Below are 115,343 nucleotides of genomic sequence, written 5' to 3'. Positions count from 1 at the left end.
GGATGCCCTACCCCGACAGCCAGATTGAAGCGCTGATCGCCCTGTCCCGGGATATCATCGAGCGGCATGGCATCGAGGCCAGGCACGTGCTGGCACACTCTGACGTCGCGCCCACGCGCAAGCTGGACCCAGGCCCGGCATTTCCCTGGAAACGGCTGCATGATGCCGGCATTGGTGCCTGGCCCGAGCCGGAGCGGGTGGCCCACTATGCCCAGCGCTTCGACGCTCGCCAACGTATCGCAGGAGGGAGCCTCCCCTCGATTGAGACGGTGCAGCGGGCGCTGCGTGCCTGGGGCTATGACATCGACGTCAGCGGCGTGCTGGATGACGCGACCCGCGCCACCCTGCGAGCGTTCCAGCTTCACTTTCGTCCCGCCGACTTCAGCGGAAATCTCGACGCAGACACCTGCGCACGCCTGTGGGCTCTACTGGAGCGATACCAGCCAGAGGCGCTGGCGACACTGGCCGAGCCGCAACCAGCTGAGCCTCAACCAGCCGCTCCTCCAGCCGCGCCGGGCAGGTAATGGATCACGTCGTGAAAACGCAGCACCGCGGGCCCTTCGTTGCGCATCAGGTGCGGCCGGTCAGCACAGAAACGTAGCCCTTTCCCCGCCGTCAAACGGTGCCACTCATCGCCCACAGCCAACACCAGCGTGCCCTCGAGCACGACCAGGTGCTCGACCACCCCAGGCGCATGGGGGCTGGAGGCGCTTTCAGCGCCTGCGGCGAGTTCAATCTCGAACATCTCGAAGCCCAGCAGGGGATCGTACGGAAACAACAACTTTGCCTGCATACCCGCGCTGTCCTGCCCCCACACCGAATCACTGGTACTGCAGTGGCGCTGCTCCAGCGGCGAGTCATCGGTGCCGGGGCCTTGACCGAACAACGACGAGAAACTCACCCGAAAACCACTGGCGATGCGCCACAGCGTCGCCACCGTAGGACTCGACTCCCCACGCTCGATCTGGCCCAGCATGGCCTTGCTGACCCCGGTCTCCCTGGCGGTATGTGCCAGGCTCCAGCCCCGCGCCTGGCGCAGCGCCTTGAGGGAGCTGGCGATATGGTGGCCGATGTGGTGGGCAGTGTCCGACATGTCGTCTCTCATGAAAATGCGTGACGCGCACCAGTATACAGAGGCTCGAGCCCACAGCGCTTGTGCGTTATAACGCCCGCTGCTAGCCTTGGACGTTATAACGCACAATCTACCCCCCCTTCCCACCACACAGCGACACGCCCCATGACCGAGCCGTCTTCCACTCTTGCTGAGCCAGCGACTCCCCGCGAAAAGCGTCAGCTGGCCAACGACCTGCATGCTTCCACCGTGGCAGCAGGGCTGGTGTCGGTACTGATCGGCTACGCCAGCTCCGCCGCCATCATCTTCCAGGCCGCCCAGGCGGCGGCAATTCCCCCATCACAGATCGGCTCCTGGATGTGGGCCCTGGGCATCGGCATGGGCCTGACCACCCTGGGACTGTCCTGGCGCTATCGCATGCCGCTGCTGACGGCATGGTCGACGCCGGGCGCAGCCCTGCTGGTCACCCAGCTACCGGGGGTCGCCTTCGACCAGGCCGTGGGCGCGTTCATCGTGGCCTCGGTGTGCATGCTGCTGGTCGCCGCCAGCGGCGTGGTCACTCGGATCATGGCCATCGTCCCGGCAGCATTGGCCTCAGCGATGCTGGCGGGCATCCTGCTGCCGTTCGTTCTCGATATCTTCGCTACTGTCCGTGTCGATCCCTGGATGCCCTTGCTGCTATTGAGCGTATGGGTCCTGTGCCGACGCTGGCTGCCAAGGCTTGCCATCATCGCGGTGCTGATGGCCGGGATCGCGATAAGCTTGGCGCGGGGGGATTTTCAGGTCGCCCAGGTCTCGCTGATGCTGACGCGACCTGAATGGGTCTCCCCGGCGTTTGACCTGGCGACCTGTCTGGGCATTGGCGTGCCGCTGTTCGCCGTGGCCCTGACCACTCAGCATCTGCCGGGCCTGGCCATGGTCCGCAGTGCGGGCTACTCGCCTCCTGTCGGCGCCTGCCTGGGCACCACGGGGCTGGCGTCGCTGCTGATGGCTCCCTTCGCTGGGCATGGCATCAACATGGCCGCCATCAGCGCGGCGCCTTGCCTGGGGGAAGAGGCGCACCTTGACCCGCATCGCCGCTACACCGCCGGCGTGGCAGCCGGTATCGGCTACCTGGTGCTGGGGACCCTGGGCGCTACCGTGGCCGCGCTGTTCGCTGCCTTGCCTGAGGGATTGATTGCGGTAGTGGCGGGACTGGCACTGATGGCCACCCTGGGTGGGGCGATGACCACCGCCTTTTCCGACGCTCGCCATCTGGACGCGGCGCTGGTGACCTTTGCGGTCACCGCCTCTCCCCTGACCCTGGCGGGGATTGGATCAGCCTTCTGGGGATTGATCGCTGGACTGGTCATCGTTGCCCTGGGGGCATGGCGCGCCTGAGAAGACCCCAGGCGCGTTACCAAGCTAGCTGGAGGTGGGCGCTGCTCCATGAGACGCCTCGTCACTGGCCATACGCACCATCGCCAGCGCCTCGTCCAGGGTCGCCACTTGCTCGACGCGCACCAGCTCATTGCTCAGGCTCACCGCGGTGCCGGCGCGTTCACTGATCAGCTGCTCCAGGCTCGCCAGATCACGGGCCTCGCCCATGGGCAATGCATCGACCGAGGTGGTGCTGGTGCCGGGCAGGTAGATCGTGCCGTTGGAGAAATCTACCGCGTAGGCAATCACGCCAGGCACGATGAAGAACAGCAGGCCCACACCGTTGGCGACGGCCACCACCGGGTCGATACGTCCACTGATCTGCCCCTTGCGCTCCGGATGAAAGACGGTGCCGCAGCCAGCGAGTGAGGTCAGGGTAGTGGCCAGGACCAGGCCGGTAAGCAGACGGGGTGGACGTAACATGAACAACTTCCTTTGCTGTTTCTAGCGCGATGGTAACAAGGTCGATATCGCTGCCTGGGGCGGCCGTGGAGGCCATCCCGCCGCCTTGGCGACATCTTCCATGAGAAAACTCGCACGCATCCTAGCACGTTTTTCTGCACCACTTAGCTGACCTGGCCAACGCTGCGCAGCACTCCCGCTGTCGACTCCGCTGCGGCACCTAGATTCCGGTTCGCTCCCCGCCATCGGCCAGACCTTGCGCACGTCGACACCATTTATATCACTGCATGACACTGTTTTGCCGCCGCGACGGCTTCACCGTACAATGCTCGACACTTTTGATGAGTGACATCGTCAACACACCACACTCTCCATTGCGAGCGTCGACCGATATCAGGCAGCGCCTGATCACCGGCAATAGAAGACTCTGCCGTATCCCTCGACGCTCTACGATCTATCGACTCGATGTGAAGGAATCTGCGGACCCATGCGCGCCACCGACCTGCTGATCAGTACCCTCAAGGAAACGCCTGCCGACGCTGAAGTCGTCAGCCACCAGCTGATGCTGCGTGCGGGCATGATCCGCCGTCTGACCTCTGGCCTGTACACCTGGCTGCCACTGGGCCTGCGCACTCTGCGCAAGGTGGAACGGGTCGTGCGCGAGGAAATGGATCGCGCCGGCGCCCAGGAGCTGCTGATGCCCGCCGTACAGCCTGCCGAGCTGTGGCAGGAATCTGGCCGCTGGGAGCAGTATGGACCTGAGCTGCTGCGCCTCAAGGACCGGCACCAGCGCGACTACTGTGTCGGCCCGACCCATGAAGAAGTCATTACCGACCTGGTGCGCAAGGAAATTGCCAGCTACAAGCAGCTGCCAGCCAACTTCTACCAGATTCAGACCAAGTTCCGTGACGAGATTCGTCCGCGCTTCGGGGTCATGCGCTCGCGCGAGTTCATCATGAAGGACGCCTACTCTTTCCATCAGGACGAGGCGTCCCTCAAGGATACCTACCAGAAGATGTATGACGCCTATGTGCGCATCTTCACGCGGTTGGGTCTCGACTTCCGTCCGGTGATCGCCGACAACGGCTCCATCGGTGGCACCGGCTCCCACGAGTTCCATGTACTGGCCGACTCCGGCGAGGACGACATCGTGTTCTCCACCGAGTCCAGCTACGCCGCCAACATGGAGAAGGCTGAAGCGCTGCCGGCGCCGCTGGGCAGTGACGCCAGCCGTGCAGCGCCCAGCGAGGAGCTGCGCCTGGTCGACACCCCCAACGCCAAGACCATCGCCACCCTGGTGGAACAGCATGGCCTTGCCATCGAAAAGACCATCAAGACACTGATGGTCAAGGGCAGCGAAGGCGGTCTGGTGGCGCTGCTGGTGCGCGGCGACCACGAGCTCAACGAGGTCAAGGCCGAGCATCTGGAGCAGGTGGCCACCCCGCTGACCATGGCAAGCGAAGAAGAGATCCGTGCTGCAGTTGGCGCAGGGCCTGGCTCACTGGGACCGGTGGGACTCGACATGCCGATCGTGATCGACCGCAGCGTCGCGCTAATGAGCGACTTCGGCGCCGGCGCCAACGTCGACGGCAAGCACTACTTCGGCATCAACTGGGAGCGTGATGTGGCGCTGCCCCAGGTGGCCGACATCCGCAATGTGGTCGAAGGCGACCCCTCGCCGGACGGCAAGGGGGTACTGTCGATCAAGCGCGGTATCGAGGTCGGTCACGTGTTCCAGCTGGGCCGCAAGTACAGCGAAGCCATGAATGCCACCGTGCTCGGTGACGAAGGTCGTGCCATCCACCCGTGGATGGGCTGCTACGGCATTGGTGTGACCCGGGTGGTGGCTTCAGCCATCGAGCAGAACCACGACGACAACGGCATCATCTGGCCCGATGCGATCGCCCCCTTCCATGTGGCCATTGTGCCGATGAACGCACACAAGTCCCAACGCGTGCGCGAAACGGCCGATCGCCTGCATGACGAGCTCACCGCGGCAGGCTTCGACGTGCTGCTGGATGATCGTGACCTGCGTCCCGGCGTGCGCTTTGCCGACCAGGAGCTGATGGGCCTTCCCCATCGCCTGGTGGTGGGAGACCGTAGCCTGGACAAGGGCGAGCTTGAGTACAAGGGGCGCCGCGACAGTGACGCCACCATGGTGCCCGCCGACGCCATCGTCGACTTCCTCAAGCAGCGTATCGCCCTGTAACAGGGCCCTCAACGGTCCCGGGCGCTGAGGCGTCCGGGCCGTTGGTACCAGTCTGACCTGGCGGCGACGCGACAGCCGCAGGGCTGCTCAGGCCGTGCTGTGAATCCTGCAGATAAAAAAAACCGGCCCCGAAGGGCCGGTTGAAAAAGGGGGATGACTCCCCCTCCCCTGACGCTGGTCAATGGCTGGGTTCCGTGCACATGACACCCAACCTGTCTACGCGGAACCTATCGCTTGCGACGATGACTGTCGCGAATGACAAAGGCGATCCAGCCCGCCATGAAGACCACAGAAAGGGCGACAGCCCCCAGACCGAAGATCACTGCATCATCGAGATACATGGCCCTGCCCTCCCCTTGCTGTGTTGATGGTTCAAGCTTAGCCGCCCTCCTGATGAATTGTGCTGACCTGAGTCAAGGGTCCCTGTGCGACATTCGCCCGCCGCCATATCAGCCGTCGTCCATTCACGCGAAAGCCGCCCAAGGGCGGCTTTTTCTGGCGGTCGCGGACAGCGCGAGCGGTGGTCAGCCAGCGGCCTACAGCACCTTGCGATCTTCCACCGATGAGGCTTCGGTACCCGCGGGCAGTGGGTGCCCCTTCGCCAGTTCAGCGCGGGTCGCGTCGCGTACCTCCAGCACCTCGACCTGATAGCGCAGGGTCTGCCCCGCCAGTGGGTGATTGGTGTCGATCACCACCGTGGTGTCCTTCACCTCGACCACGGTGACGATCTGGGGACCGGCATCGCCGGGGGTCTGAAAACACATCCCGGGGCGCAATTCCGCCGCGGGGAACGCCTGACGCCCCACCTCACGGACCAGAGACTCATCCCTGCGTCCGTATGCTTCGTCAGGGGCCAGGGTGACATCGACACGAGAACCCGGCTCGGTCGCTTCGAGCGCTCGCTCGAGCCCCGCCATCAGGTTGTCGTGGCCGTGAAGGTATTCCAGTGGCTCGCCTCGCTGACGCGAGTCGTCGAGCACCTCACCGTGGCTATCACTGAGCACATAATGGAGCTGGGCCACTTTCTGAGGGGCAATCTTCATGATGCGTTCCTTTCGGAGATAAGTCTCAGTCCTGACGCTTCAAGGCGGCGACAGGCATTTCAAGGCGCTGTTGGCGATGCAGCATGTTGAGCAGCACGATGGCGCGCTCCTCTCCCTTGTGGCTATCGAACACTGCCTTCAGGTCCTTGAACGGACCGTCGGTGATTTCGACGCTCTCGCCGGCGCGGAAATACAGCTGCCCCGGGCCTTCGTCCTTCTCTTGCCCGTGCCGACGCAACAGCTCGACCAGCTCGTCGCTGACCGGTACCGGCATCGATAGGCCGAAGGTGACGATCTTCAGCACCCCCCGGGTCGAGCGGATGGGGCGCCAGTTGCTTTCGACCTGGTCGAGGCGAAGAAACAGGTAGTAAGGAAACAGTGGCTCTTCGACCCAGGTCAGCTTGTTGCGGCGCTTCTTCTGCACTTCAAGCACCGGATGGAAGAGTTCGTAGCCCTGATTGGCCAGATGCTGAGCGGCGCGAAAGGACTCTCCACCCTTGCACTGGATTACGTACCAGCGCGGCGTGGAATCGCCACCAGTGACCGTCTCGTTGATGCTGTGACTCATGTAACTCCTTCCGGGCACCCACCAGGCGGACAAGGATATGACCTGGGGGTCTGTCTTGGTCTCAGTTTCCGGCTCGCCACCGACGCGGCTTGTCGCGCGCCGCTGGTATCGTCCCTGCGGCTTTGCAACAATTCGCCGAGCAGCGCCGGGATACTGAGCGCATTTTACCATTCGGATCGCCGACCATCATGCAAGGAGGCTTTCACATGCCCACCCCTTCGGCCATGCGCCGCTGGATCGAGGCCCTTGGCGTCTATCTGCGGCCGCCTGTACTGGCCATGCTGTTTCTGGGCTTCTCTGCCGGCCTTCCGTTCCTGCTGGTGTTTTCCACCCTGACGACTTGGCTGCGCACCTCCGGGGTTGAGGTGGCAGCCATCGGCTTCTTCTCATGGATAGGACTGCTGTATTCGATAAAGTTCTTCTGGGCGCCTGTGGTCGACGCCTTTCGGTTGCCTCTGCTGACACGCTGGCTGGGCCAGCGACGCAGCTGGATGCTGGCCGGCCAGACGCTGATGATGGCCGGACTAGTGGGCCTATCAACGCTTGATCCTGCACAGCAACTTGGCAGCGTGGCGCTATTCGCCCTGATGGTCGCCTTCGGTTCCGCCACCCAGGACATCGCCATCGACGCCTTTCGCATCGAGTCAGCGGAAGACGATGTGCAGGCAGCTATGGCCTCGACTTACATCATTGGCTATCGCGGTGGCCTGATCATGGCCGGCGCAGGAGCCTTGTACCTGGCCGACCTGGGCTCCTGGCAACTGTCCTATCAGTGCATGGCCGCACTGACCGCCATTGGCATGATCACCGTGCTGCTGCGCCCCGAGCCTCCCCGCAAGCCCCTGGCACAGCGCCTCAGCGCAGAACCCAGGGTCAGGAGCTTCCTGCGTGCCAGCCAAGGCCAACCCGCCTGGTTCCGGCGCACCGGGGCCTGGCTGATCGGCTCGGTGGTCTGCCCTTTCCTGGATTTCTTCTCGCGCTTTGGGCTAGGCGCCCTGGGACTGCTGGTGTTCATCGGCATCTACCGCATCAGCGACCTGGCGATGGCGTCGATGGCCTATCCGCTCTACGTTGACCTGGGCTTCAGTCTGGACACCATCGCCACCGTGACCAAGGTGTTTGGCGTGGTCATGAGCCTACTGGGGGGACTGCTCGGCGGGGTCCTGGTCGTGCGCTTCGGCATCGGACGCATCCTGGTGATAGGGGCTGCCGCCACCGTGCTCACCAACCTGATGTTTACCTGGCTCGCCATGAGCGGCGCTCAGAAAGAATTGCTGGTGCTGACCATCATGGGCGACAACCTCAGCAACGGTCTGGCCAGCGTGGTGTTCGTGGCGTTTCTTTCAAGCCTGACGTCTCGCGCTTACACGGCCACTCAATATGCGCTGTTCTCGTCACTGATGACCTTGCCTGGCAAGTTTCTGTCAGGCTTTGGCGGACTGGTCGTGGAGGGTTGGGGCTACCCCAGCTTCTTCGTGCTGGCCTCGCTTCTTGGCCTTCCGGCGGTGGCGATGGCGCTGTGGATCAAACGGCACTATGTGAAGGAAGAGGCCTCCAAGTGAAGGTAAAGGCCTCCAAGTGAAGGAAGAGACCCCCAGCGCCGAGGCCTGATACCGGTAGCGAACGTCAGACGCAAAGGTGCGACTGACGTTCGCTCGCTGGGCGGTCACCTCAGCGGCGTGAACCGCGTTCCTGCAACCAGTCCAGCGCCCCTGGAGTCGTCCGCCACTGGTCACGCATCAGGGTGCGGTACTGCCAGGCTTCGGCACGGGTGCCAGGCTCTGCCAATTGCCCATTGGGAGGCGTCGCCGCGCGCTGAGGATTGTCGCTGCACAGCAGAGAGACCGCATGGCTGTTATGGCGCTTGGCGCTCTCCAACGCGGCCGCCGCGTCGTCGAGCTGCCCCAGTCGGTACAGTGCCAGCACCTGGCCCATGTACATGCCCAACAGCGGCGCATCCTGCTCAGCGGCATCCGTTTCGCTTGCCTGCTCCAACGCCTGCCGACTCATCGACAACGCCTCGCCGTCACGGCCTTCACGCAGCAACTGGTCGAGCACCAGCTCACGCAAGCCGAGGCTGTCCTGCTCGTCCAGCGATAGCAGCAACTCGGCCAACTCACGGGAATGCTGGCGCGACCCGCGCTCCATGCCGACCACCAGGGCCAGCCCCGCGCGCAGCAGCTGCGCGTTGTCCGCCTGATCCCACTGGAAGGGACCGTCACCGCTCTGGCTGACCTGCTGCAGCCAGCGCTCAAGCCGTTCGGCCAGCGGCTCGAACAGGCTGGGCGCCATCCACGGCAGGCTGCCGAAGCGACTGGTCAATGCCAGCGACACCGATTGCAGTACTGCCGGCGAATCGAGCTGTTCGGGATTGGCACACAGCGCCGGCAACCAGACGCTGGCATTGATCCAGGGGTCTCCCAGAAATCCCATGGGGGCGTCCGGGTCCACGTCCACCTGGAAACCTTCCTGGAAGGCCGCAAACAGGGTGTCTTCCCGTGCCGTGGAGCGATACACCAGCACACCATCCTGCTGTTCAACCTTGATCGGCGGAGGCGTCGGCAGCTCAGCCAGCAGGGTCTGCAGCCCCACCAGCGGCTCGGCCAGATCCTCTTCAGCGCTCAATAGCTGGTCAGCCAGGGTAGCGCCTGGGTTGTCGGCCAGATCGGCAAGAAACTGCAACTGCTCGGGATCGAGGTCGCCCTGCCGGGTCAGACGACGCAGCCAGAAGCGTGAGCGCTCCACCGCCTCCTCGTCATTGCCTTCATGCAGCAGCAGCATGGCCTCGATGTATGCCAGGGTCGGCGAATCTGGCAGGGCCTGTTGCGCACGCACGAAGGCTGCGCGGGCACTATCCAGATCGTCATTGTCCAGATGCATCAGGCACAGCCGCTCGAGGGCGACCCCGCGCAGGAACATCGGACCTCGCTCCAGCACCTCGTCCAGCAGCGCCTCCCGCTTGCGATGGAAGCCGCGCTCCTGGAACAGGTCGAGCAGTATCTCGAAGGCCGGCTCCGCCTGCTCGGGCAATCGCTCCCAGTCCGCATTGGTGAACAGGGACTCCAGTATCTGCTGGGCACGGCCGCGCTGACCGGACTCCGCCGCGATCAGGCCCGCCTCGAGCAGCGCCTGGGCGGGGGCTCGACCGCTGGCCAGCGCCGCTTTAAGTGCGTCGCCCTTCCACTCACGCAGCGACAGCATCCACATCAGGTGTGGAGGCAGGTGGCCCGGCAGGCTGACCGCACCACAGCACTGTTTCATCTTGCGTCCGGAGTCACACCAGCAAGGCTCGTTGCGGCCGGGGCGCGCCAGGGTTTCACAGGCGAAATCGAGCCGAGCCAGCGGCGTCTGCGACCACAGCTCCGGCGCCAGCGCCTGGGCCAGCGACTTGTCGCCACCCACACAGTCCGGGCCTTGCTCCCGCGCCCAGCTCATCAGGCTGGGATAGCGTTCATCCTGCCGAATGGCTGCCAGGGCGCCAGAGGCATAGCCCAGCAGTTGATCCACCCATAACGCCAGCATCGCCCTCTCCCCTGAAATTAAAAACGGCACAGTCTAACAGTGCAGAGCTCAGCTTGGCAGACCCACGCCCTGGCCGGCGTAGGTCTGAAAGACCTGCGCTGTTCGATTCTGCATATCCAGGCGCGCCTCGAGACGCACCAGGTTCCAGTAATGTCCGTTGAGCGTGCGCGCCAACATCAACATGCCGGGCGGTGGCTGGAGACGGTCCAGCGCGCTCCATACTCTGGGACTCAGCTCGCGCAGACGCCGATGGACACGCACATCACCAAAATCCTGCAGCCCCGGCGCAAACAGCGGGGCAATGGCCTCGGCCGACTCCTGATACAACGCCAAGGGCGCGCCTTCGCCCTGCCGCCCGCCGAGTCCTCGAAGGGCCTCATCCATGGCCACAGGGTCCCGTTCCAGGGTCGCCGACAGCAGCGCCAGCATGCCCCTCAGTCGCTCCGGTGGCACCGCTATCACCGCCCCCAGGTCGTACAGGATCAAGCGACCCTGATCATCCACGGCAAAATTACCGGCATGAGGATCGGCATGCACCTCGCCATGGACGAACAGTTCCTCTGTCAGCCAGTCCGCCAGCGTGCTGGCCACGTGCTGCCGTCGTTCGTCATCGACCTGCTCGATCTCGCGCAGCGGTGTTCCCGGCACATACTCCATGGCCAGCACTCGAGACGTGCAGAGGGAGTCGACAGGTGCGGGAATGCGGATATTGCCCCAGGCGTCATAGCGCTGACGATAGCGCCTCAACATGTTGCCCTCAGCGACGTAGTCGAGCTCCTGGCGCAGGCTCTCGGCCAATTCATCGAACAAGGCATCGAGGCGACTCTGGGAGACCTTGAACCAGCGCCCCAGGCGAAGGATACGGCGGACCTGTGCCAGGTCCTGCTCCAGCACCTGCTCGAGGCCGGGGTACTGTACCTTGAGCACCACCTGCTGCCCTTCCAGGGTAGTGGCGAGATGCACCTGCCCCATGGATGCGCTGGCGAAGGGCGCGGGCTCGACATGACGAAACAGTGCCTGCAGCTCACCCAGTTCCTGCTCAAGCGTCGTCCGAATATCCTCCCACGGCGCCGGAGTGGCATTGCGCTGCAGGCGAGCCAGCTCCTCGGCGAGCTCAGGGGGCAGCAGGTCATCCCATTGGGACATGACCTGAGCCAGCTTCATGGCTGGCCCCTTCAGCTCCGACAAGCCGTCGAACAGCGACTCGCCAAGCGCCTGCCAGTCGGCATTGCCGCCTACCCGAGATCGCAGTAGCGTGGTCCCCGTGCGCACCGACAGACCCAACATACGGCGCGTTCTTCCAGCCTGTCGCATGATGCTCCTCGTGCCACCAACGGCAGCGGTCGCAGCGCTCGAGATGGCAAGACTGCCTGGTCAGCCCACTCTCGATGCATAAAAAAATGATATAAGAGTTGTACATCAATCACGTCATGGTACACCTGGCATCGCTCTTCAGATACTGGAAGAATATCCAGAAACATCCCTTCTGTGGTGCGCCATGCGATTGATCATTGCGGAAAAACCTAGCCTGGCGCGCGCCATCGCCGATGCCTTGCCCGGGGCTGCACAGAAACATGACGGCTACCTGTCCGTCGGTGACACCGAGGTCACCTGGTGTCTCGGGCATCTGCTGGAACAGGCGCCCCCGGATGCCTATGACCCAGCGCTCAAGCCATGGCGACGGGACCACCTGCCCATCGTGCCGAGTCAGTGGAAACTGGTACCGCGGCCCAAGGCACGAGGTCAGCTGGCCGTCATCCGCGCCAGAATCAAGCGCGCCAGCCAACTCGTGCACGCCGGCGACCCGGACCGAGAAGGTCAGCTGCTGGTCCAGGAGGTCATCGAGCATCTGGGCTGGAAAGGCGACGTAGCACGCCTGCTGATCAATGACCTCAACCGCCCGGCGGTCGTCAGGGCATTGTCACGTATCGGCGACAATCGGCACTACCATGCTCTCTATCGCGCGGCCCAGACCAGGGCGCGTGCCGATTGGCTCTATGGCATCAATCTGACCCGAGCCTGGACCCTGATAGGGCGACAGGCGGGTCACGATGGTGTGCTGTCGGTAGGCCGTGTACAGACACCGGTGCTCGGGCTGGTGGTGCGCCGCGACGAGGAAATTCGCCAGTTCGTCCCCTATCCGTTCCACGTGCTGTGGGCAGAGGTGCGCGTCGCCGCAGGGACCTTCAAGGCCTGGTGGGTACCGTCCGAACAGCATCGGCTGGATGAACGCGGCCGGCTGCTCGATGAGGCCCCGGCCCAGACCCTGGCCGCGCGCTTGCCTGGCAGCCAGGGTGTCGTGTCCAAGGTTGAATCCCGTCACCGGCGCCAGCCTCCCCCGCTGCCATACTCGCTGTCCGCACTGCAGGTCGATGCCGCCCGTCGTCATGGTTTGTCGGCCAAGGCGGTGCTGGATATCTGCCAGCGCCTTTACGAACGTCACCAGCTCATCACCTATCCACGCTCCGACTGCCGCTACCTGCCCCGAGAGCACTTGAAAAGCTTGCCCGGGCAGCTGGCCAGCGCCTGTCGAGATGATGCGACGCTGGGACGCTGGCTGGCCAACGCCGACATGCAGCTGCGCTCGCGCGCCTTCGATGACAGCAGGGTCGGCGCCCACCATGCTCTGGCCCCGACCGGCAAACCCTTCAGCGCAGAGCGGCTGTCCGCCCAGGAAGCCGACGTCTATCGGCTGATCGCCCGCAACGTCCTGGCACAATTCTACCCGGCCCTCGAGACCCAGGAGATCAAGGCAGAATGCCAACTCCTGGATGAGCGCTTTGCGGCGTCGGGGCAGACACTGCTGGTACCTGGCTGGAAGCCGTTGTTCACTACCCGTGACGAGGCGCCTCCGCTGCCCGCCCTGCAACAGGGGGAAACCTGCCAGGCCATCAACGCCGAGGTGGAACAGCGCGAGACACGTGCGCCAGAACCCTTCACCGACGCCAGCTTGATCAAGGCCATGATGAACATCGCCCGCTACGTGGAAGACGCCGAGGTCAAGCGCACCCTGCGAGACACCGATGGGCTGGGCACCGAAGCAACCCGCGCCGGCATCATCGAAACACTGATCGAGCGGGGCTACCTGGTGCGCAAGGCCAAGACTCTGCGAGCGACCCGCCTGGGCGTCGGCCTGATTCACTCCTTGCCGGATGCGGTCAGCAGGCCTGAACGGACGGCGCTGTGGGAGCAGCGCCTGGAGGATATCGCTGAAGCCCGAGCGGAGCCCGATCCCTTCGTGTCTCAGCTGGTGGTCGACCTCACTGCGCTGGTGGCCAGCGCCGATAGCCAGCGGTTACAGTCCGCCCTGCGCTCCGCTCAGGGTGAAGTCGCCGCCGCCACGCCCGCGAAGCGGGCTGGCACTCGCCGGCGCCGGAGCCAGCCCAGGGCCAAAAAAGGAACCAGCGCACGAGACGCCTCCAGCACCACCTCCGACGGCGGCGCCAACCGCAAGTCCAGCAGCGGCCGGGGGCGCCGCTCGCCACGCAAGGGGAACACCTGATGAGCACGCTGATCGTGGGACCGGGCGCCATTGGCCGCCTGCTGGCATGTCGCCTTAGCGCCGCAGGGCAGTCCGTGCGGCTGCTCGGCCGACGTCCGCTCCCCCGGCAACAATCACTGACGGACCCCCACGGCCAGCACCAGCGACTGCTACTCACCATCAGTACGGATCCCGGCGAGGCCTGCCAAGGCGTCGAGCGGGTCATGCTGACCACCAAGTCATACGCTACCCAGGACGCCTTTGCCGCCGTCGCCGGACATCTTGCCCCGCAGACGCCGGTGATCCTGTGGCAAAACGGCCTGCGCGTTCAGCGCCCCATCACCGAGGCCTGGACCGGGCCGGTGCTATGCGCCTCCACCACCGAAGGCGCCTATCTCGAGGACGACCACGGGGTGGTACATGCCGGTCACGGGCAAACCGTGATCGGTCATCTGGACGGCACCGCTAACCCAAGCGGCACTGAGCTTGCAGAGGCATTGGCCGCTCAACTCCGCCACGCCGGACTGGATGCCCGGGCCGTCGCAGACATCTCGGTCAGGCTGTGGCACAAGCTGGCCGTCAATGCCGCCATCAATCCCCTGGTGGCACGCCACCGAGTCCGTAACGGCGAGTTGGCACAAGCCCCCTATCGCGATGAGGTGAACACCATCATCGATGAAATCCGCCTGATTCTGGCGGCCCTGGAGATCCCCCCTCCCGCAACAGCGCTGGACGGGTCGTACCCGCTGCAGCACGGACACAGCGCCTGGCACGCCAGGGTCTGGCAGGTCATTGCGCAAACCGCCGCCAATCGCGCCTCAATGCTTCAGGACATCGAGGCGGGTCGCCCCACCGAGCACGATGCCATCCTCGGCCCGCTGCTCGACGCTGCGAGCGACGCAAACCTTCCCTGCCCTCAGCTGACGGCGTATTGGCACTTCCTGAATGCTTGAATCAGGCAAGCCTGGAGTAGCATCCACGGGCAGCGATTGCTATTTTTAGCTCCAACGCCAGCCTGGGTGCAGGCCAGGACAGCACTCGGCCCCGCGACGTTTGATGCGGCAGAACGCGACAACCAGACCACCGGCGACTGATACGCGGCAAGGCAAGGCAAGGCAAACGGCAAGGTAGATCAGACAGGACAGCCACGACGATAGTCGTAGATACTACGGTCGCTACTGTCTATAGTGAATGGCTATCCATGCTCAGCAAGGCTCTGCCGATGACGCAAATCCGGCGACAGAGACTGTCCGGCGACAGAGACTGTCAGGTGATAGAGGCCGTCCGGTGATAGTAGCTGTCTGGCGATAGAGGCAGTCCGGTGATAGTAGCTGTCCGGTGACGGCTCGAGATTCGTCACAGTCGCCACGCGCTACCTCCTTGGCGGTACGTCGTAGAAATCGGCGCTTGTTGAGAGCGGCGCTTGTGAAGAGCGGCGCTTGTGAAGAGCGGCGCTTGTGAAGAGCGACAGTCGTCAAGCAACAGAGATTCCGGCCCCGCCGAGCACGGCAGCGTGCACGGGGCCTGTAACAACGAGGCACGACCCGCCCCAGGAAGGGTCGCCATTAGCGGAGAGGCTCCGCCAGGACAACCATCATGACAGCTCCACGCTTCTTGATGTCACCCACGCGCATCGCCCACAGCGATTCGCCATCACGCTCACCGCTCGCGCGGAGACGCTCGATCACCCTGTTCCTACTGGTCAGCCTGCTGATGCTGGCGGCCCAAGGGGTCTGCGCCAACGAAAACACCACCACGTCCACCCTGGCTGACAACGACGCGGGCCAGGGGGCGACACCGGCCTTTTCTGGCATGGGTCAAGAAATCGTCAGACTCGACAGCGGCGTGCTGGTACAGGGTGACAAGGTACATACACCTGACGGCTATACCTCTGGATTCCGCCTGACAGCCGGTATGGCTCCAGAAGATGTGTCCGGCTGGGACCTGGGCGCCGAGTTGCGTTATCGACATAGCGACGATGTCCCTATGACCGCCAGCGACAGTCAACACGTGCAGGACGTTACCAGCCTGGGTGGCAGCCTGGTGGCCGGCTACCGGATCGGACAGTTCGGGGTCTACGGCAAGACCGGTATGGCACAATGGATCAGCGATCCAGTTACCGGGCGTAACACCTTCGACTCCACCAGCGGCTCTACCCGGGTGCAGGGATTTGGTGCCCGCTGGATGACATCCAGCTGGATCGGGCAGGTCGAGTTCGAGGAAGTGGATGACCGCGAGCTGGAGCACCTGAACATGATCACCGCCTCCTTTCACTTGCCCTTCTAACCCCACCCCGGGGTCCATCGGAAGGTCCTCTGCTGCACTCGTCAGCACTTTGCCAGCGCTCTCCCAGCGCTCTCCCACCACTTCGCCCACTCGCGGACGCCCCCGAGGCAGCTGAAGACCTGCTTGCCCTGAATAGGACACCCATCTCTGAGTCGATATCGACTCACAGAGGCTTGACGCGGCAACCATGAGCCACTTTCAGTCGTAAGTCGCGCCATGCGACATACTTTATCTCATTGTTTCATAAATCTTTTTCTCGAAATGGCCCATGATTCGCTAGATGCTGTGGCATAACACAACATCACAAGGAAATGCTGCCATGACGTCTTCGTCGCGCCCTGTCGATATCGATGCCCAGCGGTTGTGGGACAGCCTGATACAAATGGCCAAGATCGGCCCGTCACCCAACGGCGGCAACCGGCGACTTGCCATGACTGAGGAAGACGCAGCAGGCCGGCGTCTGCTGCTGGATTGGATTGAAGCCATCGGCTGTAGCTGGAGCCGGGACAAGGCAGGCAACCTGTTTATCCGGCGCAGTGGCCGCGAGGACGACCTGCCGGCAGTGTCCATGGGCAGCCACCTGGATACACAGCCCCTGGGAGGTCGATTCGACGGCATTCTCGGCGTGCTTGGCGGCCTGGAAGTACTGCGCAGCTTGCATGAGCGCGACATCGTCACCCGGCGTCCACTGCAACTGATCGTATGGACCAACGAGGAAGGCAGCCGCTTCGCTCCTGCCATGGGCGGTAGTGGCGTATGGTCCGGCCGCCTGGACGCCGCCACCTTCTTCAACGCCAAGGACAGCCAGGGCATCACCCTGGCCGACGCCATCGAGGCCTGCGGCGAGGCCGGCGATCAAGCCTTGGGCGAACCCGACCTTGACGCCTACTTCGAGCTGCATATCGAGCAAGGACCGGTACTTGAGGAACAAGGCCATGCCGTGGGTATCGTCACCGGCGTGCAAGGTATTCGCTGGTACGACATCCGTCTGACGGGACAGTCGGCTCACGCTGGCCCCACCCCGATGAGCTACCGGCACGACCCGCTGCTGGCTGCCACTCGGTTGATACAGCGCATGCGCGAGGAGGTCATGGCCGACTCCGAAGGTGCCGCGCGCTTGACGGTGGGGGACTTCAAGGTCATCGAGCCTTCCCGCAACGTGGTGCCCGGTGAGGTGGAGCTGACGATCGACCTTCGTCATGTCAGCGATAGCGAGCTTGACGCCTTGGACGCTGCGCTTGAGCGCATCGCCCACGAGTCCGCCGAGGCCGAGGGCGTGACGCTGAGCTTCGAGCGGCGCTGGCATTCCCCGGTCACGCCCTTTGACCCGGTGCTGATCGACGCCTTGCGCGATGCCGTCGAGGCCCGCCAACTCGATGCTCCCTGCATGATGAGTGGCGCAGGCCACGATGCGGTGCACCTGTCCCATGTCACCCCGACGGTCATGATCTTCGTGCCCTGCCGCGACGGCATCAGCCACAACGAGGCAGAGTACGCGGAGCCGGAGCACTGTGCACTGGGTACCCAGCTGCTGTGCGATGCCGTCATCGCCAGGGCCGAGCGTGAGGATAGCTGAGCAATCGAGTCTAATTCGACTCAAATGAGTTGATATAGACTCAAACGAGCTCTAGCGAGGTGGGCAGCGATGCGCTGTCCCCTCGCTCACAACGCCAACCACCGCTATGACGATGCACGCCATGATCTTCATGGCGGCGAGCCTCTCCGTCACGCTCGTACACAGTGTCGATCGTCACAGCCACAGTCCTCACAGCAATCTTCACAGCAACAGTCTTCACAGCAACAGTCTTCACAACAATGGTCTTTACAACGATGGTCCCTACAACGACAACCCAACAGGGAGTCTGGCTCCCATGAGCAGTGTCTCGATGCATGATCAGATTCGCACGCTCATCAACGAACGGCGTGATGACTACATCTCACTACTGAGCGAATGGGTTCAGGAGGCGACGCTTCCCGGCCACGAGCAGCACTATCAGCAGCGCATTGCTGAGCGCTACCAAGCGCTGGGGCTGGATACCGACCTGTGGGAAATCGATATCGACACCCTCGCTGACAACCCCTACTTCCATTGCCAGAGAGATAGCCTGGCCGGTAGCCCCAATGTCGTGGGCACCTGGAAAGGCGCTGGCGGTGGCCGCTCGCTGATCCTCAATGGCCACGTCGACGTAGTGCCGGAGGGTGATCATGACCAGTGGCAGGATCACCCCTTCTCCGGCCATGTCAGCGACGGCTGCCTGTTCGGTCGCGGCGTCACCGACATGAAAGGCGGTAACCTGTCTGCCTTGATAGCGGTGGAAACCCTGATGGCACTGGGCATCCGCCTGAAGGGCGACGTCATTGTGCAAAGCGTGGTCGAGGAAGAGGCTGGCGGCGCTGGTACCCTGGCGGCTCTGGAGCGAGGCTACACCGCGGATGCGGCTCTGATCCCCGAGCCCAGCGAGCAGAAGTTGTTTCCGCGCCAGCAAGGGTCGCGCTGGTTCAGGCTGACGGTGTCCGGGGTCAAGGCGCATGGCGGCACCCGCTATGAGGGCGTCAGCGCGCTGGAGAAAAGCGTTCCCGTGATTCAGGCGATCCAGGCCCTGGAGGCACGCCGCAACGCCGAGCTGGATGACCCTCTCTACGCCGGTGTACCGATTCCTCTGCCGATCAATCTCGGCCGCATCGCCGGTGGAGATTGGCCGTCCAGCGTGCCGGACGATATCACCATGGAAGGCCGTATCGGTGTCGGCCCCGGTGAGACCGTGGCGGCTGCCGAACAGTCCCTGCGGGACGCCATGTCAGCCTTGGCAGAGGTCGACGACTGGTTCATCGACCACCCGGTAGACGTCACCTTCTACGGTGCCTGCTGGCAGCCAGGGGGCATCGATATGGACAACCCCTTGGTGACACAGCTCGCCGATGCCTTCGAGCGGGTCCACGGCCGCCAGCCGGCGGTGCAGGCCTCGCCCTGGGGAACCGATGGCGGGTTGCTGTCCCAGTACGGCATTCCGGCGCTGGTGTTCGGCCCAGGCATCACTCGACTGGCCCACCATCCCGATGAGCACATTCGCTTGGACGATGTCTTTGCCGTGGCCGAAATCATGGCGCTGACCTTGATGGACTGGTGTGAACTGGCCGACACCTGATCCGCTGACCCGATGACAGGACGGGCTAGGCGTGCGCGCTATACCCGCCCCACAACAAGAGGCTTTTCGATGGATTTCCACCCCCACGTGCTGTTTCTGTTTGCCAACGCCTTCCTCACGACGGCACTTTCCGTCGCGATTGTCGGCGTCATTCTGGTCAGGGAGTATCGCCCGACCATTCGCCGGCTCAAGCAAGGCGCTCAACCCGACAGCGCGCCTCAATCTGGGCAGCCCAGCCCTCAGCAAACCAGGAGCCCGTCACCACAGCCCGAGACTTCCCGGGGCTGACCCCTTTGCCAACCCAAGGGAAGTGCTGAAGACATCGGTCCAGCGCCACGAGACGCCAAGCGCCCACAGCGCAGCGAATTGGCGGCGCAGGCATTTGCTGCCGCATTTCCCTAACACAACCACAACCTGTAACAAGAGAGACCTGCCATGACTCTGGCAATCTTCGCTACCGTACTCACCGCCTACGTGGCGGTGGCGGCACTGCTCGCCCGTCGTATCAAGAACAAGGACGACTTCTATGTGATGGGCGAGCAGGGTTCGACGCTGCTGATCGTCGGCACCCTGGCTGCGACCTTCCTGAGTGCGGTGACCCTGATGGGCATCGCCGGCATTTCCTACAGCGAGGGGCCCCTGGTGATCGCGGCGCTAGGCTCCTTCGGTGCCTGGGTCGGCACCCTGATCGCGGTGGTCTTCATCGGGCGCAAGCTCAAGGCGCTCAACTGCCGCACCATGATGGACTTCTTCGACTATCGCTTTAACAACAAATGGGTCAGCGTGGTGGCGTTGATCCTGATGGTCGTGGGCCTGCTCGGCTACGGCATCATCCAGCTGATTGGTGCGGGCCTGGTACTGGCCGAGATCATCGACATCCCGTTCCCGGTGATCATCGTCGCCTTTACCCTGGCCCTGCTGGCTTTCTGCTCGCTGTCCGGCATGTATGGCGTGGTCTACACCGACACCATGATGTTCTTCACCATGCTGGCCATAGCCTTCGTCATTGCCCCGCTACTGATCGGCGATGCGGGCTTTGATGCCATGAAGGGCCTTGGCGAAACGCTGCCCGGCTTCTGGACCATCGGTGGCGCCAATGAGCGTCCGCTGGGCTGGTCCATCTCGCAGTTCCTGGTGTGGATCCTGTTCTTCGCCTGTACCCCTGCACTGGTCTCCCGCGTGTTTCCGGCCAAGAACGACTTCGTGATCCTCAAGGTCGCGGTGATCGGGGTGTTCTTTGCCCCCGCCATGCAGCTGCTGGTGTTTCTTGCCGCCGCCGCCATGCAAGTCATTCAGCCGGGTATCGAGCCGACTGACCGGGCCATGATTGTCGGCTTCATGGAACACACCAATCCGACCCTGGCCGGCATCGGCCTGGCGGGTCTGATGGCCTCCATCATGTCCACGGCGTCCACCCTGTTCGTGCTGACAGGCTTTGCCCTGGCGCGAGACCTCTACGAAAAGCTGTTTGACCGCCAGGTCAGCGAGCGCAAGGGGGTCGTCCTGGGTCGCATCTCCCAGGCGGTGGTGGCACTGATCGTCTGCGCGGTGGCGATCTCGCGCCCCGCCGGCATCTACTGGATCTCCATCTATGCCGGTGCCATCTTCGCCGTGGCCTGGCTGCCGACCATCGTGGCTGCGCTCCACTGGCGCCGGATGAGCGCCAACGCCGCGCTGGCCTGCATGCTGGTGGGCTCGATCACCTTCATTGTGGTGGGCGAGCTGGAACGTCATGGTCTGCTGGCACTGCCGCTGCACATCGACAACCTGCAGGTCGCCATTCTGCTCGGCACCCTGGCGCTGATTGCCGTGGGACTCAAGAGCCAGCCCTCGGACTATGAGTTGAAGGTGTTCGACGACATCCGCGCCCGGCGGCTGTCCGACACCACCATCCGCGACATCCTGGCCCGCCCGAACGGCGCCAAGGCACTTATCCGCGAATACCGCCAGGTGTGGTTCATCATGGTGCTGTTCGTGGTCATCGCCGGCGCGCTGTGGGGCTACCTGTTCAGCCAGCTTGGGCTGTAACAGCAGGCTGAGGGGCTGCTGAGCCCCTCTCCCATCTTTACTAACGCTCGCTCCGGGCACACCATGACCCACCTGGTCACTGTCCGGAGCCTCGATGAACCACGGCACCCTCATGCCCGATCAACTGCTGGCCATCCTCAATGCACTCGAGGATGGCATTTTCATTACCGACCTCGAGGGACGCGTGCTGTGGGTCAACCAGGCCAGCCTGTCCCAGCTCGAGACCACCGAAGCACGGCTGTATGCCAGCGACGTCTACACTCTGGAGCAGGAAGGCGTGTTTTCTCCGTCGGTCACCCGCTTCGTGATCGATGAACGCAGGCCCGTCAGTGTCGTGCACCGCTATCGCGGCAAGGACTATCTGGTGAACGGCAGCCTGTTCTGCCTGAACTCAGGCTCTCCCGCCGAGCCCGATGCCGTGCTGGTACAGACACGCAATCTGGACCGTGACGTGCTGGCCTCCCGCTCCCCGGACACCACGCAAGCATTGCTTGACCATGTCATGCACCAGCTCAAGCGCATTCGCCAAGAGCAGGTCGCCAGCGAGACCAGTCCGGCCTCACCCAGCCGCAGTCCGCGCTATCGCCAGTGCCTGGAACGCCTGGACCGAGCCGCCGCCAGCGATACCACCGTGCTGGTCACGGGGGAAACCGGGGTCGGCAAGAGCTGGCTGGTCAATCGCCTGCACCAGTACAGCCCGCGCTCCGACAAACCGCTGATTCACGTCAACTGCGCCGCCATCCCCGAAGCGCTGCTGGAGGCCGAACTGTTCGGCCACCGCAGTGGCGCCTTTACCGGCGCCCATCGTGATGGTCGCGTCGGCTATGTCGCCCTGGCAGAAGGCGGCACGCTGTTTCTCGACGAGATCGGTGAGCTGCCGCTGCCGCTGCAACCCAAGTTGCTGCAACTGCTGCAGGAACGTCAGTACCATCCGTTGGGGGGCAAGGTGCAGAAGGCCAACGTGCGTATCGTGGCTGCCACCAATGCTGACCTGGCGACCCGGGTCCAGGACGGAAGCTTTCGCCCTGACCTGTTCTATCGCCTCAATATCGTGCCCATCGAGGTGCCGCCACTGCGCGAGCGCCCCGAGGACATACCCCGCCTTGCCACGCAGCTGCTGAAGGACATTGCACAACGCCACAAGCGTCACCTGAGCCTTGAACGCGCCGCCTTGAGAGCGCTGAGCCGCTATCACTGGCCGGGAAACGTGCGGGAGCTGGAGAACCTGCTGGAACGCATGAGCGTCTTTTGCGAAGGCAGCACCATCGGCGTGGCCGATCTGGCCCTGGACCTACCCGAACTGAAGCCGAGTACTGCCGCTGATGCCACGACGTCCCACGGCACGCTGCTGGCAACGCTTGAAGACAGTGACCCACAGCCACTGCCTGAGCGCCTGGCAGCATTGGAGCGGGCGGCCATCGATCAGGCCCTCGAACAGCATGGCAGCACGCGCAAGGCCGCCGAGGCACTAGGAGTCAGCCAATCCTGGTTGATGCGCCGCCTCAGGAAGGGGTGAAGGCCTCAGTTGAGCGCATATCCCTGTGGGCTGGCATACCTTGCACCTCACACTATCTGCCCGGCCATATGGCCGGGCAGATAGTGTGGGCATCGCTAACAGCGCGCTACATGGTCGTCGTCAGCCGGTGTTACGCAGCCCGGCGGCGATACCTGCCATGGTGACCATCAGGGCACGGGACAGATCCGCGCTGATGGCACCGTCCGCGTCACGATTACGCTGCAGCAGTTCGGCCTGCAAGCCGTGCAGCGGATCGATGTACGGGTTGCGCACTTCGATGGCCTGACGAATCAACGGCGTCTTCTCCAGCAATTCCTGCTGGTCGAGGATCTTCAGCAGCTCTTCATGGAGCTTGCGGAAACGCTCCCGCAGCCGCTGACCCAGCGCCTCGAGACTGGGTTCGTCGACCAGTCGATGCTCGTAGTAGGCCGCCAGCTCCACGTCGGCCTTGGCCAGCAGCATCTCCAGCATATCCAGGTAGGTACCGAAGAAGGGCCACTGCTCACGCATCTCTTGCAGGACATCCAGGCCACCTGGTTCGGCCAGGCGCGTGGCGAAGGCCTCGCCGGTGCCCAGCCAGGCGGGCAGCATCAGGCGAATCTGGGTCCAGGCGAAGATCCAGGGAATGGCGCGCAGGGTCTCGACGCCACCATCCTGGCGCCGCTTGGTCGGACGCGAGCCCAGGGGCAGGCGACCCAGCGCACCTTCCGGGGTGACCGCGCGGAAATACGGCACGAAGTCCGGATCCTTGCGCACCACGCCGACATAAGCACCGTGGGCGATCTCGGCCAGCCGGTCCATCTCGTCACGCCAGGCGGGCTTGGGCTTGGGCGGCGGCAGCAGCGAGGCCTCGAGCACCGCGCAGGCATAGATTTCCATGGAACGCAGGGCAATGTCCGGCTGGCCAAACTTGAAGCGAATCATCTCGCCCTGCTCGGTCACCCTGAGGCTGCCGTTGACCGACCCCGGCGGCTGCGAAAGGATCGCCGCGTGGGAAGGACCACCGCCGCGACCCACGGTACCACCGCGACCGTGGAACAGGGTGAGATCGACCGCGTGCCGCTGACACACGTCGACCAGCGCTTCCTGGGCGCGATACTGCGCCCAGGCCGCTGCCAGTTGCCCGGCATCCTTGGCCGAGTCGGAATAACCGATCATCACCTCCTGACTGTCACCTGCAAACTGGCGATAGCCAGGCAACGCCAGCAGCCGGTCGATCACATCGCCCGCACGGTTCAGGTCATCGAGGGTCTCGAACAGCGGCGCGATGGGCATGCCCACGCGACCGCCGACTTCTTTCATCAGCAGTGCCACCGTCAACACGTCCGAGGGCTGGCCTGCCATGGAGATGATATAGGTGCCCAGTGCCTCGCCGTGCTCGGCGGCCACCACCTGGAAGGTGTCCAGGGTCTCGCGGGTCTCCGCCGAACATTCCCAGCGACGCGGAATCAGCGGCCGCGCGGATTCAAGCTCCGCCAGCAGGAAGGCCTGGCGCTGCTCCTCGCTCCAGTCGCGATAGTTGCCAAGCCCCAGGTCGTGGGTCAGCTCTTCCATCACCTGGGCGTGACGTCCGGCTTCCTGGCGCAGATCCAGCTTGGTCAGGGTGACGCCAAATACCGCCACCCGGCGCAGGGTATCCAGCAGCACGCCGTTGGCGATGGTGTCCAGGCCGACGTCACACAGCGAGCGATAGCAGGCCAGCAGCGGCGCATACAGCTGATCACGGGTCTCGATGATCGGCCCACCGTCGTAGCTCTTGCCGTCCAGCTCTGCCTTGGCCCAGTCGCGGGTCGCCTCGACCTTCGTCACCAGGCGCTTGAGCAGCTCCCGATAGGGCTCAGCGACATTGCCGACCTCGGCACGCAGGGCACTGTTGGTGCTCCACATGGACAGCTCGATCTTGAGCTGTTCGAGATCACGCAGATAGAGATCCGCCGCCATCCAGCGCCCCAGCAGCAGCACTTCCCGGGTAACCCGGGCGGTGACATTGGGGTTGCCGTCGCGATCGCCGCCCATCCACGAAGCGAAGCGCAGCGGCGCAGCGTCTAGCGGCAGGCGCTCACCGGCGCTCTCCAGCAACAGGTTGTCGAGGTCTCGATGGAAATCCGGCACCGCCTGCCACAGGGAATTCTCGATCACCGCGAAGCCCCATTTGGCCTCGTCCACCGGGGTCGGCCGATCGTGGCGAATCTCGTCGGTGTGCCAGGCCTGGCTGATCAACTCTTCGAGCCGCCCCTTGGCCCGTGCCGCGCGCTCGGGGTATTCACCAGAGGATTCGATCGCGGTCAGGCAGTCATCGATCGCGTCGTACTTCTGGATCAACGTGCGCCGGATGACCTCCGTCGGATGCGCCGTCAGCACCAGCTCGACGCGCATGTTAGCCAGCGTCTCGACCAGCTTGCGCGGGGTATGACCCTCCTTGCGCGCCCGCTCGAGCAGTTCGCCCAGTACCGGCTGCATCCCTGGCTTGTAGTCTTCGACCCGACGAAAGCGCGCGCGGTAGTGCTGCTCGGCGATGTTGGCCAGATTGAGGAACTGATTGAAGGCGCGGGTGACCGGCAAAAGGTCCTTCTCCGGCAGGCGACGCAGATACTCGATGAGTTCCTGCTGGCCGGCCTCCTCTCCCTGGCGTCCCCGCTTGGCCAGTCCGCGAATCGTTTCAATGCGCGAGACAAACCCCGGGCCGAGGTCATCGGCAATCGTGCGTCCCAGGCTGTCACCGAGAATGCGGACGTTGTCACGCAGGGATTCGTGCAGGTCGTGGCTCATGGGGTCTCCTTGTCTATTGTGTCCAGCGGGACCCCTGACGCCGGCCCCACTACGTTGTGGTGGTAAGGTGCCCGTGGATCAGTCGGCGCCAGCCAAGCCCTGGTGTGGCGGCGAGGCCTGCTCGCGTTCTGGCTGCTCGCGCTCCAGCCGCTTCGCCTCCTGCCAGCGCTCTTCCATCTGTTCGAGGGAGGCACGCTCCAGCGCCGTGCCCTGCTCCACCAGTGCCCTTTCCATATAACGAAAGCGCCGTTCAAAGCGTCCGTTGGTGCCCCTGAGGCAGGCCTCCGGGTCGACGCCAAGCCGGCGTGCCAGGTTGACCGTGGCAAACAGCAGATCACCCACCTCACTGGCAGCGTGGTCGTGATCGCCGGCCTCCAGGGCCTCGCGCACCTCGGCCAGTTCTTCCTCCAGCTTGTCCATCACTCCAGCCGCATCGGGCCAGTCGAAGCCGGCCCGCGCCGCCCGCTTGGACAGCTTGGACGCGCGGCTGAGGGCAGGCAGTGTGCGCGGCACATCATCCAGCGCCGATACATGACGGGCCTCGCCCTCGGCACGGCTCTCCCGCTCAGCCGCCTTCAGCGACTCCCAGCGCGACTTCACCTGACGCGTCTCGACCTCGGCCGCGGACTCACCCTGCCGGCGAGACTCCAGGGTGCCGTCCACAAACACATGTGGGTGGCGCTTGAGCATCTTGTCGGCCAGCACATGCACCACATCATGGAAATCGAAACGCCCTTCCTCGCGGCCGAACTGACTGTAGTAGACCACTTGAAACAGCAGATCCCCCAACTCACCAGGAAGCTCGTCAAACGCCCGGCGCTCGATGGCGTCAGCCACCTCGTAGGCTTCCTCCAGGGTGTGGGGCACGATGGAGTCCCAGTGCTGCTTGACGTCCCACGGGCAGCCCTGTTGAGGGTCCCGCAGCACGCGCATCAGCGTGAGCAGATCGTCGATGTCGTAGCGTCGACTCATCCTCGCGACCTCCCCTGGGCGCGCTTGCGCTTTACCTCGATGATGTTGGGCAACTGCTGGATCCGCGAGAACAGTCGCTCCAGCGTCTCCAGACCATCCACCTCGGCGGTGATCGACAGCCTGGCGATGCCATCGTCGGTATCGGTGCGCGTATTCACCGACAGCACGTTGACCTTGTCCTGGCCCAGCACGGCAGTGACATCCCGCAGCAGGCCGGACCGGTCCCAGGCAAGGATCTCGATGTCGACCGGATACTGGTTGCTCGCCCGCGACCCCCACTCGACTTCAATGACCCGCTGGGGCTCGTCGACCCTCAGTTGCAAGATATTGGGACAGTCCTGACGATGAATCGACACCCCACGCCCCTGGGTAATGAAGCCGACAATCGGCTCCCCGGGCATCGGATGGCAGCAATTGGCCATGTTGGTCTTGAGATTGCCCACCCCCAGCACCGTGATGTCGCCATCCGGGGTCTTGGCGGGACGCTGACGCTGCTTGGCCAGCAGTCGGTCCAGGTGTTCCTGCTCGTCGCTGTCGCCGAACAGCTGCTGGGCCTGATGCAGCACCTGACCGATGCGCAGATCCCCGGCGCCAAGCGCAGCATACATGTCATCTGCGTTGGCGTAGTTGACCTTCTTCGCCAGGGTGTCCAGATCCATGTCGTGCACATCGAGACGTTTCATCTCACGCTCGAACAGTGCCTTGCCTTCCTCGACGTTCTGGTCTCTGGCCTGGTGCTTGAACCAGGACTGAATCTTGGCCCTGGCCCTGGAAGTGCGCACGAAACCCAGATTCGGATTGAGCCAGTCACGGCTTGGCGCGCTCTTGTTGGCGGTAAGGATCTCCACCTGCTGGCCAGTCTTGAGCTTGTACGTCAGCGGCACAATGCGTCCGTTGACCTTGGCACCGCGACAGCGATGCCCGACCTCGGTATGCACCCGGTAGGCAAAGTCGATGGGGGTGGCGACCCGTGGCAAGTCGATGACATGACCATCCGGGGTGAACACATAGATGCGATCCGGAGCTACATCGCTGGTCAGGCCCTCTCGCAGATCGCCGAACTCGCCGACCTCCTCGTGCCATTCCAGCACCTGGCGCAGCCAGGCGATCTTCTCTTCGTAGCTGTCGCTGCGGGCGTTGGTGTCGTGGCCCTTGTAGCGCCAGTGGGCACACACGCCCAGCTCCGCTTCTTCGTGCATGGCGAAGGTGCGAATCTGGATCTCGAGCACCTTGTTTTCCGGACCGATGACCGCCGTATGAAGCGACTGGTAGCCGTTCTTCTTGGGATTGGCGATGTAGTCGTCGAACTCGTCCGGCACCGTGTGCCAGCGGGAATGGACAATACCGAGCATGGTGTAGCAGTCCTGGACGCTCGGCACCAGAATGCGGACCGCGCGAACGTCATGGACCTGGGAGAAGTCGATCCGCTTGCGCTTCATCTTGCGCCAGATCGAAAAGATATGTTTTGCCCGCCCATCCACCTGGAAATCATGGATACCCTGCGCCGACATCAACGTCTTGAGGGTGTCCACCACTTCCTGAATATACCGATCACGGTCCAGGCGCTTCTCGGCCAGCTGCCGCGCCACGGTCTTGTAGTCGTCCTCATGCAGGTAGCGGAACGACAGGTCCTCGAGCTCCCACTTGAGGTGACCGATGCCCAGACGATGCGCCAGCGGTGCATAGATATCGAAGACTTCTCGAGCGACCCGGACCTGCTTCTCCCGCGGCGCGTCCCGAACCTGACGAAGGGCGCAGGTACGCTCGGCAATCTTGATCAATGCCACGCGAACGTCATCGATCATGTTGACCAGCATCTTGCGCAGATTATCCTGCTGATCCTGCTGCTGCAGCCCCGGTGTGCTGGTCTGGGTGTTGCTGATGGCAGCCATCTGCAGCACGCCTTGAATCAAGCGGGCAACCTCATCACCGAAGCGCTTGGCCACCTGCTCGGGCTGGATCAGCTTCTCACGCACAGCACGATAGAGCACCGCCGCCTCGATGGCGGTCTGGTCCAGCCGCAGCTCACCCAGAATGTCCGCCATCTCGAGCCCCATGCGGAAGCTTGAGCCATCCTTCAGCCAGGACTTGTGGGGGCGCTCCGACGTCTGCTCCAGCGACTCCGCCAAGCGGCAGGCCTCAGCAAGCTCACTGGCGTCAGCGAGTTTGACATCCTCCTGCAGCCGCGCCACCCACTGGTCGATATCGACCCGACCCTCCGCATTCAGCGGCTGGTCTTCCCGCACTTTAACCATCTCTCCTGACTCCTTGGCGTGGCGACGACGTTGGACGCTCGAGCAACACCATCGACTCCAGGTGCGAGGTGTGCACGAACATGTCTGCCATGGCCACTCGTCGCAGACGATAGCCTCCCTGCAACAAATGTGCCGTATCGCGAGAAAGGGTGGAGGGATCGCAAGCAATATACAAGACCCTGGGCACCGTACTTTTGGCCAGTGCCCGACATAATGCCTCGGCGCCATCACGGGGCGGGTCAAGCACCACCACGCCGATGGACGGGTCTTGCAACAGCCTCTCCACCTGGGTCTGGTCATGCAGATTGGCCTGGTCGGCCGCCACATCAACGCCAACGCGCTGGGCATTGTCGCGCAAGCGCTCGACCATCTGCGCAGCGCCCTCCCAGGCCGCGACCTGATACCCGGCCGCCGCCAGGGGAAGGCTGAAATTGCCGATGCCCGCGAACAGGTCCAACAGGGGCTCGTCTGGCGTCCCAGGCGCGCCAAGCCACGCCAGGGCGGTCGCCACCATCAGTCGATTGACCTCGTCATTGGCCTGCAGAAAATCGCCGGGCGCAATCCCCAGCGCCATGCTGCCATGGGCGGATGGCACCTGCACGGTGAGCGCGGCGCGGGGCTCGATCACCCAGGCAAAGGCCGGCGACTGCCGGCCGGACAGCAGCGCCAGGGCCACCCCGTGGTGCTCTGCCCATTGCTGCCAGAGGTCGAGATCTTGCGCATGCTCGCGCAGCTGGCGGACCACCAAGGTCACCTGATCGTCACTGGCGAGAAGTTCCACGTGTCCCACCAGCCGCGGTGATGCCAGGGCCGACAGCTGCTGGTGCAACGCTGGCAGCAGTGCCGCCAGCTCTGGCACCAACACGGTGCACGAGGTCACCGACACCAGGCGGTGACTGCGCCTGGCACGAAAGCCCATGTGGACGACGCCTTCGGCATCGACCCTGACGCCAAGACGCGCGCGACGCCGATACCCCTCCGTATCGGTCGCCAGCACCTCGATACTGTCGATCTCTGCCTGGATCCCCTGGCGAGCCAGCAGATCGGACAACACCGCGGCCTTGTGCCGGCGCTGACCGCTGCGGGACAAGTGCTGCAGATCACAGCCGCCACAGCGGTCATTGTAGGGGCACGGTGGCGTAACCCGGTCCGGCGAGGGGTCGATCAGCTGGCGTACATGCGCCTCATCAAAACGCTTGCGCGTCAGGTGAACCGCCACCTCGACGCGCTCGCCAGGCAGGGCAGCGTCGATGAAGACCGTCTTGCCGTCCGCGCCTCGGGCAATTCCTCTGCCATCATGGGCCAGGCCGTGAACGTCGACCAGGCCCTCTTGGGCCAGCTCCTGGTGTGCCATTCCCTTGGCAGCTTGCGACGGAGCCGCTTGACGCTCCCTGGCCTGCTGGCCGGAAAGTCCAGAGCCACCAGAGGCACGACGCGGCGGACGGCGTTTTCCCAATCCCACGTCAAGCCTCCGGAGCCAACAGGCCGGTGGACAGGTAGCGATCACCACGGTCGCAGACGATAAACACGATCACGGCGTTCTCGACCTGCTCTGCCACCCGCAGGGCGCCCGCCAGGGCGCCACCGGAAGACACTCCGGCAAGAATGCCCTCCTCGCGGGCCAGGCGGCGCATGTGAACCTCGGCCTCCTGCTGGCCAATATCGAGCACCCGATCGACCCGTTCTGGCTCGAAAATCTTCGGCAGATACGCCGCTGGCCAGCGCCGGATACCGGCGATACTGGCACCGTCCTCCGGCTGCAGGCCGATGATCTGGATGTCGTCGCGCTGCTCCTTGAGATAGCGAGAAACGCCCATGATGGTCCCGGTGGTCCCCATGGAACTGACGAAGTGCGTGATCTGACCATCGGTCTGCTGCCACAGCTCTGGTCCCGTGGTGCGGTAGTGACCGAGCGGATTGTCGGGATTGGCAAACTGGTCCAGTGCCTTGCCCTCGCCCTTGGCGACCATGGTGTCGGCCAGGTCTCGGGCCGCCTCCATGCCACCTTCCTTGCTGACCTCGATCAGCTCCGCACCGTAGGCTGCCATCGCCTGCTTACGCTCACTCGACGCACTCTCCGGCATGATCAGAACCATGCGATAGCCCTTCATCGCGGCCACCATCGCCAAGGCGATACCCGTGTTGCCGGAGGTCGCCTCGATCAGGGTGTCTCCCGGGGCAATATCGCCGCGCCGCTCGGCTTCGTCGAACATCGACAGCGCCGGCCGATCCTTGACCGACCCCGCCGGGTTGTTGCCTTCCAGCTTGGCCAGCAACACATTGTTGCGACCTGCGGTGATTCGCTTGAGCCGAACCAGCGGCGTATGACCCACCAGCTGTTCGAGATAGGGGAAATCCATCACGCTTTCCTTGTAACGTCGTCTGCGGCCATTATATCGACGCCCCTCGCGACTGGACAGGCGTGCTCACTTGGGGTGACATGGAACGTGCGCCGTGACGGGTTCCCGCCCCGGCACGCCTGTAACTCGGCAAGGACTGTGCCATGAGCGTGAAGACAAGGTTGATGCTGGCCCTGGTGGGGCTGCCGCTGGTGCTGCTCAGCCTGGCCGTCGGCCTGACCGTGCAGCAACAGCATGACCTGCGTCAATCGGCACTGGAACAGAACCTGGTTACCGCCACCCAGCTGGTCGCGCCGACGCTCGGCTCGGCGCTGTCGCTGGGGGATACGCCGGGGGTGCAGGCCGCGGCCAACCGGTTGATGGATATCACCAGCATTCGCGCACTGCGCCTGATCCATCGCGACCAGAGCGTAATTGAGCTTGGACGCCTGCGAGGGGCCGCTCTGGACGCCACCCCAGGGGGCCAGGCCCAACTGACCAGACACTACCGCCAATGGGTGATGACGGTGCCGGTCCCGGGCGTCACCGCCGCCTACCTGATCCTCGACGTCGACGCATCACTCCTGCTGCTGGCCACCTACAGCCACCTGGCCAGAGCCGCGGTGGCGCTGCTGGTCAGTGGGCTGCTGCTGTTTCTGGTCGCGCTGACCCTGAGCCGACGCCTGACCCGGCCCATGGACGACATTTCCCACCTGCTGGATCAGCTGGCCGCAGGCCGCCAGCCTAGCCATCTTGCCCTGGACCAGCCTCGGGAGCTGGCGGCGCTGGGCAGTCGTGTCAACGCCTTGATCGACCACCAGGCCCAGGCGCGAGACGACCTTCAACAGCAGATTGAGCACGCCACTGCAGAATTGCAGGAGTCGATGGAAACCATCGAGGTGCAGAACATCGAGCTGGATCTCGCCCACCGACAGGCGGTGGAGGCCAACCGCGTGAAATCGGAATTCCTGGCCAACATGAGCCATGAGATTCGCACCCCCCTGAACGGCATCATCGGCTTCTGCCGCTTGATTGGTCGCTCCTCTCTCGACACCCGCCAACGGGAGTGGCTCGATCAGGTACAGCGCGCCTGCGACAACCTGCTGTCTCTGGTCAACGATGTGCTGGACTTCTCCAAGCTGGAAGCGGGCAAGCTGATTCTGGAAAACGTGCCGGTGGACATTCAGTCGCTGGTCGACGAAGTGCTGGGGCTGCAGGCCCCGCTGGCTCAGCAAAAAGGCCTGCAGCTGCTGAGCCTGGTCTACGATGACGTGCCAGAGGAGTTCATTGGTGATCCCCTGCGCATCCGCCAGATCGTCACCAACCTGGTCAACAACGCCATCAAGTTCACCGAGCGCGGCGATATCATCGTCAGGGTCATGGTCGAAGACACCCAGCATGAGCCCATGAAGCTTCGGATCAGCGTCAGTGACACCGGTATCGGACTCAGTGACAGCCAACAACGACGTCTGTTTCAGGCTTTCCGTCAGGCCGCTGCGAGCCATACCCGCCAGTACGGCGGGACGGGTCTGGGGCTTGCCATATCGCGCCAGCTGGTGGAACAGATGGGTGGCATCATCGGCGTCGACAGCAGTCCTGGACGGGGCTCGACCTTTCACTTCACCCTGCCCTTGGCCGGCATCACGGGAGGCAGCCGCACGCCAGAGCTGTCCCTTGACCAGATGCCGATCTTTGTCGAGGAACCCCACGGCGCCACCCGCCGCGCCCTGCTGCACCTGCTCAACCAATGGGAAGGCCGCGTCGTGGAGAGCCCACAGCAGGCGCGCCTGGCGCTCGAGGCGATACCTGTCGAGGAGCTGGAAGGCCCAGAGCTCGCCCAACTGCGTGAGCGACTGAATGGCCGCAGCTGCCCCACCCTGCTGTTGATCAACGCGGGCCTGCCGGACATCCCGGCGCTGGAGCTACCGCACCATGTGCGAGTGCTGTCAAAGCCCCTCGCACGCCAGGCGCTGGCCAACGCGCTGGAACCGATCATCGCCCTGACCAAGACACCTTCGGTGACGGCACTGCCTGCACCGGAGGCTACCCTGCCACCGCCGGCCAACGAGCAGGCACTGACAGTCGACCACGCTGCCGGCACCGCTGGACCGGCGAACGCGCAACGGGACCGTCAGACAGAGATCGACAGCGACGCAGCAACACCACAGCCCGGCGGCGCTGTCGCTAGTGACGATCACGCAACCAGCGAGACGGCACAGCTACTGGTGGTGGACGACAGCGAAACCAACCGACTGCTGCTGCGCGAGCTGGTGGAAAGCCCGCGGCGACGGGTTACCCTGGCCAGCAGCGGCGAAGAGGCTCTGGCGCTCGCCCAACAGCAACTCTATGACCTGGTACTGATGGACATTCGCATGGGCGGCATGGATGGCGTGGAGACAGCCCGTGCGATCCGGCAACTCAGTGCCGAGTGGGCCGAACGACCGATTATCGCGGTGACCGCCCACGTACTCGAGAGCCAGCGGAGGGAATTGCTGGCCAACGGCATGAATGACGTACTGATCAAGCCGCTGGATACGACCCGACTCGATGAGCTGCTGACACTCAGACTGGGGAGTGGACTGGAGGAAGAGACACCGCAAGCGCCCCCCACTGCACCCACCCGCGAAGAAGACCTGCCGGACATCGATATCGCGCTGGGAGCGCGACTGGCGGGGGGACGCGAGCCCCTGGCGCGTCAACTGCTGGCGACCCTGGCGGCCTCCCTCGAGCAGACCCGCCAGGAGATTCAGGCGGCACTGGAGGACGAGAACGAGGAAGCCCTGCTCGACGCCATCCATGCGCTGAACGGTGCCTGCCGATACTGCGGCGTACCGCGCATGGCGTTGCTGGTCGAGACCCTCGAAACGCGCCTGCGCTCCCGCGGTATCGACGACGTCCGCCCCCTGCTACCCAGCCTGCAACACGCCATGGAACAGGTCGAACGCTGGCAGGCATCCTCCGGCGAAGTGCCCCTGGAAGCCCCAGGGGACCGCGAGTCACACCGCTAGTCTGGCCGCCTGGAGAGATCGCCGCCCTCGATCACGACGAAGGCGACCACCACATCGCTTTCATCGCTCAAGGACAGATGGCAGCGCGACATGCCGGCCTCCCCCGCAAGGCGCAGGGCTTCTCCCGACAGCGCAATATGGGGGCGCCCAAGAGCATCGTTGACGACCTCGATCTCGGTCCAGCGCATGCCCTGGCGCAGGCCCGTGCCCAGCGCCTTGACCCATGCCTCCTTGGCCGCAAAACGCTTGGCCAGGTAGGCGCTGGGGCGCGGGGCATGGGGGTAGCGCAACAGTTCCTTGGGCCCCAGGATACGCTGGGCAAAGCGCGGCCCATGGCGGACCACGGCGGCCTCGAAGCGCTCAATCCGCGCGATATCGGTACCGATTCCGAGAATCACCAGCCGCGCCCCCCTGACACGCTGACATCAATGGGCATGGTCGTGATCGTGATCGTGATCGTGGTCGTGGTCGTGGTCAAACTCCTCGATGGCCGCCACCAGGCCGGCCTCGTAGCCCGACAGCATCAACCGCTTCATCTCTGCCACGGCCTCCTTGAGCCCCACAAACAGCGCGCGCGCGATGATGGCGTGACCGATGTTAAGTTCGTGCAGCCCGGGAATGGCCGCCACCGCCTCCACATTGTGATAATGCAGACCATGTCCCGCATTGACGATCAGCCCCAGCTCCACGGCCATCTCGGCGCCAGCCACGATACGCTGATACTCGCGGCGTGACTCCAGGTCCGATGTCGCTTCCGCGTAGGCCCCGGTGTGAAGCTCGATCACCGGCGCCCCGGCACGCTGGGCAGCGGCAATCTGGTCGGGATCGGCATCGATGAACAGGGACACTTCGCAGCCCACCGCTGCCAGACGCTCGCAGGCGGCCTTGACCGCGTCAAACTGACCGACCACATCCAAGCCACCTTCGGTGGTCAGTTCTTCGCGCTTCTCGGGCACCAGGCAGACGTGTGCCGGACGGACCTCCTCGGCCAGGGCCAGCATCTCCTCGGTCACCGCCATCTCGAGGTTCATGCGCGTGTTGAGCACTTCAGCCAATACACGCACGTCACGCTCCTGAATATGGCGACGGTCCTCACGTAGATGCACGGTAATCCCGTCAGCACCCGCCTCTTCTGCCAACAAGGCAGCCTGTACCGGATCAGGGTAGCGAGTTCCTCGGGCCTGACGCAGAGTGGCAATGTGATCGATGTTGACGCCCAGCAGCAGTCTTGGGGGGTGCATCAGAGTTCTCCGTCTAGAGGGTGATGAGCAACGCGCCATCACCGGTACCGGCAAGCCGAACGCGCTGCTCTAGCGCGCATGGTATCACCCCCATGCATCGATCGCTTGCGAGGTTCGGGGCGAGTATCAGTACCGCTCAGGGCTGTTTCTCTCAACGCTCAAGGCTGTATCCCACAACGCTCAAGGCCGTATCCCACAACGCTCAAGGCCGTATCCCACAACGCTCAGGGCTCGCTATATCCCGTATCGCTCAAGGCTGTTGCCCAACGCGCTCAAGGCTGTTGCCGGCGCCGTTGCGCCATGGACACCATCAACCCGCGCGAGCGCAGCGGTCGGTCCCCCAGCAAAGGGGCCAGGGCTGCCCTGCTGAGGACCTTGGCGGGACCGGCAAGGCCAGGCTCGCCCCAGTCGGCAGACGACAGCAGCTTCAGGGTGCGACCATCAAGCCCGCTGTCCGCGGCCACAAAGGTTCGGCTCGCGGCATCAAATCGATAGCGAGCCTGAGGATCCAGACTGGCACCGCTCGCCACGCTAAAGCGCGGCAAGGCGTCCAGCGCATCAAGCAGGGCGTATTCCAGGCGGCGCAGAGCTGACGCGCGGCTGGCGGGCACGGCCAGTGCGTCGACGGCCGAGGCATAGAACGCAAAGACCTGGGCCACGGGAAACTCCACCGGCAGCAGGCGCGTCAGCAGCTCGTTGGCATACAACCCGCACAGCAGTCCCTCACCCACCAGCATTGCCGCTGGGCCACGAGACTCCATCAGTCTCAGGCGCTTCAGCTCACGCTCCCCCTGCCAGGTCAGGTGCAATGGGGCGAACGGCTGCAGCTGACCGCGTGCTCGGCTCTTGGGACGCTGCACGCCCTGAGCCACGGCGCGCACGCGGCCGTGGTCCAGGGTCAGCAATTCGACCAGGGCACTGGTCTCGCGATAGGGTCGCTTGTGTAAGAGAAAGGCGGGTTGCGGCTGCATGTCGCGTCGCGTCCGAAAAGAGGCAGCGAAGGGGCCGCCGGCCTGGCCGGCGGCGGAGGGCTTCAGTCGAGGTCGTAGCCGAGGCTCTTCAGCGCTCGCTCGTCATCGGACCAGCCACGCTTCACCTTGACCCACAGGTTGAGCATGACCTTCTTGTCGAGCGCCCGTTCCATGTCCAGTCGGGCTTCGCGGCCAATCTTCTTGATCCGATCGCCGCTCTCGCCAATCAGGATCTTCTTCTGCCCCTGGCGTTCCACCAGGATCAGCGCGCTGATGTGCACCACCCGGGCCTCGTCACGAAACTCCTCGATCTCCACCGTCATCTGGTAGGGCAGCTCATCACCCAACTGACGCATTACTTTCTCGCGCACCATCTCGGCGGCCAGGAAGCGCATGCTCTTGTCGGTAACCTGGTCTTCCGGGAAGTAGTGAATGCCTTCAGGCAGGTGCTTGTCGATCTCGGCCTCAAGCTCGGGCACGTTGGTGCCGTGTTGGGCAGCAATCGGCACAACGGCGGCAAACTCACGCTTGTTGCCAAGCTCCGCGAGCCAAGGCAGCAATGACGCCTTGTCCTGCAGACGATCCACCTTGTTGACCGCCAGGATGACCGGTGCCTTCACGTTGGCCAGACGGTCCAGCACGATCTGGTCTTCTTCCGTCCAGCGCGTACGATCGACCAGGAACACCACGCAGTTCACATCACGCAGGGCCTGCACCGCCGCCTGGTTCATGAAGCGGTTGATGGCCTTGTTGCGATCCTTGCCGAGAATATGGATACCTGGCGTATCCACGAAGATCGTCTGGGCTTCGCCTTCGGTCTTGATCCCGAGCACCTGATGGCGCGTCGTCTGCGGGCGACGTGACGTGATCGATATCTTCTGGCCAAGAATGCGATTCATCAGCGTCGACTTGCCGACGTTGGGTCGACCGACAATGGCCACAAATCCACAGGTCTGGCTCATGCGCTGGCTCCCTTCGGGTCAAGACGCTTCAAGGCGCTTTCTGCCGCCATTTGTTCGGCGTGGCGGCGGCTGGCTCCGGTGCCGGTCGTGTGTTCGTCGAGCATCTCGACGTGGCATTCGACGGTAAAGGTCTGGGCATGCGCCTCACCCTCCACCGAGGTCACCTCGTAACGCGGCAGCGGCGCCTGACGGGACTGCAGAAACTCCTGCAGGCGGGTCTTGGGGTCCTTCTGGGACTCCTTGAGGTCAATACGCCCCAGACGTTCCTCGAACCAGGCCAGCACACGGCTTCTGACCGTGTCCATACCCGCATCCAGATAGATGGCGCCGATCACCGCTTCGACGGCGTCGGCCAGAATCGACTCGCGCCGATGGCCGCCGCTCTTCATCTCGCCGGAGCCCAGGCGCAGACACTCCCCGAAGCGCATCTCCCGGGCCAGTTCCGCCAGCGTCTGTCCCTTCACCAGGCGGGCCCGCAGACGCGACAACTGCCCTTCCCGAGCTTCAGGGAAACGGGCAAACAAGGCCTCGGCAATGACAAAGTTGACGATCGAGTCACCGAGGAACTCGAGGCGCTCGTTATTTCGACCACCGTAACTGCGGTGGGTCATGGCCAGTTCCAGAAGATCGGGGTTCTGGAAATCATGGCCAATTCGGCGACTGAAGGGAATCAGGGGATTGCTCACGACGCTCCTGTTAATTCTGTAATCTGACGATGGGGACACCTGGCCGCCAGGATGCGATCAAGGAATCGACCGCACGCTGGCGAAACTCGGCAATCCACCGTCCCAATGCATCCACACTGCGAAGGCCTTGCCGACGATGTTTTCTTCGGGGATGAAGCCCCAATAGCGGCTGTCATTGGAATGGTCCCGGTTGTCACCCATGGCAAAGTACATGCCTTCAGGCACGACCACATCATGGACCAACGGGCTAGTAGCACGAGGATTATTGTAGATCTGATGCTGATGCTCGCCCAGCTGTTCGGAGAACAGCAGCTCGCCTGGTGCACTGTCGGGAGCATCGTCGAGCAACGTCTTGGGCACGGCCTCGCCATTGACGTAAAGCTGCCTGTCAACGTAGCGCAGGGTATCTCCCGGCACCGCCACGACCCGCTTGATGAAATTCACCGAGGGATCCTGGGGAAAGCGGAACACCATCACGTCTCCCCGCTCCGGCTCGTTGACGTCCAGCACCTTGGTATTGCTCACCGGCAGCCGAAGGCCGTAGGTAAACTTGTTGACCAGAATGAAGTCGCCGATCTCGAGGGTCGGACGCATCGAGCCCGAGGGAATCTGAAACGGTTCCACCACAAAGCTTCTGAGCACCAGCACCACCAGCAGCACTGGAAAGAAGGACCTGGCATAGTCCACCGGCCAGGGTTCCTTGCTGGCCAGGGTCCGCGCTGTGGTGCCTACCCCTTCGGTGGTGCCGGCTTCGGCCATCTCGGTGTGGGCTCGACGGCGAGGACGCCACCAGACCAGGTCGAGCAGCCAGATCAGGCCAGTGACGGCAACCGCGATCACCAGCAACAGGGAGAAGTCCATATCAGTCATTCCAGGTGGCTTGATAGACAATAGGGATCGGGCGGATGGCCCCGGCAACTACGCCGGGACGTGCACCACGCCCGAGGGGAACGCTAGTCGTTCACCTTGAGTACGGCGAGGAAGGCGTCCTGAGGAATTTCCACGCGACCGACCTGCTTCATGCGCTTCTTGCCGGCCTTCTGCTTCTCGAGCAGCTTCTTCTTACGCGTCATGTCACCGCCGTAGCACTTGGCGGTGACGTTCTTGCGCAGTGCCTTGACGGTCGAGCGCGCCACCACCTGACCACCGATAGCAGCCTGAATCGCCACGTCAAACATCTGACGGGGAATCAGCTCCTTCATCTTTTCCACCAGGATCCGGCCGCGGCTGTGGGCGTGATCACGATGGATGATGACCGCCAGCGCATCGACCCGATCACCGTTGATCAGGACGTCAAGACGCACCAGCTTGGCCGCTTCAAAGCGCTCGAAATTGTACTCGAGTGAGGCATAGCCCTTGGAGATCGACTTGAGTCGATCGAAGAAGTCCATGACCACTTCGCTCATCGGCAGTTCGTAGGTCAGCTGGATCTGGCTGCCCAGGAACAGCATGTCCTTCTGGGTGCCGCGGCGCAGTTCGCACTCGCTGATCACGTTGCCGACAAACTCCTGGGGCACCAGGATGCTGGCCCGAACGATCGGCTCACGCATCTCTTCGACGTCCGCCATGTCAGGCAGCTTCGACGGGTTGGAAACGTAGCGAACCTCGCCGTTCTTCATTCCCAGTTCATAGACCACCGTGGGAGCGGTGGTCAGCAGGTCCAGGTCGTACTCGCGCTCCAGGCGCTCCTGAACGATTTCCATGTGCAGCGTGCCGAGGAAGCCGACGCGGAAACCAAAGCCAAGGGCATCCGAGTTTTCCGGCTCATAGTCCAGCGAAGCATCGTTCAGTGCCAGCTTTTCCAGGGCGTCACGGAAGTCCTCGTAGTCATCTGCACTGACCGGAAACATGCCTGCGTACACCTGAGGCTTGACCTTCTGGAACCCGGGCAGACGCTTGACGTCAGGAGTCTTGGCGTGGGAAATCGTATCCCCCACCGGCGCCCCGTGGATGTCCTTGATACCGGCTACCACAAAGCCCACCTCGCCGGCGCGCAGGATATCGGTTTCCTTGCGCAGCGGCGTGAAGATCCCCACCTCGTTGGCCTGCCAGTCACGCCCGGTCGACAGAATGCGAATCTTCTCGCCCTTCTTCAATACACCATCGAAGATACGGACCAGGGATACCACGCCAAGGTAGTTATCGAACCAGGAATCGATGATCAGCGCCTGCAGCGGCTTCTCGGGATCCCCCTTGGGCGGCGGGATGTCGCGCACCAGGCGCTCCAGCAAGGCGTCAATGCCCATGCCGCTCTTGGCGGAAACCTGGCAGGCATCGGTCGCGTCGAGGCCGATGATTTCCTCTACCTCGTGAGCCACCTTGTCCGGATCCGCCTGGGGCAGGTCCATCTTGTTAAGCACCGGCAACACCTCGAGGCCTTGCTCGATGGCGGTATAGCAGTTAGCGACGGACTGGGCTTCCACCCCTTGAGCGGCATCGACCACCAGCAACGCGCCCTCACAGGCGTACAGCGAACGCGACACCTCATAGGAAAAGTCGACGTGCCCTGGCGTATCGATGAAGTTGAGCTGGTAGGTCTGGCCATCATTGGCATGATAATCCAGCGTCACCGACTGGGCCTTGATGGTAATACCGCGCTCACGCTCCAGATCCATCGAATCCAGCACCTGATCCTTGAGCTCACGCTCGGTCAGGCCTCCGCAGTTCTGGATCAGGCGATCGGCCAGGGTAGACTTGCCATGGTCAATATGCGCGATGATCGAGAAGTTGCGTATATTATTGATTACCTTGCGGTTATCAGGTTCTGACATGCTGGATGATTCCATCTTGAGAACGCGCCGAAGGGCAACGAGAATAACCTTGCCTGGGTGACGCCGAGAAAAAGTTGGCGCCATTGTACCGGCATCCCCTGCCCCGCGCATCCCAAGCCGCATCGGCGGGCTGTTGTAGCGTGGCAGAAGACGACAACGCCCGGGGGTGAACCCGGGCGTTCGTCACCAGCAAAAAATGCCTGTTGGCGCTCAGTCGTCGGCCAGGCGCAGCGCCACGAACAGCGAGCGCCCATCGCGATACAGGCGTACCGGCACCGCACGATCAGCGGGCAATTCACGCACCAGCTGGCTCAACTGGCGGCCGCTTTCCACCGGCGTCTGATCCACACTGACGATGATGTCGCCAGGGCGAATACCGGAAGCCGCCGCCACGCCACGGGGGTCCACATCGCTGACCCGCACACCAGCGTCGATGCCGTACTTGCCGAGCTCCGCCTCTGTCAGCGCCTGCACCGCAATCCCCAGACGGGCCGGCGAGGCGCTGCTGGAGGACTCGCCACTGCCCCCAGCCAACGCTTCAGGCCAGTCGCCCACGGTGACCGTCAGGGTTTGCCGATCTCCTCCACGCAGCACGCTCAGCTCAACCTCACTGTCCGGGGCCACGCGACCAATCAAGCGCGGCAGGCTGCTGGAACGCTCGACGGCTTCGCCGTCCACTTCCAGCACGATATCCCCCGCTTCCAGACCGTCCCGAGCGGCAGGACCATCCGGGTCGACATCGGCGATCAAGGCGCCTTCTGGCCGCTCCATGCCAAAGGACTCTGCCAGATCCTTGGAGACCGGCTGAATCATCACGCCCAGCCAACCACGGGTGACATGGCCTTCGCTACGCAATTGATCGGCAATGTCCATGGCCACGTTGATCGGAATCGCGAACGACAGCCCCATGAAGCCGCCGCTACGTGTGAAGATCTGCGAGTTGATACCGATCACCTCGCCGTCCAGGTTAAACAGCGGACCGCCGGAATTCCCGGGGTTGATCGCCACGTCCGTCTGGATAAAGGGCACATAGGCATCCCGCGGCAAGGTGCGGTTGATGGCAGAGATGATGCCCGCCGTCACCGAATGATCAAAGCCGAAGGGCGAGCCGATGGCCGCCACCCACTCGCCAACCTTGAGGTCATCGGAGTCCCCCAGGGACAGCGTCGGCAGGTCACTGGCGTCGACCTTGAGCACCGCCACGTCGGTCTTCTCATCAGCACCGACCAGTTCGGCCTTGAGATCCCGACGATCATTGAGGCGAACCATGATCTCGTCGGCACCCTCCACCACATGGGCATTGGTCATGATGTAGCCATCGGCATCGATCACGAAACCAGAACCGAGCGACTGGCGCTCTTCGGTGTGGCCACCACCGCCACCGCCCGGGGGTACCGGAAAGCGATCCCCAAAGAAGTGACGGAAGATATCGGGAATCTCCTGACCGCCAAAGTTGCCAAAGGGCGTTGAATACCCTTCTGTCACGCGGGTCGTGGAAATATTGACCACGCCTGGGGCGGCCTCTTCGACCAACTCGGTGAAATCGGGAAGATCCCTGGCCAGACTGGATTGGGCTACGACCATGCCCACCATCAGCGCCATCCACGTGGACAGGGTGCGAGTCATCGGCTTCATGCAAGGCTCCTGCTAGGACTCTGATTGCGAGAGAAGCGACCTGAGAGAGGCACGGAATACACCGCTCTGTGCGTCATCTATTCGATGCGTCCCTGGGGTCGCTACATGTTTTACCGTCGCCAGCGCAAAAGGTTCAATCGTTAGCGAGCAAGCCACCCTTAACGAGACCGCACCTCGGCCGCCTCGTCCGACACATCGACAGGCGCGCCCACCAACTGAGGGCGAAACTGTGCTCCCTGCCGCTGCAGATGACGACGCAGCAACGCCGCGCCGACCACCAGCCCAGCAACAAAGGCGAGAGGAGATGACCAGTGCTCCGGCCAGGCCAGCTCCACCAGCAGGGTCAGGCCCAACGCCACCCATAGCGGCAGCCCGTACATCAACACGCTGGCTCGCACCAGCGTCGCCGAGGCCAGCCTGATCGTCACAGGCTTGCCAATGGGAGGCCGGGATGTGGTCGCCACCTCAAGCTCACGGCGCTCAGGCGTGTCCTGGGACAGCCAACGGGCGCCGCAACCGCCCCGCGCAGCACACTGCCCGCAGCCAGGCTGAGGCTTCACGGCCACCCGAATACCGTCGAGGGTCCAGCCGATCACGGTCGCCTCTGCGGTGGCGCAGGACCCACTCATGATGACGCGCTCTGGCCGTCAGTCGTCAACGAGGGAGCCGATGACGCCTCTCCCATCTCCAGGGTCTCGACCACTCGGATCAATACGCTGGGGGGCAACTCACCGACGGCCACCACCTGGAGCAACTGTCCCTGCTGCTGAATCCGACGTACCGCGGCGTGACTGGCGCCCAGTCGGTGCACCCCAGGACGCAGCGCCCGCGCCCCGGCAACCGGCTCGACAAACAGGCTGATGGTCGACAGGCCATCACTGTAAAGCTTGTGACGACGGGGCTCATCGGTATCGTCCGCCATCGCCATCAGAGGCTGGGCAACGAACCCACCCGGCAGCCAGCCGGCGCGCCAGGCGAGGGTCGCAGAGGACGCGGGGCGCTTCAGTTCGACCCTGCCCTGATAGCGCTGCGGCGGTGTCATCGCGACAACTTGGAAGGTATCCAGCACGCGCCCGTTGTCATCGATCAGCGCCCGCTTTAGAGGAATCGCCGTTTCCCGGTCCAGCCACATGCGATAGCCGTAGCGCATGTCATCCAGGGGCAGCAGCTCGAGCCGCACCGCGGCCCGGTTGGCAATGCGCTCTTCACCGTCGAGTCGCAGGCGATAGAAATGGCTCAGATGCTCGACTAGGGCCTCGGGGGAAGCCGGTGCGGCACCCTCCGGAGAAGGCAGTTCGAAGCGAAAGGCACCGCCCTCTCGCAGCAGCGAACGATTAGGCCCATCAAGAAAGTGCAGGCGATCTCGCTCCACCCCCTGACGGATGTCTCGCGCTACCGACAGGGTAACCACCTCGTCATCGACAATCCGCACCGCGCGGGCCTGATACTGGTAACAATGGGATGCCCACACGCTGCGCTCGAACCATTCTCCCGGTTCAGAGGGAGGCGCCAGTGCAGGTAGCGCGGCACAGTCATAGACGCTCTGAACGTCAGCCGCCTCAGACGGCGCCCCGGCAAGCGCAGGGCTGGAGGAGACGGGCGCGCTCTGCGCCAGCGTCAGCGGAGAAAGGCACAGGCAGGCGAGAAGGAGCGTCAGCCGACCCGTCACGGAAGCATGCGGCCCTGCATATGGCATAGGAGGTGTGTCCCGACAGGCTTGTCATTAACGACGCCCGGCCCCATCAGGGGCCGGACAAATCCATCATGTGCGCAAGCGACAGTCATCGCTGCGGCAATCCGCGTCTGTTCAGCGCGCCTCGACGGGCGTACTGCGCAGCATCGGCATCCAGTTGTCGGCGCTGCTGAAGGCGGCGCCCTGGGCATGCCGATCAAGGTAGGACTGCAACAGCTGTGCCTGGGCCTGATCGCTGACGCGAGATTGCTGGGCCGAAGGTGACAGCATCATCGGTGACGCCACCTGCGCACCGACCGTCATCAAACCGCTATTCGTAGCTCCATTGCCGGCCCCGGACTGGAACATCGGCAAATCCATCAGCGAGGGGCGCGAGGCCGCTACGCTGGCCAGCTCCGCGCCGGCATTGGCATTGGACACGCTGGCCGGCTGGGCGGCACCGTTTCCGGCGGCCAAACCTGCAGTGCCAGCGGCAGGCGCGGCATCAAAGGACGAGTTGTAGAACTGCACGCCGCTGATCACCATCAACGACACCGCCGCCGCAATGCCAGCTCCGCGCGCCAGGCCAATGCCTCCACGCTGCGCTGTGCCTTGTGGGGACGACTCCACCAGCGGAGCAGGCTCATCCTCCAGTCGGGCCATGATGCCGGCCGACAGATCCACGGAGGGATCGGTATCTGTCTCGCGGCGCAGAGCAGACCGCATCAGATGGTAACGGCGCCAGCTTTCTGCGCTGTCCTGGTCGCCATCCAGTGCCTTCAGCACCCGACGCAGCTCCAGCTCGTCACCTTCATTGTCCATCAGGGCTGAAAGCGATTCCCGTGCGTTCAGACTCATTCTCCACACCTCATTTCGACGAAGCGTCACGCCTACAGGTCCAAGACCCTAGAATCGGCGTCAGGTTCCACTACCGAACTGCCTTTGTTCTGCCGCCTTGAAGCCAGCTACAGCGTGCGGCGTGAGGCAATGGAAGCCCAATGCATGTATCGGTCAGTCACTGGGTAAGACGCCCATTCTCGCCAACAGTTCATCTCAATTTGAAAAAAATGGGGAAGTCGCATGATTTGCCCTTTTCCCCAGGCCACTAAAGCCGCTCCTGCCGCCTATTCAGACAGGGATTCCGCATTGCGCGACGTGGTCATCAGCGGCTGAATATGCTGATCCACTGCTTCTCGCGCGCGGAAGATACGCGATCGCACGGTACCGACCGGACATTGCATGATCTGGGCAATATCTTCATAGGACAGACCGTCGAGTTCACGCAGGGTGATCGCGGTACGCAGGTCATCGGGCAGATTTTCAATGGCCTCAAACACGGCTGACTCAAGCTGATCCCGAGCAATCGAGGCCTCGGGCGTCTCGATGTCAGCGAGCCGACCGCTCATGTCCAGAATCTCGGCATCGTTGATGTCCAGATCACTGCCCGGCGGACGCCGACCACGTGATACCAGGTGGTTCTTGGCGGTGTTGATGGCAATACGGTACATCCAGGTATAGAAAGCACTCTCGGCCCGAAACTTGCCAAGTGCGCGATAGGCCTTGATAAAGGCCTCCTGAGCAACGTCCTGCACCTCGGCATGATCATTGATGTAGCGCCCGATCAGTCCGAGAATCTTGTGCTGATACTTCTTGACCAGAAGATCAAAGGCGCGGGTATCGCCCTTCTGGGCTCGCGCTACCAGTTGCTGGTCCGTTTCCTTGGCCGTCATCTCTCTCCTCCCCGACGGTGTCGGGCTGACGGCGCCGGACCCTCGGACTGGCCCGTGGCAACAGGGAAGCCCCTTTCACCCGTCGGCGACGTATAGGTCATAAGACTCGTCATGATAAAAGGCACAAGTGTTCCTGTTTCCGTGTCTCGCATCAAGCGTTCTCTGGCTCTATTTGTTGAAGCCGGTCGGACAGCGGATGCGCGACAAGGTTCCGTTGAACGATTGAAGTTTCCCTTGCCTCAAGGGATAGTAGGAGCACGCAAAAACGTCAGCGCTGACACGATACACACAGGTAGACCTCATGTCCGACAAGCAGGTGAACAACCTCAACGTCCTGGCCCAGGATGTTCTCGTCACCCCAGAGCAATTGAAGCAGGAAATTCCACTGTCCGCCGAGGCAGAGGCCACGGTGATCGAAGGCCGCAAGACCGTCCAGAATATTCTCGACGGCAGCGACCCGCGCCTGCTGATGGTCGTCGGCCCCTGCTCCATCCACGACGTCGACGCAGCGCTGGATTACGCGCGCCGTCTGCGCCGCCTCGCCGATGAGGTAAAGGACAGCCTGTTCATCGTCATGCGCGTGTATTTCGAGAAGCCGCGCACCACCGTTGGCTGGAAGGGACTGATCAACGACCCTCACCTCAACGACTCCTTCGAGATCGAGGAAGGACTGCACATCGCTCGGCGCCTGCTGGTGGAACTGTCGGAGCTTGGCCTGCCACTGGCCACCGAAGCGCTTGACCCGATCTCCCCTCAGTACCTGCAGGACTGCATCAGCTGGTCGGCGATTGGTGCTCGCACCACCGAGTCTCAGACCCACCGCGAAATGTCGTCTGGCCTGTCCTGTCCGGTGGGCTTCAAGAACGGCACTGACGGCAGCCTGGACGTGGCGGTCAATGCGCTGCAGTCGGTGGCTCACCCCCATAACTTCCTCGGCATCGACCAGCAGGGCAAGGTCGCCATCATCCGCACCCGTGGCAATGCCTATGCCCACGTGGTTCTGCGCGGAGGCAACGGCAAGCCCAACTATGACAGCGTCAGCGTGGCGCTGGCAGAGCAAGAGCTGAAGAAGGCTGGGGTGAAGCCGAACATCATGATCGACTGCTCCCACGCCAACTCCAACAAGGACGCTGCCCTGCAGCCACTGGTGCTCGACAACGTCACCCACCAGATTCTGGACGGCAATCGCTCGATCATCGGGCTGATGGTCGAGTCCAACATCGGCTGGGGCAACCAGAAGATCAAGCAGGATCGCAGCGAAATGGCCTACGGCGTTTCGGTCACCGATGCCTGTATCGACTGGGACACTACCGTGGAAGCACTGCGCGGCATGAACGAGCGCCTGGCCCCGGTACTGACCAAGCGCCTCGGCTAGCCCCACCAAGCCAGAGAGCTGGCTGCACCAGCGTCTTCACGCAACGAGCCCGCCAATGGCGGGCTCGTTGCGTTGTGCTGTCACATTCCATCATTGCCGCCTGAGCCAGCTCAACCTGACTGGCGCACTCCGTCCACCTCGCGCACGAAGGGCGGCAGTGAATCAAGCAGTGCCCGACCGTAACGACGGGTCAGCACACGGCGGTCGAGCAGCGTAATCCGGCCACGATCGGCTTCCTTGCGGATCAACCGGCCGCAGGCCTGCACCAGCTTGATCGACGCATCGGGTACGCTGATGCGCATGAACGAATTGCCGCCTTGGCTCTCGATCCACTCGGCCAGGGTCGCGCCTACCGGATCATCAGGCACCGCGAAGGGCAAGCGGGTAATAACCACATGCGTCAGGTAATCCCCGGGCAGATCGATGCCTTCGGCAAAACTTGCCAGACCAAACAGGATGCTGCCTTCGCCGTCGTCGACCCGCTGTCGATGACGGGTGACCAGCTCGCGCTTGGGCAACCGGTCCTGCGCCAGCACCCGCTCGCGACGCTCCCGTGACAACGCCTTCTCTACCCCGCGCAGCTGTGCACGAGAAGAAAACAGCACCAGCACCGCCTCGCTGGCATCGAGAGCCTCGACGAAGTCAACGATGGCCCGCTCATGCCCTTCACGGTCAGACGGATCCACCGCTTCCTTAGGCACACTCAAGATGGCCCGCGAATAGTCGAACGGGCTCGGCAGTCGCTGGTAACGATAACGATTGGCCAGACCGGCACGCTCTTGCAGGCGCTCGAAGCGACCCAGCGCCGTCAATGTCGCCGAGGTCACCACGGCACCGTGGCAGCGCCCCCACAGCGAGCGCGCCAGGGTATGCGCCGCCGACACCGGGCTAGCCGAAAAGATCAGCTCGGGCTCCCCCTGGAAGCGCTCGAGCGTCAGCCAGCGGGCCCTGGGCGGCGCGTCCGCGGGATCCATCTCGGCAAAGGCCTGCCACAGGGCATGGGCCTCCAGCGCCCTGCCGTGCAACAGTGCCAACAGGGGCAGCCAGGCCTCTGCCTGCTCACGTGCCAGCCCCGTGGACTTCTCGGGATCCAGGCTTTCACGCAGGATATCGGTCATCGACTCCAGGTGACGGCAGAGCTCAGCGAAGGGCACGACCAGCCCCTCCGCCTGGGTGCGCAAGGCCTCTGGCACGCGCCCCATCTCGAAGCGGTGCTGGGCACCATCCTCTTCGTCGGCCAGGCCGTGGGGACGCTCGGCGAGCTGGTGCCCCAGCGCAAAAATCTCACCCAGTCTTGGCTCAAGGGCATCCATGGCCACCGGCAGCGCCGCCAGCAGCCGTGCCAAGGTGGGCTGCACGCCCAACGCTGTATTGAGCTCTGTCAGCGAACCCTTGAGATTGCGCAGCCAGCGCAAGCCCCCACCCACGCTGAAGCGGTGGGTAAAGTGCGAGATGGCCTTGTCCGGCAGGTGGTGTCCTTCGTCAAAGACGTAGATGCAGTCCGCTGGATCAGGCAGCACCATGCCGCCCCCGAGCGCCAGGTCCGCCAGCACCAGATCGTGATTGGCGACGATGACATCGGCCTGATCAAGATCGCGCCTAGCGCGAAAGAAAGCACAGGCGCCAAAGTGGCCACAACGACGATTGGTGCACTGGCGATGATCTACCGTCAGGCGCCGCCAGTGCGCATCGTCGATAGCTTCACCCCAGCTGTCACGATCCCCTTCCCAGCGACCGTTGCCGTAGGCGTCGCCCATGGCGGCGACCAGATCCTTGAAGTCGTCGCCACTGGCGCTGTCCAGGCTCTGCTCGAACAGCGACAGCGTGGGGTTGTCCTCTACCCCGTCCATGGCGGCATCAAGCTTGGCCACACAGACATAGCGCCCCCGCCCCTTGGCCAGGGCAAAGTCAAAGGACAGTCCGCTATGGGCCTTCAGCGAAGGAAGATCCTGATGCAGCACTTGCTCCTGCAGCGCCACCGTCGCGGTCGCCAGCACCAACCGCTTGCCCCGCGCCTTGGCAACCGGCAATGCCGCCAGCAGGTAGGCCAGGGTCTTGCCGGTACCGGTGCCCGCCTCCAGCACGCAGACATGCTCGTCGCTCGTGCGCTTGCCGTCCTCATCCGTTTCGATGGAGGCCAGGGTGCGCGAAATTTCAGCGATCATCAGGCGCTGACCGTAGCGAGGCGTTAGTTCCAACGCCTCCAGCACACGGCGATAAGCGGTCTGAATCTCGCGTTTTAGGGCATCATCCAGCATGGCGGGTCCCGCTATGTTCGGCGATCACGGAAGTCGGGCAGGCATTGCCCACAGACAAGCAGGGCCGGCACTGAGCCGGCCCTGTCACACAGGCAACCCGTTCACCCAGGTGAGCTTAAAGCAGCCCTTCCGGTGGGTGTTCACAAGGCAACTTGTCACCGATGAAGCGCTCGATCTCGGGCAGCGAGAAGGCATCTTCCTCACCAACAAAACTGATCGAGACGCCCTTGGCTCCCGCACGGCCGGTCCGGCCGATCCGGTGAACGTAGTCCTCGGGATCTTCCGGCAGGGTGTAGTTGATGACGTGGCTGACGTCTTCGATGTGTATCCCTCGCCCGGCGACGTCCGTTGCTACCAGCACCTGGATTTCGCCCTCGCGGAACTGCTCCAGGGTGCGGATGCGCTGGTTCTGGGGCACATCACCAGAGAGCATCGCCACGTTGATATCGGCCTTCTTGAGCAGGTCCTGAAGCTTGCGCACCAGGTCGCGACGATTGCCGAACACCATGACGCGATCAAACGACTCCTGCTGCAACAACTGCACCAGCAGCCGCTGCTTGTCGTCATCGCTGACCATGTAGACGCGTTGATCAATGTCCGCGGCGTTGTCCACGGTCACCGCGATTTCCACGTGGGAAGGCTGATGCGTCCACTGGCTTGCCAGATTGAGGATGTCCTCGGTGAAGGTCGCCGAGAACAGGAACGTCTGGCGCTCTTCGGGCTTGGGGGTGTAGCGAATGATACGCTTCACGTCCGGAATGAAGCCCATCGACAGCATGCGGTCGGCCTCGTCCAGCACCAGCACCTCGACCTGACTCAGATCGATGTCCCGCTTTTGCTGGAAGTCCAGGAGGCGACCAGGCGTCGCGACCAGGATGTCCACGTTGCCTGCCAGACCATCGCGCTGCTTTTGATAATCCATGCCACCAACAACGCTGGTCACCTTGAGTGAGGTGAACCGTGCCAGGGCCTTGGCATCCTTCTCGATCTGCAGCGCCAGCTCACGGGTTGGCGCCACAATCAGCGCGCGCGGGGCGCCAGCCTTCTGACCGTCCGGCGCCTCTTCTTCCAGAAAGTAGGCCAGCATGGAAATCAGGAAGGCGGCCGTCTTGCCGGTCCCGGTCTGCGCCTTGCCGACCACATCCCCACCCAGCAGCGTGTGGGTCAGCGCCTCGGCCTGAATCGGCGTGCAATATTCAAAGCCCAGGGCATGAATGGCACGCATCAGCGGCAGCGGCAGATCGAAGTCATGGAACCGCCACTTGCCCGCCACGGCGGGCACCTGGAACTGGCGCAGGTCCCAGTTGGACTGACGGCGCCGCGGCTTGCGACGGCGACGCTTGGGCTTGCGGCTCTCGGCCGGTGCGGTGGTCTGTTCCGACTCGCTCATAGGCTGTGCTGTGTGTCCGTCTCGGGAGGTGAATGCAAACGGGACACGCAGAGCGGCTGCTCTCATGTCCTGACTCAAGCCAGCCATTGTAACAGCCTCTGGCGGTTTGGGCTTGCCTGATGCGTATTCGTTGCACGACGACGGCTGCCCCGTCAGCCCTCGCCCTGTTAGAATGCGCACATTATAGAGAGGAGCCCCGCGTCATGACACGCCGCAAGAAGACCCGCTCGCTGGCCGACAAGGTGACCATTCGCACCGGTCGGCGCAAGGACTACAAGCAATGGCGCCACGAAAACCCCGACGAAGTGACCTCGTCCCGGCGCTTTTCAGCCAAGAAAAAGCAGCAGCGCAAGAACCAGGCGGCCAAGCGCCTGGAACGTATGCGCGCTGCCCCCAACATCGAGATCCACCCCTCTCGTCCGGACACTCCTGACAGCGATGCTGGCAAGGGAGATTCCTGATGCGGCTGGTGTCCTTCAACATCAACGGTATTCGCGCCCGCCTGCATCAATTGGAAGCCCTGATTGCAGCCCACCGGCCCGACGTGATTGGGCTGCAGGAGACCAAGGTTCAGGACAGCGAGTTTCCCCGCGAGGCGGTGGAGGCCATGGGCTACCAGGTCTATTTCTTCGGTCAGAAAGGCCACTACGGTGTCGCCCTGCTGACGCGTCAGACGCCAGAGGAAATCCGCTACGGCTTTCCCGATGACAATGAGGACGCTCAGCGGCGCATGATTGGCGCACGCCTGCCATGCGCCGACGGCGAGTCCGTCTGGGTCTACAACGGCTACTTTCCCCAGGGCGAGAGCGTCGACCATCCGACCAAGTTTCCCCACAAGCGCGCGTTCTACGCTCAGCTGCAACAGCTGCTCGACCAGCAGCATTCGCCCGAGCAGCGCCTCGCGGTGATGGGAGATTTCAATATCTCCCCCGAAGACATCGATATCGGCATCGGCGAATCCAACCGCAAGCGCTGGCTGCGCGAGGGCAAGACCAGCTTCCAGCCGGTGGAGCGCGAGTGGCTGAGCGGTATCAAGGGATGGGGACTCGTCGACAGCTATCGTCACCTGTACCCCACCGTGGACGATCGCTTCAGCTGGTTCGACTATCGCTCCAAGGGTTTTGATCGTGAGCCCAAGCGCGGCCTGCGAATCGACTATATCCTGACCACCTCAAGCCTCACCGAACGCGCCACCCAGGCCGGCATCGACTATGACCTGCGCGGCATGGAAAAGCCGTCCGATCATGCGCCAGTGTGGACCGAGTTTGACCTGTAGGCAGTACCTGGCGCCGCTGGCGATATCTGTTGCATGACAGAAAAGGGCCGCCCATCGGGCGGCCCTTTTCATGTAGCGGCGTGTATGTAGCGGCTTGCTAGCGCGGGCTAGCCCTGCTGCGCCAGGCGACGAATGTCCGCCGCGATGGCCTCTACCGAGTCGCTGTCGCGCATCAACAGCCGAGCATCACCACCGGCATCGAATGCAAAGATGGCGCTGGAATGATCAACATCGTAGCTGCCATCCGCCTCTGGCTCCCCCAGTCGATAGCTGACACGATAACGATTAGTGACCTCGTCCAAGGCTGCCTTGTCCCCGGTGACGCCGACAAAGCGGGGGCCAAAGGCCTCGGTGTAGGCCTTTAGCACCTCAGGAGTATCGCGCTCGGGATCCACCGAGACGAACAGCACCGTGACATCCTCGCGAACCGTTTCGTCCAGTTCCCGCAGTGCGGCGGACAGGCGCGCCAAGGCGGTCGGGCAGACATCGGGACAATGGGTGAAGCCGAAATAGACGAGCACCGTGTCGCCGGCGACATCCCCTTCATTGATCCCGGCGCCACTTTCGCTGACCAGCTCGAAGTCCAACGGCGGCATGGTCTCCGAAATGTCCGTGCCACGCCAATTGGCATCCTCGCAGCCCGCGAGCGCAAGCCACCCTAGTCCAAGACACACCCCCAAGGCGCGCTTCCCAAACGACGTCATCCTACCCCCATGCCTAGCATCATTACGTCATAACTACATCATAACTACGTCATAACCCAGGCGACGGAGGGCCACCACTGCTGGAACTTGCTTGCGTGGCAACCCAGAGCCCGTGCGATGACCCGAGGTGTCAGAGCGCTGCCGGAGACACCACTTCGAAGGTGGCCGCGACGTCTCCCCCACCTTCCAGCAACAGCGTCACGTCGACATCGTCTCCGACGTTGAGGGTCGCCTGGGGCTGCATAAACATCAGATGGTAGCCTTGCGGCGCAAACTCTCGCGTCTCGCCCGGCCCCACCTCGAAGCGCTCGACACCGTGCATCATGGCCATGCCGTCCTGTTCCATGCTCATGTGCAGTTCCACCGATTTGTAGGCATCGGTCTCGGCGCCTACCACGGCGACAGCCGCTTCGCCCGGATTATGCAGCTGGAAGTAGCCGGCGCCAGGCCTGTCTCCAGGCAGCACGCGAAGACGCGCGTCACTGATCTCAAGCTCAGCGGCAACGACAGGGGTAGCCAGCAACAGGCCAGCAAGACCAAGAGACACAGCAGCAGACATGAAACGCATGGGAGAACTCCAGACGATGGGCAGAGACAGCATCAGGGCTGACACCTGGGAAGCACTGCATCGCCTGTCAGCAGAGCGCTGACAGACCACAATGCGTGTTGAAACGACGAGAATTGACGTCTAGCTCAACGTCCCCCGTCGTGGTGTCCATGTAGAAGGACGCAAACCCTTGCTCGGGTGACAGGCGATAGGAGCCGCATAGACCGTAGCCATAGCGTACTTCCTGCAACTGAGCCAGCTCGATGGAAGAGGAAGTGCCCAGCGCCGAGGCCAAGGCGCGCCGAGCGTCGTCATCGAGGCGACTGTCCGACAGCGCCTGGGAGCCAAAGATCGCCGCCGCCAGCACGATAATCGCAGCCGTTGGAACAACGACCAGTAATAAAGGGCTTCGAAGTGTTTTCATGCGCAAAGTCTACGGTTGAACGTTGATCGTCGACAACCCAATCGCGCTGCGGGCGGCGATCGCTCAGCTGTCTGTGCCGCCCATGTCAGAGCCTTCGTCCGCTGGTGGAGTCTCCTCGGAAAGTGCCGCCAACCAAGACGTTGCGTCGGTTTCTCCCTTTTCGAGCGCTCGCTTCAGCGCCCCTACCGCGACGGACTCCTGCCCCCAGGCTGCGGCAATCTGTCCCAAGCGCAGCCAGTCGCTACCCCGGTCATGGTCGCTGGCCAATGCCTGCCAGGCGGCCAGGGCACGCTGGCGATCGCGGGCACGAAACCAGGCTTCGGCCAGTTGGCGCTGACGGCTCTCGGTGGCCTCGAGCACACCTTGCTCAATGGCCATGGCCAGCAGCTCAGCCGCGCGGGCGGGCGTACCTGCCGCCAGGTGCAATTGGATGCGCTGCTCCAGGTCATCACTTCCGGATAGCGCACCATGGCGCCAGCCAGACTCCCACAATGCAGCAGCCCGCTGCGGCTGTCCCAGACGCTGAGCCATGGCCGCCGCGCGCCGCCAGCCCTCGCTATTGGCGGGGTGATCAGCCAAGGCAGCCTCCAGGTCCGCCAATGCCTGATCCAGCCGGCCGCTGCGCTGCATAACGGCGCCGGCGAACTGCCGGCGTTCAGCCGTCGGGTCGGCATCCTGCTGCCTGGCCCGCTCGACCCAGTCTGCGGCCTCGTCCCACGCTTCCTGCTCGGCGGCCAGTTCGGCCATCAGCCACAGTGCATCGCTGTCCTGATGGCGTTGGAGCCAGTCCTCGAGCAGCACCGCCGCGCGAGACGACTGGCCTGCCTGGATGCGCAGTTCGGCTTCCTGGCGCTGCCAGCGGTCACGCTGCTGCGCCTCTATTCCGTCGAGTTCCCGTGCTGCGGCAAGATGTTCTGCGGCCTGCTGATGCCGCCCCTGGGCGGACTCGGCCCCTGCCGCGAGCTGCAGGTACAAGGCAGCCGCCCAGCGATCCGCCGCATTGCCGGCACTGAGCCGCTGAGCCTGGCTTTCGGCCTTGTCCTCAACCGCAGATGGATCATCTGCAAGCTGCTGCTCGAGCCCCTTGAGATCGGCAATGATGCCCCCTGACAGGGTCGGTGCGGCTAGCGCGGTCGACGCTGCTACAGGCAGCGCTGCCCCCACTGCAATAGACAGCAAACTGCGCAGGGCTCGTCCCGCCAGCGGTGTTGTCGACATGGCTACCTCGCTTGCTGGTTTCATCACCGGCGTTACCTCAACTGGAACTCGAGACGCTGGCGCGCCCGGCGCAGGCCGGAGGCTGTCTCGAACTGCCAGCCTGCAATGGCTTGCCGTGCGGCGTCCTCAAACACTCTTCGCGGACTGGCATCGACCACCTGAATGCTGCCGCGATCGACGCTGCCGTCGGAACGAATAATGAACTGCATGACCACGTAACCTTCGAGTCCCCGACGCTGCGCCCGACGCGGATACTCCGGCGGCACCTTGCGCGTGGCACGGGCTGACGTCCCCACATCGACCGGCTCATTGGACGCGGGCGCTGCTGCCCCGGCCCCCGCGCTGGCGGCACTGCCGCTGCCGCTGGACGCCTGGGTGGGCGCAGGCGAAGGCGAAGGTGCCGGGGTCGCCACCGGCTGCGGTGTCGGCTCGGGGCGAGGTTGGGGCTCAGGCTGAGGCTCTGGTCGCGGCTCTGGTCGCGGCTGCGGCTTGGGCTCCGGCGGCGTTTCTGTCAGCTCCGGCAAGCGACTGTCCAGGGTCTGGACCTCCCGCTTGGGCGGCACCACTTCCGGGTCCGGCAAGCGTATTTCGCTGACTGCCGATTGCGCCGGTGCAGGTGGCGCTGGTGCGGCCTGCACCGGGGGCGGCGGCGGTGGCGCTGCCGACGATGCCGCTGATGACTCCGCCGGCGCCTCTGCCTGGGGTGCCACCGGCTCGGCCAGCGACAGCGTGATCTCTTCTCTCAGCTCAGGCTCCGACTCCGGCGGCAACACCAGGAGTGCCAGCAGCGCAAACAGTGCCAGCGTCAACAGGCCTCCCGCGATCAGGGCTCCCACTCGCCTCATGCGTCGGAGCTCCTCTCCGCCGCTACCGCGACCTTGTCCACGCCAGCATCACGCAAACGGTCCATGGTCTCGATCAGCACACCGGTCGCCGCGTTACGATCCGCCTGTATCACCACGGAACCGTCATCAGACAGCATGCCGGCCACTGTCGTGCCTACACGGTGAATATCCACGGGCTGCCCATCGACCCAGAGGGCTCCCTCCGGAGTAATGGCCACCAGCACCTGCACGTCAGGCCTTGCCGACGCGGCCGATGACTCTGGCCTTTCGATCTCGACACCACTCTCCTTGATGAAGCTGGTGGTGACGATGAAGAAGATCAGCATGATGAAGACCACGTCCAGCATGGGGGTCAGATTGACCTCGCTGGATTCTTCGGCGCCGGCGGACAGTCGACGTCTACGCATGTGCGTCCTCCGCGGCACGGGCCAGGCGATCATGCAACCGCTGATCCTCGCGCCGGATGATATGTTCGAGTCGTGTGATAAACAGCAGGCCAACCACGGACACCGCCATGCCGGTCAACGTCGGGAGCGTCGCTCTCGCCACCCCATCCGCCATGGCTCGGGCCTGATTGCTGTCCGCAAGGGACAGGCTGTCGAACACCGTGATCATGCCGGTCACCGTGCCAAGAAGGCCCAGCAGCGGGCAGATCACCACCAGCAGCTTGAGCCAGGGCAGCGGTCCACGCAGACGCCGAATCAACTCCGTCACCCAGGTCTCACGCAGGGTGCGAGCGCTCCAGCTGACATGATCATGACGTTCTACCCAGCGCCGCATCAGCGCGGCCCGCGCGGGGCGATAGTGAAAGCGGAAAAACCACCAGCGCTCGAGCCCGACCGAAAACAGCAGCATGGCGACCACGGCGATACCCACCAGCACTGGCCCACCGGCGTCGACTAGCCAATAAAGGGGCTCAAGCCAGGGGTGAGTCGGCATGCTGCCTGCTTCCTTGCTGCTGTGTGGAGGTCCCACTCACCGGCGCCGCGCGAGTTTCCAGACGGTCAGCCAACACGGCACTGGCCTTTCCTTCCATCGTGCCGATCAGCGAGCGTGAACGTGACGACAGCGCAGTGTGGGCAAACAGCAGAGGCACCGCAGTGATCAAGCCCAGCACGGTGGTCACCAGCGCCTGGCTGATCCCCCCCGCCATCAGCTGGGGATCTCCAGTACCAAACACCGTGATTGACTGGAACGTCACGATCATCCCCGTCACCGTACCCAGCAGGCCGAGCAACGGGGCCACCGCCGCCAGCATCTTGACCAGCGCTTGGCCGCGCTCCAGGCGAGGTTGTTCCGCCAGCAGACACTCGTCCAGGCGCGCCTCCAGCGCCTCGGGCGCATGATCTGCACCAAAGGCGTGGAAACGGGACAGCACGCGCCCGAGCGGGTTGTCGGAGCGCAGGCTTTCCATGCTGGAGAGCTGACGTCGAGTCGTCACGCTGACCCTCAGCAGATAGAGGTACTGGCCAACCGCTACCAGCAGCCCCAGCACGCCAAGCGCCACGACCACATAGCCGACCGCTCCGCCCTGGTGGAAGCGCTCAACCAGGCTGGGCTGTCGCGACAGTGCCTCGACAACGCGACCGTCAGCAGGGTCGACGGGCAGGTTGGCGGACTCCCCGGCCTGGTAGGCGGTCAGTGCTTTACGCACCGCCGTCGGCGTGTGCTCCACCGCCGCCAGGCGACCCTCTTCGCCAACCCGTTCCAGCAGCTCGCCCTGAGAAAATGCCATCAGATCACCCACCCGGGTCACCGGACGACTGGCGACCTCGCCATTGGATGCCGCCACCGGCGCTTCTATCTGACGCACCTTGGCAGTCTCTGCGGTCATGCCCATCAGGCTATCGGCAAGCGCCTCGATATGCTGGACGGTGAGAATCGCCTCATCGTCGAGACGCGGCGGCAACGCTGTCTCGGCACCTAACGTCAGCCAGCTCTGGCCCAGCTCATCTCGTAGCTCGCCAGTGGCACCTGCCACCGCGGAAAATACCGCGGTCAAGTCTCCTCCCTCGGCGTCTCGCGCGGCGGAGATCTCGTCCAACGCAGCGCGAGTCTCGGCCATGTCGGACTCCAGCCTCTCGCGTTCGGCGCGGGCGGCGTCGCGGCGCTGCTGCGCGTCCGCAAGAGCGGCGGCAAGCGCCTCGCTGTCATCTACGAGCCCAGCCAGGCGCTCTCGATCACGTGCCTCTGCGGCCTCACGCTCTAGCTTGAACGTGGCGAGCGGCAGCTCGCCGACTTGCGTCTGTTCACTATTCTGCTGCGCCTGGCCATTATCCTGCTGTGCTTGCTCATTATTCTGCTGTGCTTGCTCATTATTCTGCTGCGCAGTCGCCGCCAGCGAGACGGTCGACAACAGCGCCGCCACCAACGCTGTGCGGCACCATGCCATGGACGGGCGGGACACGACTCCCCCCGCATTGCGGGTGTGGGCGTCGCCATGACGAGAGCCATTCATCGGAGAGAACATCAGTTGGCCTCCTCGCCTAATTGTGACAGGGGAAGTTCGAGCAAGTCCGGGGCACGCTGATCACGAACAATCTGCATGCCCTTCTCGACCTGATCGCGCTGCGCGGCGCTCAAAGGCTGCCACTCGCCCTGCTGCCACACGCCGCCCTCATGGCCGTCAGGCGTCAGGTAGTACCAGCCGACCCGCCCCAGGCGCAGATAGTCCACCTCGCGACGACTATCTGCCTGCTCAAGGGTGCCGCGCCATGCATCCAGCTCGCGCCCATAGGCCAATTCGGCCTGCCAGGCCGCGACCACCCGCTCCAGCTTTTCAGCGCTAGACAGCTGTGGACTCGACAGACTGTTCTCGAGTGATGTCACCCGGGCGCTACGCTCGCTGTGCAGAAAGGGAATGTCTTGCTCTACCCATCGGTCCAGACGCTCGGTCATCTCGCTGAGCACACCCGGCAAGGCTTCTCTGGTCGCCGACATGGTGGCCATGCCCGCCCGGCGCTCGTCCAGGGTAGTGGCCAACCGCTCGAGCTGGGGCGCCAGCGAATCGTTGTAAGCCGCCAGACGCTCCGCTTCCTGTTCGGCCTGACGCAGCTCGGCGATGCGTTCGCGAACCGTTTCGTCGGCAGCGTCGATACGCTGCTGCAGTTCGGCCTGAGTGCGCTGCGCCTCCAAGGCCTCACCACCGCCACTGGCCTGCTCTGATTGCGCCCATGCTGCCCCACTCACGCCGAGCCCCACCATCAACGCCACTGCGCTGACCGCCGCTCGCCCTGAGCTTGCCGTGCCGACACTGAGCCATGCCCGCAGATCTGTCTTCGCCATTCCTCGGCCTCCGCCATACCGTCTCGCTCGCCGCATCCCGGTCGGATCGACGTGCCGCGTCAAATGCAGAGACAGTACCCGAAACACGAATAGTTATCAATGCGAGACAAGGACATACCCCGCTTCCCCCTGTCCAGATGCCCCTCCAGCCCAGGGCCGTCGGCGCATCAATCGCCAAACGCCATCGCCTGGAGTTGCGGTGCTGCACAGCCTAGGCCGAGCCTGCAGACATCCGGCAAGCCTCCAGGAGCGCTGCCGGCTGTCCTGTCGTCCCCGCAGGAGCCTCGGGTATAGCAGGCCACGCGACCTGCCCCCCTGCTGAGCCCGTCCCCTGCTGCGGCGCCAGCGCCAAAAAAAACGCCGCGGCCCAATGGCCGCGGCGTCTTACCAGGCGCACAGAAAGTGCGCTTACAGCTTGCTGTCGAGCTCCGGAATCGCTTCGAACAGATCCGCCACCAAGCCGTAGTCGGCGACCTGGAAGATGGGGGCTTCCTCATCCTTGTTGATCGCCACAATGACCTTGGAATCTTTCATCCCCGCCAGGTGCTGAATGGCGCCACTGATGCCTACGGCAATGTACAGATCCGGCGCGACAATCTTGCCGGTCTGGCCGACCTGCATGTCGTTGGGGACAAAGCCCGCATCCACGGCCGCACGCGAGGCACCGATGGCAGCACCCAGCTTGTCGGCAACGCTATCGAGAATCTTGAAGTTCTCGCCGCTTCCCATACCGCGGCCGCCGGAGACGACCACTCGTGCGGCACCCAGCTCGGGACGGTCGCTCTTGGCCAGCTCCTCGCCGACAAAGCTCGACAGTGCGTTATCGACAGCGGCGTCCACTGCTTCCACGCTGGCACTGCCTTCCTGCGCCACAGCGTCGAAGGCGGTGGAACGAACGGTAATCACCTTCAGCGCGTCGCCGCTCTGGACGGTCGCGATCGCGTTGCCTGCGTAGATCGGGCGCTTGAAGGTATCGGCGCTTTCCACCGCGATGATCTCGGAGATCTGCGCAACGTCCTTCAATGCCGCCAAGCGTGGCAGCACGTTCTTGCCGGTGGTGGAGGCCGCCGCCAGAACGTGACTGTAATCATCCGCCAGGGAGACCAACAGGTCCGCCAGAGGCTCGGCCAGCTGATGGGCAAAGACCTCGCTGTCGGCTACCCGCACCCGCGCCACGCCGTCCAGCTTGGCCGCTGCCTCGGCAATACTGCCCAGATCCTGACCCGCCACCAGCACATCGATGTCGCCACCGATGGCCTGAGCAGCAGCAACCACGTGGGCGGTGGCGTCAGCCAGCTGACCGTCATGATGTTCTGCGAGAACCAGGATGCTCATGCAATCACCTTCGCTTCGTTCTTCAGTTTGTCGACCAGCTCATCCACGGAGCCTACCTTGACACCGCCCTGGCGCTCGGCCGGCGGCTCGACCTTGACCAGGGTAAGCCCGCTGGCCACCTCGACTCCGAGCTCTGCCGGGGTCAGCACGTCCAGGGGCTTCTTCTTCGCCTTCATGATGTCAGGCAACTTGGCGTAGCGCGGCTCGTTCAGGCGCAGGTCGGTCGTCACGACGGCCGGCAGCTTGAGCGCCACGGTCTGCAGTCCGCCGTCAATCTCGCGCACCACCTTCAGTGTCTCACCGTCCACTTCCACCGCGGACGCGAAGGTACCCTGAGGCATGCCCGTCAGGGCCGCCAGCATCTGGCCGGTCTGGTTGTTGTCGGAATCGATGGCCTGCTTGCCAAGAATCACCAGCTGCGGCGCCTCCTTCTCGACCACCTTGGCCAGCGCCTTGGCGGCGCCCAGGGATTCCACTCGCTCGTCGCTCTCGACGTGAATGGCACGGTCAGCTCCTAACGCCAAGGCGGTGCGAAGCTGCTCCTGGGCCGCCTTGGGACCAACGGTCACCGCCACGACTTCGGTCGCTACGCCCTGCTCCTTGAGTCGGACGGCCTCTTCCACGGCGATTTCGCAGAAAGGATTCATGGCCATCTTGACGTTGGTCAGGTCCACATCACTGCCGTCCGGCTTGACGCGAATCTTGACGTTGTAATCAATGACGCGTTTGACCGCGACGAGTACTTTCATGTCGTCCTCACTTGGTTCACTGGGGAACCCTGAATAAAAGGAAGGAATCCTCAAGAAAACGCTGGCACGGTGTGTCGCCCCCGACGGAGCCGCCACGCTCGCCGACATACAGCACGGCCGAGCACCGGGCGCTGCCCTGACCCCGACGCCGCTGAGGCACTCCCCGCTACCGACGCTTCCTCTGCACACTTGAGCGCTACACCGGCGAGCCGACTATCTATCGACTCACCCTTCGACGTCTTGCATCAAGCCGCCGATTCAAGAACATTTCGCTATGCACTCATGGAGTTAGCGCATAACGCAACACCCTGGGCAGCATCCGCTACCTGCCTGACACAGCGCTGCCAGGTCCTCTCCCACCGTCGTCATGGCCCACCAACAACCTCGCTCCAGCGCGCCAACGCCTTTCATTCCGGCGTCTGCGTGGACTCGGCCCCGAGGTCGCGGCGCTTCACGCAAGCGTTTGATAGGGCCTGCAGCGGCTCCTTCAATGTGCCACAGCCCGGCCGTGCGCAACAATCCCCAGCAAGGCGCCCTGCGCTGTGCCAACAGTCGACCATCGTAAGGATGACCTGACGACGCTATTATGCCTATCATGAGTTATACCGTGAAGCAAACGACCGTTTAAAATCTGTAAGACGTTGGTGGCAGCCGGCGTCTTCCTGAGGAGGAAAGCACCAGATGTCAGAACAAGTAGAACGCGACACCATGGAGTTTGATGTGGTCATCGTTGGCGCCGGCCCCTCTGGCCTCGCCGCCGCATGCCGCTTGATGCAGCAAGCCAATGAGGCAGAGCAGGAACTTACGGTGTGCGTTGTCGAGAAAGGCTCAGAGGTCGGCGCTCATATTCTTTCCGGTGCAGTGCTTGAGCCCCGCGCCCTGTTTGAACTGTTCCCCGACTGGGAGGAGCGCGGCGCTCCGCTGTCCACTCCAGCCACCCGCGATGAAGTCTACTTGCTCAAGGACGCCGAGAAGGCCCAGAAACTGCCCAACGCGCTGGTGCCGAAGTCCATGCACAACACCGGTGGCGACCTGACCCGCTATGTCATCAGCGCCGGCAATCTTTGCCGCTGGCTGGCGGAGCAAGCCGAATCACTGGGCGTGGAAATTTTCCCCGGCTTCGCCGCACAGGACGCCATCGTCGAGGATGGTGTGGTCCGCGGCATTCTTATTGGCGATATGGGGGTCGCCGCGGACGGCAGCGAAAAAGGCGGCTACATGCCCGGCATGGAACTGCGGGCCAAGTACACGCTGTTTGCAGAGGGCGCACGGGGCCACATTGGTAAACGCCTGATTCGCGAGTTCCAGCTTGATGCCGGCAAGGACCCCCAGCACTACGGCATTGGCCTGAAGGAGCTGTGGGATGTGCCCGCCGAGCAGCACCAACCCGGCCTCGTCCTGCATGGCTCTGGCTGGCCTCTCGACAAGGACAGTCATGGCGGCTGGTTCCTCTACCACGCCGAGAATCAGCAGGTCGTCGTCGGCCTGATCATGGACCTGGGATACCAGAACCCTTACCTCTCGCCCTTCGACGAATTCCAGCGCATGAAGCACCATCCCGTGCTGAGCCAGCATCTGCAGGGGGGCAAGCGAGTGGCCTACGGCGCCCGCGCGATTGCCAAGGGCGGGCTCAACTGCCTGCCCAAGATGACCTTCCCGGGCGGTCTGCTGATCGGTTGCGACGCCGGCACCCTGAACTTCGCCAAGATCAAGGGCATCCATACCGCCATGAAGTCCGGCCTGGTGGCGGCCGAAAGCGTCTTTGACGCCCTGGCACAGGCCTCTGAAGGTGGCGACGAGCTGAGCACTTTCGAGCGCCGCTGGCAGGACAGCTGGGCCTACAAGGAGCTCGAGCAAAGCGCCAGCTTTGGCCCCGCCATTCACAAGTATGGCACCGTCGGCGGCGGCGCCTACAACTTCGTTGATCAGCTTCTTGGCGGCAAGCTTCCACGCGTGCATGACACCACGCCGGATCACGCTGCGCTAAAGCCGGCGAGTCAGTTCGAGAAGATCGACTACCCCAAACCGGATGGCAAGCTGTCCTTCGACAAATCGTCCTCGGTGTTCCTTTCCAACACCAATCACGAGGAGGACCAGCCCTGCCACCTGCGCCTGACCGACCCGGACATTCCGATTCACAAGAATCTCCCCGAGTACGCCGAGCCCGCGCAGCGCTACTGCCCGGCCGGTGTCTACGAAGTGGTCGAAGGTGAAGACGGCAGCCCACGCTTCCAGATCAACTTCCAGAACTGCGTGCACTGCAAGACCTGTGACATCAAGGATCCTGCCCAGAACATTACCTGGGTCGCCCCAGAGGGCGGTGGCGGGCCCAACTACCCGAATATGTGACGCTCGCCTTAGGCGGCACTGCAAGACATCAGCGGACGGGCAAACCCCGTCCGCTTTTTTGTTTCGTGACAATACATTAACGTCATAACAAATCGGTCTATTAGAACGCTTGCCAAGCGCTTGGCGGCACCCAATAGTGTGCCCCCGCTCATCTGGGCCAGACGCCCTCAACGCTGAGCCAGAGCCACCTCTGTAGACGACTGGCTTGCTCGCCACTCGAGGGCTGAGCCCCAACTCGAACCTTTTCACCGGGAGATAGCATGGCCCATACCCGTCAAATACTGCTGGCCCTGATCCTCGGGATCCTGGCCGGCGGTGGTATCAATCTATTCATTCCTGAGCTCGCGGCGGCGCTGGATACCCAGCTGCTGACCCCCTTGGGCCAGATCTTCCTGCGCCTGCTACAGTTCATCGTGGTCCCTCTGGTCTTCTGCGCTCTGGTACTGAGCTTCACCCAGGTGGATCGCAGCGAGAACGTTGGCCGCTACGCCGGCAAACTGCTGCTGCTTTACGTTGTCACCAGCGCCGTCGCTCTGGCCATCGGCATGGGGGTCGCCGCCTGGCTGACACCTGGCCTCGGCGTCGACGGCGCCGGCTCTGCCAGCATCGAGGCAAGGGACCCAACGCCCCTCGCCCAATGGCTTGTGGGCCTGGTACCGAAAAATCCCTTCGAAGCTCTGGCCCAGGCCAACCTGCTGCAGATCATCCTGGCAGCGGCCATGGTGGGCATTGCTGCGCGTCAGCTACCGGAGCAGAGCCGCCCCTTGATCGAAGTGCTGCAGAGCGGCTACGACATCACCCTGAAGATCCTGTCGATGGTGCTGCGCCTGGCCCCGATCGGGGTGTTTGCCTTGATCGCCTCGGTGGTGGCGACCCAAGGCTTCGACCTGCTATTGAAACTGGGGCTTTACGTCATCGGTCTGCTTGCGGCCATTGCGGCCATGGCGGTCTTCTATCTGGCGCTGCTGGCCGTTGCCGGAGCGCGCCCCTTGGCCTACCTGCGCCACTTCGGCGAGGCGCTGAGCTTCTCCCTGGGTACGGCAAGTTCCAATGCCACCCTACCCATCGCGCTCAACAACGCCAGAGATTACGGCGCACCCAGTCAGCTGAGCGCCTTTGCCCTACCCTTCGGCACGGCGCTCAAGCGTGATGGTGCTGCGGTGCTGCAAGGCTTCAACGCGCTGTTCGTTGCCCAGCTGTTCGGAGTCGACATCACGCTTACGCTGGCGGCCACCATCTTTGCGACCGGCCTGCTGGTGTCATTCTCCACCGCCGGAGTGCCCGGTGCTGGCCTGGTCGCCATGAGCACCGTGCTGTCTGCCGCAGGCTTGCCGCTGGAAGGCGTTGCGGTCGTGGCCGGCGTGGACCGCTTTACCGATGGCTTCCGCACCGCCTTGAACGTGATGGGGAACACCGCCAACGCCATGCTGCTGGCGCGACTTGAACGGCGCCCTGGCGACGAGGTACCGGCCAGTTCAGCCCCCCGGTCGCCCTCCTCCTGACACCCTCTTACTGACGCACTCGCCTGCCCCGTCAGCGCTCACCATCCCACGTCAGTCCGGCGATGGTGATGCTGACGGGCCTACCTCGGCGGGCAGCGCCGGATCGCTGCTCCACTCGCTCCAGGAACCGACATAGAGCCGGGGCAGCGGACGTCCGGCAAGCCGATAGGCCAGCAGGTTATGACAGGCGGTCACCCCAGAACCGCAATAGGCGACGATGCTATCGGCCTGGGGCAATTCGCGGTCGAGCGCCTCGGCCGGCTTGAAGCGTCCATGTTCGTCCAGATTCAGGCTGCAGGGCCGGCTGACGGCGCCGGGTATGTGGCCCGCGCGGGGGTCCAGCGGCTCCACTTCACCGCGAAACCGCTCTCCTGCCCTGGCATCCACCTTCAGCACCTCGCTTGCCACCAGCTCATTCAGGGAGACGATGCCGCTGGTGTCGAACTCAGGCTGCCAGCTCGACGGCTCCCGCGGAGCAGCCTCGCCAACCTCCCAGTCCCCGGCAATCTCTTCCCAGGCGCCCAGGCCGCCATCCAGCAGCCTGACATGGGGGTGACCCGCCCATATCGACAGCATCCACCAGGCCCGTGCAGCGGCCAGCTGACCGGAGGTGTCATCCACCACTACCAGCGGCTGCTGTGGCGATACCCCGAGCCGCTGCAGGGAGGCGGCAAAATCGCTTTGGGTGGGCAGCGGGTGCCGCCCGCCAGGACCGTCGCTCGGACCGGATAGATCACGGTCCAGGTCGAGATGCAGGCTACCCGGCACGTGGGCCTGTCGCCACAACGCCGCGCCAGCCTGGGGATCTCCAAGCCGAACCCGACAGTCCAGCACGAGCGGCGGTGTCTCGCTTTCCAGTTCCTGGCGCAGGGTCTCGGCATCGATCAATGGATGCACCATGGCGAACTCCGTTTCGACAAAGGAACCGACAGCATAGGCGTTGCCGTCCACAACGCCAACGTCACAGGCTAGCGTCACCCTTGGAAGACGGCGCTCAGGCGGGCTGGCCCAGCCGCTCGATGGGGGCACGGCGAGCGATCAGTCGGCGCTTGCCGGCGTGGTCAAAACGCACTTCGATGACCGGATTGGCAGGATCTCCTTCGACGACGGCGACCTCGCCGTCACCAAAGACCCCATGGCGAACACGCTCACCGACACGATACTCGCCGTCAGCGCGGGCCCGCTCCGCCGCGGAGAGCGTCAGGCTCTGACCGATCGCCGCCAGGTAGCGCTGGATCAGAGCCGGCGCCGCCACCTTGAGAGGCTCCGACGGTGCCGGCGGCGCTTCACTGGTGCCAGCATACAGAGCCTCGGCCACCGCGCTGGCGTCCTGGCAGGCGCTTTCCTGAATGAAACGACTCGGCCGGTGGTCGCCACCGTCATGCAACACGACCAGCCGCTCGATGGCGCGGGTAATGGCGACGTAGTACAGGCGACGCTCTTCCTCGAGTCGTTGAGGCGATAGCGGGTTGTCGCGACTGTAGTGCGGGAAGTCTTCTTCATTGACGGAGCCGACGATCACCAACGGCCATTCCAGTCCCTTGGCGCCATGCACGGTATTGATCAGCACGCCCTGTTCCTGGTTTTCCACCGGCCGCCGCAACAGCTCGATGAAGGTGGCGACGTCCTTGACCTCGCGCGCCTGCTCGATCAGCACATCGAGCAGGCGCACGTCCTCCTCGCCCTTGTCACGTCGCGATGCGGCTCGCTTGAGCACCTTTTCGGCCTCGACTTCGGCGACAACGTGCTCCAGCAGCGCATCCGCACTCAGGCGCGACAGTCGAGGCAGCTCGCACAGCAGCGCCCAGCGACGCTTCAGCGTGCGCTTCTGATGAGGTTTGAGCCGCTCAAGCAGGGCGTCACCCGGCCCCGGCCAAGCCTGGGTCTCGGCCAGGCGCTGTACCAGCGAGGACAGCACCTCCCGGGGCACAAAGCAGGTCGGCTGGGCGAACATCGGCATCAACGCGGCAGGATCGCGCAGCTGCTCAGGCCACAGGGCAAGGGATAGATAACCGGCCAGGGCCTCGACCAACGGAAGCCGAAAGACGAACCGGTCTTCACGGGCCAGGCGAAAGGGAATGCCTTCTCGCAACAGCGCCAGCTGCAAAGGCACCGACAGGGTCCAGCTGCGCACCAGCAGGCAGGCATCGCTGAGACAGCGGCCCTGCTGCTGCCACGCCGCCAGTGTCTCCAGAAAGGCGCTCGCGCCTCGGGCCACCGACAGGCTGGTCTGGGGCGTGCTGGGCCCGGCGATACACAGCTGGTCCGCCCCCCGGCCATTGCCGGCAATGGCATGATTGGCGGCCAGGGCCAGGGCATGACCATGACGAAAGGTGGTGGACAGCGGGTAGTCGGTCGCCACGCCAAATACCTGGGTAAAGTTATCGAGCATGGCGTCGGGATGCGCCCCTCGCCACTCATAGATGCACTGGTTGGCATCTCCCACGGCCATGACATCTGCCCGGGCACCGGCAAGCACTGCCAGCAACCGCTGCTGGGCGGCATTGATGTCCTGGTATTCATCGATAATGACGTGGTCGAGAAATCCCTCAACGCGGCGACGCAGCCCCTCGTCTCCTTCCAGTGCCAGCAAGGGACGGAACAGCAGATCCGAGTAGGTCATGACGCCATTGTCGGCCATCAGGGTTTCGAGACAGTGAAAGGCACTGACAAAATGGCGGGTTCCATCGCCAAGCTCGAGTCGCTCATACAGTATCTGGGGCTCGATGACCTCAGCCTTGGCCAGCGCGCAGAAATGCGCCAGCTCCTCGATGCGATCTGGCTCCAGCGCCGCGTCGCGGTCTTCGTCGACGTCTTCCAGGGCCTGAAGGGTCGCTTGACGTAACAGCCGCTCCTGCTGCCAGTCGGCGGTCAGCAGTTCCCGTCGAGGCAAGGCGCCCCAGCGCACCAGACTGGACGTCAGTCGATGGCCGAGGGAATGGAAGGTGCGCACCTCGGGCAACTCGATACCCGCCGGCGCCATCGCGGCCAAGCGCTGCTGGAAGTCTTCCCGCGCGGCTCGGTTGAACATCAGCACCATCATGCGCCGAGCCTGGGCGCCACCGGCCAGCAGGTGCAACACCCTGGCGACCAGCGTGGTGGTCTTGCCGGCACCGGCGACCGCCGCCACCCTGGCATGACCGCGCTGATGTGACACCACGGCCTGCTGCTCCGGGGTTAGCGTCGACCACAGCGTGCCCGCTTGAGCGTCCGCGGAAGAAGAGGGAAACCTATCACCAACAGCAGACATCAGCGCGACTCGCCCTCCAGCCGCCCCAACGGCTGCCAGACACCCTCACTATGGATGCCCAGATCCGCCTCCTTCACCTCAGCAAGCTCCACCAGCCGATAGAACACGTTGCGTCCGAGACGCGCACTCAGTCCGAACGGCAGTCCCACCTCTGGCACCCACTCCCCCATGGGCGTGGTGGTCAGGGTCAGCCGCGCCGCTTTCCCCAGACTCACACGCTCGCCCACATTGGTCGTCAGCCGCCAGCAGGGGTCGACATAGTCGGCGTCCACCACGACGAATGCGGTGTCCTCTACCTGTATTCGCCACTTCTCGACCGGAGTGACCAGATAGTACTGACCGTCTGACTCACGCCGCAGGATGCGTGCAAAGAGCCTGACCAGCTCAGGGCGCTCGATATCACGGCCTTCGTGCACCCAGCGACCATCACGGGCGATGACCAGATCCATCTCGCCGCTGAGCGCGGGAGCCCACTCGTCCAGCGGCGGACGCTCGCCAAATTCGGCAATGCCTTGGAGGATGTGATCCAGTCGCATGAACGTGTTCTCCCTAACGCCTACTCGATGAAACAGGCGGCTACTCAATGAAGACAGGCGCCGACTCGATAAACACGGGCGGCTACTCATTGAAGACGGCCAGCTATTCGACGAAGCCAGCATCACGTAAGGCCTGCTTGATTTCCTCCGGCGCCTCGGGGGCTGCCGCAGGAAACAGACGATAGAAGTTGGCGGTGGTCTGCATGGCCACCTCCTCGACACTGATCCCCCGCTCGTCGGCGATACACTGGGCCACTTCGACCACCCAAGCCGGTTCATTAGGCTTGCCGCGGTGTGGCACCGGAGCCAGATAAGGACTGTCGGTCTCGATCAACAGACGATCGAGAGGAACCCGGCGGGCCACCTCTTTCACCTGCTTGGCGTTGCGGAAGGTGACGATCCCTGACAGCGAGATGTAGAACCCTAGCCGCACGGCTTCCCTGGCCATATCCAGGTCTTCAGTGAAGCAGTGCAGCACCCCACCTACCGAGGGGTCGCTATGCTCGCGCATCAGGGCCAGCGTTTCCTCCCGCGCCTCACGCGTATGAATCACGATCGGCAGAGATAGCTCGGTCGCAGCCTTGAGATGACGAATAAAGCGCTCTCGCTGCACATCGACCGGTACGCTGTCGTAATGATAGTCGAGGCCGGACTCACCAATCGCGACCGCTTGATGCGCCTTGGCGCAGGCAACGATATCGGCAACCGTGGGCTCGTGCTCGACCGAATGCAGCGGATGCACGCCTACCGACATGACGACGTCAGCATGCCGGGCCCGAATGGCGGCAAGATTCTGCGCTCCCTCAAGGGTCACACTGATCGCCAGGAACTGCTGCACACCACGCTGACGCGCCGCCTCCAGGGCGGCGTCGAGATCTCCTCCGTGGGTATCCTCGGAAAGGCGATCGAGATGGCAATGGGAATCTATGAACATCGGAATCTCTTGTCGGACACTGACAGCAGGCGGGGATCACCCGACCAGGTGAGCGCCGCCTGCTCGGCAAAGTGATATCAACGCACGTTGACGCCGTTCAGGAGCGCAACAGGGCAGCCCAGCGCACCAGCCAGGCTTCGAGCACCAGTTGGGGATTGGGGTTGCCCCCCTCGGCCAGCAGCCGACGCTGCTCACGGGCGTAATCGAGCAGGCGAAACCAGTCCCGGACCCGGGCATTCTTGACGGCCTGCCGATACAGCGGCGCCAGATCCGGGTTGCGCAGCTCCGCGGCTTCTCCGGAAAGGCCGAGACGAATCAAGTCCTCGAGCCAGGCGATACCGTACCACAGGATGGCATCGATGGCCTGGCGGTCCAGGCGTGCCGCCTCGGCCACCGGCTCGGCGCCTCGCACCAGGGCATCAAAGGTTTCATGCAGCTGCTGGCGCAGGCTGCGTGACCCTGGCTCGGCCAGCTCACGGGCGGCCAGCGGCAAGCCTCCGGCCGCGCGAAACCAGAAACGCGCTTCCTCGTCGGAGCCAAGCTCACGGGACAACCATGGCAGGCATTCCTCCAACGCGGGGGGCTTCAAGCTCCACTGCTGGCAGCGAGAACGAATGGTCGGCAGCAAATGGGACGGCATATCGGACACCAGCACGAACAGGGTATCCTCACCCGGCTCCTCGAGGCTTTTCAGCAATGCGTTCGAGGCGGCCACGTTCATCGCCTCTGCAGGACGAATCTCGATCACCCGACGCCCGCCTTGCTGGGCCGTCTGCGAGACGAAGGCGTTGACCTGACGAATCGGGTCGATGCGGATCATTCGCTTGCCCTCGTCAGGCGTCACGCGCAGCAGGTCAGGATGGTAGCCTGCCGCCAGCATATGACAGCCGTGACAGTGGCCGCAGGCCGTCTCGCCAGGTGCAGCACAAAGAGCACGGGCGATAAGCGCTTCTGCCAGGGTCTGTTTGCCAAGCCCACGAGGTCCCGACAGCAGCACGGCGTGGGGCAGCCTTGCGCTGTCCATCAGCCTCACCAACTCCTGCCAGCGCGGCATCAGCCACGGCATTGGCTCGGCCATGGCATGCCTTACGTCCATTGCTGCACTCGCTCGTCCAGCACCAGGCGGATACGCTGCTGGACCGTGTCCAGACTGCCGTCGGCGTCGATGGTCGCCACCCGCCGTGAATCGTGCTCAGCCCGCGCGAGATAGGCCAGGCGCACCCGCTCAAAAAAGTCGCGCTGCTCCTGTTCAAAGCGATCGCGCGACGTCTTGGTGCGATCCAGCCGAGCCGCAAGGCGCTGCTCGGCGACCTCTAACGGCATATCGAGCAGCAGCGTCAGGTCGGGAGTCAGCTCCGCCTGCACCAGCCGCTCAAGCAGCGCAATACGTTCAAAGGACAGCCCTCGACCTCCACCTTGATAGGCAAAGGTGGCATCGGTAAAGCGATCGCAGACCACCCAGGCACCCCGTGCCAGCGCCGGACGTATCCGTTGAGCAAGATGCTGCGCCCTGGCGGCGAATACCAGCAGCAGCTCGGCATCGCTGTCCAGGGGTTCCTCGGCGGCCGCCAGCAGCAGCTCACGTATGGCTTCGGCCCGCGGCGTGCCGCCGGGCTCTCGGGTCTGCACCACCTCGATACCGCGGGCCTCGAGCTCGGCAACCACGAAGGAGACGTTGGTGGACTTGCCGACCCCCTCTCCTCCTTCCAGGGTGATGAAACGACCGCGCGGCAACCCGGCCTTTTCTTGCTTGTCGTGAGTCATGAAGCACCGTAGTGGAAACAGGGGATCAACCCATGGCGCTATCGTCAGCGGCCACGAATGTAACGGTTGACGGCGTTGTTGTGTTCGCGAAGGGTCCGCGAGAAATGATGCGTGCCATCCCCTTTCGCCACGAAATACAGGGTCTCGCCCTCGGCCGGATGCACCGCTGCCTCAATGGCGGCACGCCCTGGAAGCGCAATGGGCGTCGGCGGCAGGCCATCGATGACATAGGTGTTGTAAGGGGTGGCTTCACGCAGATCGGCACGGGTGATGTTGCCCTCATAGCGCTCTCCCATGCCGTAGATGACCGTGGGGTCCGTCTGCAGCCGCATACCGCGCTCCATCCGTCGCTTGAACACGCCAGCGATCTCGCGACGTTCCTCGGGAGCACCGGTCTCGCGCTCGATCAATGAAGCCATGATCAACGCCTCATACGGCGTCGCCAGCGGCAGGTCGTCGTCGCGCTCGGCCCAGGCGCCGGCTAGCAGGTCATCCATCTGTTTCATGGCCTGACGCAGGATTTCCAGGTCCGACACTCCCTTGTGATAGGTGTAGGTGTCTGGAAAGAAGCGCCCTTCAGGGTGATCACCCTCTCGCCCAAGCTCTGCCATGAGGTCATCGCTGGACATGTCGGTCGTCAGGTGGGCCAGCTTTTCGGCACCGTCGAGAGCGTCGCGCATCTGCTGAAAGGTCCAGCCTTCCGGAATCGTCACGCTATAGGTCACGACATCGGCGCTGGCCAGTTTATCCAGCACCTGCATGCCGCTCATGCCCGGCTCCAGCAGATATTCGCCGACCTTGAGCGACGGCACGCGATCGGGCTCGATCCGAGTCAGCAACTTGAAGGCCCAGGCATCGGCCAGCACGCCCTGCTGTTCAAGCTCACTCACCACGCGGTTGAATCCGTCGCCGGGAGAGACCTCGTACAGCATGGGCTGGTCCAGCGTAATCTCGGCCCCAAGGCGCTGCTGCCAGTACTGATAACCACCAAACATCGCGGCGGCACCCAGCACCACAAGAATCAACAGAGCTTTCAGCGCTGTGCGCATGATCATTCCTTATCAGGTTGCGCCGATTCGACGCAGGTCAACATCCGTTGGCACCGCATGAGGGGGGAAGCGGAGGGACAGCCAGCGGCATCTCAGTAACCCAACAGGGCGTGCGCCTGCTGCTGAAACTGGCAGCTACCGGACGGCGTGACCGTCCACCGCGATAGTTGCCGCCCTTGGCTGTCACTCAGCTGCTTGACCGGCCAGACACCCTGGACGCTGTTGCCCACCCACAGCGACGCTCCCGCCTGTAGTTGATCGACGTCCAGCGGCGCCTCGCTGACCGCTCCGGCCGCGATCAAGGCCTGGCGCAGCGTGCCCGCCACGCCGCAACGATCGAGTGGCGGCGTCACCACAGGAGCCTCTTCAGACGCTCGCAAGAACACGTTCATGGCGGTCGCTTCCACTACCGCGCCATGCTCATCCAGCATCAGACCCTCGGCGATCTCGGTGTCGTGCCATTCATTGCGTGCCAGGACATTCTCCAGACGAGCCAAGTGCTTGATGCCCGCCAGCGCCGGCTGTGCGGCCAGCCGCAGCCGGCAGAGGCGCACCTGCACGCCCTCGTGCCAACGCCGGGCGTCCGGCGTAAATGAAGACCAGGTCGACACCAGGCGCGGACTCACCGACGGGGGAGGCGCATAGCCTCGGCCACCGCTACCGCGGGTATACACCAGCTTGAGCACCCCCAACCCCGGGCCGCAACATGCCAGGCTGTCGATCAGCTCGGCCGACCGCGGAGGCGGCAGACTCAGCGCTCGACACCCTCGCAGCAACCGATCCACGTGCTCGGCCCACAGAAGCGGCCGGCCATCACGCACCAGAATCGTCTCGAACAGGCCGTCACCATAAGCAAGCCCCCGATCGCTCAGGGGCAGCACGGGCTCTTCCATTACACCTTCTTGAACACCAGGGTGCCGTTGGTGCCGCCGAACCCAAAGGAGTTGGACAGCGTGACATCTACCTTGGCATCGCGGGCGGTGTGCGGAACGTAATCCAGCACGCAGCCTTCCTGGGGGTTGTCCAGGTTGATGGTCGGCGGCAGCGCCTGATCACGGATCGCCAGGATACTGAAGACGGCCTCAACGGCACCGGCGGCCCCCAGCAGATGACCGATCATCGACTTGGTGGAACTGACGGCCACCTGATTGGCCGCCGCACCCATGACCTTCTCGACCGCGCGACTCTCGGCAAGGTCACCGGCAGGCGTCGAGGTACCGTGAGCGTTCACGTAGTTGATCTCGGAGGCATCGATACCGGCATCCTTGATGGCATTGGCCATGGAGGCCGCTGCACCACGACCATCTTCCGGTGGCAACGTCATATGGTAGGCGTCATCACTCATGCCGAAACCGATCAGCTCCGCGTAGATGGTGGCGCCACGGGCCTTGGCATGCTCGTACTCTTCCAGGACCACCACGCCAGCGCCGTCGGAGAGCACAAAGCCATCGCGATCCTTGTCCCAGGGGCGGCTTGCCGACTGGGGATCGTCGTTGCGCGTCGACAGCGCACGAGCGGCCGAGAAACCACCAAGACCCAGAGGCGTGGTCGCCATCTCGGCGCCACCACAGACCATCACATCGGCATCGCCGTAGGCAATCGTGCGGGCACTGTAGCCGATGTTGTGAGTGCCGGTGGTGCAGGCCGTGGTGATGGCAATATTGGGACCGCGGAAGCCGTGCTGAATCGCCAGGTTGCCGGAGATCATGTTGATGATGGACCCCGGCACGAAGAACGGCGAGATACGCCGGGCGCCACTCTTGTTCAGCGCGTTGTGATTGTGCTCGATCATCGGCAAGCCGCCAATGCCCGAGCCGATGGCTACACCGATGCGGTCGGCATTTTCGTCGGTGCACTCGATGCCCGCATCCTCAATCGCCTGAGCGCCTGCCGCAATCCCGTACTGGATGAACAGGTCCATCTTCCTGGCATCCTTAGGATTGAGATAGGGGCTGATGTCGAAGTTCTTCACCGAGCCGCCAAAGCGGGTATTGAAGCCGCTGACATCGAAGTGCTCGATGGGCGCGATACCGCTCTTGCCGGACAGAATGCTGTCCCAGCTTTCCTTGACGGTGTTGCCCACCGGCGTGACCAGACCAAGGCCTGTCACCACTACCCTTCTGCAAGCCATCAGCTTTCCTCCAGACTTCCTTGAAATTGCGGCCCTGCCCTCAGGGGACCGTCGGTTGCGCGCATTATACCCGAGACAGATGCCACTGTGCTCCCCCCGGCAACCTGGTTCGAGGCTACCTGGCCGACCACGCAAAAGCCGCCCTGGAATAACCAGAGCGGCTCATGGGGGAGTAGACTCCCCGGCCTTTCAGCAAGCGGACATGTCCACCACCGCAAGACCGACTCGACGTATCGAGACGGGCTTACTGGTTGGCGTTGACGTAGTCGATCGCTTCCTGAACGGTGGTAATTTTCTCGGCTTCTTCGTCAGGAATTTCGGTGTCGAATTCCTCTTCCAGCGCCATCACCAGCTCAACGGTGTCCAGGGAATCAGCGCCCAGGTCCTCGGTGAAGGAAGATGAGTTCTGAATATCTTCTTCCTTGACGTTCAGGCGCTCTGCTACAACTTTCTTCACGCGCTCTTCGATGGTGCTCATTTAGACATACTCCAGTCGTTCACGTTAGCCGTTCTGATGACCAGCTGGTTAATTCCGCAACTAAACTGCGGGGTAGTTTATAGACCCCTTGGGGTCGACGCAACACACGCAGAGCGTGCATTTAACGCATGTTCATGCCGCCATTGACGTGCAGGGTTTCACCAGTGATATAGCCTGCGCCCTCACTGGTCAAGAAGCCTACCGCAGCAGCGATCTCTTCGGGTTTGCCCAGACGAGCCAATGGCACCTGCCCCTTGAGCTTGTCCTGCTGCTCGTCAGACAGTGCATCGGTCATGTCAGTGGCAATGAAGCCCGGCGCCACGGCGTTGACCGTGATATCCCGAGATGCCACCTCACGCGCCAGGGCGCGAGTAAACCCTTCCATGCCAGCCTTCGCGGCAGCATAGTTGCTTTGACCGGCGTTGCCCATGGTGGCCACCACGGAGCTGATCGACACGATACGCCCCCAGCGAGCCTTGCTCATGCCGCGCAGGCAGGCCTTGCTGAGACGATAGACGGACTTCAGGTTGGCATCCAGCACGCCGTCCCATTCATCCTCTTTCATGCGCATCAGCAGGTTGTCACGGGTGATGCCAGCATTGTTGATCAGGATCGTCGGCGCACCGAATTCGTCATTGATGGACTTCATCAGAGCTTCGATGCTGGCCATGTCGGTCACGTCCAGGCGGCGGCCCGCCCCCTGAATGCCCTGCTCCTTGAGGTCCGCGTCGATGCGGTCTGCACCAGCATCAGACGTGGCGGTGCCAATCACAATGCGACCCTGCCGACCCAGCTCGTGGGCAATGGCTCGGCCAATCCCGCGACTGGCTCCGGTGATCAGGGCGACTCTAGGCTCGGTTGTCATGGTCACTTCCATTGCTTGGTCATTGCTGCCCGGCTTCTTGCCGGGCCAAAAGGCGACGCGTCATGGCGTCAGCCACCGTCAAACCGCGGGCACCTCACGCGCCAGCTCAAGCGCCGCGGCAAGGCTGTCGGGGTCATTCACCGCCAGCCCGCGCGTACCGCGAGAAATGCGCTTGTTCAGCCCTGTCAGCACCTTGCCAGGCCCGCACTCGATAAAGACATCAGCGCCATCCGCCACCATCTTCTCGACACAGGAGACCCAGCGCACCGGCTGATACAGCTGCTCGACCAGCCGCGTGCGCAGCGTCGCCACGTCCGCGTGAGCCTGCGCATCCACGTTCTGGATCACGGTATAGCGGGGCGCCTTCAACTCGACCTCGGCCAAGGCCTGCTCGAGCTTTTCGGCCGCAGGGCGCATCAAGTCACAGTGAGACGGCACGGACACCGGCAGCGGCATAGCGCGCTTTGCCCCAGCCTCCTGACACGCCGCAATGGCACGCTCTACGGCCGCCTTGCTGCCCGCAATCACCACCTGACCGGGTGCATTGTAGTTGACCGCCGAGACCACGTCGCCTTCAGCGGCGGACGCACAGGCCTGCTCTACCGCAGCGTCGTCCAGCCCAAGAATGGCCGCCATGGCGCCCTGCCCCGCAGGCACCGCCTGCTGCATGGCCTCGCCGCGCAGACGCACGAGACGAATACCTTCTGCAAACGGCAGCGCTCCCGCGCACACCATGGCGCTGTACTCGCCGAGACTGTGGCCAGCCATGGCACCGGGGCGAGGCCCTTCAAGCTCCTGCCAGACACGCCAGATGGCCACGCTGGATGCCAGCAGCGCTGGCTGCGTGCATGCCGTTGCATTCAGCGACTCTTCCGGCCCCTCCTGGACCACCTGCCAAAGGTCATAGCCCAGTGCCTCGGAGGCTTCCTCGAAGGTGGTTCTCACCACGCTGTAGCGTTCGGCGAGATCGCGCAGCATGCCGATCTGTTGCGACCCCTGCCCAGGGAAGATGAGGGCAAGCGGTTGTGTCATCTTGATCACCTATGCTCTTGTTGGCTGCCGCCCGGCACCACGCCCACCCTCAGCGGGTGCGCGTCCGTGCCAAACGACGATGGTCGAGCTCGGCGTGCAGCCGGCTCGGCAAGTCACGGCGCACCTCCTGGGACGCGCGTCTCAGGGCGTAGTGAAAGCCCTGGGCGTCACAGCTGCCATGACTCTTGATCACGATCCCGGCCAGCCCAAGCAGACTGGCGCCATTGTAGCGAACGGGATCCAGTTCGCTCTTCAATCGTTTAAGGGCTGGGCGCGCCAGCAGTCCCACCAGGCGACTACCCCAGTGCGCCTCGAAGGTGGCTTGAACGCGCCTTACCAGCATCTTGGCCAGCCCTTCGCTGGCCTTGAGCAGCACATTGCCGACAAAGCCATCGCAGACCACGACGTCTGCCTCGCCGGCAAACACGCCATCGCCCTCTATAAACCCCAGATAGTTGAGCCCAGGCAGCTGTCGCAGCATGGCATCAGCGTCCTGGACCACGGCAGAACCCTTCGTGGATTCAACGCCGACATTCAACAGCGCGATCCTCGGGGCGACCAGGCCATCAACGTGGCGGGCCATAATATCGCCCATCAGGGCAAAGTCCACCAATCGCTCTGCCGAAACATCGACATTGGCACCCAGGTCAAGCAAATAACAGCGCCCATCATCCCGCGTCGGGATGGCGGTGCTGATGGCAGGCCTCGGGACGCCGGGCACCATTCCCAGCGCTCGGCGCGACAGCGCCATCAGAGCGCCGGTGTTGCCCGGACTCACCCCAACCGCTGCATCACCTGCTGCAACACTCTCCAGCATACGCGCCATGCTCGAACGGCCACCGCTTCGCAGCGCCTGGGAGGCGCGCATGTCGGCGGCGATGACGTCTGGGGCATCACAGAGGTGCAAATGCGACGCCGCCGCGACCAGAGGCCGCGGCAGGCGTGAGATCTCATCTTCCAACAGGGCCCTGGGGCCAAACAGCTGGATATCGATCTGGGGGTCTTCGATGACAGCGCTGGCCGCGCCTGCCACGGTGGCGCGAGGACCTTTGTCCCCACCCATGGCATCAACGGCGATCCGCATTACGGCGGCCAGCGAGTATCAGCCGTTGTCGACTTATACGTCGACAACCTTGCGACCACGGTAGAAGCCGTCCGGAGACACGTGGTGACGCAGGTGAGTAGTACCAGTTTCCTTGTCCTGGGACAGAGTCGGCGCGCTCAGGGCGTCGTGGCTACGACGCATGCCGCGCTTGGAACGAGTCTTACGGTTCTGTTGAACTGCCATGGGAAATCACTCCACAAAATATCGATCAGGTATCGGTGTTGCCCTTGAGGCGCTTGAGCACGTCAAAGGGGCTGCCAGAGGGCGCTTCCGAAACTTCGGCCTCTGCCCCGCTGCTCAGCTGGTCGCGCGAGACAGGACACTCTGACTCGTCGTGGTAGACCACCTGGGGCAGACTGAGGATCAGTTCATCCTCGATCACACCCAGGAGATCCAGCTGTTCATTTTCCACCAGCACCGGCTCATGGGTGCTAGGCAGGTCCGCGGCCAGGTCGTCACTGCTGACGAGCCCGAGCAGGAAGTCGCTTGCGACATGTTGAGCCATGGGCTCGAGGCAGCGGCGACAGGGCAGCTGCAATTCGGCCTCCAGGCGCCCCCGGATCACCCGACGCCCTTGGGCGTCGATGGCGAATTCCAGCCACGCGCTGGCATCGCCCTGCTGAGCGCCGACTTCGTCGGTCAAGCGACTCATTTCGGCCAGTGCCACCAGGCCTTCAAGGTGTTCGGCTTGGGCTGCGAGCTTATAGGGCTCGACCCGGCCGGGCAATCGTGAGGTCAACATAGGCGCGCAATGATAGGCACTCGTCTGCCCCCTGTCAAAGCCCAGTACTCAATAGGTTACCATGTTTCATCTTTCATCCGCGGCACGCCCGGCGTTAACGCCGCCGCGCCTCGGCCTTACCCCACACTGTCGACAAGGAAAACGGCATGACACCTCTGGTCCTGGCTTCCAGCTCACCCTGGCGCCGCGAACTGCTCGAGCGCCTGGGCTTGCCCTTCTCCTGGGCCAGCCCCGATATTGACGAGAGCCCGCGCCCACAGGAATCTCCCACGACCCTGGTCCAGCGACTATCCTCCGCCAAGGCCATGGCCCTGGCGGACATCTATTCGTCGCACCTGATCATCGGTTCCGACCAGGTCGCCGTGTTTGGCGACAAGATCCTGGGCAAACCCCATACGGCAGAGCGTGCGCGCGCTCAGCTGGCTCAGTTCTCCGGCGAGCGCGTGCGCTTCGTCACCGGCCTCGCCCTGCTCGACACCGCCCGCCAACGACACTGGGTAGGACACCAGCACTTCGACGTTGTCTTCAGGCAGCTCAGCGCCGCCGAGATTGACGCCTACGTCGAGCGCGAGCAACCCCTGCAGTGCGCCGGCAGCTTCCGCATGGAGGGCCTCGGCATCACCCTGTTCGAACGACTCGAGGGAGACGACCCCAATAGCTTGATTGGGCTACCTCTGATCCTGCTCTGCCGATGGCTGCGAGAGGCAGGCGCGGATCCGTTGCTGGCGACGCCCTGACCCGCCCCCTTGAGGCAAAGGCAGCGGATCATGCTCTGTGGTCAGCGTTACACGCCAGGCAACGACTCCCGGCAACTCATAGCGCTCGCGGCTCAAGGCAGCTGACAGCACAGTGGCTCAAGGTAATTGGTAGCGCAGCGGCGACGCTGCCTGGGGCAACCCCATCCAATGCGCCAGCGACACGCCAAAGCGGCGAGCCAGACGGTCCAGCGGGTCCTGGGAGGGGGTATAGTCCTCGATGACTGGCTCGTCCAGCCAGTGACGAGCCTCATCATCGAGAGTGCCGAGGCGGTCCACCAAGCCCAGCTCCAGGGCCTGCTCCCCGGTCCAGATCAACCCGCTGAAGACCTTCGGGTCTTCGGCAAGGCGTTCGCCACGACCGGCCTTGACCGCGTCAATAAACTGCTGATGGGTCGTATCAAGCACGTTCTGCCAGAACACCTGCTGATCAGGGCGCATTTCGGAGAAGGGGTCGAGAAATGCCTTGTTGTCACCCGCGGTAAACACTCTACGCTCGACACCGAGGTCGTCGATCACTTGATCAAGCCCGAATCCGGCATAGATCACACCGATGGATCCCACCAGGCTGGACGGGGCCGCCACAATTTCATCCGCAGCCGCCGCCATATAATAGGCACCGCTTGCGCCGAGGTCCTCGATCACGGCAATGATCGGCTTGTCCCCCTGTTCACGCAGCGCCGTAATCGCCCGATACACCCGCTGTGACTGTACAGGACTGCCGCCCGGACTATTGATGTGAAGCACGATGGCGCGAGCATCCGGCGCCTCCCACGCGGCCTCGAGACCCTCAATCAGGCGTTCGGCGTTCGCCGGTGACTCGCTGTCGATGACGCCCTCGACACTGACCAGCGCCAGGTGCTCCCCCTGCACGGCATCCTCGTCGGGTGTCATCGTCAACGCATACCACACCGATGCAATGACGCCCGCCACCAGCAGCAGCCAGGCAAAGCGAAAGAGCAGCTTCCACCGCCGCCCACGCCGCTGCTCGACCAGCACGCCCTGTATCCAGCGATCCATGCTCTCGATCTGCGCCAGCCTCTGACGCTCTCGCAGGACCTCAGCATTGTCATCCCCCCCGCGCTCTGGCGCAGCAGGCTGCACTGACTCCTCCCCCTCGGTCCAGGGATCATCCTTGGGCGTGTTTGCCATATCTCACTCCTCGACACTCTGGATAGCCAGACAGCGGCACAAGCTGTCCACTCGTCATCACCGCCACCTGGCGCTCTATTGCACCCACGACGTCAGCTAGCCGTCCGATGATCCATCCCACTATCCGCGCAAGTGCTCAAGCACCTGACCAAAGTCATCAGCGATCAGCACCGGCTGCGTGCGCTCAAGCCTTGCCACGTCATGCACACCGTAGCTGACCGCCATACGCGGCATGCCGATGGCCCGAGCCATTTCCATGTCATATTCGGTGTCGCCGATCATGATCGCTCGCTCGGGCGGCACGCCGCACTCGGCGAGCAACTCCTCCAGCATCTGCGGATGCGGCTTCGAGCGAGTTTCATCGGCGGTCCGGCTTCCCACAAAGAAACGCCCGGTGTCGCTTTGCCGGAAGATGCGATCCAAGCCCTTGCGGCTCTTGCCGGTGGCCACGGCCAAGGCGCCTTGCCGAGAGAGCTCAGCAAGCCCTGCCTCTACCCCCGGATAGAAGGTGACCGGCGTCGAATCTCCCTCGACGAAGTGCCAGGAGTATCGCGCTTTCAGCCTTTCTGCGTGGTCGGGAGAGATGCCGGGGCATAGCGTCGCGATCGCCTCAGGCAGCCCCAGACCGATAATGTTGCGCACCTCGGCAGCACCCAACTCGCCCCACTCGACCTCTCGGGCCGCCGCCTGCATACAGGAAACGATGCGGGCGATGGAGTCCATCAGGGTGCCATCCCAATCAAATATGGTCAGATCGTAGCGCAAGACATGGCTCCTCGGCGGGCACCGCAGGGGAGCCCTCACTGCATGGGTCGTGTCCTGCCACCGCTCAGCGGGGTTCGCCCGCCAGTCGAGTGACCACCAGGGCCTGACCTTCCAGGGTGAGATGTACAGGACAACGGTCGGCGATGGCCAGCAGCGCATCACGCTCATCCTGGGTCAAGGCACCGGCAAGGTGGAGAACACGTTCGAAGCGGTCGATTTTGCCACCGCTCGCCTCGCATTCGCTACAGTCCACGGCATGAATCTTGTCGTGACTGACATCCACCGTCACATCATCGAGGGCCAGCTTCTTGCGCCTGGCATAGCTACGCACCGTCATCGACGTGCAGGCGCCCAGGGCGGCCGCGAGCAGCTGATACGGCGTAAATCCCAGATTGGTTCCGCCATAGGATAGCGGCTCGTCCGCCAGCAGATGATGCGCCCCCGCCAGCACATCCTGGCGAAACCCGCCGGGGTCCGCCTCGGACACCCGGGTCGTCCCTTCGGGCACCCCCGGTAGCGGCTTGGGCGCCACCAGCCCCAGATAGCGGGACGCCCAACTGGCCACCACTTCGGCGGCGTACTCGGCGTCGGCGGCCCGGGTCAGCAGGTGGTCGGCATCATCCAGGGAGATAAAGCTGCGGGGATGGCGAGCGGCGCCGAATATCGCAGCGGCATTCTCGATCTCGACGGTCTCATCCCCCGGCGCATGCAACACCAGCAAGGGGCGCCCTAGCGCCTCGATACGCTGACGCTGGCGCTGCTCACGCAGGTCGTCGACAAAGGTCTTGCGGATGGTGAAGGGGCGACCCGCCAGCTCCAGCTTGACTTCGCCTTGTCGCTCAATGAGCTCCAGACTTGCGCCAAAGTTATGCAGCACATGGGCCGGATCGAACGGAGCACCGATGGTCGCAACCGCCTTCACCGCCGGCAGCTGACCCGCCGCCGCCAGCACTGCGGCTCCGCCTAGGGAGTGCCCGACCAGCAGTCCTGGCGCCAAGCCCATTCCCTCCAGATAAGCAGCGGCCGCCAACAGGTCGTCGACATTCGATGAAAAGTGGGTGTTGGCGAACTCACCCTCGGAGTGTCCCAGCCCAGTAAAGTCAAAGCGCAGCACCGCTACGCCGCGCAATACCAGTCCGGCGGCGATACGCTTGGCGGCAAGAATATCCTTGGTGCAGGTGAAACAGTGCGCAAAGATCGCCACGGCTTGGGGCTCGCTGCCCTCAGGGCGATCCAGGCGCGCCGCCAGCCGCTGTCCATCCTGACCGGCAAAGGTCACCTTCTCGCTCAACACACGCATCACCATCTCTCCTCTGGGACTGTCCTGAGTCGTCGCCGCAAGGCGCTGACTCCTTACCCGAAGAGTTGGTCATGGCAGCAGCCACCGCCACAAAAAGGTGTGCAGGCGAGATACCCCTGAAGGACATGCCAGCAGGCCGCCTGAGACCTCCTCCAGCTGGCTTATTGACGCCTTCTCGCGCGCTCGAGCACCGCCTCGAGACCGTCATCCAGCGGCGCCCGAATCTGCACCGGACGCTGACTGGTCGGCTCAGGAAAGGTCAGTGACGCCGCGTGCAAGAACAGCCGTTCAAGACCCAGTTCGCGACTCAGGCGAGCACCCTCACGACTGCCGTACTTGTCATCACCAAGCAATGGATGGCCGCCATGGGTCGCATGCACGCGAATCTGATGGGTACGACCGGTAATCGGCTCCGCCTCGACCAGGGTGGCACCGGCAAAGGTTTCGCGCACGGCGAAACGAGTACGCGCCACCTTGCCCGCCGCATCGACTCTCACCCGTCGCTCGCCATTGCCGGCGTCGTAGCGATCCAGGCGTGCACTCACGAAGTCACGTCGGGCGGGCCAGCGCCCGGCCACCAGCGCCAGGTACTGCTTGTTCATCTTGTGTTGCTTCAAGGACTGGTTGAGTGACAGTAGTGCAGGACGCGACTTGGCCAACAGCAGGCAGCCGGAGGTGTCACGGTCCAGTCGGTGCACCAGCTCAAGAAAATCCAGATCTTCCCGCACCTGGCGGAGCGCCTCGATCAAGCCGATCTTGACGCCACTGCCTCCATGCACGGCAAGCCCTGAGGGCTTGTTCAGCACCATCCAGTCCGGCCCTTCCAACAGCACACTGCCGGCCAGCAGGTTGCGCAGGTTGTCACTGACCTCGCGCACGGCCTCCTGTGGCGCCAGCTTGAGCGGCGGGATACGCACCAGATCCCCCAGCGCCAGACGCGTGTCCGCCTTCACCCGCTTCTTGTTGACCCGCACCTCGCCCTTGCGCACGATCCGGTACACCAGCGAGCGCGGCGCGCCCTTGAGCCGACTCATCAAAAAGTTATCGACGCGCTGGCCGACCTGGCCCTCGGTCACTTCCACCCACTGTACGTCACGCCCTTCGGCCACGCTGTCACTCCACTGGAAACCCGCATTAAAACGCCATTCTAGCGCAGCTTGTCGCCAATTGCTGACCCTTGGCATTACTGTTATATTGCCCTCTCGCTCCCCGGGTCCGATTGATCCCAGCAAGCGCCTGCACGACAGACACGCAGGCCTGAGCGAAATGTGACTGACACAGCGTTTACCGCAGAGGCCGCGACGATCCCTGAGAGATCCCGCCGCCGATGTAAAGGTGACAACATCACGCCCGACGCAACGGACATGCCTCCACCCTGAGTGGTCGCCCTCCACTGTCGTCGGGAGACGTACAACACCGTGCCGGAGGCCGGCAACGGTGAATCGATTGAATGCCAGGTGTTGGCGGTGACGGCAGGACCGGATGGGCAAGGCCCCACCGAGACACGTTCTCCCTCCGCCCCGTACTCAACATGATCATGCCACGGCGATCGCAGCTGGATGTCGTGGCCGGGCGCAGCTTCCGCGACATGCGCTGAGCACAAGCACGCTGCACCAGCGGTTCACCATTGCCGTTGCCAATGGGCGCCCTCCGGCGCGCCCATTTTGCGAGACAACATGAAACGGATGCTCATCAACGCGACCCAGCCTGAAGAGCTGCGCGTCGCCCTGGTGGATGGACAACGCCTGTACGACCTGGACATCGAATCCGGTGCCCGGGAACAGAAAAAAGCCAACATCTATCGCGGCAAGATCACCCGCGTGGAACCCTCCCTCGAAGCGGCGTTCGTCGACTTTGGTGCCGAGCGACACGGTTTCCTACCGCTCAAGGAAATCGCTCGCGAGTACTTCATCAAGGAGCCCTCAGGACGTCCCAGCATCAAGGAAGTCCTCAAGGAAGGCCAGGAAGTCATCGTTCAGGTCGACAAGGAAGAACGTGGCAACAAGGGTGCTGCACTGACCACCTTTGTCAGCCTGGCTGGCCGCTTCCTGGTCCTCATGCCCAACAATGCCCGCGCCGGCGGTATCTCGCGTCGCATCGAAGGCGAGGAACGTGCCCAGCTCAAGGAAGCCATGGGCCAGCTGACCGTGCCTGACAAGATGGGCCTGATCGTCCGTACCGCAGGTATCGGTCGCTCCCCGGAAGAACTCCAGTGGGATCTGGACTATCTGGTTCAGGTGTGGGAGTCCATCACCGAAGAGGCCGGCAAGCGTTCTGCGCCTTTCCTGATCTACCGCGAATCCAACGTCATCATTCGTGCCATGCGCGACTACCTGCGCCAGGACATCGGCGAGGTCTTGATCGACAGCCCCGAGGTTCACCAGGAAGCGCTCTCCTTCATTCGCCAGGTGATGCCCTCCTATCAGCAGAAGATCAAGCTGTACGCCGATGAGGTACCGCTGTTCTCCCGCTTCCAGATCGAGTCACAGATCGAGACGGCCTACGAGCGGGAGGTCAAGTTGCCCTCCGGTGGGTCCATCGTCATCGATCACACCGAGGCGCTGGTGTCCATCGACATCAACTCGGCGCGGGCCACCCGCGGCAGCGATATTGAAGAGACCGCACTGCAGACCAACCTCGAGGCTGCCGACGAAATCGCACGACAGCTGCGTCTGCGGGACATCGGCGGCCTTGTGGTCATCGACTTCATCGACATGGGGCCCGCACGCAATCAGCGTGAGGTCGAGAATCGCGCGCGTGATGCCCTCAAGCTTGATCGCGCCCGGGTCCAGATCGGACGCATCTCACGCTTTGGCTTGATGGAGATGTCACGCCAGCGCCTGCGCCCTTCTCTGGGCGAGACCAGCGGCGTGGTCTGTCCCCGCTGCGATGGTCAGGGCACTATCCGCGATGTCCGCTCTCTGTCGCTGTCGGTGATGCGCCTGATCGAAGAAGAGGCGATGAAGGAGCGCAGCGCGCAGATTCGCGCCATTCTGCCGGTGCCGGTAGCCACCTACCTGCTCAACGAGAAGCGCGCCGTACTGGCCGAAATCGAGCGTCGTCAAGGCGTGCGCGTGGTCGTGCTGCCCAGCCCGGACATGGATACGCCGCACTACGACGTGCAGCGCCTGCGCGATGATCACGTCGATGAAGAAGGCACCGCCCACGCCTCCAGCTTCGAGCTGTCCACCGACACCGAGGTCGGCAAGGAACCCGACGCTGCGTTCGGCAAGCCGGTGCAGCGCGCCGAGGCAGCGGTGAAGAGCGTCGTGCATAACGCTCCCGCCCCCGCTTCTCTCAACGAGGAAGAAGTGGCCAAGGAAGCGCGCCCGGCAGCGCCTCAGCGCGCCAGCCGCCAGACCCCTGCGCGGCAGCAGCGCCAGCCGGCAGCCAATACCAGTCAGGCGGGCGTGCACAATGCGGGACTGTTTGGGCGCCTGGTGAAAGGCTTCGCTCGCTTCCTCGGCGGCGAAGAAGACACCAGCGACAGCGCTCGCTCCGACACGCGCAAGACGAACGCCAACGCCTCCGAACGGCAGCAGCGCTCTGACGGCGGCCAGCGTAGCGACAGCGGACGTCAGCGCAATCGTCGCAGCAACGGTCAGACCAACCAGCGCCAGCAGAGCAACAGCCAACGCGCCGGGCGCAGCGATAACCAGGACCGTCGCAGTGACAACAGCGGCCAGGAACGTCGCAGTGACAGCAGTGGTCAGGACCGCCGCCAGCAGGATCGTCGTCAGCCCAAGGCCGACACCCGTAACGACAAGAGCGATGGCAACGACAACCGTCAGCGCTCACGTCGCGACGACGGACGTCAGCAGGCGTCACGCCAGCAAGAGCCGCGTCAGCAGGAGTCTCGCAAGGGCGACGACAGTAAGGCATCCAGTGCCAAGCCCAGCACGGCCAAGAACAGCCAGAGCGCCGCTCAGGCTGACGGCCCGGCTGCCAGCGACGCACCCAAGGACACCAAGCCCAAGCGCACCCGCAACAATCCGCGTAATCGCAGCCGCAAGCAGGCGATCAATCCCGATGCCGTAAAGGAGCAACAGCGCCTGCAGGCAGAGGCTGCCGCTAGCGACGACCATGGTCAGTCAGCCGAAGCGGGCACCACTGACGCTCCCAAGGCCCCAGCCACTAAGGCCGACCAGAACGTCAACGCCCCGGCGGGGACTGAGTCCAAGGCTGCTGACGCCAAGACGGCAGACGCCAAGCCCACCGACGCCAAGGCAGCGGATCCCAAGCAGCAAGCTGACAGCAAGACCGCTGAAGCCAAGCCTGCTGAAGCCAAGCCGACCGAAGCTAAGCCAGCTGATGCCAAGGCGGAAGCTGACAGTAAGGCGACTGAGACCAAGGCGGCAGAAGCCAAGCCTACGCAAGCCAAGCCAGCTGATACCAAGGCGGAAGCTGACAGCAAGGCGGCTGAAACCAAGGCTGCTGAGTCCAAGTCTGCCGAGACCAAGCCAGCGGAAGTGAAGCCGACGGAAGCCAAGGCGGCGACTGACAGCAAGGCTGTTGAGTCCAAGCCTGCCGAGACCAAGGCTGTCGAGGCCCAGCCTGCCGAGTCCAAAACGGCTGAAGCGAAGCCGACGGAAGCCAAGGTGGCGACTGACAGCAAGGCTGTTGAGTCCAAGCCCGCCGAGACCAAGTCGGCTGAGTCAAAGTCTGCCGAGACCAAGTCGGCTGAGTCCAAGACGGCTGAAGCGAAGCCGACGGAAGCCAAGGCGGCGACTGACAGCAAGGCTGTTGAGTCCAAGCCTGCCGAGTCCAAGGCTGTCGAGGCCCAGCCTGCTGAGTCCAAAGCGGCTGAAACGAAGCCGACGGAAGGCAAGTCGGAAGCTGACAGCAAGGCTGTTGCGTCAAAGCCTGCTGAGTCCAAGCCGACCGAAGCAAAGCCGAGCGAGCCCAAGCCGAGCGAGACCAAGCCGAGCGAGACCAAAACGGCTGAAGCGAAGGCGGCTGATGCTAAGCCGGCAGAGTCGAAGGCGGAAGCTGAGAGCAAGGCTGCTGAGGCCCCGACAGCTGAAGCCAAGGCAGAAGACGATAGCGACAGCAAGAGCAGCGCGACGGACAAGCCTGCTCGTCGCCGCCGTCGCCGTGCCCACAACGACCCGCGCGAACAGCGAAAGCGTGAGTCAGGCTCGGTAGCTGCCAGCCAGGACAAGACGGGCGATAGTCACAACGTCTAGTCTCGGCCAACCAAAAACGCCCGCAGCCAAGGCTGCGGGCGTTTTTTTGTGCAGACGTGATAGACACCGTGCTCAGCGACCTTGGCCCGTGGCCAGCATCGCCTAGGCCAGGCGGGGCTCCCTCTCCAGCGTAACCCCAAAGCGCTCTGCCACCCGTCCAGCCACCTTGTCGGCGAAAGTCAGCAGCTCCCGTGCATCGCCACCACCATGATGCACCAGCACCAGCGCCTGGCGGTCATGAACGCCGAAGTGACCGTCGCGCCAGCCTTTCAAACCGCACTGATCAATCAACCAGCCAGCGGCCAGCTTGACCCTGCCATCTTCCAGCAGGTAGCGGGGCATGGCGGGAAACTGTTCGGCCAATGCCTCAGCCCGATACGCATCCACCACGGGATTCTTGAAAAAACTGCCGGCGTTGCCGAGGACCTGCGGATCCGGCAACTTTTCCTGACGCACCTGACAGACGGCCTCGGCGACCTCCAGGGCCGACGCCTTGGCACTCACCCGCTGGGCCAGATCGCCATATCCGAGCCTGGGAGCTCCATGGCGAGTCACCTTGAGGGTCAGGTCGGTGATGATCACTTTCCCCTGCCACTCCCCCTTGAAGCGACTCTCCCGGTAGCCGAAGCCACAGGCATCTACGTCCAGCGTCTCCGCCCTGCCGTCGGCGCGATGAAGAACGCTCACCGAGGCCAGCACGTCGGCCAGTTCGACGCCGTAGGCACCGATATTCTGTATGGGTGCCGCTCCACAATGACCGGGAATCAGGGCAAGGTTCTCAAGCCCCCACCAGCCGTCGCGAGCCAGGGCCATCACCAGCCGATGCCAGCTGACCCCCGCCCCCACGTGCACCAGGGCCTCGCTGCCGCAACGCTCGATCCACCAGTAGTCCAGCTGGGGCCGAAGCGTCAGTCCTGGAAGCACGCTGGGCAGGATCAGGTTGCTGCCCCCGGCCAACAGCGTCACCGGCTCATCGCGGCTGCTCTCCAGCAGTGCTGCCAGTTGCTGACGATCCCTGGCGACTGCCACTCGCTCCGCCCTGCAGGGCAGGCCGAGCGTGTTGGCCCCGGACAGCATCACGTCGTGCTCGATGGATAGCTTCACCTCGCCGCCTCCAGGCGCTGTTCCAGCTCTGCCGCAAGCGCCTGGGAGGCCCGCTCGATCATCGCATAGACCCTATCGAAGCCACCTTCATAGTAAGGATCCGGCACGGCCGCCCCAGGCTCACCGGCCCACTCCATCAACAAGCCTATCGAAGCCTGGCTATCGGCCGGCATCCATCGCTCCAGCTCGGCGAGGTTGTCGTGGTCCATCGCCAGTACAACATCGAAACGCGTAAAATCCTCTTGGCACAGCTGCCGACCACGCAACCCGGAAATATCGATGCCCCGCTGCTTCGCCGCCTGCTGCGCCCGTGCATCGGGGGGCTCGCCGATGTGCCAGCCGCCGGTGCCACACGAGTCAATCTCGACGCGGTCATCAAGGCCTAACGCGCGCACCTGCTGACGGAACACTCCCTCTGCGGTCGGCGAGCGGCAGATATTGCCCAGGCAGACAAACAGCACACGAATCTTCGCGGGCGAGTCGTCCAGTCTCATGGCGTGGCTCCTCTCGCCCGCTGCTCGAAGTGAGCGCGCACGCGGGCGAGGTCCTCCTCTGTATCCACGCCGGCTCCTGGCGTCTGCTCTGCCAGAGCCACCTGAATAGCGTGTCCGTAGTGCAACGCGCGCAATTGCTCCAGCTGCTCCAGCTGCTCGATAGGAGCGGGCAGCCACTCGCTGTAGGCGCGCAAAAAGCCCGCGCGATACGCGTACAGCCCGATATGGCGTAGCCAGGCATCAGTGGTCAATACGCTGGGGGGCTCACGAAAGCCCTCTCGGTCCCACGGCATCGGCGCCCGGGTAAAGGTCAGCGCCCGCCCCGAGGCGGCACGGGTCACCTTGACCACGTTGGGATTGAACAATGTGTCCACATCGCCAATGGATTCTGCCAGGGTCGCGACCGATGCCCCCTCGTCCCGCATCAGGCGAATCGCCACCTGATTGACAAGCTCCGGCGGCAGCAAGGGCTCATCGCCCTGAACATTGACCAGCACTGCCTCATCGTTCAGCTGCAGCAGGTCGACCACTTCCGCCAGCCGATCGGTGCCGGTCGAGTGATCCGCACGGGTCATCACCACTTCCGCACCAAGGTCAGACATTGTCTGCTCGATGCGCGGGTCGTCGGTAGCGATCACGACTCGACTGGCCAGTGAGCGCTTGGCCAGATCCCAGACCCTGGCCACCATGGGACGCCCGGCGATATCGGCCAGAGGCTTGCCCGGCAACCGCGTCGAGGCGTAGCGTGCTGGAATCACGACAATGAAATCCTGCATCGATACTGCTCCCTACCCTTGCGGCTCGCCGCGCCCTGGATGGCTCTTCAGCGTCTCATCCACGTCCATGACCCTGGCTTCCTCTGCCAGCATCACCGGAATCCCGTCTCGTACCGGATAGGCCAGGCCGTCATACAGACAGCACAGTTCGTTGGCCTCGCGGTCATAGCGCAGCTTGCCCTGACATTGGGGGCACACCAGCATTGCCAGAAGTTCCTTGTCCATCATCGTCTCCCCACTTCAGAATCTCGTCATTGGATACCGTCAGCGCCGGAGGCGCCTGCCGCCGTATCTCGGCGCCCATCCGACCAACCAGCCGTGCGCTGATCGAACCAGCGAATAAAGTCAGGGTCTGGACGCGCCTCCACATCCAGCACCCAGCCATCAGTCGGAGCCAGGTCCCTGCATTTGACCGCATCCTTGGCGGTCATGACCATTGGCTGCCCGTTGTCCGTCGTTACATCCGCAGGGGTATAACGATGATGATCGCTGAAAGGCCGAGCCAGGTAGTCGACCCCCAGCTCATCCAGGGTGGCGAAAAATCGCTGCGGATGCCCGATGCCGGCCACGGCCACCACTGGGCCGTCGAACGGCAAGGGTGACGGCGGATAGACCCGTGAATCCCCCAACCGGCGCCAGCCTGAAGGCTCGAGCCGCATGCGGTACCCTGCGGGCAAGCTGGCAGCTCCATCGCCATTGATCAACAGGGCGTCAACACTGGAAAGTCGGGTCAAGGGCTCACGCAAGGGACCGGCGGGCAAGCAGCGTCGATTGCCGAACCCGCGCCTGCCATCCACCACGACCAGCTCGATGTCGCGAGCCAGGGCGTGATGCTGCAGACCATCATCGGTGACAATCACGTCGCAGCCTTCATCGATGAGGCGCTGAGCGCCACGCGGGCGGTCCGGATCCACCACCACCGGCAGTCCGGTCTGATCCGCCAGCATCCGGGGCTCATCGCCGCATTCTGCTACCTCAGTGGTGGGCGTCAGCAGCAGTGGATAGGCGTCCGACTTACCGCCATAGCCGCGCGAGAGCACTCCAGGGCGGCAACCCTGCTCCTTCAGGCGCCGAGCAAGCCAGGCCACCAGCGGGGATTTGCCGGTACCGCCCAGGGTCAGATTACCCACGACGATGACCGGTACGGACGCTCGCCAGGCCTGGCGAGAACCCTGTCGGTACGCCTTGGCGCGCCGCTCGACCTCACGCCGATACAGGAGCTCCAGCGGGCGCAGCAAGGTCAGCCACGGCGAGCCTCGGTAGGCGGCATCGAGCCAGCGTTGACCAAGCCCCATTCAGGCCTCCTGAAACTGCAGCTGGTGCAGGGCGGCGTAAGCCCCCTCACGCTCCAGCAGCTCACTGTGACTGCCCTGCTCGATGATTTCCCCCTGCTCCATCACGAGAATGCGATCGGCGCGTTCAATCGTCGACAGGCGGTGAGCGATGACCAGCGTCGTGCGGCCTTTGCAGACCTCTTCCAGAGCCGCCTGGATATGGCGCTCGGATTCTGTGTCGAGCGCAGAGGTCGCTTCATCGAGCACCAGGATCGGCGCATCCTTGAATATCGCCCGGGCGATGGCCATGCGCTGACGCTGTCCGCCTGACAGCATCACGCCGTTATCTCCGACCAGCGCCTGGTAGCCGCCGGGCATGCGCTCGATGAACTCGTGGGCATGGGCCGCCTTGGCGGCAGCCTCGATCGCGGCAGGATCCGCGTCTGGGACGCCATAGGCGATGTTCTCGGCGATGGTGGCGTTGAACAGCGTGACCTGCTGACTGACCAGGGCGATCTGCTGACGCAGCGCCGTCAGCTGGTACTCCTCAATGGCGACGTCATCAATCAGAATGCGACCGCCGGTGGCTTGATAGAAGCGCGGCAACAGGCTCACCAGGGTGGACTTGCCGCTGCCCGAGCGTCCCACGATGGCGACCATTTCCCCCTGACGAACGCTAAGGTCAATGCCCTTGAGCACCTCCGGCTGGTCACTGCCATAGGCGAAACGCACCTGCTCGAGCTGAATGTCACCACGCAGACGACCCGGCACCAAGCTCCCGCTATCGACTTCCTCCGGCTCATCCAGCAGCCCGAACAGCTCACTGGAGGCGGCGATCCCCTTCTGGATGGTGCCATTGATCTCGCTCAGTGAGCGGATGGGCTTGGCCATCAGCGACGCTGCGGTGATGAAGGCCACGAACTCGCCTGGGGTCATGTTGTCCATCAGCGCAGGCGACATCGCCAGCCACACCAGCAGCGCCAGCGACAGGGCGACCAACAGCTGGATGACCGGGGTGCTGGTGGCCTTGGTCAAGGCCTCCTTGAGGCTCTGTCGACGATTGACCTCACTGGCGTCATGGAAGCGGGTCATCTCGTATTGCTCTGCCCCGTGGGTGCGCACTACGCGATAGCCGGTCAGCGCCTCGGAGGCGACATGGGTGACATCCCCCATGGAGCGCTGGATGCGCTTGGAAATCTTGCGAAATCGCTTGCTGGCATAGCTGACTACGCCACCAATCAATGGCGTCACTGCCATGAACAGCAGCGTCAGCATCCAATTGGTCCACAGCAGATAGCCCAGCAGGCCGAGCACGAACAGGCCTTCCTGCAGCACCACCGTAATGGCCTTGGTGCCCGCACCGGTGACCTGCTCCACGTGATAGGTGACGCGGGAAATCAGATGCCCCGAGGAGTGATTGTCGAAGAATCGCCCCGGTAGTCTCAGCATGTGATTGAACACATCGCAGCGCAGCCGATGAACCATATTGCGCGCCACATTGCTCATGAAATAGGTGCCGAGGAAGGTGCCGAGACCGCGCGCGCCGAACATGCCCACCACAAACAGCGGCAAAAACAGTCGAAACGCTGCGTCGGGATTCTGAATGCCGTCGATCAGGCGCTTCATCATCTCGGCCAGCGCCGTACTGGAGGCCGCGTAGATCGCGTAACCGATCACCGCGACAAGAAAGGACTTCCAGAACGGCCTGACGTAACCAAGGAGGCGCTTGTACAGCGCCCAGCCGGAGTATTCGCTCACGTTGGCTCCAGTTGCAAGGGGAATCAGCCCTGTCGCATGACCCAGCCTGGCTGGGTTCACCTGCTGCGTTTCTGCCAGCAGGTCGACTGCCAACAGGTCAACTACCAGCACGTCGATCAGCGCAGCATTCAGCCTTTTCGGCATCAGCCGCGACCAAGCCTGGTGACGATGTCAGCTCGCTGGCACACCAGCAGGTTGCACAGGGCAGCGAGATTCAGTGGCGAGATTCTACCCCATGGCAGAGACCTTCGACACCGCCGTGCAGATGACGCCGGCGTCCACTGCTGACCAGATGCACGCCGGCCCTGTCCAGATCGATCACCAGCTGACCATCGAGCCCTGTGTCGAGGATACAGCTGCCTGCCTGCCGAAGCCGCCGAATCACATCATCATGGGGATGGCCAAACCGGTTGAAGGCGGCGCTGGAGGCTACCGCCAACTGCGGCGCCCTGGCGTCGATCAGTGCGGCGCCGGTGCTGTCGTCGCTGCCATGGTGCCCGACCACCAGCGCCGCCGGCGGCGAGGGCAGCTGAGCGATGAGGTAGCGCTCGACCCGGCGACTGGCGTCGCCGGTAATCAGCACACTCCCCCCAGGGGAGCTGACCAGCAACACGCAGGACTGGTCATTGGACTCCAGTGTCGCGACAGCCTCATCCGAGCCTGGCCATAGAAAACGAAAGTCGACGCCCTCCCAGCGCCATTGCTGCCCCCAATGGCAGCCGTCGGCAGCTTGCTCAGCAGGTAAACCGGGTATCCGTCCAGCGGGATGCCACCAGTGCGCCACCTCATGCTGCTCGACCAGGCGCTCCACGCCACCCGAGTGGTCCAGGTCAGCATGGCTGATAATGACCTGGTCAAACTGCTGGGGTGACGGCCAGATACCGTCGATGGGGGCATAGCCGGAAGCATAGCGTGGGCCACTGTCATACAGCAGCCGATGGCCAGCGGTATGGACTTCGACCATCAAGCCCTGCCCCACATCCCACACCACCAGGCGAACGGTACGGGGGTCGGGCCGTGCCGGCGCCAGACTGATCAGGGCAACGCCCAGAGCGATCACTGCGCCTCCCTTGAGACCGCGCCCGATGCCGGGCAGACAGATGACGACGCCAATGCCCCACAGCAGCAACGCCAGCGAGAGCCGGATATCGACATCGAGCCACAGCATCGCGGCTGGCCAGGACAGCCCCTCAAGCAGCTCAAGCAGTGCCGCCAGCACCCAACCCCATCCCTTCCACCACCACAGTGCCAGCGGCGGGGCTACGAGCAGTACCGCCCAACCCAGCATGCCCGCCGGCACCAGTATCAGCGACACCAGCGGCACCGCCACCAGATTCGCCAGCACCGTCACCAGCGACACTTGACCCGTAAAGGCCAGCACCAGCCCCGCCATGGGAAGCGCCAGCAGAAGCTGGGTACGCACCAGCGTGACCAACGCCGTCTGCACGCCCCGGCCCGACCGCTGGTGCGGCTTCAGACCGCGCCCTTGCCACATGATGATCAACGCAGCTACCGCCCCAAAGGACAACCATAGCCCCGGACGCCAGAGCGACAGCGGATCGATAAGTACCACCAGCGTCCAGGCCACCGCCAAGCCTTGCCACGCCGACGGCGCATGCCGACCGCCGGCGACCCACAGGGCGATGACAATCATCACCAGCGCCCTGAGTGCCGGGGGCTCGGCACCCACCAGCCAGACGAAGCCTGCGGTAAAGCCTCCCGCCCACCACCATGGCCAGCGCACCAGACGCCAGCGTCCAGGCTGAATCCTCCGAGACAGCCAGCGCCCACAGCCCAGTGCGAGCACCGCCACCAAGCCAACGTGCAGCCCGGACACGACCGCCAGATGAGTGGTTCCGGTGCTGTTAAGCAGCTGCCACTCCTGTGCCTCCAGGCGCTCGCCCCGACCCAGCGTCAAGGCCGCCAGCCAGCGACGAGTGCGCTCAGCCAAGGCCAGACCCTCCAGCGTGGCCAGCAGCGACTCGCGCAGATCCTCTGGTGCCAGCGCCCGGCGATACGGCGGGGGTTCCGATACCACGGCACCGATCGCCTGAATGCCCTGCTGCCACAGCCAGCGTTCATAGTCGAAGCGGCCAGGGTTGGCCAAGCCAGTTGGCGGCCGCAGACGCAGCGCCAGGCGCCAGCGCTCGCCCACCGTCATGCGTCCACTCGGCTGCGGGCTGCCGAGACCGGCTGCCTGATGTGCCGCCAGGTAATGGGTGACGCGAGCCCGCTCCAGGCGATCGCAGCCAAGCCTGTCAGCCAGCATCGGTTCACAGCGCTCGATCTCCAGCGTCAGGCGCTGCGCCCCGGCCAGCTCACGTGCCGCGCTGACACGGACATCGGCCAACAAGGTGACTCCGGCAAGGCCCGCCGGAAGACGCGCGCCTTGCTGCTGCAACAGCGACAGCAGCACCCATAGCGCCACCCATGCACCCAGCAGCAGTCGCCAGCGTCGCGCGGCAAGGCTGGCCACTGCGACCGCGAGCAGAAGGTACATGGCAGGCTCCGCCACGCCGATCAGCGCGCCGCCCAAGGTGGCGCCGCTGGCTAGACTGACGGCCGGTGATGGCCACGCAGGCCCACCACCGCGCCTCTGGCGCGACCGCTGTCCCGCCTTGGCAGCGCCTCGCCAATACAGTGACCGACCGCCCGTCATGTCCATGGCACTCCTGCTGGTGGACCTTCCTTGTCCCCGTCACCCGGGCTTGAGGCGCGGGTGGCCGCCCTTGTTCAGTGCCCTTTCAGCTCCCCCAGCTGCACAGCGACTTGCTCCTCTCCAACAAGACCTTGCCGGCGGCCAGGTCAGGTCTTTCAGGCACAGCGTTGGCCGACGTCATGGCAAGGGCATCGGCTTGTATGGATAATAGCCACGCATCCGCAGCCTTGAGCTGATACTCCATGCCGCGTCGACTACTAAAGCGCTATCTACCCTCGCCAGACGCCCTGCGTCGGCAGCGCTCGTTGCGCTTCATGGCTCACCTGATTGCTGACCCCGCGCTGTGGGTGCTGACACGGCGTAGCGTGGCCAACGCATTCAGCGTCGGCCTGTTCAGCGCCCTGCTGCCTATTCCGTGCCAAATGGTGGTAGCGGCACTTGGCGCGCGCCTCGGTCGCTGTAATCTTCCGCTGTCGGTCGCCCTGGTATGGATCACCAATCCGCTGACCATGCCGATCATCTTCTATGGCAACTACTGCCTTGGCGCATGGCTCTTGCAGCAACCGGCACTGCATGCCCCACATCGCCTGACCACAGAGTGGCTGCAAGGACAGCTGATGGACATATTGCCGTCACTGCTGTTTGGCTCGCTGGTGGCGGCGGTCATTGTCGGCGCCCTCGCCAATGTGGTCATTCGACTGCTATGGCGCTGGCAGGTCTCGCGCAGCTGGAAGGCGCGGCGGCGCCGCCGCCGTCAGGCCCGCGCTCACTCCTGACGCAGCGCCCGCTCAGCTGCCGGCACGCTCTCCCAGCCTTGGCGAGGCCTGCGCCAGACCTTGGAAAAGAAAACCTTGGCAAAGAAAGCCTTGGCAAAGAAAACCTTGGCAAAGAAAATGGCCCCGCTGCGATGCAGCGGGGCCATTCATATGCGACCCAGGTCACTCGGCTAAGCCACTTGATTCAGCCACTCGATTCGGCCACTCGGCTCAGCCAATCGATTCGGCCAATCGGCTCAGCCAATCGACTCGGCCTCTCGATTCAGTCGGGCTGGAGACGGCCGTTGTCCAGGCGCAACACGCGGTCTTGGTGCGCGGCGAGCTCCGGGTCGTGGGTGACGATAACGAAAGCGCAGCGCGCGCTGGCAGCCAGCTCATCCATCAGCGCCAGAATGCTGGCCGCGGTGTGCTTGTCCAGGTTTCCGGTGGGCTCATCCATCAGCATCAAGCTGGGGTCGGTCACCAGGGCGCGGGCAATGGCCGCGCGCTGGCGCTCACCACCGGACAGCTCGCCGGGCTTGTGATCCGCACGCGGCCCCAGCCCCACCTTCTGCAACAGTGCCCGCGCCTTGTCTTCGGCATCGCGCTTGCGACTCCCGCGAATGATCAGCGGCAGCGCCACGTTCTCCAGCGCGGAGAACTCGGCCAGCAAGTGATGGAACTGGTAGACGAAGCCGATGTGGCGGTTGCGAAAACGGCCGATCTCGGCATCCCCCAACTGATGCAGCACCGTTCCATCGACGCGAACCTCGCCAGCGCTGGGGCTATCCAGCCCACCCAGTAGGTTGAGCAAGGTCGTCTTGCCGGACCCGGAGCTACCGACCACGGCGACGCGCTCCCCGGCGTGCACCTTGAGCTCCAGCTGATCCAGCACGACCAGGTCGGCGGGCCCCTCGTCGTAGACGCGGGACAGCTGATGACATTCCAGCATTACCTTACCGGGCGCCTGGGCAGTCGGCGCCTCGGTCGCTGCCGGCTGATTGACAACATCACTCATAGCGCAGCACCTCGGCAGGCTGGACCCGGGCGGCTCGCCACGCCGGATAGAGGGTGGACAGGAAGGTCAGCACAAAGGCGGCTGCAACGATCTGATACACATCACTCCAGATCAGCTCTGACGGCAGGTCGCTGATGAAGTAGACGCCGGCATCGAGGAAATGGATCCCCAGTGTGGATTCCACGAAAGCGATGATGTCGGACACTGTCAGCGCCAGCAAGATGCCCAGCGCAACCCCTATCAGAATGCCGATCACGCCGATGGCAATCCCCTGAACCATGAAGATCCCCATGATCGAACGAGGCGTGGCGCCAATCGTGCGCAAAATGGCGATGTCGGCATGCTTGTCGGTCACCACCATGACCAGGGTAGAAACAATATTGAACGCGGCCACAGCAATGATCACTGTCAGCAGCAGCCCGATCATGCGCTTCTCCATCTGGATGGCCTGGAACAGGTTGCCACGAGTAAAGGTCCAGTCGTAGCCGCGATAGCCAGCGCCCAGCTCATTGACGATGGCCTGGGTTTCCTGACCGGCCAGGAACAGGTCATCCAGCTCAAGACGCAGGCCGCCAACGCTATCGCCCATGCGTGCCAAGGTCTGCATGTCCTCGATATTGGCATACGCGAGGTTGGCATCCAGGTCGGCCCCTACGCTGAAGATACCGCTGACGGTGAAGCGCTTCAGACGCGGGAATACGCCAGCCGGGGTGATCGAGGCTTCGGGTACCAGCAGGGTCACGCTGTCACCGACATCGACCCTCAGATTGTTGGCAAGGATCGACCCCAGCACGATGTGCCACTCACCCGGCTGCAGATCATCAAGAGAGCCCTGGGACATGTTCTCGTCGACAATGGAAACGCGGCTTTCCCACTGCGGATCGATGCCGTTGACCATGGCGCCCTGATTACGTCCGGCCTGGGAGAACATGCCCTGTTGCTGGATATAGGGCGCGGCACCGATAACGTGCTCGCGCTGGGTCAGACGCTCGGCCAGAGGCTGCCAATCGGTCATGCCACCGGCCTGCTCGATCTGGGTGTGGGGCACCATGCCCAGAACCCGCTGGCGTAGCTCTCGGTCAAAACCGTTCATCACTGACAGCACCAGAATCAGTACCGCCACGCCCAGGGTGAGCCCCAGCATGGACGTCAGCGAGATGAAGGAGATGAAGTGGTTGCGTCGCTTGGCTCGCACATAGCGCAAGCCGATCAGAAATGGCAATCGATCAAGCATGGACTCTTTCCTTGTCGGCAGGCCGCCATGGTACGGTTTTTTGCACGCCTCTGCATCGCCACGGCATGGGATTTGCGAGATCCTTGCATCTTCCTGCTCGCAGGCCTACATTTCGCCGTTTCGACCTCCAGGACACTGCCATGAACCGCCTGCTTCCCGAGTGGCATCCCCAGGACGCCGTCCAGCTGACCTGGCCCCGCCCTGACAGCGACTGGGCCGATACTCTGCCCGCCATCGAGGCCATGATGGAGCAGCTGGCGCTGGTCATCAGCCGCTATCAGCACGTCATCATCGGGGTACCCGACCCTGCCTGCGGCGATGGTCTGCACCAGCGCCTGATGGCCCGAGGTGCCGCTACCGACAGAGTACACCTCGTCGTGGTCGAGGCGGACGACACCTGGGCCCGTGATCATGGCCCACTGGCCAGCCAGGATGGCGACGCTGTGCATTTCCACGACCTCACCTTCAACGGCTGGGGCGGCAAGTTTCGCGCTGATCGCGACAATACCCTCACGCAGCAGCTGGTCACGGCGGGCTGGATACGCTGCCCCGTCACCACCAGCGATGTTGTCATGGAGGGTGGCGCTCTCGAAACCGACGGGCAAGGCACCCTGCTGACCACCGAAGCCTGCCTGCTCAACCCTAATCGCAACCCTGACCTGTCCCGGCAACAGGTCGAGGACTGGCTCGCCAGCCAGCTTGGGCTTACGCGAGTATTGTGGCTTCGCCATGGACACCTGGAAGGGGATGATACCGACAGTCACGTCGACACCCTGGCCCGTTTCTGCGATGCCGAGACCATTGCCTACGTGCGCTGCGATGATCCCGCCGACTCCCACTACGCCGACCTGCACGCCATGGAGCAGGAATTGACGGCGCTGCGCCAGGCCAACGGCTCGCCCTACCGTCTGATTCCCCTGCCCTGGCCAGCCGCGTGCCGGGATGGCGACGACGGACATCGGCTACCGGCTACCTATGCCAACTTTCTGATCATCAATGGTGCCGTTTTGGTGCCGGTGTACGGCGATCGACAGGATCTGGCGGCGCTCAACGCCCTGGCAGGCGCCTTCCCGGAGCGTGACATCATTCCCATCGATGCCAGCGCCGCCATCCGTCAGCATGGCAGCCTGCACTGCCTGACCATGCAGTGGCCCCGCGGCACTCTCAACCTTGAAGGAGCACACCAATGACGCGCCAATTGATCGTGGGCCTGGTGCAACAACCGGCCTGGCCCGACAAGGCACGCAGCCTGGATGCCAGCGAACAGGCCATCCGCGACCTGGCCGGCCAGGGAGCCAAGCTGGTGATGCTGCAGGAGCTGCATGCCACCCACTACTTCTGCCAGTACGAAGATCCTGACCTGTTCGATCTCGCCGAACCCTTGGACGGGCCCACCGGGACGCGCCTGGCAGCACTCGCCAGCGAACTCGATATTGTGCTGATGGGCTCGCTGTTCGAACGTCGTGCGCCCGGCATCTATCACAACACGGCGGTGGTCTACGACGGCGCCAAGGGCGCTGTGGGTCACTACCGCAAGATGCACATTCCCGATGATCCCGGCTTCTACGAGAAGTTCTACTTCACCCCGGGAGATCATGACCCCGCACATCACCAGGGCTTCACCCCCATCGACACCTCGGTCGGGCGACTCGGCGTCCTGGTGTGCTGGGACCAATGGTATCCGGAAGCGGCACGCATGATGGCCCTTGCCGGCGCCGAGGTGCTGCTGTACCCCACCGCCATCGGCTGGGCACCGAATGACGATGACGCGGAAAAGACACGCCAGAAGGATGCCTGGACCATCATCCAGCGCAGCCATGCTGTGGCCAATGGCGTACCGGTTCTGGTCGCCAACCGGGTGGGCCACGAACCGGACCACTCCGGCGTCAGCCCGGGCATCGACTTCTGGGGCGGCAGCTTCGTCGCTGGCCCACAGGGCGAGCTGTTGGCGCACGCCGGCGAGGAGCCCCAGACCCTGCTGGTCACCCTGGACCTGGATCACGGCGAGCAGGTGCGACGCATCTGGCCCTACCTGAGAGATCGCCGCATCGATGCCTATGGCGAGCTGACCCGCCGCTTCCGGGACTGAGCCAACCACCCGGCGCATGATGCAAGAGCCCCCGCAGGTCATTGACCTGCGGGGGCTCTTTGATGATAGCAACGGTGTCGCTATCGCTGATGCGTGCTCAACGGCCCGCTATGACTTCCAGAAATCGCGAATTGAGGCGATGCCCTGGGCGCCAACGGCACGGGCGTGATTGGCATCATGGCGGGTCATGCCGCCCAGTGCATAGACCGGCATGCCGGCACGCTCGACCAGCTGCTGGAAATCATGCCAGCCAATGGGCGCCACTTCCGGGTGCGACGGGGTGGTGCGCAGTGGAGACAGCGTCACGAAATCGCAGCCAATCACGTGGGCCTGGTCCAGCTGTGCCTTGTCATGAGTAGACGCCGACAACCATTTGCCCTCGGCAATCGGACGTCGCTCGAGGCCCATCAAGCGCTCGCTGGTCAGGTGAATGCCGTCGGCATCAACCCGGTCGAGCAATTCGGGTTCGCCATTGAGCATGAGCCGCGCGCCATGGCGGCGACACAGTTCCAGAGCCCGCTCGGCACGCGCCACATACGCGTCGGTGTCCAGCGTCTTGGCACGCAACTGCACCAGGCGCACGGCATCTTCGACCAGCGCACGCTCCAGGCGAGCGGCAAACACCTCCTCATCGGCCTCTTCGTCACTGATGAGGTACTCGGACGGCAACATCACTGCCCGCAGGATCGGCAGATTGGCGGCCGGAAAGGGATAGCCGATCAACTCACCCATGGGCACCCAACGCACCGCTTGCCCTTCACGCCCGAACGGCTCACCAGAGAAATCCTTTACCTGCCACACATCGAGCAGGATGTGCTTGTCGGGATATTCGTGGTGGATGCGGATCAACGGCTGGGCACGACGTATCTCGATACCGAGCTCTTCATGCAGCTCACGCTTGAGCGCCTCCAGGCCGGTCTCGTAGGGCGCCAGCTTTCCGCCGGGAAACTCCCACAGGCCGCCGTGGTCGACATTGGAAGGACGCCGGGCCAGCAGCACTTCGTCACCGTCTGGGCTGATGATGGCGGCCGCCGCCACATGCACCCTTCTCTTCACCATAGTGTTCATTCAACGTTACCAGCTTGGATTCGCGGGCCATGCCCGCGCCAGTTTTCAGTCGGGTGGGCCAGGATAAAAGTCGGCATAGGATACCGATTCAGACAGCGAGATTCATCCGCAGATCATGCCTTGCGGATGAATCAGCTACGGTAGTCGGCATTGATCGAGACATAATCGTGGGACAGATCGGATGTCCACACCGTTGCCGACGCCTCGCCGCGACCGAGATCGATGGCGATGGTGATCTCTTCTCCTGCCATCACCGCACTACCGGCCTCTTCGGTGTAGCCTGTCGCCCTGCCGCCATGCTCCACCAGGCGCACCGGCCCCAGGTCGATGGTGACCAGGTCCACGTCAAAGTTATTGACCTGGGCGCGTCCCACCGCCGCCAGGATACGCCCCCAGTTAGCATCGCTTGCGTAGAGCGCGGTCTTGACCAGTGGGGAGTGGGCCACGGTAAACGCTACCTCACGTGCTTCATCGACGCTGCGCGCGCCGGACACCGCCAGCGTGACGAACTTGGTCGCGCCCTCGCCATCACGGATGATCGCCTGTGCCAGGCTCACCAGCACCTCATCCAGGGCCTGGCGAAAGCGTCGCTCATCCTCGGCGTCAGCCACGGCAGCGGCTTGCCCGGTGGCGATCAGCATGCACGCGTCGTTGGTCGAGGTATCCGAGTCGACGGTAATACTGTTGAACGACCTTTTCACCCCGTCCCGCAGCCAGGCATCCAGGGCCTCCTGCTCGATGGCCGCATCCGTGGCGACAAACCCCAGCATGGTGGCCATGTCCGGGCGAATCATGCCTGAGCCCTTGGCGATCCCATTGATTACCACCTCGCCGCCCTTGAGCATCACGCGGCGCGCGGCGCCCTTGATGCGGGTATCTGTGGTCAGAATGCCTTCGGCGGCCTGGCGCCAGGCTTCGGCACTGTCGCTCAGCTGATCCACCGCTTCAGGAAGGCCTGCAAGCAGGCGCTCCATGGGCAGAGGCTCGCCAATGACACCGGTAGAGAACGGCAGCACCTGCTCGCTGCTCACCCCGGCAATGTCGGCCACTTGCTGACAGGTGGCCCTGGCATCGCGCATGCCGATCTCACCGGTGCCCGCATTGGCGTTGCCGGTATTGATCACCAGGTAGCGAGTTGCCGGCGCGCTGGCCAGATGCGCCTTGGCCACATGCACCGGCGCAGCGCAGAAGGCGTTGCGGGTGAAAGTGCCCGACACAGAGGCCCCTTCGGCCACCTCAATCAGCACCAGATCCCGCCGGCCAGGCTTCTTGATCCCGGCCATGGCGGTACCGAGACGCACGCCAGCGATCGGCGTCATTGCTGGAAAACTGCTGTCACCCACTGCCATCGTTAGTCTCCTGCTGTCGAGACGACCCCGGGACATTGCCCGGGGTCGTCGTCATCATCGGCGGTGCAGCTTGCTCAGCTGAGCTTGCCGCAGCACTGCTTGTACTTCTTGCCAGAACCGCACGGGCAAGCGTCGTTGCGACCGACCTTGGGGGCATCGCGGCGCACTGGACGCTGGTCAGCCATCTCATTCACGTGCCGCTGGCCATCGTCCTCCGCTGCCGGCGCCTCGTCATGCCGACTGGCCGCCTGGGCGCTTTCCCGAGCCAAGGCTTCGCGCCGCTGACGCTCGAGTGCGTCGACTTCCTCCGGCGCACGCACCTGGACGTGACTGAGGATACGCGTGACGTCGGCCTTGATGTTGGTCAGCAGATTCTGGAACAGCTCGAAGGACTCGCGCTTGTACTCCTGCTTCGGATTTTTCTGCGCATAACCACGCAGGTGAATGCCGCGACGCAGGTGGTCCATCGACTGGAGGTGCTCTTTCCAGCGAGTGTCCAGCACCTGCAGCATGACCTGTTTCTCGAACCGACGCATCAGCTCTTCACCGGCGATGGCCACCTTGGCCTGATAGGTCTCGCGGTGCTGAGTCTGCAGGCGTTCGCGCAGCTGCTCCTCGTGGAACCGGTCATCCTCTTCCGCCCACTGCACCACCGGCGCCTCGAGCTGATACTCGCTCTTGAGGTGAGCCTCAAGACCGGCCAGGTCCCACTGCTCCGGCAGGCTCTGAGGCGGCACAAAGGCACTGATCGCCTCGTCCAGCACCTCTTCGCGAATGCCCATCACATTCTCGGACACGTCACTGGCCGCCAGAATCTCGTTGCGCTGCTCGTAGATCACACGGCGCTGGTCATTGGCCACATCATCATATTCAAGCAGCTGCTTGCGGATGTCGAAGTTGCGACCCTCGACCTTCTTCTGGGCACGCTCCACCGCATTGGACACCATCTTGTGCTCGATGGCTTCGCCCCGCTCGAGTCCCAGCGCCTGCATGAGCTTCTGCACACGCTCGGAGCCGAACAGACGCATCAGATTGTCTTCGAGGGACAGGAAGAAGCGCGTGGAGCCCGGATCGCCCTGGCGACCGGAGCGGCCGCGCAACTGGTTGTCGATACGCCGCGACTCGTGGCGCTCAGAACCGATAACGTGAAGGCCACCGGCCGCCAGCACGGCCTCGTGACGCTCTTTCCAAGCCTCCTTGAGCGCTTCGACATCGGCGTCGGAGGGGTTGTCCAGGGTGGCAGCTTCCGCCTCCCAGTTGCCCCCCAGCATGATGTCGGTACCGCGACCGGCCATATTGGTGGCAATGGTGACGGCACCGGGACGACCGGCCTGGGCGATGATGTCGGCTTCGCGCTGGTGCTGCTTGGCATTAAGCACGTTGAAGTCGATACCCGACTTGCGCATCAGCTCTGCCAGATACTCCGACGTCTCGATGGATGCGGTACCCACCAGCACCGGACGACCGGCCTCGACCTGTACCTTGACGTCCTCGATGATGGCCTCGTACTTCTCTTCAGCACTGAGGTACACCAGGTCATTCATGTCCTTTCTCGCCAGCGGGCGATTGGTCGGAATGACCACCACGTCGAGTCCATAGATCTGACGGAACTCGAAGGCCTCGGTATCCGCAGTACCGGTCATGCCGGACAGTTTTTCGTACAGGCGGAAGTAGTTCTGGAAGGTCGTCGAGGCCAACGTCTGACTTTCACGCTGAACCGTCACGCCCTCCTTGGCCTCGACAGCCTGGTGCAGGCCTTCCGACCAGCGGCGGCCGGGCATGGTACGACCGGTATGCTCATCGACGATCACGACCTGACCGTCACTGACGATATAGTCCACGTCGACGTGGTACAGGTGTCGTGCACGCAGGGCCGAGTGCATGTGCTGCAGCAGGTTGAGGTTCTGCGCGGCGTAGAGAGAGTCCTCCTCGCCCAGCAGCCCCTGGGCCCGCATCAGCTCCTCCACTCGATGGTGGCCACCCTCGGTCAACTCTACCTGCTTTTGCTTCTCGTCCAGAGTGAAGTCGCCGCTCTCGGGATCTTCCTCGTCGGTGCACGGAGCAAGCTCCTGGGCCAGGCGATCCACGACCTTGTAGAGCTCGGTGTTTTCATCCACTGCACCGGAGATGATCAGCGGTGTGCGAGCTTCATCGATCAGGATCGAGTCGACCTCATCGACAATGGCGAAGTAGAGGTCACGCTGAACCTTGTCCTCCAGCGAAAACGCCATGTTGTCGCGCAGGTAGTCGAAACCAAACTCGTTGTTGGTGCCATAGGTGATGTCGCAGGCGTAGGAATCACGCTTTTCTTCAGACGTCTGGCCGGAGTAGATCACCCCCACCGACAGCCCCAGAAACTCATACAGAGGGCGCATCCAGTTGGCGTCACGCCGTGCCAGATAATCGTTGACGGTGACGACATGCACGCCCTTGCCGGGCAACGCATTCAGATACACCGCCAGAGTGGCTACCAGGGTCTTGCCCTCGCCGGTCTTCATCTCGGCGATCCGACCGCGATTGAGGGTCATGCCACCAATGAGCTGTACATCGAAATGGCGCATGCCCATGACCCGCTTACTGGCCTCTCGCACGGTGGCAAAGGCTTCCGGCAGCAGCGCGTCCAGCGACTCGCCCCCGGCCAGACGCTCACGGAACTCCGCCGTGCGGGCACTCAGGGCCGCGTCGTCCAGGCTCTCCAGGCTCGACTCGAGCTCGTTGACGGCGCGCACCTGGCGAAACATACGTTTGACGTCACGGTCGTTCTTGGAACCGACCACTTTACGCAACAGGGAATTGATCATGACACTTCCTGACATTGACTGGCTGAAGTGAGCTCTCCGCTCATCGGAAAACTCACGCAATAACGACGTCCTTGATGTCAGCCAACGACAGGGGGAGCCCTTGGCGCGCGTACATCCAGTGCAGCGACCGCAGGCAAATAAAAGGCATCCCGGCGCAGATCAGCGCGTACCGAGTGATAGGTGAGGGAGACTCGCGGGTGAGAGGCCAGCCGATGCCGACAGGCCTTGAGCATGGTATGCGCGCGTATGACCGCCGGGGCCATGATACATATCTGCACCAGCCGCTCGGTCGCTCTGGGCGACTCGGCCGCCGCCAGGCTCGCCGGTAACAGACACCCTACCAGCAAACCGGCCAGCCACCACCGCGCTACACGCCGGGCACTCGCCTCGCGGGGGCAGCTACGATGTGATTCCAGGGCTGTCATGCTGTCGGGCAACTCCGTCGCGTGCTAGTCTCGGTGCCACCCATTGGCAACGACACACTCTCCATTGATCCTGGGAAACCCCAAGACACAAGCTCATGAGTATAAAGGTTAAGCGGTTCCGCGCCCAGTCCATGACCGGCCTTCTTGGAGGCCGCGGGGAACTGGGCGGACTGATGCGCATGGCACGACTGATCGAGCGTGCCCAGGAACACCTGCGTAGCGAGCTGACAGCCCCCCTGGCCGACCATCTGTTTGTCGGCGGCTTTCGTGACGGACGCCTGACCCTGATCACCGATGGCGCGGCCTGGCTCACACGACTGCGCTACGAACAGCCACGACTTCTGGAGAGCCTGCACCAGCTGCCGGAGTTTCAGGCGGTCACCGGCTTTCACTTCAAGGTCCGCCCGGTACGCCCTGCCAAGGTCGCCCCCCGACAGGTCAGGCGACTGCCGGCCGAGGCCGGAGATGAGCTGTCGAGCTGTGCGGCAGACATCGAAGACCCTCGTCTGAAGCGTGCCCTCGAACGGCTGGCCGCCCATGCAGAAGCCCGCTCCGACCGCTAGCAGCGTGTCGCCCACGGCCGCGCAACGAACCCATCGACCGGCCACCCCACCTACCACACTGCGCTAGCGACCAGCCGCGGCAAGCGCGCTCGACGCGCACTCGCAACGTACGCTCGTGACGTCCACTCGGTTTGCGGCATTGCTCGCCCGCCCCCTTCAACATGGAACTCTCAAACAGCAAAACGCCGCCCCTGGGGGCGGCGTCGATGCAGGTCACGAGTACGGGCACGGGCAACAACAGGCAATGGCAAGCGAGGTGAGACTGGCGATCTGCGGGACGCTCACATCATCCTGCCACCCGCGACATCACGCCATGGCGGGCGCTGCGTAGGAAATCGGAGCGGGCTCGGCCTCGCTCTCGAAGGTCACGATTTCCCAGGCCTCCGGCTGCTCGATCAGGGCACGGCACAGCTGATTGTTGAGCGCATGCCCGGACTTCACGCCGCGGAACTCGCCAATCAGGCTGTGTCCCAGCTGGTACAGGTCGCCGATGGCATCCAGCACCTTGTGCTTGACGAATTCATCGTCGTAACGCAGACCACCGTCGTTCACGATGCGGTAGTCATCCACCACGATGGCGTTGTCGAGGCTACCGCCAAGGGCCAAATTGTTGGACCGCAGATACTCGAGATCACGCATGAAGCCGAAGGTCCGCGCGCGGGACACTTCCTTGACGAACGAGGTGGTGGAAAAGTCCACCATGGCCGTCTGCTTCTGATCTTCGAACACAGGATGGTCGAAATCGATCGCGAAGGACACCTTGAACCCCTTGTGGGGCAGGAAGATCGCTTCCTTGTCGCCTTCGGTGACCTTGATCTCGCTCTTGATGCGGATGAATTTCTTGGCCGCATTCTGCTCCTGAATACCCGCAGACTGGATCAGGAACACGAAGGGTCCGGCGCTGCCGTCCATGATGGGCACTTCCGGCGCGCTGACATCCACGTAGGCATTGTCGATACCGAGACCCGCGAAGGCGGACATCAGGTGCTCCACCGTCGCAACTTTTTCACCATCCTGGGACAGGGCAGTACACAGGGTAGTGTCGGTGACGTTCATCGCCTGGGCCGGGATGCGAACTTCCGGCTCGAGGTCGGTGCGCACGAACACAATGCCCGTGTCCACCGGCGCAGGACGAAGGGTGAGATACACCTTCTTGCCGGAGTGCAGTCCCACGCCCGTCGCGCGGATGACGTTTTTCAGGGTGCGTTGTCTGATCATTGTGCAGTCGCCAGGCAGTCGTTGGTTATGAAACACCGTTCACTATAACACCGAACGGACGTTTCAACAAAAAAACCTTGCCTTCCGATGCCCGCACCCGGAAAACCCTACGCTCGTTTCGATCAATCCGCCTGCCGACGCAAGAACGCCGGGATATCCAGATAATCGTCGAGCTCTTGTGACTTGCGCTTCTCGGCCTGGGGTCGCGCGGACTCCTGCGGCTCAGGCTTGCTCGCTGCCGCGACGCCGGCGCCACCCTGGCTGCGATTGATCGCACCCTGCTGGGGGCGTTGACGCGCCTCAGGACGTCGAGTCTGCTGCTGGCTGGCAGGCTTCTGCTGACGCGACACCTGAGCATCCAGGCCCGCTGCCACCACGGTAACGCGCAACTCGTCGGTCATGTCCATGTCGATGGAGGTACCCACGACGATGGTGGCGTCCTGGGAAGCGAACTCCTGGACAGTGGCACCGACGTCGTTGAACTCGCCAATGGAGAGATCAGGCCCTGCCGTGATGTTGACCAGAATGCCCCGGGCGCCGTGCAGGTCGATGTCTTCCAGCAGCGGGCTGCGAATGGCCTTCTCGGCGGCTTCGCGAGCGCGATTTTCACCGGTCGCTCCACCGGTTCCCATCATCGCCATGCCCATCTCTGACATCACCGTTCTAACGTCGGCAAAGTCGACGTTGATGATGCCCGGACTGGTGATCAGCTCGGCAATCCCCTGAACCGCACCCAGCAGCACATCATTCGCGGCACTGAAGGCGGTCAGCAGAGTGGCGCTCTTGCCCAGAACGGACAGCAGCTTTTCGTTGGGGATGGTGATCAACGAGTCGACGTGCTCGGACAGCTCCTTCATCCCCTCTTCGGCTGCGCGCATGCGCTTGGGACCTTCGAAGGGGAACGGGCGCGTGACCACGGCAACGGTCAGGATGCCGAGTTCCTTGGCCACCTGGGCGACCACTGGCGCGCCACCGGTGCCGGTACCGCCACCCATGCCAGCCGTGATGAAAACCATATCGGCACCGCCAAGCAGCTCGGCGATGCGCTCACGGTCTTCCATGGCCGCCTGGCGGCCGACTTCCGGATTGGCACCGGCGCCGAGCCCCTTGGTGATCTCGCCACCAAGTTGCAGAACGGTCTTGGCTGACACCCGCTTGAGCGCCTGAGCATCAGTGTTGGCGCAGATGAACTCCACCCCTTCGATGCTGCTCTCGACCATGTGATTGACAGCATTGCCGCCGCCGCCACCGACACCGATGACTTTTATGACCGCGCTGCTTGAGGGCGCGCTATCTACGACTTCGAACATTTGCCCCGTCTCCTGAGCCGCTTGAGCGGCCCTTTCAGAAATTTCCTTTGAACCAGCCTTTTATCTTTTCCAGCGCCGGAATCCTTTCCTCTGGTCCACGCCGGGAGACGTCCTCGCGCCTCGGTTGCGCCGAGGTGGTGCCACCCTGCCCTTGGTGAGCACGACCCTGACGGGCTTCATGTAGAGCGTAATGTAACAAACCGACACCCGTCGAATAAATCGGATTTCGCACCACATCGGCGAGACCTCTCACATTCTGCGGACAGGCCACCCTGACCGGCATGTGAAATATCTCTTCGGCAAGCTCCACCACACCTTCCATGCGCGAGGTTCCGCCGGTCAACACGACGCCAGCAGCCACCAGATCCTCGAAGCCGCTGCGGCGCAGTTCGTCACGCACCAGGGTGAACAGCTCTTCGTAGCGAGGTTCTACCACCTCGGCCAGGGACTGGCGTGACAGGTCCCGTGCAGGACGGTCGCCAACGCTCGGCACTTTGATCATCTCGTCGCTGGAGGCCAGCTGAGTCAGAGCGCAGGCATACTTGACCTTGATCTCCTCGGCGTACTGCGCGGGTGTGCGCAGCGCCATGGCGATATCGTTGGTGACCTGGTCACCGGCAATCGGAATCACTGCAGTATGACGGATGGCGCCTTCGGTGAATACGGCAATATCGGTGGTACCGCCACCAATATCCACCATGCACACACCCAGCTCGCGTTCGTCTTCGGTCAGCACCGCATGACTGGACGCCAACTGCTCGAGAATAATGGCGTCCACATCCAGGCCACAGCGACGCACACACTTTTCGATATTCTGCACCGCATTGAGCGCCGCGGTGACCAGGTGAACACGGGCTTCCAGGCGCACACCGGACATGCCCAGCGGCTCGCGAATTCCGCCCTGGGTGTCGATGGCGAATTCCTGGGGCAATACATGCAGGACGCGCTGCCCTTCTGAGATAGCCCTGGCCCTGGCGGAGTCGATGACGCGATCAATATCCGATGGCGCGACCTCCCGCTCCTTGATGGCCACGACCCCGTCGGAATTCATGGAACTGATATGGCTTCCTGCAATGCCGACATACACGGAATGAATGTCGCAACCTGCCATCAATTCCGCTTCTTCCACCGCACGCTGAATAGACTGAACCGTGGACTCAATATTGATCACCACTCCCTTTTTCATACCTCGGGAAGGGTGAGAGCCGATACCGGCGATTTCGATGCCACCATCGTCGGTGGGCTGACCCACGATCGCTACGACCTTGGATGTTCCGATATCCAGCCCGACTACCATATTGGACACGTTGGATGGACCTGCCATGAGCCGGGAAATCTCCTTGAACGGATTCCGTAACCTTGGAACCTGCCGCTGTTATAAAAAAACCTGGGACGATTATAGAAACAAGTGCACTTGTTCGGCCAGCCCAGGACGTTCATTCATTCCACGATACGGGCTCATTTAAACAAAAGAAACCTCGAAAACCTGTCTTTGAGCAGCAAGAGTGTCGCCACTTTTAATCGCCGTCGTTCTTTTGTCGATTAAAGGCGACGCTCAGCCATTGGACGATTCGCCCCCATCGACCGGCTCCGTCTCACCATGCCAGGCCACGGAGACCCCGTTGGGGTAACGCAGATCGATGTAGCGAATGTGCGACGCCACACTGCCCAACTCACCACGCCAAGCGGCTTCGAGACGCCCGAGGCGTGCTTCGAGATCGCCACGCCCGAGCATGATCCAGACCCCACTGGCCAACTGGAAGCGCCATGCACCGCGTGGCTCGAGGCGCAGCTGCTGCACGTCGAGCCCCATCCGCTCCAAGCGCTGCTCCAGGGTGGCGAAGTAGGCCAGCACCTCTGCGCCCGCCCCCACCGGACCCGCCATGTCCGGCAGACCGTCAGGGGGCGCTACCGGAGCGTAGGCGAAGGGCTCGCCCTCGGCATTCAACAGCTTGTCATCGTTCCAACGGGCCACCGGGCGCTGCTCTTCCAGCTCGAAGGTGAGCGCATTCGGCCACTCGCGACGAATGCGCACTTCCTTCAACCAACCGACCTTGAGCGCCTCTTCCCGCAGGGCCTCCAGATCCACCGACAGCCAGGTCTTGCCCTGTACCAAGGGTGCCAATTGTCGCTTGAGATAAGAAGCGTCCACATGATGCAGCTCACCTCCAATGGACACTCTTTCGATGGGACGATCAAGCCATAGCCATAACGCCTGACCGCCCGCCCCCAGCAGGACGACGAGCAGAAAGATGCCAAGCGACGAGCCGCGTCGGATCATGTCAGCCGCGCTCCCTGGCGGTATCGATGATCCCCAGTACCAACTGGTCGAAGTTCATCCCGGCGTGGGCTGCCGCCTGAGGCACCAGACTATGATCGGTCATGCCCGGCACTGTATTGACCTCAAGCAGCCAGAAACGCCCGTCGCCGTCCCGCATCACGTCGACACGCCCCCAGCCCTGGCAACCAATGGCTTCGAAAGCGGCGACGCACAGCTCGCCCAGCGCCGTCTCTTCGGCCTCGCTCAAGCCGCACGGGAGGTGGTAGATCGTCTCGTTGGACAGGTATTTGGCCTCATAGTCATAGAAGCCGCTGGGCACCTCGACGCGAATGGCCGGAAGCGCCTTGTCGCCAAGAACCGACAAGGTAAATTCGTCTCCGCTCACAAAACGCTCGGCCATCACTCGGGCGTCGAATCTGGCGGCCTCGTGATAGGCATTTTCGAGCTCGGAACGGCTCTTGACGATGCTGATGCCGATGGTCGACCCCTCATGCACTGGCTTGACGACCAGTGGCAGCCCCAGCTTCGCAACGACCTCATCCCAGTCAGCTGAGGGTGTCAGCAGTACGCTCTCGGGGGTGGGCATCCCCAGCGCCTGCCACAGCGCCTTGGTGCGCATCTTGTCCATGCCCAGCGCCGACGCCAGCACGCCGCTACCGGTGTAGGGAATGCCTGCCAGTTCCAGCGCACCTTGCAGACAGCCGTCCTCACCGCCCCGGCCGTGCAGAGCGATGAACACCAGGTCAGGGCTCAGCGCCTCAAGCCCGGCGACGCCGCCGTCGGCGAGGTCGTAGCCGGTCACGTTCAGACCCAGGCGCTGACAAGCGGCCAGCACCGCTGCACCACTCTTCAGGGAGACCTCACGCTCGGCGCTGTGGCCGCCATAGACAACCACAACATGGCCAAGGGATTGCGCGTGTTGGTTCACAGTGTCACCTCATCAAACTGCAGCAGAGCATCGGCCAGTCGCTGGGAAATACCCCCCACGTCGCCCGCGCCTTGAGTGATCAGAATGTCGCCAGGCTTGACCACCTTGGCCAGCAACGCCGGCAGCTCCGTCTTGTCCTGGGCAAAGATCGGGTCCACTTCTCCGCGCTGGCGGATCGATCCGGCCAGGCTGCGCCCGTCGGCACCGGGAAGCAGCGCTTCACCAGCGCTGTAGACGTCGAGCAGCACCAGGGTGTCGACGCTGGACAGCACGCGCACGAAGTCCTCGTAGAGATCCCGTGTACGGGAATAACGGTGTGGCTGGTACACCATGACCAGACGACGGCTGGGCCAGCCATCACGCACCGCCTTGATCACCATCTCCACTTCACGGGGATGATGGCCATAGTCATCGACCAGCATAACGTCAGCTTCGGCTTCACCGTCGCCCTCACGCCGGGGTGCAGGGAAGTTGCCGTGAACCTGGAACCGACGCCCGACACCGGCAAACCCGGCCAACCCTCGGAGGATAGCGCCAGCTTCGACCCCGGCATCCGTCGCCACGGCAATCGCGGCCAGTGCATTCAGCGCGTTGTGACGGCCCGGCATGGCCAGCCTCACCTCGAGATCTTCAAGATCCCCCGGGCGCACCGCGGTAAAGCGGACTTCACCAGCACTCTGCTCGAAGTTCTCGATGCGGTAGTCAGCGTCAGCAGAGAAGCCATAGGTAACAAACTGGCGATTGATACGGTCCAGCAGGCCTCTCACGTTGTCATCATCGATGCACAACACTGCAAGGCCGTAGAACGGCAGGTTGTGCAGAAACTCGATAAAGGTGTGCTTCAGCCGCTCGAAATCCCCACCATAGGTGCTCATATGGTCGGCATCGATATTGGTCACGATGCTGACCATGGGCTGCAAGTGCAGGAAGGATGCGTCGGATTCATCCGCCTCGGCCACCAGGTAGTCACCCTGGCCGAGCTGGGCGTTGGTGCCAGCACTGGTCAGCTTGCCGCCGATAACGAAGGTGGGATCCAGCCCGCCTTCACCCAGCAGGGTAGCCGTCAAGCTCGTCGTGGTGGTCTTGCCGTGGGTGCCAGCGACCGCGATGCCGTGCCGAAAGCGCATCAGCTCGGCCAGCATTTCCGCCCGGCGCACTACCGGAACACGATGTTCGTGGGCCCATTTGAGCTCTGGGTTGTCCTCGGCCACTGCGGTGGACACGACGACCACGTCCGCGCCATCGGCGTGCTCCGCGGCATGTCCGATGAACACCCGCGCGCCGCAGCTTTCCAGGCGAGCTACCACGGATGAGCGTCGCAGATCGCTGCCGCTGACGTGATAGCCCTGGTTAGCCAGCACCTCCGCGATACCGCACATGCCGGCGCCACCGATACCCACAAAGTGAATGCGACGAATCCGGCGCATGCCCAGGCCACGTGCGGGTGCCGGGCCTTGTCCGGCAAGAGGAGATGGGGTCACTTGGCCGGGTACCGGCCCTTGGGTCTGATTACTCAAAGCCTGTCTCCATACAGCCCGCTACCAGTCGATCCACGGCGTCCAGATGGGCCTCAGCCCGTGCCTTGCTCGCCATGCTCGCCAGTGTGTCGGGCTCAAGCAACGTCTCAAGGCGCTGTGCCAGAGACGTCGGGTTCATGTCTCGTTGCTGAATCAGTGCCGCCGCGCCAGCACTGACCAATGCCTGGGCGTTGGCCGTCTGGTGATCGTCCACCGCATGGGGAAATGGCACGAACAAGGCTGGCTTTGCCGCCGCAGCCAGCTCGGCCACGGTCAGGGCACCGGAACGGCAGACCACCAGGTCGGCCCAGTCATAGGCCGCCGCCATATCCGCGATAAAGTCACTGACCTGTGCCTCGACGCCGCTGGCGGCGTAGCCCTCGCGGGTCGCCTGGTCCTTGTCGCGCCCCGCCTGATGGCGGACCTCGGGACGCATCTCTTCCGGGAGCGAGGCCAGCGCCTCGGGCACCTGTTGATTGAGCGCCAAGGCACCCAGGGATCCGCCCACCACCAACAGGCGCAGTCGCCGGCCACGCATCTCGCTGGCCTGGCGCAGGGTGTCGCCCAGCGCGGCAATTTCCTCACGCACGGGATTGCCGATCACCTCTGCCCTGCCGCCAAAGGCCTGGGGAAAGGCGGCATAGACGCGCCGCGCCAAGCGCGACAGCGCGCGGTTGGTCAAGCCGGCGACCGCGTTCTGTTCATGTATCACCAGTGG

At 63.5% G+C, this 115,343-nt stretch carries 102 protein-coding genes (2 of these 102 only partly in view); 24 read left to right on the top strand and 78 right to left on the bottom strand.

The annotated features are described in order from the left end of the window. Positions 1-524 carry the 3' portion of an N-acetylmuramoyl-L-alanine amidase gene (locus KUV45_RS11115; protein WP_224852032.1) on the top strand. It extends 493 nt beyond the left edge of the window, so the window shows 524 of its 1,017 coding nt (coding positions 494-1,017); its start codon lies beyond the left edge, outside the window; it ends in the stop codon at positions 522-524. On the opposite strand, the gene KUV45_RS11110 is transcribed toward KUV45_RS11115, so the two are convergent. Next, positions 488-1,093 carry a helix-turn-helix domain-containing protein gene (locus KUV45_RS11110; protein WP_222163070.1) on the bottom strand — a complete coding sequence of 202 codons (606 nt, stop codon included), beginning with the start codon at positions 1,091-1,093 and terminating at the stop codon, positions 488-490. The genes KUV45_RS11115 and KUV45_RS11110 overlap by 37 nt on opposite strands. Positions 1,094-1,237: 144 nt before the next feature. Between KUV45_RS11110 and KUV45_RS11105 the strand changes: the two genes are divergently transcribed. Further along, on the top strand, positions 1,238-2,452 hold the full coding sequence (locus KUV45_RS11105) for a benzoate/H(+) symporter BenE family transporter (protein ID WP_222163069.1): 1,215 nt from the start codon (positions 1,238-1,240) through the stop codon (positions 2,450-2,452). Between the two features lie 24 nt (positions 2,453-2,476). On the opposite strand, the gene KUV45_RS11100 is transcribed toward KUV45_RS11105, so the two are convergent. After that, complete coding sequence (locus KUV45_RS11100; RefSeq protein WP_206937751.1) at positions 2,477-2,914, bottom strand: hypothetical protein; 438 nt, start codon at positions 2,912-2,914, stop codon at positions 2,477-2,479. 466 nt (positions 2,915-3,380) lie between these two features. On the opposite strand from KUV45_RS11100, the gene KUV45_RS11095 reads away from it, so the two are divergent. Then, on the top strand, positions 3,381-5,102 hold the full coding sequence (locus KUV45_RS11095; protein WP_222163068.1) for a proline--tRNA ligase: 1,722 nt from the start codon (positions 3,381-3,383) through the stop codon (positions 5,100-5,102). Positions 5,103-5,329: 227 nt separating this feature from the next. Here the strand turns inward: KUV45_RS11095 and ccoM are convergent, their stop codons facing one another. The 3 genes from ccoM to rfaH form a co-directional block, all read right to left on the bottom strand. Further along, positions 5,330-5,443 (bottom strand): cytochrome c oxidase subunit CcoM, encoded by a 114-nt coding sequence (gene ccoM, locus KUV45_RS20385; RefSeq protein ID WP_277987364.1) that lies wholly within the window; start codon positions 5,441-5,443, stop codon positions 5,330-5,332. A 195-nt stretch (positions 5,444-5,638) separates the two neighbouring features. Further along, entirely contained in the window at positions 5,639-6,145 is a 507-nt protein-coding gene (locus tag KUV45_RS11090; RefSeq protein ID WP_222163067.1) for a peptidylprolyl isomerase, read from the bottom strand. A gap of 25 nt (positions 6,146-6,170) precedes the next feature. Further along, complete coding sequence (rfaH, locus tag KUV45_RS11085) at positions 6,171-6,713, bottom strand: transcription/translation regulatory transformer protein RfaH (RefSeq protein ID WP_206937742.1); 543 nt, start codon at positions 6,711-6,713, stop codon at positions 6,171-6,173. Between the two features lie 206 nt (positions 6,714-6,919). Here rfaH and KUV45_RS11080 point away from each other — a divergent pair, with 206 nt between their 5' ends. Further along, complete coding sequence (locus tag KUV45_RS11080; protein WP_206937724.1) at positions 6,920-8,275, top strand: MFS transporter; 1,356 nt, start codon at positions 6,920-6,922, stop codon at positions 8,273-8,275. Between the two features lie 109 nt (positions 8,276-8,384). On the opposite strand, the gene KUV45_RS11075 is transcribed toward KUV45_RS11080, so the two are convergent. Continuing rightward, entirely contained in the window at positions 8,385-10,235 is a 1,851-nt protein-coding gene (locus KUV45_RS11075) for an SEC-C domain-containing protein (protein WP_206937721.1), read from the bottom strand. 48 nt (positions 10,236-10,283) lie between these two features. Then, positions 10,284-11,549 (bottom strand): AarF/ABC1/UbiB kinase family protein, encoded by a 1,266-nt coding sequence (locus KUV45_RS11070; protein ID WP_222163066.1) that lies wholly within the window; start codon positions 11,547-11,549, stop codon positions 10,284-10,286. 184 nt (positions 11,550-11,733) lie between these two features. On the opposite strand from KUV45_RS11070, the gene KUV45_RS11065 reads away from it, so the two are divergent. Next, positions 11,734-13,737, top strand: coding sequence for a DNA topoisomerase III (locus tag KUV45_RS11065; protein WP_222163065.1), 2,004 nt, complete (start codon positions 11,734-11,736; stop codon positions 13,735-13,737). Beyond that, positions 13,737-14,669, top strand: coding sequence for a ketopantoate reductase family protein (locus KUV45_RS11060; RefSeq protein ID WP_222163064.1), 933 nt, complete (start codon positions 13,737-13,739; stop codon positions 14,667-14,669). The genes KUV45_RS11065 and KUV45_RS11060 overlap by 1 nt, the downstream gene beginning before the upstream one ends. A 242-nt stretch (positions 14,670-14,911) precedes the next feature. On the opposite strand, the gene KUV45_RS11055 is transcribed toward KUV45_RS11060, so the two are convergent. Then, a complete protein-coding gene (locus tag KUV45_RS11055; RefSeq protein WP_222163063.1) occupies positions 14,912-15,085 on the bottom strand; it encodes a hypothetical protein in 174 nt (57 codons plus the stop codon). A gap of 227 nt (positions 15,086-15,312) precedes the next feature. Here KUV45_RS11055 and KUV45_RS11050 point away from each other — a divergent pair, with 227 nt between their 5' ends. The 6 genes from KUV45_RS11050 (at position 15,313) to KUV45_RS11025 (ending at position 22,692) form a co-directional block, all read left to right on the top strand. Further along, positions 15,313-16,002: a hypothetical protein gene (locus tag KUV45_RS11050; RefSeq protein WP_222163062.1), complete on the top strand. Its 690-nt coding sequence runs from the start codon at positions 15,313-15,315 to the stop codon at positions 16,000-16,002. A 319-nt stretch (positions 16,003-16,321) separates the two neighbouring features. After that, positions 16,322-17,578: a M20 family metallo-hydrolase gene (locus KUV45_RS11045; RefSeq protein WP_222163061.1), complete on the top strand. Its 1,257-nt coding sequence runs from the start codon at positions 16,322-16,324 to the stop codon at positions 17,576-17,578. Positions 17,579-17,873: 295 nt separating this feature from the next. Continuing rightward, a complete protein-coding gene (locus KUV45_RS11040) occupies positions 17,874-19,148 on the top strand; it encodes a peptidase (RefSeq protein ID WP_222163060.1) in 1,275 nt (424 codons plus the stop codon). Between the two features lie 69 nt (positions 19,149-19,217). After that, positions 19,218-19,436, top strand: coding sequence for a hypothetical protein (locus tag KUV45_RS11035; RefSeq protein WP_206937697.1), 219 nt, complete (start codon positions 19,218-19,220; stop codon positions 19,434-19,436). A 147-nt stretch (positions 19,437-19,583) separates the two neighbouring features. Then, positions 19,584-21,176, top strand: coding sequence for a sodium:solute symporter family protein (locus KUV45_RS11030; protein ID WP_206937694.1), 1,593 nt, complete (start codon positions 19,584-19,586; stop codon positions 21,174-21,176). A gap of 94 nt (positions 21,177-21,270) precedes the next feature. After that, complete coding sequence (locus KUV45_RS11025) at positions 21,271-22,692, top strand: sigma-54-dependent Fis family transcriptional regulator (protein ID WP_222163059.1); 1,422 nt, start codon at positions 21,271-21,273, stop codon at positions 22,690-22,692. A 120-nt stretch (positions 22,693-22,812) separates the two neighbouring features. Here KUV45_RS11025 and ppc read toward each other — a convergent pair whose 3' ends face one another. From ppc to cysM, 5 genes are all read right to left on the bottom strand, one after another. Next, positions 22,813-25,461 carry a phosphoenolpyruvate carboxylase gene (ppc, locus tag KUV45_RS11020; protein WP_222163058.1) on the bottom strand — a complete coding sequence of 883 codons (2,649 nt, stop codon included), beginning with the start codon at positions 25,459-25,461 and terminating at the stop codon, positions 22,813-22,815. A 78-nt stretch (positions 25,462-25,539) separates the two neighbouring features. Next, the gene (gene mazG / locus KUV45_RS11015; protein WP_222163057.1) at positions 25,540-26,433 is read right to left on the bottom strand and encodes a nucleoside triphosphate pyrophosphohydrolase; all 894 of its coding nucleotides are present in this window, start codon (positions 26,431-26,433) and stop codon (positions 25,540-25,542) included. Further along, positions 26,430-28,688, bottom strand: a complete 2,259-nt coding sequence (gene relA / locus KUV45_RS11010) for a GTP diphosphokinase (protein WP_222163056.1) — start codon at positions 28,686-28,688, stop codon at positions 26,430-26,432. Before relA ends, mazG begins: the two co-directional genes overlap by 4 nt. After that, a complete protein-coding gene (gene rlmD, locus KUV45_RS11005) occupies positions 28,681-30,150 on the bottom strand; it encodes a 23S rRNA (uracil(1939)-C(5))-methyltransferase RlmD (RefSeq protein WP_222163055.1) in 1,470 nt (489 codons plus the stop codon). The genes relA and rlmD overlap by 8 nt, the downstream gene beginning before the upstream one ends. Position 30,151: 1 nt before the next feature. Continuing rightward, positions 30,152-31,048, bottom strand: coding sequence for a cysteine synthase CysM (gene cysM, locus KUV45_RS11000; RefSeq protein WP_206937626.1), 897 nt, complete (start codon positions 31,046-31,048; stop codon positions 30,152-30,154). Between the two features lie 143 nt (positions 31,049-31,191). On the opposite strand from cysM, the gene KUV45_RS10995 reads away from it, so the two are divergent. Next, positions 31,192-34,035, top strand: coding sequence for an ATP-binding protein (locus KUV45_RS10995; protein ID WP_222163054.1), 2,844 nt, complete (start codon positions 31,192-31,194; stop codon positions 34,033-34,035). On the opposite strand, the gene KUV45_RS10990 is transcribed toward KUV45_RS10995, so the two are convergent. The 12 genes from KUV45_RS10990 to rpoE form a co-directional block, all read right to left on the bottom strand. Further along, a complete protein-coding gene (locus tag KUV45_RS10990; RefSeq protein WP_222163053.1) occupies positions 34,032-34,433 on the bottom strand; it encodes a holo-ACP synthase in 402 nt (133 codons plus the stop codon). The two genes, KUV45_RS10995 and KUV45_RS10990, sit on opposite strands and share 4 nt — an antisense overlap. A gap of 27 nt (positions 34,434-34,460) precedes the next feature. Beyond that, on the bottom strand, positions 34,461-35,276 hold the full coding sequence (gene pdxJ / locus KUV45_RS10985; RefSeq protein ID WP_222163052.1) for a pyridoxine 5'-phosphate synthase: 816 nt from the start codon (positions 35,274-35,276) through the stop codon (positions 34,461-34,463). A gap of 272 nt (positions 35,277-35,548) precedes the next feature. After that, positions 35,549-36,247, bottom strand: coding sequence for a DNA repair protein RecO (recO, locus tag KUV45_RS10980; protein ID WP_222163051.1), 699 nt, complete (start codon positions 36,245-36,247; stop codon positions 35,549-35,551). Positions 36,248-36,309: 62 nt separating this feature from the next. Beyond that, entirely contained in the window at positions 36,310-37,209 is a 900-nt protein-coding gene (gene era / locus KUV45_RS10975; protein WP_206937566.1) for a GTPase Era, read from the bottom strand. Next, the gene (gene rnc, locus KUV45_RS10970) at positions 37,206-37,895 is read right to left on the bottom strand and encodes a ribonuclease III (RefSeq protein WP_222163050.1); all 690 of its coding nucleotides are present in this window, start codon (positions 37,893-37,895) and stop codon (positions 37,206-37,208) included. Before rnc ends, era begins: the two co-directional genes overlap by 4 nt. A gap of 57 nt (positions 37,896-37,952) precedes the next feature. Next, positions 37,953-38,756, bottom strand: a complete 804-nt coding sequence (gene lepB, locus KUV45_RS10965; RefSeq protein ID WP_206937539.1) for a signal peptidase I — start codon at positions 38,754-38,756, stop codon at positions 37,953-37,955. A 92-nt stretch (positions 38,757-38,848) separates the two neighbouring features. Beyond that, positions 38,849-40,666 (bottom strand): translation elongation factor 4, encoded by a 1,818-nt coding sequence (gene lepA / locus KUV45_RS10960; protein ID WP_206937537.1) that lies wholly within the window; start codon positions 40,664-40,666, stop codon positions 38,849-38,851. Between the two features lie 210 nt (positions 40,667-40,876). Next, complete coding sequence (locus KUV45_RS10955) at positions 40,877-42,301, bottom strand: DegQ family serine endoprotease (RefSeq protein ID WP_222163049.1); 1,425 nt, start codon at positions 42,299-42,301, stop codon at positions 40,877-40,879. 158 nt (positions 42,302-42,459) lie between these two features. Further along, the gene (locus tag KUV45_RS10950; protein WP_206937531.1) at positions 42,460-42,930 is read right to left on the bottom strand and encodes a SoxR reducing system RseC family protein; all 471 of its coding nucleotides are present in this window, start codon (positions 42,928-42,930) and stop codon (positions 42,460-42,462) included. Beyond that, positions 42,927-43,970 (bottom strand): MucB/RseB C-terminal domain-containing protein, encoded by a 1,044-nt coding sequence (locus tag KUV45_RS10945; protein ID WP_222174238.1) that lies wholly within the window; start codon positions 43,968-43,970, stop codon positions 42,927-42,929. The genes KUV45_RS10950 and KUV45_RS10945 overlap by 4 nt, the downstream gene beginning before the upstream one ends. Positions 43,971-44,108: 138 nt before the next feature. Then, the gene (locus KUV45_RS10940; RefSeq protein WP_206937510.1) at positions 44,109-44,831 is read right to left on the bottom strand and encodes a sigma-E factor negative regulatory protein; all 723 of its coding nucleotides are present in this window, start codon (positions 44,829-44,831) and stop codon (positions 44,109-44,111) included. Positions 44,832-45,097: 266 nt separating this feature from the next. Next, complete coding sequence (rpoE, locus tag KUV45_RS10935) at positions 45,098-45,703, bottom strand: RNA polymerase sigma factor RpoE (protein WP_206937507.1); 606 nt, start codon at positions 45,701-45,703, stop codon at positions 45,098-45,100. Positions 45,704-46,004: 301 nt separating this feature from the next. On the opposite strand from rpoE, the gene KUV45_RS10930 reads away from it, so the two are divergent. Next, positions 46,005-47,078 (top strand): 3-deoxy-7-phosphoheptulonate synthase, encoded by a 1,074-nt coding sequence (locus KUV45_RS10930; protein ID WP_206937503.1) that lies wholly within the window; start codon positions 46,005-46,007, stop codon positions 47,076-47,078. A gap of 110 nt (positions 47,079-47,188) precedes the next feature. Here KUV45_RS10930 and dinG read toward each other — a convergent pair whose 3' ends face one another. Next, on the bottom strand, positions 47,189-49,336 hold the full coding sequence (dinG, locus tag KUV45_RS10925) for an ATP-dependent DNA helicase DinG (RefSeq protein WP_222163048.1): 2,148 nt from the start codon (positions 49,334-49,336) through the stop codon (positions 47,189-47,191). A 115-nt stretch (positions 49,337-49,451) separates the two neighbouring features. Further along, positions 49,452-50,726 (bottom strand): ATP-dependent RNA helicase RhlB, encoded by a 1,275-nt coding sequence (rhlB, locus tag KUV45_RS10920; protein ID WP_222163047.1) that lies wholly within the window; start codon positions 50,724-50,726, stop codon positions 49,452-49,454. Positions 50,727-50,929: 203 nt separating this feature from the next. On the opposite strand from rhlB, the gene KUV45_RS10915 reads away from it, so the two are divergent. Both KUV45_RS10915 and xthA read left to right on the top strand, forming a co-directional pair. Then, a complete protein-coding gene (locus KUV45_RS10915; RefSeq protein ID WP_206937484.1) occupies positions 50,930-51,187 on the top strand; it encodes a hypothetical protein in 258 nt (85 codons plus the stop codon). Continuing rightward, entirely contained in the window at positions 51,187-52,002 is an 816-nt protein-coding gene (xthA, locus tag KUV45_RS10910; protein ID WP_222163046.1) for an exodeoxyribonuclease III, read from the top strand. The genes KUV45_RS10915 and xthA overlap by 1 nt, the downstream gene beginning before the upstream one ends. 107 nt (positions 52,003-52,109) lie before the next feature. On the opposite strand, the gene KUV45_RS10905 is transcribed toward xthA, so the two are convergent. The 11 genes from KUV45_RS10905 to KUV45_RS10855 all read right to left on the bottom strand — a co-directional run bounded on the left by KUV45_RS10905 (position 52,110) and on the right by KUV45_RS10855 (position 61,109). Then, entirely contained in the window at positions 52,110-52,598 is a 489-nt protein-coding gene (locus KUV45_RS10905; RefSeq protein WP_222163045.1) for an SCO family protein, read from the bottom strand. 238 nt (positions 52,599-52,836) lie between these two features. Beyond that, entirely contained in the window at positions 52,837-53,274 is a 438-nt protein-coding gene (locus KUV45_RS10900) for a copper chaperone PCu(A)C (protein ID WP_222163044.1), read from the bottom strand. Between the two features lie 67 nt (positions 53,275-53,341). After that, positions 53,342-53,677: a hypothetical protein gene (locus KUV45_RS10895; RefSeq protein ID WP_206937474.1), complete on the bottom strand. Its 336-nt coding sequence runs from the start codon at positions 53,675-53,677 to the stop codon at positions 53,342-53,344. A gap of 63 nt (positions 53,678-53,740) precedes the next feature. Further along, positions 53,741-54,895 carry a hypothetical protein gene (locus KUV45_RS10890; RefSeq protein WP_224852034.1) on the bottom strand — a complete coding sequence of 385 codons (1,155 nt, stop codon included), beginning with the start codon at positions 54,893-54,895 and terminating at the stop codon, positions 53,741-53,743. Positions 54,896-54,927: 32 nt separating this feature from the next. Continuing rightward, positions 54,928-55,740 (bottom strand): energy transducer TonB, encoded by an 813-nt coding sequence (locus tag KUV45_RS10885; protein ID WP_222163043.1) that lies wholly within the window; start codon positions 55,738-55,740, stop codon positions 54,928-54,930. Next, the gene (locus KUV45_RS10880; protein WP_206937467.1) at positions 55,737-56,147 is read right to left on the bottom strand and encodes a biopolymer transporter ExbD; all 411 of its coding nucleotides are present in this window, start codon (positions 56,145-56,147) and stop codon (positions 55,737-55,739) included. Before KUV45_RS10880 ends, KUV45_RS10885 begins: the two co-directional genes overlap by 4 nt. Then, complete coding sequence (locus KUV45_RS10875; protein ID WP_206937464.1) at positions 56,140-56,679, bottom strand: MotA/TolQ/ExbB proton channel family protein; 540 nt, start codon at positions 56,677-56,679, stop codon at positions 56,140-56,142. The genes KUV45_RS10880 and KUV45_RS10875 overlap by 8 nt, the downstream gene beginning before the upstream one ends. After that, positions 56,657-58,210 carry a MotA/TolQ/ExbB proton channel family protein gene (locus KUV45_RS10870; RefSeq protein WP_224852035.1) on the bottom strand — a complete coding sequence of 518 codons (1,554 nt, stop codon included), beginning with the start codon at positions 58,208-58,210 and terminating at the stop codon, positions 56,657-56,659. Before KUV45_RS10870 ends, KUV45_RS10875 begins: the two co-directional genes overlap by 23 nt. Beyond that, positions 58,210-59,025 carry a DUF3450 domain-containing protein gene (locus KUV45_RS10865; RefSeq protein ID WP_224852036.1) on the bottom strand — a complete coding sequence of 272 codons (816 nt, stop codon included), beginning with the start codon at positions 59,023-59,025 and terminating at the stop codon, positions 58,210-58,212. Before KUV45_RS10865 ends, KUV45_RS10870 begins: the two co-directional genes overlap by 1 nt. 408 nt (positions 59,026-59,433) lie before the next feature. Further along, positions 59,434-60,360 (bottom strand): electron transfer flavoprotein subunit alpha/FixB family protein, encoded by a 927-nt coding sequence (locus KUV45_RS10860; protein ID WP_206937461.1) that lies wholly within the window; start codon positions 60,358-60,360, stop codon positions 59,434-59,436. Continuing rightward, positions 60,357-61,109, bottom strand: coding sequence for an electron transfer flavoprotein subunit beta/FixA family protein (locus KUV45_RS10855; protein ID WP_222163042.1), 753 nt, complete (start codon positions 61,107-61,109; stop codon positions 60,357-60,359). Before KUV45_RS10855 ends, KUV45_RS10860 begins: the two co-directional genes overlap by 4 nt. Positions 61,110-61,790: 681 nt before the next feature. On the opposite strand from KUV45_RS10855, the gene KUV45_RS10850 reads away from it, so the two are divergent. Next, the gene (locus KUV45_RS10850; RefSeq protein ID WP_222163041.1) at positions 61,791-63,458 is read left to right on the top strand and encodes an electron transfer flavoprotein-ubiquinone oxidoreductase; all 1,668 of its coding nucleotides are present in this window, start codon (positions 61,791-61,793) and stop codon (positions 63,456-63,458) included. Positions 63,459-63,718: 260 nt separating this feature from the next. After that, positions 63,719-64,960, top strand: coding sequence for a dicarboxylate/amino acid:cation symporter (locus KUV45_RS10845; RefSeq protein ID WP_222163040.1), 1,242 nt, complete (start codon positions 63,719-63,721; stop codon positions 64,958-64,960). A 51-nt stretch (positions 64,961-65,011) separates the two neighbouring features. Here the strand turns inward: KUV45_RS10845 and KUV45_RS10840 are convergent, their stop codons facing one another. From KUV45_RS10840 to KUV45_RS10770, 15 genes are all read right to left on the bottom strand, one after another. Then, entirely contained in the window at positions 65,012-65,860 is an 849-nt protein-coding gene (locus KUV45_RS10840) for a sulfurtransferase (RefSeq protein ID WP_206937448.1), read from the bottom strand. Between the two features lie 94 nt (positions 65,861-65,954). Then, complete coding sequence (locus KUV45_RS10835) at positions 65,955-68,210, bottom strand: ATP-dependent helicase (protein ID WP_222163039.1); 2,256 nt, start codon at positions 68,208-68,210, stop codon at positions 65,955-65,957. Then, positions 68,210-68,746: a DUF1285 domain-containing protein gene (locus KUV45_RS10830; protein WP_222163038.1), complete on the bottom strand. Its 537-nt coding sequence runs from the start codon at positions 68,744-68,746 to the stop codon at positions 68,210-68,212. The genes KUV45_RS10835 and KUV45_RS10830 overlap by 1 nt, the downstream gene beginning before the upstream one ends. Before the next feature lie 103 nt (positions 68,747-68,849). Continuing rightward, a complete protein-coding gene (locus KUV45_RS10825) occupies positions 68,850-69,680 on the bottom strand; it encodes a TatD family hydrolase (protein WP_206937443.1) in 831 nt (276 codons plus the stop codon). Between the two features lie 97 nt (positions 69,681-69,777). Further along, entirely contained in the window at positions 69,778-70,776 is a 999-nt protein-coding gene (locus KUV45_RS10820) for a DNA polymerase III subunit delta' (protein ID WP_224852037.1), read from the bottom strand. Beyond that, positions 70,767-71,444 carry a dTMP kinase gene (gene tmk, locus KUV45_RS10815; RefSeq protein WP_222163037.1) on the bottom strand — a complete coding sequence of 226 codons (678 nt, stop codon included), beginning with the start codon at positions 71,442-71,444 and terminating at the stop codon, positions 70,767-70,769. Before tmk ends, KUV45_RS10820 begins: the two co-directional genes overlap by 10 nt. A gap of 44 nt (positions 71,445-71,488) precedes the next feature. Then, a complete protein-coding gene (mltG, locus tag KUV45_RS10810; RefSeq protein ID WP_222163036.1) occupies positions 71,489-72,493 on the bottom strand; it encodes an endolytic transglycosylase MltG in 1,005 nt (334 codons plus the stop codon). Positions 72,494-72,585: 92 nt separating this feature from the next. Continuing rightward, entirely contained in the window at positions 72,586-73,386 is an 801-nt protein-coding gene (gene pabC / locus KUV45_RS10805) for an aminodeoxychorismate lyase (protein ID WP_222163035.1), read from the bottom strand. Further along, a complete protein-coding gene (gene fabF / locus KUV45_RS10800) occupies positions 73,386-74,624 on the bottom strand; it encodes a beta-ketoacyl-ACP synthase II (protein WP_222163034.1) in 1,239 nt (412 codons plus the stop codon). The genes pabC and fabF overlap by 1 nt, the downstream gene beginning before the upstream one ends. Positions 74,625-74,868: 244 nt before the next feature. Then, a complete protein-coding gene (gene acpP, locus KUV45_RS10795) occupies positions 74,869-75,102 on the bottom strand; it encodes an acyl carrier protein (RefSeq protein ID WP_021820799.1) in 234 nt (77 codons plus the stop codon). A 121-nt stretch (positions 75,103-75,223) separates the two neighbouring features. After that, positions 75,224-75,967, bottom strand: a complete 744-nt coding sequence (gene fabG / locus KUV45_RS10790) for a 3-oxoacyl-ACP reductase FabG (RefSeq protein ID WP_206937425.1) — start codon at positions 75,965-75,967, stop codon at positions 75,224-75,226. Between the two features lie 78 nt (positions 75,968-76,045). Beyond that, a complete protein-coding gene (fabD, locus tag KUV45_RS10785; protein WP_222163033.1) occupies positions 76,046-76,999 on the bottom strand; it encodes an ACP S-malonyltransferase in 954 nt (317 codons plus the stop codon). Between the two features lie 49 nt (positions 77,000-77,048). Continuing rightward, entirely contained in the window at positions 77,049-78,083 is a 1,035-nt protein-coding gene (gene plsX / locus KUV45_RS10780) for a phosphate acyltransferase PlsX (protein WP_222163032.1), read from the bottom strand. Between the two features lie 33 nt (positions 78,084-78,116). Continuing rightward, a complete protein-coding gene (rpmF, locus tag KUV45_RS10775) occupies positions 78,117-78,287 on the bottom strand; it encodes a 50S ribosomal protein L32 (protein WP_010627954.1) in 171 nt (56 codons plus the stop codon). A 25-nt stretch (positions 78,288-78,312) separates the two neighbouring features. Beyond that, the gene (locus KUV45_RS10770) at positions 78,313-78,846 is read right to left on the bottom strand and encodes a YceD family protein (protein WP_206937387.1); all 534 of its coding nucleotides are present in this window, start codon (positions 78,844-78,846) and stop codon (positions 78,313-78,315) included. A gap of 146 nt (positions 78,847-78,992) precedes the next feature. Here KUV45_RS10770 and KUV45_RS10765 point away from each other — a divergent pair, with 146 nt between their 5' ends. After that, positions 78,993-79,583 (top strand): nucleoside triphosphate pyrophosphatase, encoded by a 591-nt coding sequence (locus KUV45_RS10765; protein ID WP_222163031.1) that lies wholly within the window; start codon positions 78,993-78,995, stop codon positions 79,581-79,583. Between the two features lie 117 nt (positions 79,584-79,700). On the opposite strand, the gene sppA is transcribed toward KUV45_RS10765, so the two are convergent. From sppA to KUV45_RS10745, 4 genes are all read right to left on the bottom strand, one after another. Then, on the bottom strand, positions 79,701-80,753 hold the full coding sequence (sppA, locus tag KUV45_RS10760; RefSeq protein WP_222163030.1) for a signal peptide peptidase SppA: 1,053 nt from the start codon (positions 80,751-80,753) through the stop codon (positions 79,701-79,703). A 120-nt stretch (positions 80,754-80,873) separates the two neighbouring features. After that, positions 80,874-81,518 (bottom strand): HAD-IA family hydrolase, encoded by a 645-nt coding sequence (locus KUV45_RS10755; protein ID WP_206937379.1) that lies wholly within the window; start codon positions 81,516-81,518, stop codon positions 80,874-80,876. Positions 81,519-81,582: 64 nt separating this feature from the next. Next, positions 81,583-82,818 (bottom strand): bifunctional alpha/beta hydrolase/OsmC family protein, encoded by a 1,236-nt coding sequence (locus KUV45_RS10750; RefSeq protein WP_222163029.1) that lies wholly within the window; start codon positions 82,816-82,818, stop codon positions 81,583-81,585. A 161-nt stretch (positions 82,819-82,979) separates the two neighbouring features. After that, positions 82,980-83,927, bottom strand: a complete 948-nt coding sequence (locus KUV45_RS10745) for an RluA family pseudouridine synthase (RefSeq protein WP_222163028.1) — start codon at positions 83,925-83,927, stop codon at positions 82,980-82,982. Between the two features lie 567 nt (positions 83,928-84,494). Between KUV45_RS10745 and rne the strand changes: the two genes are divergently transcribed. Beyond that, the gene (gene rne, locus KUV45_RS10740) at positions 84,495-88,004 is read left to right on the top strand and encodes a ribonuclease E (RefSeq protein ID WP_222163027.1); all 3,510 of its coding nucleotides are present in this window, start codon (positions 84,495-84,497) and stop codon (positions 88,002-88,004) included. Positions 88,005-88,106: 102 nt separating this feature from the next. Here rne and murB read toward each other — a convergent pair whose 3' ends face one another. From murB to KUV45_RS10705, 7 genes are all read right to left on the bottom strand, one after another. Then, positions 88,107-89,108, bottom strand: a complete 1,002-nt coding sequence (gene murB / locus KUV45_RS10735; protein WP_222163026.1) for a UDP-N-acetylmuramate dehydrogenase — start codon at positions 89,106-89,108, stop codon at positions 88,107-88,109. Further along, positions 89,105-89,602 carry a low molecular weight protein-tyrosine-phosphatase gene (locus tag KUV45_RS10730; protein ID WP_224852038.1) on the bottom strand — a complete coding sequence of 166 codons (498 nt, stop codon included), beginning with the start codon at positions 89,600-89,602 and terminating at the stop codon, positions 89,105-89,107. The genes murB and KUV45_RS10730 overlap by 4 nt, the downstream gene beginning before the upstream one ends. After that, positions 89,599-90,378, bottom strand: coding sequence for a 3-deoxy-manno-octulosonate cytidylyltransferase (gene kdsB / locus KUV45_RS10725; RefSeq protein WP_206937367.1), 780 nt, complete (start codon positions 90,376-90,378; stop codon positions 89,599-89,601). The genes KUV45_RS10730 and kdsB overlap by 4 nt, the downstream gene beginning before the upstream one ends. Before the next feature lie 12 nt (positions 90,379-90,390). Further along, positions 90,391-90,603, bottom strand: a complete 213-nt coding sequence (locus KUV45_RS10720) for a Trm112 family protein (RefSeq protein ID WP_206937364.1) — start codon at positions 90,601-90,603, stop codon at positions 90,391-90,393. A gap of 26 nt (positions 90,604-90,629) precedes the next feature. Then, entirely contained in the window at positions 90,630-91,673 is a 1,044-nt protein-coding gene (lpxK, locus tag KUV45_RS10715) for a tetraacyldisaccharide 4'-kinase (RefSeq protein ID WP_222163025.1), read from the bottom strand. Beyond that, positions 91,674-93,554 carry a lipid A export permease/ATP-binding protein MsbA gene (msbA, locus tag KUV45_RS10710; protein ID WP_222163024.1) on the bottom strand — a complete coding sequence of 627 codons (1,881 nt, stop codon included), beginning with the start codon at positions 93,552-93,554 and terminating at the stop codon, positions 91,674-91,676. Positions 93,555-93,624: 70 nt separating this feature from the next. Further along, positions 93,625-96,069, bottom strand: a complete 2,445-nt coding sequence (locus tag KUV45_RS10705; RefSeq protein ID WP_222163023.1) for a ComEC/Rec2 family competence protein — start codon at positions 96,067-96,069, stop codon at positions 93,625-93,627. A gap of 242 nt (positions 96,070-96,311) precedes the next feature. Here KUV45_RS10705 and KUV45_RS10700 point away from each other — a divergent pair, with 242 nt between their 5' ends. After that, the gene (locus KUV45_RS10700; RefSeq protein ID WP_206937354.1) at positions 96,312-96,845 is read left to right on the top strand and encodes a DUF2062 domain-containing protein; all 534 of its coding nucleotides are present in this window, start codon (positions 96,312-96,314) and stop codon (positions 96,843-96,845) included. Here KUV45_RS10700 and KUV45_RS10695 read toward each other — a convergent pair. The 3 genes from KUV45_RS10695 to KUV45_RS10685 form a co-directional block, all read right to left on the bottom strand. After that, complete coding sequence (locus KUV45_RS10695; protein WP_222163022.1) at positions 96,836-96,991, bottom strand: hypothetical protein; 156 nt, start codon at positions 96,989-96,991, stop codon at positions 96,836-96,838. The genes KUV45_RS10700 and KUV45_RS10695 overlap by 10 nt on opposite strands. Before the next feature lie 116 nt (positions 96,992-97,107). Further along, positions 97,108-97,842, bottom strand: coding sequence for an ABC transporter ATP-binding protein (locus KUV45_RS10690; RefSeq protein ID WP_206937351.1), 735 nt, complete (start codon positions 97,840-97,842; stop codon positions 97,108-97,110). After that, the gene (locus tag KUV45_RS10685) at positions 97,835-99,076 is read right to left on the bottom strand and encodes a lipoprotein-releasing ABC transporter permease subunit (protein WP_206937348.1); all 1,242 of its coding nucleotides are present in this window, start codon (positions 99,074-99,076) and stop codon (positions 97,835-97,837) included. Before KUV45_RS10685 ends, KUV45_RS10690 begins: the two co-directional genes overlap by 8 nt. Before the next feature lie 140 nt (positions 99,077-99,216). On the opposite strand from KUV45_RS10685, the gene KUV45_RS10680 reads away from it, so the two are divergent. Next, the gene (locus KUV45_RS10680) at positions 99,217-100,266 is read left to right on the top strand and encodes an agmatine deiminase family protein (RefSeq protein ID WP_222163021.1); all 1,050 of its coding nucleotides are present in this window, start codon (positions 99,217-99,219) and stop codon (positions 100,264-100,266) included. After that, entirely contained in the window at positions 100,263-101,165 is a 903-nt protein-coding gene (locus KUV45_RS10675; protein ID WP_222163020.1) for a carbon-nitrogen hydrolase, read from the top strand. Before KUV45_RS10680 ends, KUV45_RS10675 begins: the two co-directional genes overlap by 4 nt. 108 nt (positions 101,166-101,273) lie before the next feature. Here KUV45_RS10675 and KUV45_RS10670 read toward each other — a convergent pair whose 3' ends face one another. The 4 genes from KUV45_RS10670 to KUV45_RS10655 all read right to left on the bottom strand — a co-directional run bounded on the left by KUV45_RS10670 (position 101,274) and on the right by KUV45_RS10655 (position 106,808). After that, positions 101,274-102,224, bottom strand: coding sequence for a Nudix family hydrolase (locus tag KUV45_RS10670; RefSeq protein ID WP_222163232.1), 951 nt, complete (start codon positions 102,222-102,224; stop codon positions 101,274-101,276). Positions 102,225-102,364: 140 nt separating this feature from the next. After that, the gene (argJ, locus tag KUV45_RS10665; protein WP_222163019.1) at positions 102,365-103,582 is read right to left on the bottom strand and encodes a bifunctional glutamate N-acetyltransferase/amino-acid acetyltransferase ArgJ; all 1,218 of its coding nucleotides are present in this window, start codon (positions 103,580-103,582) and stop codon (positions 102,365-102,367) included. Positions 103,583-103,656: 74 nt separating this feature from the next. Next, the gene (gene secA / locus KUV45_RS10660) at positions 103,657-106,383 is read right to left on the bottom strand and encodes a preprotein translocase subunit SecA (RefSeq protein ID WP_206937335.1); all 2,727 of its coding nucleotides are present in this window, start codon (positions 106,381-106,383) and stop codon (positions 103,657-103,659) included. Between the two features lie 77 nt (positions 106,384-106,460). Continuing rightward, a complete protein-coding gene (locus KUV45_RS10655; protein ID WP_222163018.1) occupies positions 106,461-106,808 on the bottom strand; it encodes a hypothetical protein in 348 nt (115 codons plus the stop codon). A 95-nt stretch (positions 106,809-106,903) separates the two neighbouring features. Between KUV45_RS10655 and KUV45_RS10650 the strand changes: the two genes are divergently transcribed. Next, positions 106,904-107,371 carry a DUF721 domain-containing protein gene (locus KUV45_RS10650; RefSeq protein ID WP_206937330.1) on the top strand — a complete coding sequence of 156 codons (468 nt, stop codon included), beginning with the start codon at positions 106,904-106,906 and terminating at the stop codon, positions 107,369-107,371. Positions 107,372-107,677: 306 nt separating this feature from the next. Here the strand turns inward: KUV45_RS10650 and lpxC are convergent, their stop codons facing one another. The 7 genes from lpxC to murG all read right to left on the bottom strand — a co-directional run. Then, complete coding sequence (lpxC, locus tag KUV45_RS10645; RefSeq protein ID WP_222163017.1) at positions 107,678-108,589, bottom strand: UDP-3-O-acyl-N-acetylglucosamine deacetylase; 912 nt, start codon at positions 108,587-108,589, stop codon at positions 107,678-107,680. Between the two features lie 122 nt (positions 108,590-108,711). After that, positions 108,712-109,899: a cell division protein FtsZ gene (gene ftsZ / locus KUV45_RS10640; RefSeq protein WP_206937325.1), complete on the bottom strand. Its 1,188-nt coding sequence runs from the start codon at positions 109,897-109,899 to the stop codon at positions 108,712-108,714. Positions 109,900-109,933: 34 nt separating this feature from the next. After that, entirely contained in the window at positions 109,934-111,223 is a 1,290-nt protein-coding gene (gene ftsA / locus KUV45_RS10635; protein ID WP_206937323.1) for a cell division protein FtsA, read from the bottom strand. A 231-nt stretch (positions 111,224-111,454) separates the two neighbouring features. After that, positions 111,455-112,180: a cell division protein FtsQ/DivIB gene (locus tag KUV45_RS10630; RefSeq protein ID WP_222163016.1), complete on the bottom strand. Its 726-nt coding sequence runs from the start codon at positions 112,178-112,180 to the stop codon at positions 111,455-111,457. A gap of 1 nt (position 112,181) precedes the next feature. Then, a complete protein-coding gene (locus KUV45_RS10625; RefSeq protein WP_222163015.1) occupies positions 112,182-113,108 on the bottom strand; it encodes a D-alanine--D-alanine ligase in 927 nt (308 codons plus the stop codon). After that, positions 113,105-114,535, bottom strand: a complete 1,431-nt coding sequence (gene murC, locus KUV45_RS10620) for a UDP-N-acetylmuramate--L-alanine ligase (RefSeq protein WP_222163230.1) — start codon at positions 114,533-114,535, stop codon at positions 113,105-113,107. The genes KUV45_RS10625 and murC overlap by 4 nt, the downstream gene beginning before the upstream one ends. Before the next feature lie 82 nt (positions 114,536-114,617). Beyond that, on the bottom strand, positions 114,618-115,343 hold the 3' portion of the coding sequence (murG, locus tag KUV45_RS10615) for an undecaprenyldiphospho-muramoylpentapeptide beta-N-acetylglucosaminyltransferase (RefSeq protein WP_224852039.1). Its footprint extends 360 nt past the window's final position; only the last 726 of its 1,086 coding nucleotides appear in the window; its start codon lies beyond the right edge, outside the window; it ends in the stop codon at positions 114,618-114,620.

Origin of the sequence: Halomonas sp. DP3Y7-2 (assembly GCF_019800795.1) — a bacterium.
In the GTDB taxonomy this organism is placed as follows: domain Bacteria; phylum Pseudomonadota; class Gammaproteobacteria; order Pseudomonadales; family Halomonadaceae; genus Halomonas; species Halomonas litopenaei_A.
Note: the sequence above shows the minus strand (reverse complement) of the source record. Positions and strands in the feature narration are given on the sequence as shown.

Bases quoted from the DNA above. Each gene is read 5' to 3' on its own strand.
- KUV45_RS11110 (WP_222163070.1), bottom strand. From the start codon at position 1,093: ATGTCGGACACTGCCCACCACATCGGCCACCATATCGCCAGCTCCCTC.
- KUV45_RS11105 (WP_222163069.1), top strand. From the start codon at position 1,238: ATGACCGAGCCGTCTTCCACTCTTGCTGAGCCAGCGACTCCCCGCGAA.
- KUV45_RS11100 (WP_206937751.1), bottom strand. From the start codon at position 2,914: ATGTTACGTCCACCCCGTCTGCTTACCGGCCTGGTCCTGGCCACTACC.
- KUV45_RS11095 (WP_222163068.1), top strand. From the start codon at position 3,381: ATGCGCGCCACCGACCTGCTGATCAGTACCCTCAAGGAAACGCCTGCC.
- ccoM (WP_277987364.1), bottom strand. From the start codon at position 5,443: ATGTATCTCGATGATGCAGTGATCTTCGGTCTGGGGGCTGTCGCCCTT.
- KUV45_RS11090 (WP_222163067.1), bottom strand. From the start codon at position 6,145: ATGAAGATTGCCCCTCAGAAAGTGGCCCAGCTCCATTATGTGCTCAGT.
- rfaH (WP_206937742.1), bottom strand. From the start codon at position 6,713: ATGAGTCACAGCATCAACGAGACGGTCACTGGTGGCGATTCCACGCCG.
- KUV45_RS11080 (WP_206937724.1), top strand. From the start codon at position 6,920: ATGCCCACCCCTTCGGCCATGCGCCGCTGGATCGAGGCCCTTGGCGTC.
- KUV45_RS11075 (WP_206937721.1), bottom strand. From the start codon at position 10,235: ATGCTGGCGTTATGGGTGGATCAACTGCTGGGCTATGCCTCTGGCGCC.
- KUV45_RS11070 (WP_222163066.1), bottom strand. From the start codon at position 11,549: ATGCGACAGGCTGGAAGAACGCGCCGTATGTTGGGTCTGTCGGTGCGC.
- KUV45_RS11065 (WP_222163065.1), top strand. From the start codon at position 11,734: ATGCGATTGATCATTGCGGAAAAACCTAGCCTGGCGCGCGCCATCGCC.
- KUV45_RS11060 (WP_222163064.1), top strand. From the start codon at position 13,737: ATGAGCACGCTGATCGTGGGACCGGGCGCCATTGGCCGCCTGCTGGCA.
- KUV45_RS11050 (WP_222163062.1), top strand. From the start codon at position 15,313: ATGACAGCTCCACGCTTCTTGATGTCACCCACGCGCATCGCCCACAGC.
- KUV45_RS11045 (WP_222163061.1), top strand. From the start codon at position 16,322: ATGACGTCTTCGTCGCGCCCTGTCGATATCGATGCCCAGCGGTTGTGG.
- KUV45_RS11040 (WP_222163060.1), top strand. From the start codon at position 17,874: ATGAGCAGTGTCTCGATGCATGATCAGATTCGCACGCTCATCAACGAA.
- KUV45_RS11035 (WP_206937697.1), top strand. From the start codon at position 19,218: ATGGATTTCCACCCCCACGTGCTGTTTCTGTTTGCCAACGCCTTCCTC.
- KUV45_RS11030 (WP_206937694.1), top strand. From the start codon at position 19,584: ATGACTCTGGCAATCTTCGCTACCGTACTCACCGCCTACGTGGCGGTG.
- KUV45_RS11025 (WP_222163059.1), top strand. From the start codon at position 21,271: ATGAACCACGGCACCCTCATGCCCGATCAACTGCTGGCCATCCTCAAT.
- ppc (WP_222163058.1), bottom strand. From the start codon at position 25,461: ATGAGCCACGACCTGCACGAATCCCTGCGTGACAACGTCCGCATTCTC.
- mazG (WP_222163057.1), bottom strand. From the start codon at position 26,433: ATGAGTCGACGCTACGACATCGACGATCTGCTCACGCTGATGCGCGTG.
- relA (WP_222163056.1), bottom strand. From the start codon at position 28,688: ATGGTTAAAGTGCGGGAAGACCAGCCGCTGAATGCGGAGGGTCGGGTC.
- cysM (WP_206937626.1), bottom strand. From the start codon at position 31,048: ATGGATTTCCCCTATCTCGAACAGCTGGTGGGTCATACGCCGCTGGTT.
- KUV45_RS10995 (WP_222163054.1), top strand. From the start codon at position 31,192: ATGAGCGTGAAGACAAGGTTGATGCTGGCCCTGGTGGGGCTGCCGCTG.
- pdxJ (WP_222163052.1), bottom strand. From the start codon at position 35,276: ATGCACCCCCCAAGACTGCTGCTGGGCGTCAACATCGATCACATTGCC.
- recO (WP_222163051.1), bottom strand. From the start codon at position 36,247: ATGCAGCCGCAACCCGCCTTTCTCTTACACAAGCGACCCTATCGCGAG.
- era (WP_206937566.1), bottom strand. From the start codon at position 37,209: ATGAGCCAGACCTGTGGATTTGTGGCCATTGTCGGTCGACCCAACGTC.
- lepB (WP_206937539.1), bottom strand. From the start codon at position 38,756: ATGGACTTCTCCCTGTTGCTGGTGATCGCGGTTGCCGTCACTGGCCTG.
- lepA (WP_206937537.1), bottom strand. From the start codon at position 40,666: ATGTCAGAACCTGATAACCGCAAGGTAATCAATAATATACGCAACTTC.
- KUV45_RS10955 (WP_222163049.1), bottom strand. From the start codon at position 42,301: ATGAAGCCGATGACTCGCACCCTGTCCACGTGGATGGCGCTGATGGTG.
- KUV45_RS10950 (WP_206937531.1), bottom strand. From the start codon at position 42,930: ATGAGTGGGTCCTGCGCCACCGCAGAGGCGACCGTGATCGGCTGGACC.
- KUV45_RS10940 (WP_206937510.1), bottom strand. From the start codon at position 44,831: ATGAGTCTGAACGCACGGGAATCGCTTTCAGCCCTGATGGACAATGAA.
- rpoE (WP_206937507.1), bottom strand. From the start codon at position 45,703: ATGACGGCCAAGGAAACGGACCAGCAACTGGTAGCGCGAGCCCAGAAG.
- KUV45_RS10930 (WP_206937503.1), top strand. From the start codon at position 46,005: ATGTCCGACAAGCAGGTGAACAACCTCAACGTCCTGGCCCAGGATGTT.
- dinG (WP_222163048.1), bottom strand. From the start codon at position 49,336: ATGCTGGATGATGCCCTAAAACGCGAGATTCAGACCGCTTATCGCCGT.
- rhlB (WP_222163047.1), bottom strand. From the start codon at position 50,726: ATGAGCGAGTCGGAACAGACCACCGCACCGGCCGAGAGCCGCAAGCCC.
- KUV45_RS10915 (WP_206937484.1), top strand. From the start codon at position 50,930: ATGACACGCCGCAAGAAGACCCGCTCGCTGGCCGACAAGGTGACCATT.
- xthA (WP_222163046.1), top strand. From the start codon at position 51,187: ATGCGGCTGGTGTCCTTCAACATCAACGGTATTCGCGCCCGCCTGCAT.
- KUV45_RS10905 (WP_222163045.1), bottom strand. From the start codon at position 52,598: ATGCCGCCGTTGGACTTCGAGCTGGTCAGCGAAAGTGGCGCCGGGATC.
- KUV45_RS10900 (WP_222163044.1), bottom strand. From the start codon at position 53,274: ATGCGTTTCATGTCTGCTGCTGTGTCTCTTGGTCTTGCTGGCCTGTTG.
- KUV45_RS10895 (WP_206937474.1), bottom strand. From the start codon at position 53,677: ATGAAAACACTTCGAAGCCCTTTATTACTGGTCGTTGTTCCAACGGCT.
- KUV45_RS10890 (WP_224852034.1), bottom strand. From the start codon at position 54,895: ATGTCGACAACACCGCTGGCGGGACGAGCCCTGCGCAGTTTGCTGTCT.
- KUV45_RS10885 (WP_222163043.1), bottom strand. From the start codon at position 55,740: ATGAGGCGAGTGGGAGCCCTGATCGCGGGAGGCCTGTTGACGCTGGCA.
- KUV45_RS10880 (WP_206937467.1), bottom strand. From the start codon at position 56,147: ATGCGTAGACGTCGACTGTCCGCCGGCGCCGAAGAATCCAGCGAGGTC.
- KUV45_RS10875 (WP_206937464.1), bottom strand. From the start codon at position 56,679: ATGCCGACTCACCCCTGGCTTGAGCCCCTTTATTGGCTAGTCGACGCC.
- KUV45_RS10870 (WP_224852035.1), bottom strand. From the start codon at position 58,210: ATGTTCTCTCCGATGAATGGCTCTCGTCATGGCGACGCCCACACCCGC.
- KUV45_RS10865 (WP_224852036.1), bottom strand. From the start codon at position 59,025: ATGGCGAAGACAGATCTGCGGGCATGGCTCAGTGTCGGCACGGCAAGC.
- KUV45_RS10860 (WP_206937461.1), bottom strand. From the start codon at position 60,360: ATGAGCATCCTGGTTCTCGCAGAACATCATGACGGTCAGCTGGCTGAC.
- KUV45_RS10855 (WP_222163042.1), bottom strand. From the start codon at position 61,109: ATGAAAGTACTCGTCGCGGTCAAACGCGTCATTGATTACAACGTCAAG.
- KUV45_RS10850 (WP_222163041.1), top strand. From the start codon at position 61,791: ATGTCAGAACAAGTAGAACGCGACACCATGGAGTTTGATGTGGTCATC.
- KUV45_RS10845 (WP_222163040.1), top strand. From the start codon at position 63,719: ATGGCCCATACCCGTCAAATACTGCTGGCCCTGATCCTCGGGATCCTG.
- KUV45_RS10840 (WP_206937448.1), bottom strand. From the start codon at position 65,860: ATGGTGCATCCATTGATCGATGCCGAGACCCTGCGCCAGGAACTGGAA.
- KUV45_RS10835 (WP_222163039.1), bottom strand. From the start codon at position 68,210: ATGTCTGCTGTTGGTGATAGGTTTCCCTCTTCTTCCGCGGACGCTCAA.
- KUV45_RS10830 (WP_222163038.1), bottom strand. From the start codon at position 68,746: ATGCGACTGGATCACATCCTCCAAGGCATTGCCGAATTTGGCGAGCGT.
- KUV45_RS10825 (WP_206937443.1), bottom strand. From the start codon at position 69,680: ATGTTCATAGATTCCCATTGCCATCTCGATCGCCTTTCCGAGGATACC.
- KUV45_RS10820 (WP_224852037.1), bottom strand. From the start codon at position 70,776: ATGGACGTAAGGCATGCCATGGCCGAGCCAATGCCGTGGCTGATGCCG.
- tmk (WP_222163037.1), bottom strand. From the start codon at position 71,444: ATGACTCACGACAAGCAAGAAAAGGCCGGGTTGCCGCGCGGTCGTTTC.
- mltG (WP_222163036.1), bottom strand. From the start codon at position 72,493: ATGCGCACAGCGCTGAAAGCTCTGTTGATTCTTGTGGTGCTGGGTGCC.
- pabC (WP_222163035.1), bottom strand. From the start codon at position 73,386: ATGGAAGAGCCCGTGCTGCCCCTGAGCGATCGGGGGCTTGCTTATGGT.
- fabF (WP_222163034.1), bottom strand. From the start codon at position 74,624: ATGGCTTGCAGAAGGGTAGTGGTGACAGGCCTTGGTCTGGTCACGCCG.
- acpP (WP_021820799.1), bottom strand. From the start codon at position 75,102: ATGAGCACCATCGAAGAGCGCGTGAAGAAAGTTGTAGCAGAGCGCCTG.
- fabG (WP_206937425.1), bottom strand. From the start codon at position 75,967: ATGACAACCGAGCCTAGAGTCGCCCTGATCACCGGAGCCAGTCGCGGG.
- fabD (WP_222163033.1), bottom strand. From the start codon at position 76,999: ATGACACAACCGCTTGCCCTCATCTTCCCTGGGCAGGGGTCGCAACAG.
- plsX (WP_222163032.1), bottom strand. From the start codon at position 78,083: ATGCGGATCGCCGTTGATGCCATGGGTGGGGACAAAGGTCCTCGCGCC.
- rpmF (WP_010627954.1), bottom strand. From the start codon at position 78,287: ATGGCAGTTCAACAGAACCGTAAGACTCGTTCCAAGCGCGGCATGCGT.
- KUV45_RS10770 (WP_206937387.1), bottom strand. From the start codon at position 78,846: ATGTTGACCTCACGATTGCCCGGCCGGGTCGAGCCCTATAAGCTCGCA.
- KUV45_RS10765 (WP_222163031.1), top strand. From the start codon at position 78,993: ATGACACCTCTGGTCCTGGCTTCCAGCTCACCCTGGCGCCGCGAACTG.
- sppA (WP_222163030.1), bottom strand. From the start codon at position 80,753: ATGGCAAACACGCCCAAGGATGATCCCTGGACCGAGGGGGAGGAGTCA.
- KUV45_RS10750 (WP_222163029.1), bottom strand. From the start codon at position 82,818: ATGCGTGTGTTGAGCGAGAAGGTGACCTTTGCCGGTCAGGATGGACAG.
- rne (WP_222163027.1), top strand. From the start codon at position 84,495: ATGAAACGGATGCTCATCAACGCGACCCAGCCTGAAGAGCTGCGCGTC.
- KUV45_RS10730 (WP_224852038.1), bottom strand. From the start codon at position 89,602: ATGAGACTGGACGACTCGCCCGCGAAGATTCGTGTGCTGTTTGTCTGC.
- kdsB (WP_206937367.1), bottom strand. From the start codon at position 90,378: ATGCAGGATTTCATTGTCGTGATTCCAGCACGCTACGCCTCGACGCGG.
- KUV45_RS10720 (WP_206937364.1), bottom strand. From the start codon at position 90,603: ATGGACAAGGAACTTCTGGCAATGCTGGTGTGCCCCCAATGTCAGGGC.
- lpxK (WP_222163025.1), bottom strand. From the start codon at position 91,673: ATGGGGCTTGGTCAACGCTGGCTCGATGCCGCCTACCGAGGCTCGCCG.
- msbA (WP_222163024.1), bottom strand. From the start codon at position 93,554: ATGCCGAAAAGGCTGAATGCTGCGCTGATCGACGTGCTGGTAGTTGAC.
- KUV45_RS10705 (WP_222163023.1), bottom strand. From the start codon at position 96,069: ATGACGGGCGGTCGGTCACTGTATTGGCGAGGCGCTGCCAAGGCGGGA.
- KUV45_RS10700 (WP_206937354.1), top strand. From the start codon at position 96,312: ATGCCGCGTCGACTACTAAAGCGCTATCTACCCTCGCCAGACGCCCTG.
- KUV45_RS10695 (WP_222163022.1), bottom strand. From the start codon at position 96,991: ATGGCCCCGCTGCATCGCAGCGGGGCCATTTTCTTTGCCAAGGTTTTC.
- KUV45_RS10690 (WP_206937351.1), bottom strand. From the start codon at position 97,842: ATGAGTGATGTTGTCAATCAGCCGGCAGCGACCGAGGCGCCGACTGCC.
- KUV45_RS10685 (WP_206937348.1), bottom strand. From the start codon at position 99,076: ATGCTTGATCGATTGCCATTTCTGATCGGCTTGCGCTATGTGCGAGCC.
- KUV45_RS10680 (WP_222163021.1), top strand. From the start codon at position 99,217: ATGAACCGCCTGCTTCCCGAGTGGCATCCCCAGGACGCCGTCCAGCTG.
- KUV45_RS10675 (WP_222163020.1), top strand. From the start codon at position 100,263: ATGACGCGCCAATTGATCGTGGGCCTGGTGCAACAACCGGCCTGGCCC.
- KUV45_RS10670 (WP_222163232.1), bottom strand. From the start codon at position 102,224: ATGGTGAAGAGAAGGGTGCATGTGGCGGCGGCCGCCATCATCAGCCCA.
- argJ (WP_222163019.1), bottom strand. From the start codon at position 103,582: ATGGCAGTGGGTGACAGCAGTTTTCCAGCAATGACGCCGATCGCTGGC.
- secA (WP_206937335.1), bottom strand. From the start codon at position 106,383: ATGATCAATTCCCTGTTGCGTAAAGTGGTCGGTTCCAAGAACGACCGT.
- KUV45_RS10655 (WP_222163018.1), bottom strand. From the start codon at position 106,808: ATGACAGCCCTGGAATCACATCGTAGCTGCCCCCGCGAGGCGAGTGCC.
- KUV45_RS10650 (WP_206937330.1), top strand. From the start codon at position 106,904: ATGAGTATAAAGGTTAAGCGGTTCCGCGCCCAGTCCATGACCGGCCTT.
- lpxC (WP_222163017.1), bottom strand. From the start codon at position 108,589: ATGATCAGACAACGCACCCTGAAAAACGTCATCCGCGCGACGGGCGTG.
- ftsZ (WP_206937325.1), bottom strand. From the start codon at position 109,899: ATGTTCGAAGTCGTAGATAGCGCGCCCTCAAGCAGCGCGGTCATAAAA.
- ftsA (WP_206937323.1), bottom strand. From the start codon at position 111,223: ATGGCAGGTCCATCCAACGTGTCCAATATGGTAGTCGGGCTGGATATC.
- KUV45_RS10630 (WP_222163016.1), bottom strand. From the start codon at position 112,180: ATGATCCGACGCGGCTCGTCGCTTGGCATCTTTCTGCTCGTCGTCCTG.
- murC (WP_222163230.1), bottom strand. From the start codon at position 114,535: ATGCGCCGGATTCGTCGCATTCACTTTGTGGGTATCGGTGGCGCCGGC.